The sequence below is a fragment of the Sphingobacterium siyangense genome, assembly GCF_023277505.1.
Taxonomy (GTDB): Bacteria; Bacteroidota; Bacteroidia; order Sphingobacteriales; family Sphingobacteriaceae; genus Sphingobacterium; species Sphingobacterium siyangense.
In genome coordinates, this window is sequence record NZ_CP080574.1 from 4,322,017 (window position 1) to 4,437,359 (window position 115,343).

The 115,343-nt window shown below is 40.1% G+C and carries 103 protein-coding genes and 1 riboswitch (2 of these 104 only partly in view); of the genes, 29 read left to right on the forward strand and 74 right to left on the reverse strand.

Annotation, left to right across the window (positions count from 1 at the left end):
* Both mqnE and K2F45_RS18245 read right to left on the reverse strand, forming a co-directional pair.
* Nucleotides 1-39, reverse strand: the 5' portion of a protein-coding gene (gene mqnE / locus K2F45_RS18240; RefSeq protein WP_075993416.1) for an aminofutalosine synthase MqnE. The gene continues 1,161 nt to the left of window position 1, outside the view; 39 of the gene's 1,200 nt are visible here — the first part of the coding sequence; its start codon is at nucleotides 37-39; its stop codon lies beyond the left edge, outside the window.
* Nucleotides 40-142: 103 nt separating this feature from the next.
* Complete coding sequence (locus K2F45_RS18245; RefSeq protein WP_075993417.1) at nucleotides 143-1,966, reverse strand: ABC transporter ATP-binding protein; 1,824 nt, start codon at nucleotides 1,964-1,966, stop codon at nucleotides 143-145.
* Nucleotides 1,967-2,231: 265 nt separating this feature from the next.
* On the opposite strand from K2F45_RS18245, the gene K2F45_RS18250 reads away from it, so the two are divergent.
* Nucleotides 2,232-3,392, forward strand: coding sequence for a pyridoxal phosphate-dependent aminotransferase (locus K2F45_RS18250; RefSeq protein ID WP_075993418.1), 1,161 nt, complete (start codon nucleotides 2,232-2,234; stop codon nucleotides 3,390-3,392).
* Between the two features lie 131 nt (nucleotides 3,393-3,523).
* Nucleotides 3,524-4,363, forward strand: a complete 840-nt coding sequence (locus K2F45_RS18255; RefSeq protein ID WP_075993419.1) for a prephenate dehydrogenase — start codon at nucleotides 3,524-3,526, stop codon at nucleotides 4,361-4,363.
* A 56-nt stretch (nucleotides 4,364-4,419) separates the two neighbouring features.
* On the opposite strand, the gene K2F45_RS18260 is transcribed toward K2F45_RS18255, so the two are convergent.
* The 3 genes from K2F45_RS18260 to K2F45_RS18270 form a co-directional block, all read right to left on the reverse strand.
* Entirely contained in the window at nucleotides 4,420-5,565 is a 1,146-nt protein-coding gene (locus K2F45_RS18260; RefSeq protein ID WP_248932001.1) for a tetratricopeptide repeat protein, read from the reverse strand.
* Between the two features lie 124 nt (nucleotides 5,566-5,689).
* Nucleotides 5,690-6,073 carry a hypothetical protein gene (locus tag K2F45_RS18265; RefSeq protein ID WP_248932002.1) on the reverse strand — a complete coding sequence of 128 codons (384 nt, stop codon included), beginning with the start codon at nucleotides 6,071-6,073 and terminating at the stop codon, nucleotides 5,690-5,692.
* 102 nt (nucleotides 6,074-6,175) lie between these two features.
* Complete coding sequence (locus K2F45_RS18270) at nucleotides 6,176-8,788, reverse strand: TonB-dependent receptor (protein ID WP_075993422.1); 2,613 nt, start codon at nucleotides 8,786-8,788, stop codon at nucleotides 6,176-6,178.
* A 429-nt stretch (nucleotides 8,789-9,217) separates the two neighbouring features.
* On the opposite strand from K2F45_RS18270, the gene K2F45_RS18275 reads away from it, so the two are divergent.
* The 12 genes from K2F45_RS18275 (at nucleotide 9,218) to K2F45_RS18330 (ending at nucleotide 19,918) form a co-directional block, all read left to right on the forward strand.
* Nucleotides 9,218-9,847 (forward strand): Crp/Fnr family transcriptional regulator, encoded by a 630-nt coding sequence (locus K2F45_RS18275; protein WP_075993423.1) that lies wholly within the window; start codon nucleotides 9,218-9,220, stop codon nucleotides 9,845-9,847.
* Nucleotides 9,848-9,907: 60 nt separating this feature from the next.
* Nucleotides 9,908-10,753, forward strand: coding sequence for an NAD(P)-dependent oxidoreductase (locus K2F45_RS18280; protein ID WP_083663680.1), 846 nt, complete (start codon nucleotides 9,908-9,910; stop codon nucleotides 10,751-10,753).
* A gap of 118 nt (nucleotides 10,754-10,871) precedes the next feature.
* Nucleotides 10,872-11,615 carry a dienelactone hydrolase family protein gene (locus K2F45_RS18285; protein ID WP_075993424.1) on the forward strand — a complete coding sequence of 248 codons (744 nt, stop codon included), beginning with the start codon at nucleotides 10,872-10,874 and terminating at the stop codon, nucleotides 11,613-11,615.
* 33 nt (nucleotides 11,616-11,648) lie between these two features.
* On the forward strand, nucleotides 11,649-12,899 hold the full coding sequence (locus K2F45_RS18290) for a hypothetical protein (RefSeq protein WP_075993425.1): 1,251 nt from the start codon (nucleotides 11,649-11,651) through the stop codon (nucleotides 12,897-12,899).
* 125 nt (nucleotides 12,900-13,024) lie between these two features.
* Nucleotides 13,025-13,867: a VanW family protein gene (locus K2F45_RS18295; protein WP_232475564.1), complete on the forward strand. Its 843-nt coding sequence runs from the start codon at nucleotides 13,025-13,027 to the stop codon at nucleotides 13,865-13,867.
* A gap of 62 nt (nucleotides 13,868-13,929) precedes the next feature.
* Nucleotides 13,930-14,022: riboswitch (TPP riboswitch) on the forward strand.
* Between the two features lie 81 nt (nucleotides 14,023-14,103).
* Nucleotides 14,104-14,907 (forward strand): hydroxyethylthiazole kinase, encoded by an 804-nt coding sequence (gene thiM, locus K2F45_RS18300; RefSeq protein ID WP_075993426.1) that lies wholly within the window; start codon nucleotides 14,104-14,106, stop codon nucleotides 14,905-14,907.
* On the forward strand, nucleotides 14,897-15,529 hold the full coding sequence (gene thiE / locus K2F45_RS18305) for a thiamine phosphate synthase (RefSeq protein WP_075993427.1): 633 nt from the start codon (nucleotides 14,897-14,899) through the stop codon (nucleotides 15,527-15,529). Before thiM ends, thiE begins: the two co-directional genes overlap by 11 nt.
* A complete protein-coding gene (gene thiD, locus K2F45_RS18310; RefSeq protein WP_075993428.1) occupies nucleotides 15,526-16,365 on the forward strand; it encodes a bifunctional hydroxymethylpyrimidine kinase/phosphomethylpyrimidine kinase in 840 nt (279 codons plus the stop codon). The genes thiE and thiD overlap by 4 nt, the downstream gene beginning before the upstream one ends.
* Nucleotides 16,352-17,008 carry a thiaminase II gene (tenA, locus tag K2F45_RS18315; RefSeq protein WP_075993429.1) on the forward strand — a complete coding sequence of 219 codons (657 nt, stop codon included), beginning with the start codon at nucleotides 16,352-16,354 and terminating at the stop codon, nucleotides 17,006-17,008. Before thiD ends, tenA begins: the two co-directional genes overlap by 14 nt.
* A 249-nt stretch (nucleotides 17,009-17,257) precedes the next feature.
* Complete coding sequence (locus K2F45_RS18320) at nucleotides 17,258-18,001, forward strand: GIN domain-containing protein (RefSeq protein ID WP_075993430.1); 744 nt, start codon at nucleotides 17,258-17,260, stop codon at nucleotides 17,999-18,001.
* A 301-nt stretch (nucleotides 18,002-18,302) separates the two neighbouring features.
* Nucleotides 18,303-18,878 (forward strand): DUF1572 family protein, encoded by a 576-nt coding sequence (locus K2F45_RS18325; protein WP_075993431.1) that lies wholly within the window; start codon nucleotides 18,303-18,305, stop codon nucleotides 18,876-18,878.
* A 152-nt stretch (nucleotides 18,879-19,030) separates the two neighbouring features.
* Entirely contained in the window at nucleotides 19,031-19,918 is an 888-nt protein-coding gene (locus tag K2F45_RS18330; protein ID WP_075993432.1) for a helix-turn-helix domain-containing protein, read from the forward strand.
* On the opposite strand, the gene K2F45_RS18335 is transcribed toward K2F45_RS18330, so the two are convergent.
* The 21 genes from K2F45_RS18335 to katG form a co-directional block, all read right to left on the reverse strand.
* Nucleotides 19,915-20,721 (reverse strand): DUF2490 domain-containing protein, encoded by an 807-nt coding sequence (locus K2F45_RS18335; RefSeq protein ID WP_075993433.1) that lies wholly within the window; start codon nucleotides 20,719-20,721, stop codon nucleotides 19,915-19,917. The genes K2F45_RS18330 and K2F45_RS18335 overlap by 4 nt on opposite strands.
* Nucleotides 20,722-20,748: 27 nt before the next feature.
* Nucleotides 20,749-21,639 (reverse strand): urea transporter, encoded by an 891-nt coding sequence (locus tag K2F45_RS18340; protein WP_075993434.1) that lies wholly within the window; start codon nucleotides 21,637-21,639, stop codon nucleotides 20,749-20,751.
* A gap of 10 nt (nucleotides 21,640-21,649) precedes the next feature.
* Complete coding sequence (locus tag K2F45_RS18345) at nucleotides 21,650-22,447, reverse strand: urease accessory protein UreD (protein WP_075993435.1); 798 nt, start codon at nucleotides 22,445-22,447, stop codon at nucleotides 21,650-21,652.
* A 2-nt stretch (nucleotides 22,448-22,449) separates the two neighbouring features.
* On the reverse strand, nucleotides 22,450-23,088 hold the full coding sequence (gene ureG / locus K2F45_RS18350) for an urease accessory protein UreG (RefSeq protein WP_075993436.1): 639 nt from the start codon (nucleotides 23,086-23,088) through the stop codon (nucleotides 22,450-22,452).
* Nucleotides 23,089-23,100: 12 nt separating this feature from the next.
* Entirely contained in the window at nucleotides 23,101-23,790 is a 690-nt protein-coding gene (locus K2F45_RS18355) for an urease accessory protein UreF (protein ID WP_075994884.1), read from the reverse strand.
* A gap of 175 nt (nucleotides 23,791-23,965) precedes the next feature.
* Nucleotides 23,966-24,502, reverse strand: a complete 537-nt coding sequence (locus K2F45_RS18360) for an urease accessory protein UreE (protein WP_075993437.1) — start codon at nucleotides 24,500-24,502, stop codon at nucleotides 23,966-23,968.
* Nucleotides 24,503-24,505: 3 nt separating this feature from the next.
* Nucleotides 24,506-25,093, reverse strand: coding sequence for a hypothetical protein (locus tag K2F45_RS18365; protein WP_075993438.1), 588 nt, complete (start codon nucleotides 25,091-25,093; stop codon nucleotides 24,506-24,508).
* Nucleotides 25,094-25,251: 158 nt separating this feature from the next.
* Complete coding sequence (gene ureC, locus K2F45_RS18370) at nucleotides 25,252-26,973, reverse strand: urease subunit alpha (protein WP_070567879.1); 1,722 nt, start codon at nucleotides 26,971-26,973, stop codon at nucleotides 25,252-25,254.
* Nucleotides 26,970-27,344, reverse strand: coding sequence for an urease subunit beta (gene ureB, locus K2F45_RS18375; RefSeq protein WP_075993439.1), 375 nt, complete (start codon nucleotides 27,342-27,344; stop codon nucleotides 26,970-26,972). The genes ureC and ureB overlap by 4 nt, the downstream gene beginning before the upstream one ends.
* An 18-nt stretch (nucleotides 27,345-27,362) precedes the next feature.
* Nucleotides 27,363-27,665, reverse strand: coding sequence for an urease subunit gamma (gene ureA / locus K2F45_RS18380; protein ID WP_075993440.1), 303 nt, complete (start codon nucleotides 27,663-27,665; stop codon nucleotides 27,363-27,365).
* A 175-nt stretch (nucleotides 27,666-27,840) separates the two neighbouring features.
* Nucleotides 27,841-28,191, reverse strand: a complete 351-nt coding sequence (locus K2F45_RS18385) for a hypothetical protein (RefSeq protein WP_075993441.1) — start codon at nucleotides 28,189-28,191, stop codon at nucleotides 27,841-27,843.
* Between the two features lie 186 nt (nucleotides 28,192-28,377).
* Nucleotides 28,378-30,816 carry a TonB-dependent receptor gene (locus K2F45_RS18390; RefSeq protein ID WP_248932003.1) on the reverse strand — a complete coding sequence of 813 codons (2,439 nt, stop codon included), beginning with the start codon at nucleotides 30,814-30,816 and terminating at the stop codon, nucleotides 28,378-28,380.
* A gap of 41 nt (nucleotides 30,817-30,857) precedes the next feature.
* Nucleotides 30,858-31,451 carry a GNAT family N-acetyltransferase gene (locus tag K2F45_RS18395; RefSeq protein WP_083663682.1) on the reverse strand — a complete coding sequence of 198 codons (594 nt, stop codon included), beginning with the start codon at nucleotides 31,449-31,451 and terminating at the stop codon, nucleotides 30,858-30,860.
* Nucleotides 31,452-31,547: 96 nt separating this feature from the next.
* Nucleotides 31,548-32,390 carry an ABC transporter ATP-binding protein gene (locus K2F45_RS18400; protein ID WP_201669220.1) on the reverse strand — a complete coding sequence of 281 codons (843 nt, stop codon included), beginning with the start codon at nucleotides 32,388-32,390 and terminating at the stop codon, nucleotides 31,548-31,550.
* Entirely contained in the window at nucleotides 32,387-33,403 is a 1,017-nt protein-coding gene (locus tag K2F45_RS18405) for a FecCD family ABC transporter permease (protein WP_075993444.1), read from the reverse strand. Before K2F45_RS18405 ends, K2F45_RS18400 begins: the two co-directional genes overlap by 4 nt.
* Nucleotides 33,400-34,401, reverse strand: a complete 1,002-nt coding sequence (locus K2F45_RS18410) for an ABC transporter substrate-binding protein (protein ID WP_248932004.1) — start codon at nucleotides 34,399-34,401, stop codon at nucleotides 33,400-33,402. Before K2F45_RS18410 ends, K2F45_RS18405 begins: the two co-directional genes overlap by 4 nt.
* Nucleotides 34,402-34,932, reverse strand: coding sequence for an urease accessory protein UreE (locus tag K2F45_RS18415; protein ID WP_075993446.1), 531 nt, complete (start codon nucleotides 34,930-34,932; stop codon nucleotides 34,402-34,404).
* 157 nt (nucleotides 34,933-35,089) lie between these two features.
* Nucleotides 35,090-35,818 (reverse strand): hydrogenase nickel incorporation protein HypB, encoded by a 729-nt coding sequence (gene hypB, locus K2F45_RS18420; protein WP_075993447.1) that lies wholly within the window; start codon nucleotides 35,816-35,818, stop codon nucleotides 35,090-35,092.
* A gap of 12 nt (nucleotides 35,819-35,830) precedes the next feature.
* Complete coding sequence (locus K2F45_RS18425; protein ID WP_075993448.1) at nucleotides 35,831-36,175, reverse strand: hydrogenase maturation nickel metallochaperone HypA/HybF; 345 nt, start codon at nucleotides 36,173-36,175, stop codon at nucleotides 35,831-35,833.
* 82 nt (nucleotides 36,176-36,257) lie between these two features.
* A complete protein-coding gene (locus K2F45_RS18430; RefSeq protein WP_075993449.1) occupies nucleotides 36,258-36,659 on the reverse strand; it encodes a hypothetical protein in 402 nt (133 codons plus the stop codon).
* Nucleotides 36,660-36,969: 310 nt separating this feature from the next.
* Nucleotides 36,970-39,249 carry a catalase/peroxidase HPI gene (gene katG, locus K2F45_RS18435; RefSeq protein WP_075994886.1) on the reverse strand — a complete coding sequence of 760 codons (2,280 nt, stop codon included), beginning with the start codon at nucleotides 39,247-39,249 and terminating at the stop codon, nucleotides 36,970-36,972.
* Nucleotides 39,250-39,515: 266 nt separating this feature from the next.
* Between katG and K2F45_RS18440 the strand changes: the two genes are divergently transcribed.
* Nucleotides 39,516-40,100: a DUF4126 domain-containing protein gene (locus K2F45_RS18440; RefSeq protein WP_248932005.1), complete on the forward strand. Its 585-nt coding sequence runs from the start codon at nucleotides 39,516-39,518 to the stop codon at nucleotides 40,098-40,100.
* Between the two features lie 536 nt (nucleotides 40,101-40,636).
* On the opposite strand, the gene K2F45_RS18445 is transcribed toward K2F45_RS18440, so the two are convergent.
* The 8 genes from K2F45_RS18445 to K2F45_RS18480 form a co-directional block, all read right to left on the reverse strand.
* Complete coding sequence (locus tag K2F45_RS18445) at nucleotides 40,637-41,092, reverse strand: Hsp20/alpha crystallin family protein (RefSeq protein WP_075993451.1); 456 nt, start codon at nucleotides 41,090-41,092, stop codon at nucleotides 40,637-40,639.
* Between the two features lie 76 nt (nucleotides 41,093-41,168).
* On the reverse strand, nucleotides 41,169-41,462 hold the full coding sequence (locus K2F45_RS18450) for a hypothetical protein (protein ID WP_075993452.1): 294 nt from the start codon (nucleotides 41,460-41,462) through the stop codon (nucleotides 41,169-41,171).
* Between the two features lie 238 nt (nucleotides 41,463-41,700).
* Nucleotides 41,701-42,039, reverse strand: coding sequence for a hypothetical protein (locus K2F45_RS18455; protein WP_075993453.1), 339 nt, complete (start codon nucleotides 42,037-42,039; stop codon nucleotides 41,701-41,703).
* Between the two features lie 12 nt (nucleotides 42,040-42,051).
* Nucleotides 42,052-42,609 (reverse strand): RNA polymerase sigma factor, encoded by a 558-nt coding sequence (locus K2F45_RS18460; RefSeq protein WP_200845550.1) that lies wholly within the window; start codon nucleotides 42,607-42,609, stop codon nucleotides 42,052-42,054.
* A 231-nt stretch (nucleotides 42,610-42,840) separates the two neighbouring features.
* Nucleotides 42,841-43,824, reverse strand: coding sequence for an FAD:protein FMN transferase (locus K2F45_RS18465; protein ID WP_075993455.1), 984 nt, complete (start codon nucleotides 43,822-43,824; stop codon nucleotides 42,841-42,843).
* Between the two features lie 86 nt (nucleotides 43,825-43,910).
* Nucleotides 43,911-46,109, reverse strand: coding sequence for a PepSY domain-containing protein (locus K2F45_RS18470; RefSeq protein WP_248932006.1), 2,199 nt, complete (start codon nucleotides 46,107-46,109; stop codon nucleotides 43,911-43,913).
* Between the two features lie 14 nt (nucleotides 46,110-46,123).
* Nucleotides 46,124-46,609, reverse strand: a complete 486-nt coding sequence (locus tag K2F45_RS18475; RefSeq protein WP_075993457.1) for a DUF2271 domain-containing protein — start codon at nucleotides 46,607-46,609, stop codon at nucleotides 46,124-46,126.
* 18 nt (nucleotides 46,610-46,627) lie between these two features.
* The gene (locus K2F45_RS18480; protein WP_115050911.1) at nucleotides 46,628-48,133 is read right to left on the reverse strand and encodes an ankyrin repeat domain-containing protein; all 1,506 of its coding nucleotides are present in this window, start codon (nucleotides 48,131-48,133) and stop codon (nucleotides 46,628-46,630) included.
* Between the two features lie 426 nt (nucleotides 48,134-48,559).
* Here K2F45_RS18480 and K2F45_RS18485 point away from each other — a divergent pair, with 426 nt between their 5' ends.
* Nucleotides 48,560-49,504 (forward strand): alpha/beta fold hydrolase, encoded by a 945-nt coding sequence (locus K2F45_RS18485; protein ID WP_075993458.1) that lies wholly within the window; start codon nucleotides 48,560-48,562, stop codon nucleotides 49,502-49,504.
* Nucleotides 49,505-49,651: 147 nt separating this feature from the next.
* On the opposite strand, the gene K2F45_RS18490 is transcribed toward K2F45_RS18485, so the two are convergent.
* From K2F45_RS18490 to K2F45_RS18525, 8 genes are all read right to left on the reverse strand, one after another.
* Nucleotides 49,652-50,752 (reverse strand): family 43 glycosylhydrolase, encoded by a 1,101-nt coding sequence (locus K2F45_RS18490; RefSeq protein ID WP_248932007.1) that lies wholly within the window; start codon nucleotides 50,750-50,752, stop codon nucleotides 49,652-49,654.
* Between the two features lie 41 nt (nucleotides 50,753-50,793).
* The gene (locus tag K2F45_RS18495) at nucleotides 50,794-53,268 is read right to left on the reverse strand and encodes a glutaminase family protein (RefSeq protein WP_248932008.1); all 2,475 of its coding nucleotides are present in this window, start codon (nucleotides 53,266-53,268) and stop codon (nucleotides 50,794-50,796) included.
* A gap of 90 nt (nucleotides 53,269-53,358) precedes the next feature.
* A complete protein-coding gene (locus K2F45_RS18500; protein ID WP_248932009.1) occupies nucleotides 53,359-55,203 on the reverse strand; it encodes a glycoside hydrolase family 2 protein in 1,845 nt (614 codons plus the stop codon).
* A 40-nt stretch (nucleotides 55,204-55,243) separates the two neighbouring features.
* Nucleotides 55,244-57,289, reverse strand: coding sequence for a beta-L-arabinofuranosidase domain-containing protein (locus tag K2F45_RS18505; protein WP_248932010.1), 2,046 nt, complete (start codon nucleotides 57,287-57,289; stop codon nucleotides 55,244-55,246).
* Between the two features lie 2 nt (nucleotides 57,290-57,291).
* Nucleotides 57,292-57,966, reverse strand: coding sequence for a DUF3823 domain-containing protein (locus tag K2F45_RS18510; protein ID WP_248932011.1), 675 nt, complete (start codon nucleotides 57,964-57,966; stop codon nucleotides 57,292-57,294).
* Nucleotides 57,967-57,976: 10 nt separating this feature from the next.
* Nucleotides 57,977-59,800, reverse strand: a complete 1,824-nt coding sequence (locus K2F45_RS18515) for a RagB/SusD family nutrient uptake outer membrane protein (RefSeq protein ID WP_248932012.1) — start codon at nucleotides 59,798-59,800, stop codon at nucleotides 57,977-57,979.
* A gap of 4 nt (nucleotides 59,801-59,804) precedes the next feature.
* The gene (locus K2F45_RS18520; protein WP_248932013.1) at nucleotides 59,805-62,996 is read right to left on the reverse strand and encodes a SusC/RagA family TonB-linked outer membrane protein; all 3,192 of its coding nucleotides are present in this window, start codon (nucleotides 62,994-62,996) and stop codon (nucleotides 59,805-59,807) included.
* Between the two features lie 201 nt (nucleotides 62,997-63,197).
* On the reverse strand, nucleotides 63,198-64,358 hold the full coding sequence (locus K2F45_RS18525; protein ID WP_248932014.1) for an aldose epimerase family protein: 1,161 nt from the start codon (nucleotides 64,356-64,358) through the stop codon (nucleotides 63,198-63,200).
* Between the two features lie 173 nt (nucleotides 64,359-64,531).
* Here K2F45_RS18525 and K2F45_RS18530 point away from each other — a divergent pair, with 173 nt between their 5' ends.
* Both K2F45_RS18530 and K2F45_RS18535 read left to right on the forward strand, forming a co-directional pair.
* On the forward strand, nucleotides 64,532-67,687 hold the full coding sequence (locus tag K2F45_RS18530) for a sensor histidine kinase (protein WP_248932015.1): 3,156 nt from the start codon (nucleotides 64,532-64,534) through the stop codon (nucleotides 67,685-67,687).
* Between the two features lie 2 nt (nucleotides 67,688-67,689).
* Entirely contained in the window at nucleotides 67,690-68,469 is a 780-nt protein-coding gene (locus tag K2F45_RS18535) for a response regulator transcription factor (protein WP_075993465.1), read from the forward strand.
* Nucleotides 68,470-68,521: 52 nt separating this feature from the next.
* Here K2F45_RS18535 and K2F45_RS18540 read toward each other — a convergent pair whose 3' ends face one another.
* From K2F45_RS18540 to K2F45_RS18615, 16 genes are all read right to left on the reverse strand, one after another.
* Nucleotides 68,522-69,985 carry a glycoside hydrolase family 76 protein gene (locus K2F45_RS18540; protein WP_248932016.1) on the reverse strand — a complete coding sequence of 488 codons (1,464 nt, stop codon included), beginning with the start codon at nucleotides 69,983-69,985 and terminating at the stop codon, nucleotides 68,522-68,524.
* 164 nt (nucleotides 69,986-70,149) lie between these two features.
* Complete coding sequence (locus tag K2F45_RS18545) at nucleotides 70,150-70,899, reverse strand: YoaK family protein (protein WP_248932017.1); 750 nt, start codon at nucleotides 70,897-70,899, stop codon at nucleotides 70,150-70,152.
* Nucleotides 70,883-71,383 carry a hypothetical protein gene (locus K2F45_RS18550; RefSeq protein WP_248932018.1) on the reverse strand — a complete coding sequence of 167 codons (501 nt, stop codon included), beginning with the start codon at nucleotides 71,381-71,383 and terminating at the stop codon, nucleotides 70,883-70,885. Before K2F45_RS18550 ends, K2F45_RS18545 begins: the two co-directional genes overlap by 17 nt.
* Nucleotides 71,370-71,888 (reverse strand): hypothetical protein, encoded by a 519-nt coding sequence (locus K2F45_RS18555; RefSeq protein ID WP_248932019.1) that lies wholly within the window; start codon nucleotides 71,886-71,888, stop codon nucleotides 71,370-71,372. The genes K2F45_RS18550 and K2F45_RS18555 overlap by 14 nt, the downstream gene beginning before the upstream one ends.
* Before the next feature lie 129 nt (nucleotides 71,889-72,017).
* Nucleotides 72,018-73,448, reverse strand: coding sequence for a TolC family protein (locus tag K2F45_RS18560; protein WP_248932020.1), 1,431 nt, complete (start codon nucleotides 73,446-73,448; stop codon nucleotides 72,018-72,020).
* 7 nt (nucleotides 73,449-73,455) lie between these two features.
* The gene (locus K2F45_RS18565; RefSeq protein WP_153845790.1) at nucleotides 73,456-74,817 is read right to left on the reverse strand and encodes an HlyD family secretion protein; all 1,362 of its coding nucleotides are present in this window, start codon (nucleotides 74,815-74,817) and stop codon (nucleotides 73,456-73,458) included.
* Entirely contained in the window at nucleotides 74,807-75,808 is a 1,002-nt protein-coding gene (locus tag K2F45_RS18570; protein WP_248932021.1) for an ABC transporter transmembrane domain-containing protein, read from the reverse strand. Before K2F45_RS18570 ends, K2F45_RS18565 begins: the two co-directional genes overlap by 11 nt.
* A gap of 70 nt (nucleotides 75,809-75,878) precedes the next feature.
* Nucleotides 75,879-76,361, reverse strand: a complete 483-nt coding sequence (locus K2F45_RS18575; protein WP_115050498.1) for a hypothetical protein — start codon at nucleotides 76,359-76,361, stop codon at nucleotides 75,879-75,881.
* 125 nt (nucleotides 76,362-76,486) lie between these two features.
* Nucleotides 76,487-77,845: a HAMP domain-containing sensor histidine kinase gene (locus tag K2F45_RS18580; protein WP_248932022.1), complete on the reverse strand. Its 1,359-nt coding sequence runs from the start codon at nucleotides 77,843-77,845 to the stop codon at nucleotides 76,487-76,489.
* 10 nt (nucleotides 77,846-77,855) lie between these two features.
* Nucleotides 77,856-78,620, reverse strand: a complete 765-nt coding sequence (locus tag K2F45_RS18585) for a response regulator transcription factor (protein WP_227550161.1) — start codon at nucleotides 78,618-78,620, stop codon at nucleotides 77,856-77,858.
* Between the two features lie 146 nt (nucleotides 78,621-78,766).
* On the reverse strand, nucleotides 78,767-81,229 hold the full coding sequence (locus K2F45_RS18590) for a phosphocholine-specific phospholipase C (protein WP_248932023.1): 2,463 nt from the start codon (nucleotides 81,227-81,229) through the stop codon (nucleotides 78,767-78,769).
* Nucleotides 81,229-82,722, reverse strand: coding sequence for a SusD/RagB family nutrient-binding outer membrane lipoprotein (locus K2F45_RS18595; RefSeq protein WP_248932024.1), 1,494 nt, complete (start codon nucleotides 82,720-82,722; stop codon nucleotides 81,229-81,231). Before K2F45_RS18595 ends, K2F45_RS18590 begins: the two co-directional genes overlap by 1 nt.
* Nucleotides 82,723-82,734: 12 nt before the next feature.
* Complete coding sequence (locus K2F45_RS18600) at nucleotides 82,735-85,956, reverse strand: SusC/RagA family TonB-linked outer membrane protein (RefSeq protein WP_248932025.1); 3,222 nt, start codon at nucleotides 85,954-85,956, stop codon at nucleotides 82,735-82,737.
* Nucleotides 85,957-86,074: 118 nt separating this feature from the next.
* Entirely contained in the window at nucleotides 86,075-87,424 is a 1,350-nt protein-coding gene (locus tag K2F45_RS18605; protein ID WP_248932026.1) for an MATE family efflux transporter, read from the reverse strand.
* Nucleotides 87,425-87,439: 15 nt separating this feature from the next.
* Nucleotides 87,440-88,249 (reverse strand): siderophore-interacting protein, encoded by an 810-nt coding sequence (locus K2F45_RS18610; protein ID WP_248932027.1) that lies wholly within the window; start codon nucleotides 88,247-88,249, stop codon nucleotides 87,440-87,442.
* Nucleotides 88,250-88,424: 175 nt separating this feature from the next.
* Nucleotides 88,425-89,411 carry a helix-turn-helix transcriptional regulator gene (locus K2F45_RS18615; protein WP_248932028.1) on the reverse strand — a complete coding sequence of 329 codons (987 nt, stop codon included), beginning with the start codon at nucleotides 89,409-89,411 and terminating at the stop codon, nucleotides 88,425-88,427.
* A gap of 185 nt (nucleotides 89,412-89,596) precedes the next feature.
* On the opposite strand from K2F45_RS18615, the gene K2F45_RS18620 reads away from it, so the two are divergent.
* Nucleotides 89,597-89,857 (forward strand): hypothetical protein, encoded by a 261-nt coding sequence (locus tag K2F45_RS18620; RefSeq protein WP_046675378.1) that lies wholly within the window; start codon nucleotides 89,597-89,599, stop codon nucleotides 89,855-89,857.
* A 68-nt stretch (nucleotides 89,858-89,925) separates the two neighbouring features.
* On the opposite strand, the gene K2F45_RS18625 is transcribed toward K2F45_RS18620, so the two are convergent.
* The 4 genes from K2F45_RS18625 to K2F45_RS18640 form a co-directional block, all read right to left on the reverse strand.
* Nucleotides 89,926-90,765, reverse strand: a complete 840-nt coding sequence (locus K2F45_RS18625; RefSeq protein ID WP_248932029.1) for a glycine betaine ABC transporter substrate-binding protein — start codon at nucleotides 90,763-90,765, stop codon at nucleotides 89,926-89,928.
* 1 nt (nucleotide 90,766) lies between these two features.
* Nucleotides 90,767-91,594, reverse strand: coding sequence for an ABC transporter permease (locus K2F45_RS18630; RefSeq protein ID WP_075993479.1), 828 nt, complete (start codon nucleotides 91,592-91,594; stop codon nucleotides 90,767-90,769).
* A 2-nt stretch (nucleotides 91,595-91,596) separates the two neighbouring features.
* Nucleotides 91,597-92,838 carry a quaternary amine ABC transporter ATP-binding protein gene (locus K2F45_RS18635; protein WP_159727732.1) on the reverse strand — a complete coding sequence of 414 codons (1,242 nt, stop codon included), beginning with the start codon at nucleotides 92,836-92,838 and terminating at the stop codon, nucleotides 91,597-91,599.
* 458 nt (nucleotides 92,839-93,296) lie between these two features.
* Nucleotides 93,297-93,653 carry a hypothetical protein gene (locus tag K2F45_RS18640; RefSeq protein WP_248932030.1) on the reverse strand — a complete coding sequence of 119 codons (357 nt, stop codon included), beginning with the start codon at nucleotides 93,651-93,653 and terminating at the stop codon, nucleotides 93,297-93,299.
* A 21-nt stretch (nucleotides 93,654-93,674) separates the two neighbouring features.
* On the opposite strand from K2F45_RS18640, the gene K2F45_RS18645 reads away from it, so the two are divergent.
* A complete protein-coding gene (locus K2F45_RS18645; RefSeq protein WP_248932031.1) occupies nucleotides 93,675-94,514 on the forward strand; it encodes a cold-shock protein in 840 nt (279 codons plus the stop codon).
* Nucleotides 94,515-94,680: 166 nt separating this feature from the next.
* Here the strand turns inward: K2F45_RS18645 and K2F45_RS18650 are convergent, their stop codons facing one another.
* Nucleotides 94,681-95,352 (reverse strand): SDR family oxidoreductase, encoded by a 672-nt coding sequence (locus K2F45_RS18650; protein WP_248932032.1) that lies wholly within the window; start codon nucleotides 95,350-95,352, stop codon nucleotides 94,681-94,683.
* On the reverse strand, nucleotides 95,295-95,429 hold the full coding sequence (locus tag K2F45_RS18655; protein ID WP_248932033.1) for an SDR family NAD(P)-dependent oxidoreductase: 135 nt from the start codon (nucleotides 95,427-95,429) through the stop codon (nucleotides 95,295-95,297). Before K2F45_RS18655 ends, K2F45_RS18650 begins: the two co-directional genes overlap by 58 nt.
* A gap of 78 nt (nucleotides 95,430-95,507) precedes the next feature.
* Between K2F45_RS18655 and K2F45_RS18660 the strand changes: the two genes are divergently transcribed.
* Nucleotides 95,508-95,849, forward strand: a complete 342-nt coding sequence (locus K2F45_RS18660) for a winged helix-turn-helix transcriptional regulator (protein ID WP_159727742.1) — start codon at nucleotides 95,508-95,510, stop codon at nucleotides 95,847-95,849.
* Nucleotides 95,850-95,860: 11 nt separating this feature from the next.
* Here K2F45_RS18660 and K2F45_RS18665 read toward each other — a convergent pair whose 3' ends face one another.
* Both K2F45_RS18665 and K2F45_RS18670 read right to left on the reverse strand, forming a co-directional pair.
* Nucleotides 95,861-97,636, reverse strand: coding sequence for an alpha-L-fucosidase (locus K2F45_RS18665; protein WP_248932034.1), 1,776 nt, complete (start codon nucleotides 97,634-97,636; stop codon nucleotides 95,861-95,863).
* A 1-nt stretch (nucleotide 97,637) separates the two neighbouring features.
* Nucleotides 97,638-98,921, reverse strand: coding sequence for a Gfo/Idh/MocA family protein (locus K2F45_RS18670; protein ID WP_248932035.1), 1,284 nt, complete (start codon nucleotides 98,919-98,921; stop codon nucleotides 97,638-97,640).
* A gap of 349 nt (nucleotides 98,922-99,270) precedes the next feature.
* Between K2F45_RS18670 and K2F45_RS18675 the strand changes: the two genes are divergently transcribed.
* On the forward strand, nucleotides 99,271-100,140 hold the full coding sequence (locus K2F45_RS18675) for a DMT family transporter (protein ID WP_248932036.1): 870 nt from the start codon (nucleotides 99,271-99,273) through the stop codon (nucleotides 100,138-100,140).
* A gap of 91 nt (nucleotides 100,141-100,231) precedes the next feature.
* Here the strand turns inward: K2F45_RS18675 and K2F45_RS18680 are convergent, their stop codons facing one another.
* Entirely contained in the window at nucleotides 100,232-101,914 is a 1,683-nt protein-coding gene (locus K2F45_RS18680) for an FAD-binding dehydrogenase (RefSeq protein ID WP_075993492.1), read from the reverse strand.
* A 325-nt stretch (nucleotides 101,915-102,239) separates the two neighbouring features.
* Here K2F45_RS18680 and K2F45_RS18685 point away from each other — a divergent pair, with 325 nt between their 5' ends.
* Together K2F45_RS18685 and K2F45_RS27380 are read left to right on the forward strand one after the other, a co-directional pair.
* Nucleotides 102,240-103,223 (forward strand): aldo/keto reductase, encoded by a 984-nt coding sequence (locus tag K2F45_RS18685; RefSeq protein WP_248932037.1) that lies wholly within the window; start codon nucleotides 102,240-102,242, stop codon nucleotides 103,221-103,223.
* Nucleotides 103,224-103,232: 9 nt separating this feature from the next.
* On the forward strand, nucleotides 103,233-103,361 hold the full coding sequence (locus tag K2F45_RS27380) for a hypothetical protein (RefSeq protein WP_276521425.1): 129 nt from the start codon (nucleotides 103,233-103,235) through the stop codon (nucleotides 103,359-103,361).
* Nucleotides 103,362-103,380: 19 nt separating this feature from the next.
* Here the strand turns inward: K2F45_RS27380 and K2F45_RS18690 are convergent, their stop codons facing one another.
* From K2F45_RS18690 to K2F45_RS18700, 3 genes are all read right to left on the reverse strand, one after another.
* Complete coding sequence (locus K2F45_RS18690) at nucleotides 103,381-104,367, reverse strand: Gfo/Idh/MocA family protein (protein ID WP_248932038.1); 987 nt, start codon at nucleotides 104,365-104,367, stop codon at nucleotides 103,381-103,383.
* A 92-nt stretch (nucleotides 104,368-104,459) separates the two neighbouring features.
* The gene (locus K2F45_RS18695; RefSeq protein ID WP_075993494.1) at nucleotides 104,460-104,942 is read right to left on the reverse strand and encodes a YdeI/OmpD-associated family protein; all 483 of its coding nucleotides are present in this window, start codon (nucleotides 104,940-104,942) and stop codon (nucleotides 104,460-104,462) included.
* A 19-nt stretch (nucleotides 104,943-104,961) separates the two neighbouring features.
* Complete coding sequence (locus K2F45_RS18700) at nucleotides 104,962-105,918, reverse strand: aldo/keto reductase (RefSeq protein WP_248933807.1); 957 nt, start codon at nucleotides 105,916-105,918, stop codon at nucleotides 104,962-104,964.
* Nucleotides 105,919-106,227: 309 nt separating this feature from the next.
* On the opposite strand from K2F45_RS18700, the gene K2F45_RS18705 reads away from it, so the two are divergent.
* From K2F45_RS18705 to K2F45_RS18715, 3 genes are all read left to right on the forward strand, one after another.
* Entirely contained in the window at nucleotides 106,228-107,268 is a 1,041-nt protein-coding gene (locus K2F45_RS18705) for a sensor histidine kinase (protein WP_248932039.1), read from the forward strand.
* Nucleotides 107,258-107,947, forward strand: a complete 690-nt coding sequence (locus K2F45_RS18710; RefSeq protein ID WP_075993497.1) for a LytR/AlgR family response regulator transcription factor — start codon at nucleotides 107,258-107,260, stop codon at nucleotides 107,945-107,947. Before K2F45_RS18705 ends, K2F45_RS18710 begins: the two co-directional genes overlap by 11 nt.
* A gap of 154 nt (nucleotides 107,948-108,101) precedes the next feature.
* On the forward strand, nucleotides 108,102-110,633 hold the full coding sequence (locus K2F45_RS18715; RefSeq protein WP_088162294.1) for a TonB-dependent receptor: 2,532 nt from the start codon (nucleotides 108,102-108,104) through the stop codon (nucleotides 110,631-110,633).
* Between the two features lie 77 nt (nucleotides 110,634-110,710).
* Here the strand turns inward: K2F45_RS18715 and K2F45_RS18720 are convergent, their stop codons facing one another.
* The 3 genes from K2F45_RS18720 to K2F45_RS18730 all read right to left on the reverse strand — a co-directional run bounded on the left by K2F45_RS18720 (nucleotide 110,711) and on the right by K2F45_RS18730 (nucleotide 112,589).
* A complete protein-coding gene (locus tag K2F45_RS18720) occupies nucleotides 110,711-111,421 on the reverse strand; it encodes an HAD family hydrolase (protein ID WP_075993499.1) in 711 nt (236 codons plus the stop codon).
* 99 nt (nucleotides 111,422-111,520) lie between these two features.
* On the reverse strand, nucleotides 111,521-111,970 hold the full coding sequence (locus tag K2F45_RS18725) for a DoxX family protein (protein ID WP_075993500.1): 450 nt from the start codon (nucleotides 111,968-111,970) through the stop codon (nucleotides 111,521-111,523).
* Nucleotides 111,971-112,022: 52 nt separating this feature from the next.
* Entirely contained in the window at nucleotides 112,023-112,589 is a 567-nt protein-coding gene (locus K2F45_RS18730; protein WP_075993501.1) for a Crp/Fnr family transcriptional regulator, read from the reverse strand.
* Nucleotides 112,590-112,889: 300 nt separating this feature from the next.
* On the opposite strand from K2F45_RS18730, the gene K2F45_RS18735 reads away from it, so the two are divergent.
* Entirely contained in the window at nucleotides 112,890-113,990 is a 1,101-nt protein-coding gene (locus tag K2F45_RS18735; protein WP_248932040.1) for a hypothetical protein, read from the forward strand.
* Nucleotides 113,991-114,151: 161 nt separating this feature from the next.
* Nucleotides 114,152-114,907: a helix-turn-helix domain-containing protein gene (locus K2F45_RS18740; protein ID WP_248932041.1), complete on the forward strand. Its 756-nt coding sequence runs from the start codon at nucleotides 114,152-114,154 to the stop codon at nucleotides 114,905-114,907.
* A gap of 58 nt (nucleotides 114,908-114,965) precedes the next feature.
* Here K2F45_RS18740 and K2F45_RS18745 read toward each other — a convergent pair whose 3' ends face one another.
* Nucleotides 114,966-115,343, reverse strand: the end of a protein-coding gene (locus K2F45_RS18745) for a glycoside hydrolase family 16 protein (protein ID WP_248932042.1). The gene runs 1,209 nt beyond the window's last position; only the last 378 of its 1,587 coding nucleotides appear in the window; its start codon lies beyond the right edge, outside the window — the gene reads right to left on this strand; its stop codon occupies nucleotides 114,966-114,968.

Genomic DNA, 115,343 nt, shown 5'->3' on the forward strand with positions numbered 1-115,343 from the left:
ATCGTTAATCAAGAAATTCAATTTATCTATTGCGTTCATTAAATGTATCTCCTATCTTAAATCAAATGTACCGAAAAGGCAACAAAAGTTATAATAAAAAATGTGATAACAACTAATTTGACAAACCTCTTAGAAAAGAAAGCTAATCTGTAAATTGTTGCATCTCGATTAATTTGCGGTATAATCCCTCACGTTGTATCAGCTCACTATGGCTACCTACTTCTACAATCTTTCCAGCTTCAATTACCACAATTATATCCGCATTCTGAATGGTACTTAAGCGGTGGGCGATGACAACTGTTGTTCTATTGTCCATTAATTTATATAAGGAGTCCTGTACCAATTTTTCAGATTCGGTATCTAGCGCAGAAGTCGCCTCATCAAGAAGCATGATCGGTGGATTTTTTAAGACAGCCCGTGCGATACAGATCCGCTGGCGTTGGCCACCTGATAATTTACCGCCCCGATCACCAATGTTGGTCTGATAACCATGTTCAGTTTTCAAAATAAATTCATGCGCATTGGCAATCCGTGCAGCGGCTTCAACCTCTTCCTGGCTGGCAGAAAGATTAGCAAATGCTATATTATTGAAGATCGTATCATTAAACAAAATGGACTCCTGATTAACCACACCGATCATGTCCCGTAAAGAATCCTGGCTTAAATCCCGTAAATCAGTACCATCAAACAAAATTTGCCCTCCAGTGACGTCCATAAATCTCGGGATCAAATCAACCAAAGTTGATTTCCCTCCACCTGATGGCCCTACCAATGCAACGACCTTCCCTTTTTCTATAGTCAAATCGATGTTCTGGAGAATCTCTTTATCTTTGCTATACGAAAAATTGACCTGGTTAAATACGATATTCTTCTCAAAGCTTTTCACAAGCTTCGCGTCGGCGCGATCTTTCACTTCCGTCCGTTCATCGATGAGTTCCAATACGCGTTCGCCCGCAGCAAGACCATTATGAATACCGCTAAAAGAATCTGTCAACGCTTTTGCCGGACGCATCACTTGTGAAAAAATAGCGATATAGGCGATAAATTCCGGTGCAGTTAACCCCTTGTCACCTGAAAGCACCAAATGACCGCCATATAAAAGAATAATTGCGACCATAATGACACCTAGTAGCTCAGAAACAGGCGAACTTAACTGTTGTCTTTTAGCCATATCACGGCCGATATTTGCATAACGTTCGTTCTCATTATGAAATCTGTTCTTAATAAAGGAGACCGCATTGAAGGCTTTGATAATTTTAATCCCCGATAATGCTTCGTCCAAATAGGAAATCATATTTCCATACGACTCCTGTGCTGCATGCGCCTGACTTTTAAGATTCTTAACGATTCTTGCTATAAAAAATGCAGAGACTGGAATAACCAAGAGGGAGAAAAAAGTCAATTTTGCAGAGATATTAAAAAGCATCACGATATAAGCGATCAATTGCAGAGGCTCCTTAAAAACCACCTGTAATGTCCCTGTAACAGAATACTGAACTACCTGCACATCTGACGCGACTTTAGAAACAATATCTCCTTTTCGTTGCCCCGTAAAATAGCCAACATGCAGATCCATCACATTATCAAACACTGCTCTGCGCAATTTAAGCAGGGTATGAATGCGAAAATTCTCCATGATACGCTGACAGAAATAACGAAATAGATTACTGATAAATACGGAGATCACAATAACAATACAGACGTATTTCAATGCACCATAGGCTCCAAACTGGCTATTAGCAACACTGGCGTAGTAATTAAACCACGCGAGAATGTCTGTATAAGCTTCTGGTTTTACGACCTCGGCGGTCTCTTTACCAACGTTAAAAAGTGTATGGAGTAATGGAGCTAGCAACGCTAAATTCAATGTGCTAAAAATAACCGTGATCAACGTGAAAATTACATATGGGATTGCAAATTTCTCAATGGGTTTAGCAAACGATAAGAGCCTAAAATATGTTTTCATTTATTTTGAACTAAGACAAATTACCTTTATACGAAAAGTCATTCGTCGGTCTCTCCTCTAACTTTCAGATTTTTGACGAGGAAATTGAACAAAAATAACAAATTAATCAAGAAAAGCGCATATCCTGGTAAGGGACTATAAAATTGTTGCATCTCAAGACTAAAGCATTCAGCTTGTTCAGCTTGAAAAATCGATAAAAAAATCTCCTTTTAATAGATAATTCCCTAATTTAGCCTTATTCAAATACCAAATTTATTAAAATAAAATGCAAATAGACGTTGCCAAAAGATTGCAGCATACTGAAGAATATTATTTCTCCAAAAAATTAAGAGAAATAGATGAGTTAAACAAACAGGGTGCGCGTGTAATCAACCTAGGAATTGGAAGTCCAGACTTGCCCCCACACCCGGAGGTGATCGAGACATTAAATACGAATGCCCAACTTCCAAATGTGCATGGCTATCAAAATTATAAAGGCGCTCCCGCCCTACGACAAGCCGTTGCAGATTGGTATCAACGTTATTATAACGCGACTTTTAATCCCAATACAGAAATATTACCCTTAATAGGGTCAAAAGAGGGTATTGTACACATCTGTATGACCTATCTTCAGGAAGGAGACCAAGCACTTATACCCAATCCTGGCTACCCAGCTTATGCTGCTGCAGTGAGATTGAGTGGTGCTGAAGCAATTACCTATAATCTTACACAAGAGAAAAATTGGCTTATTGATCTAAATGAGCTCAGAAAACAAGACTTGTCAAAGGTTAAACTGATGTGGATAAACTATCCTCATATGCCAACAGGTGCCTCGGCACCCGATGCATTTTATCAAGAGCTGATTCAATTTGCTAAAGAGCATAATATCCTGATTTGCCACGATAATCCGTATAGCTTTATTTTGACAGATACGCCAAGAAGCATTATGAGTATCCCTGGCGCGAAAGATGTGGCCATTGAGTTGAATTCGCTGAGCAAGTCTTCCAATATGGCGGGATGGCGAATTGGTGTGCTCGTGGGTGCCGAAGAACGTATAAACCAAGTACTCCGTTTCAAAAGCAACATGGATTCAGGTATGTTTTTACCTGTTCAGCTGGCTGCGGCAAAAGCCTTACAACTTGATGCCTCCTGGTATGCTGATCTAAACAAAATTTATGCTGAAAGACGTCAACAGGTGTATGAAATTATGGATTTGCTGGACTGTTCTTATCAAAAGGACCAAGTAGGTCTGTTTGTATGGGCACGCATCCCTGAAAAATACAAGGATGGTTATGCGCTAAGCGATGCTGTTTTGGACAAGTCACGGGTATTTATTACACCGGGTGGAATTTTCGGAGACAAAGGCGATCAATATATACGCATCAGTCTCTGTGCCACAGTAGAGGTACTCAAAGAATCAATCCAGCGCATTAAAGATAATTTCTAAGACATTCGATATCGGGGCAGCTTAACTGCTTTGAAATTATCGATAGAATAATTGATCGACAAACAACCAGGGTATAAAGCGTTCGGTGTATAACATTTGAACAAAAATACGCTTAATATAATTGTTTACATATGAACATTGCCATTGTAGGCGTAGGCTTGATCGGCGGCTCAGTTGCCATTCGCCTAAAAGAAACAAAATTCTGCGACAAAATTATCGGTGTAGATAAGAGTCAAAAGAACTTAGATAAAGCGATGCACATCGGCTTCATTGACGAAACAGCAAGCTTAGAAGATGCGATTAAGAGCTGTAAAGTATTGGTGCTCACAATTCCTGTCGATGCCATTTTACATGTTGTTCCTCAAATCTTGGATTTGGTTACAGATCAGGTCGTCATTGACATGGGATCGACAAAAACAAATATTCTCAACAAAATCAAGGATCACCCTAACCGGGGGCGTTACGTTGCAGCCCATCCCATGGCCGGAACCGAGTATTCGGGGCCTGAGGCTGCAATACCGGGCTTATTCAAAGGCAAGATGATGGTGTATGTCGAAGCATTTAAAACTGATGAGGATGCTTTCGAGATCGCCGATGCCATCACAGACCAATTGGAGATGCGCAGCTGTTTTATGAATGCGGACGAACATGATGTACACACTGCTTATGTATCACACATCTCCCACCTAACCTCTTTCGCCCTCGCCTTAACGGTATTGGAAAAAGAGAAATCTCAGGGACGTATCTTTGAGCTGGCAGGATCGGGATTTGAATCTACAGTACGTCTTGCCAAAAGTTCGCCCGATATGTGGACACCTATTTTCAAGCAAAATCGCGAAAATGTACTCGAAGTACTCGAAGAACATATCAAGCAGCTTCAATCCCTGCACGATTCTATTGCCACGGAGGATTATGACAAATTGCACAAACTTATTACCCGTTCCAATAAGATAAAAAGGATCATTAAATAAAGGCTGCTCTAGTTAGAGCAGTAGGTATAAAAAGTCCACCAAAAGGTGGACTTTTTTTATTCATCTTCCAATTCATTGAATTTATCCAGGTCGGCTTTTGCCCCGATAGGATCACCCAATTTTTCACGAATTGCTGCGCGATATGAATACAAATCAGAATAATATGGATTCAAATCGATCGCTTTCGAGTAATCTGCCAGTGCGCCTGGTAAATCCTCCAACTTTTCATTCAAATCGGCCCGTAATGAATACACATAAAAATCTTCCGGATTGAGCGTAACAAGGCGGTCAAAATCCAATAATGCTTCCTCAAAATTTCCCAATCGCTCAAACAAAGATGCCCTTTCTTCGTAAACGATCGATGAATCACGATCTATTTCCTCCGCTTTGGCATAGTCTTCCAGCGCACTTTGGTAATTACGATAGGATTCAAACACTTTAGCGCGAAATATATAGGCGGCAGAACGATTCTCATCAAGAGCAATAGCCTGATTGAAATCGGACAATGCCAACTCAAAACAGGTCAATTTCAGGTACAAACTTCCTCTAAAAACCAACAGATTGCTATCCTTGTTATCGGATTCCGCAATAGCCGAAGAATAAAGACCGATTGCTTTTAGATAGCTATAGCAATGAACATATTCAAGTCCCAATGAATTTATTTCGTCAGTACTCAGCTGATTTGGCTTCGATTCCAGCTCTTGAATAACCAAATTATCGGCCTCAAAGTAAGTGAGTTCAGCTTGATTCTCCGCCCATTCCAATACACTATGATAATTAAAATCCAGTCTCTTGGCTATTTGATAATCATAGAAAGCACCTTCGTCTTCATCGATGAGGCGATAAACTAAACAACGGCTCGCATAAAAAAATGGCTCCTCTTTATACTGTTCGATTGCGTTTGTAAACGTTGCAATAGCTTGGTCATATGCCGCTATTTTAAAATAATAAAGACCTAAATAACTATAGGCAAGTGCATGATTAGTCAAAGCAATCGCTTGCTCAAGTAAAGCGACAGGATTGCCATCGCCACTGATTCCGACATTAAATCCTTCCAATGTAGATCTAATCGCGCTCTGTTGGACGGTTTCTAGCCAATTAGCGGAAAAAGATGAACTCGCTTCCGGAAAAAATGATGAAATAGGTAAAAAAGAAAACTTAGCAAGAAGTACGGGTACCGGCAGTGTAAAATCTGATTCCACAAAAGTATTGTTTTGTAGAATGACAGCTAGATTTGAAAACATATGCTTCATACCCAAAACTAAGCTAAATTTCGTTACAAAAGAAATCTAATGGGGGATCGGGTATTATAATCGGGTATTCTTATCAACTAATTTCACCTGTCAGGTATAAGTATTTATAGCGGACAATATCCCTCGAATTTGTAAATTTGATTAATTTTTCCTTTTTGAAAACATAATTGGAAACCTTCTCTTCCATCAAACGCAGGAATTCAACAAATTCAGCAAAAAAGGCTTGACGTTCTCCTGGTGTAAACTGGCTGTTTTTTACAATCCAAAAGAATTGCTCTTCATTTACATGGAAAGATACCTCATTTTTCTTTTCTTTTCGAAAAATAAAGATTGGGTCATTTTCTTGGTTAATAAATAAAGCAAAGCCTGTATTTCCACCATCCAAATTAACAACAAAAGCAGAAAAATGGACAGTACCGATCTGTAAATTTTCCAGACAAATTAATTTATGCAACATCAGGTTGACAATTAGATCACCTAAAATTATTAAGTTTTTATTAAAAAACAAAAAAAGGCCCACAAAATAATTGTGGGCCTTTTGTATTCGACGTAAATCTTATTAGAATGTAAATTTCACAGATGCATTCCAAGTTCTACCCTGTCCGATCAAAACAAAATTGGACGTGTCAATACCATTCCAAGTATTGTTCACATCCGTCACCAAGTTACTCGAAGTAGCTTCCGAAATATAGAACTTATTCAACACATTGTTCATGTTGACACGGAAACTCATACTGTTCTTGTCACTTACTTTGACATTGTAAGAAAGACCGGCATCCAAAAGATTAAAAGACGGTAATTTCATATAACGTCCATAAGTTTGGCCATCTATTACTTCTCTACGATAATTCGATGCATACAAACGCTCGTAATATCTGTAGTTTGCGTCAACAGACAAACCCTTAAACACTTTATATTTAGCACCAAATCCATAAGAAGTTTGCGCTGCGTTACCAACATGTTCACCGGTTAAATTAACCTGAGAACGTCCCAATTCGACGCGGTTATCGTTACGTACGACCGAGTTTACTGCGCCATCGTATTTCCAGTCACCTATCGATAAAAAACCTGTTAGGCTTAATTTTTCGATTGGGCGGGCCTCAAAATCAACTTCTACCCCGCTATGCACCTGTTTTACACCGTAATTTGTTGTATATAAATAGGCGCCTTCGACCAAAATACCAGGATCATTTGTTGGATTGTATTTTTTCACATCATCTGCCGTCGCTAAACTCGAACTACCCGTAACACGGTTTTCCCAAGTTGTGCGGTAAACATTCACATTCACATCCAAGAATCGAGAAGCAAATTTATAACCAGCCTCTAAACCAAGAATTTTTTCATTTTCAGCATTTTCATTAATATCATTTGCAAAATTCATGAAAATATTGTTTTGATAAGGCTGACGGGAATAGTACCCCGCATTACCAAAAACACTATGATGTCCCAATGTATAACTTACACCACCCTTCGTATTGTAACCAAAGTTGTTCACGTCTTTAGAATCCTCATTACCTGGTGTGTATTGAAAATAATCAGAACGCTTGTTTTGTTGTTCGGAAACCGATCCTTGGAAAAACGCTGTAAAGCCATTTTTCGCATATTCCAATTGACCGAACAGACCTCCGTAACGAATGTATTGATTGTAATCCCAAGCTAAACGATCTTCACGCGAATCAGGTTTACTTGAGAAAGCTTTCCAAGGGTTCGTTGAGTATGTATTTGTAACCAATGGCTTATTAGGGAAATTAACATTACCGCCTAATACAACACCATTTGTATTTCCAAGTGGATCAGTCAATTTACGATAGTGTGTACCTTTATAGTCCCTTACATCAAAACCGACATTGAAATTCAAGGATTCTGAAAGTTTACGATTATAGTTAGAAACTATACCGAACCATTGGTGATTGTTCACATCAGCAGCTAAATATTTGCCTGTATTGTATTTATCGCTTCGCAAGGATTGGCCACCCCCAGCAGCTAACGATGCGTAAACGACAGTTGACAAAGATGATTTATCATCGATCGTCCAGTCCCAGTTCAAGTTGGCTACTGGCTTATGATAAAAGTTCTTTTGTGCATTCATCATCACGCCGTTTGCATCCTTATAATTGTCGTTATAACGTCTGCCATTAGCGAGATAGTTAGACAATTTTGAGGTATAGCCTTGGTTGTGCCATTGTGGTGCACCCGTTACCATAAAGTTCAGGTTGTGCTTTTCATTCGCTTTATATCCAACAGACAAGAAATAACTTTGTCCAGCACCTTCTGTATGATCCATATAACCGTTACCTGACCACTGTGTAAACATAGCCGAAACAGCAAAACCGTTTTTCATCAGACCAGTATTGTAACCGACTGTTGCCTTCATAAACATATCGTTACCAACAGTGGTACGAACAAAACCACCCTCTTTCATTGCAGTGGATTGTGTCACGTAATTTACGGTTCCGCCGACAGATGAAATCGCTAATTTAGATGATCCCAAACCACGTTGAATCTGCACTAAAGAGGCAATATCTGTAAGTCCCGACCAATTTGACCAATATACACTTCCATTGTCCATACCATTGATAGGCTGACCGTTCAACAAAAATGCTGTATTGGACTGATCAAAACCACGTGTTGTCATAGAAGACTCACCAAAACCTTTTGCCTGACCAGTGATATAAACCGAAGGGGTATTAGCTAATGCTGAAGTAATATCCTGTGCTCCTACCCGTTCCTCTAAATCCTGCTTACGGATCGTCGAAACGGCAATCGGTGTCTTTCTTCCTGCCGCAATATCGATAACCCCATGACCGACAACAACAACCTCATCCAAATTTGTTGAAGATCCAGCCGTAAAAATTGGATTGATATTCAACGATTCCCCCGATTTCAGCATGATGTTTTCGAAAACAACAGGCGTTTCGCCAATGTAAGTTACCTCTACTTTGTAGGGGCCTCCTTCTTGAAGATTTGAAATTTGAAATTTTCCTTGGGCATCGGCTGAGCCACTTACTACTTGTCCACTTGGGATGTGGGTAATTTTAATGGTTGCTCCTTTAACCGTTTGTCCAGTAGCTTCTTTGACAACTCCTGAAACCGAACCAGTATTTGCTGTTTGACCTTGAACGGCACTATAACTAGCAAAAACAAGGGCAAAAAAAAGTAAAGACTTTTTCATGTTAGATGTGATTGTTTTGTTTTTGTGCCGCAAAATTAGGAATTGATTGTCTTTTTAACTAATTTTAACAATACCAATATGATGCAGTATCTCTATATAGAAAGAATGAATTTTAATCTTCCACAGAAAAACAGCAAATTTCAGCAAAAAGAGGCAATAAAAATACAGCATACATAAAATAAATACAACACATCCATCGTATTCATGAAAAAACATCAAAAATAGTCAGAATAATATTTTGTCTGTTTTGAATAAATCAAAACTTATCAATTTTACGATTTTTATGAATTGCATACAAGATTTTATAGCTTATCCCCATGCGGTGCTAAAAATTGTTTCTTTCAATCCGTCGTTTCCACCTACCTCCTTTTCTTCCCACAACAGCTGAAATAAGCCTATAAATAATTAACTTTAACTAATTTAAAAAATATGTTATCCATAGAACAAGCTTATACAGGCATTCTTGAACCGGAATTAATCGCTGAAATAGCGGAAAACGCGCATATAAAAACGTTCCGTGAAGGTGATCTCATCATTGATACCAATCAATATATCAAGGCGATGCCTCTCCTCTTGGATGGGGCAATAAAAATTGTCCGGGAGGATGAAGATAAAGGCGAATTGTTGCTCTACTATCTGGAAAAAGGTCAAACCTGTACAATGTCGATAGCCTGTTGCCTCGGGAATAAAAAAAGTGAAATTCGTGCGCTCGCAGAAAAAACAACGACTGTAGCCATGATTCCAAATGAGCTTGTCAACCTTTGGATGGGAAAATACCCTTCCTGGCGAAATTTCATCATATCAAGCTATTCAAGCCGTATGGACGAAATGTTACAAGCTGTTGATAGTCTAGCTTTTTCCAATATGGAAGAACGCATCATCAACTATTTAAAAGCCAAAGTGAAGCTGAATGACGACCGAATACTCACCCTTACGCATCAGGATATCGCTTCCGATTTAAATACATCCCGAGTCGTTGTCTCCCGAATTTTAAAAAAACTGGAACAGGAAGATAAAATAGTGCTGCTACGTAACGAAATTAGGGTATTGGTGGAATGAGCAAAACATTTGTATCTTTAGTTATACGTAAATTTCAAGAGCAATTAATGTAATTTTTAGATGAAGATAGAAAAATTAGGATTTATAGGATTAGGAAACATGGGGTATCCCATGGCTAAAAATCTAGAAAAAGCAGGATTCCCCCTTTCTGTTTACAATAGAAACAAGGCTAAAGCAGCAGGTTTTGAAGAGCAATCAATTATCAGAGAAGATATAGGTGAATTAGTCGATCATAGCGATATTATATTCTCCATGCTCACAAATGATGAAGCGGTCAACGAAGTTTATGAAAAAATCCTCCAAAGGGAGATCAAGGGCAAATTATTTGTCGATATGAGTACAATATCTCGTGAACGCTGTATTTCAATAGCCACTAAGCTAAAAGAAAAAGGCGCTGCTTTTATCGATGCTCCCGTTGCCGGCAGTACCAAGCCAGCGACTGAGGGTACACTTATTATTATGGTCGGTGGTGATCCCGAAGACCTTCATCGCGCCCGACCATACCTCGAGCAGATGGGAAAATCGATCAAACATCTCGGCGAAAATGGTCAGGGAATTGCCGCTAAACTTGCGATCAACTATTTCCTTTCGACGATTTACCAAGGTCTCGCGGAGACGATCTTATTTTCAGATAAACTGGGAATTCAACGAAGCGATATGCTCGAAATCATCAACGATAGTGCCAGCGGCAGTGGGGCAACAAAAGTGAAAACACCATTATTGGTGGAAGAAAACTACAGTCCTGCATTTGCGCTAGACCTTATGCTGAAAGATATTCGACTGGCTCAACAGGCCGGTGCTGACTATCCCCTCCTCAAGACCTTACTCGAAACCTACGGAAAAGCACAGGATCAAGGTCTCGGACAGCTCGATGTTATTGGTATCATTGAATCCATCAAGTCATAGCTTCAGGTTGGCGACAGTGAAAAAAATGTACATTGAAAATTATATTTAGTTGAGATGGACTCCAAATTAGGTTCATTTCTGATCACACAAAATAATAAGTGGAACAAATTATTAACAGATGAAAACAGTTATGACACTATTGGTGCTTACTATGGTCACCATGACTACGCAGGCCCAACAATTAAAACAGGTTTCTTACCAGGATGGTGAACAAAAACTCAACGGCATGGTAACCTCCAATAGGGCAAAAAAAGGCCCTGCTGTCTTAATTCTTCCGGCATGGAAGGGAATTGACAACGAAGCGAAACAAGCTGCATTGCTTCTTGAAAAAGAAGGTTACATCGCGTTCATTGCCGACATCTACGGTGAAGGAAATATTCCCTCGGACAACACCGCAGCTTCGAAAATTGCCGGCCACTATAAGACAGACTATAAAGCTTATCAGCATCGCATAATGCTCGCATTGGAACAACTGAAAAAAGAGGGCGCGGATCCGACGAAAATTGCTGTCATCGGCTATTGTTTTGGAGGTTCAGGAGCCTTAGAAGCAGCGAGAGCCGGCTTCCCCGTCAATGCAGTGATCAGTATCCACGGAGGCCTATCCAAAGCTGCCGACAGACCCAATGGTTCGATCAAAACAAAAGTACTCGTTGAGCACCCAGCAGCCGATAAAAGCGTATCAAAAGAAGATTACGATGGGTTGGTCAAGGAATTAAATGAAGGAAAAGCAGACTGGCAAATAATTACCTACGCAAATTCGGGACATACGTTTACGAATCCCGAGTCAGCCGAATATAACCCCGTAATGGCTAAACGTGCCTGGGAGCACACCTTATTATTTTTGAAAGAAGTATTAAATTAAATAGCAAAGTCAACAACAGCAATATCGACCCAAATGAATTATAACGCGAAACTGCACATTTATCCGATTATCATTCAGTTGTTGATATTGCTGTTATATAGTCCCAGCGCAGCATCGCAAACAGTAAAATCGCTAACAATAGCTAGCCCAACGCATGCAGTTCTTTTTCTAACCAATGAGTCCGATAAATCAACTGATTTTATCATGCGTCTACACGAAAAAAATGCTGCTGAGATTTTCAAATTAGTACCTTATAGCACAACAAAGTTACTGGTCACAAAAACCGATGCAAAAAAACTCACATTCATCGTTAAAAATCACCAGTGGACCATCGACGTATTGTCATTGAAGCAACGTCATGCCATGATCTTGTTTGATGGATTAGCCAAACCCAAGATCATATACGATAGTAATACCTATCTGGCAGCAGCCAAACCGATATTAAACACCAGCACACAAATTGCGTCAAAGAAAGCTTCTGCACAATATAATGCCTCACATTTCTTTGACTCAATCGCACAAGTTCAATTTATTCCATCCGGGCAATATGCAGCGGCTATTATCGCAAATTCCGCTCTTCCTCTTTATTACAGTCAGCGTAAGAATAAATGTGACGGCACTTATGTAATGCAGCAGTTTTCGGACGAAAATGCGGTGCAATCCGGTGCAATTATGACGACTGTATATGAAGAAGGCAAAGAGATCACATCGAACAATCTTTCCGGGGGAAATAATTATTACAACAAAAGATGCTATAATCAATTCGGACTTATCGACTCCATACAGTACCTTCGAAATAGTAAGTGGAGCAGCAGTACAATTTACCGGTATCTCCCAAATACCATTGTTTCCTACGATCCTACATTTGAATCGGCGATGATTTATCACTTGAACAGTAAACTCCAGGTTATAAAAAGTGAATCCATTCATTTTGTCTATCAACGGAGAGACTGGACCATTTACAGTTATGATCAACAGAATCGAATTACTGAAGAGATTTCGGGCAGAAATGATCAAAGAGAAAGTCGCGTCCGCTATCAGTATGATAGTCCGGAAACAAGTGACTACTCGCTGCGCCAAACCTTCGATCAAAGCGATCGACTGACAGCCGAAATCAAGCGATCGTACCGAGCCAACGAAACGATTGATGAGTTTTATTATGAGGGTGTATTACAACAAAAATCTATTGTAAAAGATCTCGGAAACTGTGCCTACGAAAGCTTGATCTATAACAAGGAGGGAAAGTTAACAGCGAAATACATACAGGCAAAGAAAACCAACTAAACGAACTGAAAAACTGCACTAAGCTCAGACAATAAGATTCTTGATTTTGACAAAAAAATATTCGACGAAATTCGGCAAAAAACACATTTCTGCACTAATTTTGATAGCGATACATAAACGTCAAATTGAGAAAAAGAAAACTGATCAGTCAACTTCATCCCATACTCTATTTTATTGCAGTATGGGCGAGAAGAGTGCAGCGCAAAGCCGTTTGGCTATTTGATAATAAGAAATACAGCACAGCTAAATCAACTGAAAAACTTCCCTTTCGTATTAAAAAGCATCAGTCTGTCTTATTAAAAAAACTAGGCGAAAATAATATGCAATTGCAGATTAACAAAGTTACCAACCTGAAAATTGCAGCAGCACAGATTAATAGCATTCTGATCAGACCGAAGGAAACCTTTTCATTTTGTAAACTCGTTGGACTACCCACTGTAAAAAAAGGATATCTGCCCGGCATGGAGTTATCCTTTGGTGAAGCAAGAGCGGGTATTGGCGGTGGAATCTGTCAAATATCCAACCTCATCCATTGGCTTGTTATCCATAGTCCACTCACCGTCAATGAACGTTATCACCACTCTTTTGATCCATTTCCGGACGATGGCCGTGTTTTGCCATTCGGTAGTGGAGCTACCGTCTTTTATAATTACCGCGACTATCAATTCACCAACAACACGCCTTACACCTTTCAAATAAATCTCTGGTTCACAGACAAATGTTTAGAGGGCGAATTAAGAATTGATCAAGAACTGGATTTTGCGTACCATGTCGTTGAAAAAGAACATCAATTTCTTAAAATAGACAATCAGTTCTTTCGGAAAAATGAGATTTGGCGCGAGAAATTTTTAAAGTTTCAGGGTGGAAAGATTTTGGAAACCGAACTTTTGACCAAAAATTTTGCCCGGGTTACCTATACCCCTGTTGAATACATTGAAATTAGTGCCGATCAAAATCCGGCCGATTAATTCAACAAGCTAATGATCGAAAAATGACGGATATGAAAAGTCCTCTTTTTTGTTTAAGTTTGGTCTGGCTTTGGGGGTATTCTGTATAGAATTGAGATAGTCCCTTTGAACCTGATTCGGTTTATACCGGCGTAGGGAAAAGCAAAAATCCACTGTACAGCATACTCCTTTACTGCACAGGCTATCGCTCTTCTTCCCTCCAAGGCCACACAGTATATCTTAGCATATGTAAAAAAATGGAAGATTCAATTATCAATTTATTAGAGCAGCTGAGGGTCGAAAAACCCCTTGTACACAACATCACAAACCTAGTCGTGATGAACAATACTGCCAACGCACTTTTAGCCCTAGGAGCGTCCCCTGTGATGGTACACAGCCCATTAGAAGTACGCGAGGTTGTCGATATTGCACAAGCTCTTGTCATTAATATCGGCACCTTGAGTGAAGATACTGCCGAAGCTATGCTGGTTGCTACCGAACATGCCAATACCATTGGACGGCCATGGGTACTTGATCCTGTTGGTGCTGGGATATCAGCATTCCGCAATGATTTATTATCCAATCTACTGGATCTCAAACCCACGGTTATTCGTGGAAATGCATCAGAAATCATGACGCTGTACAATTTCAACCAACCGAACACAAAGGGAGTCGACAGCACGACAGCGAGTAAAGATGCGCTCCGATTTGGCCAATTATTACAAGAACAAACCGGCTCCATTATCTGTATTTCTGGAGAAGTAGACTATATCCTTTCACAGCAATATCGGGTTGAAGTTTTTAATGGCAACCCTTTAATGACACAGGTAACTGGGCTTGGCTGTAGTGCTACTGCGCTTATTGGTGCATTTCTAGGTGTTACAGACCAATATTTTGAAGCAGCTGTTGCCGGTGTATCCATTCTGAGCTTAGCGGGAGAACTCGCTGCCCAAACAGCAGCTGGACCGGGCACCCTGCAATTGAATCTCTATGATGAACTCTATCAGCTCAATGCAGAACGTCTAAAATCAAAGCTCAAGATCAAACGCTATGCGCATTAATCCGCTTTTTCCCTACCCTTTATATTTGGTAATTTCTGAGCGGGACTGTTATCCTCAAAATTGGCTCAATGTTGCCGAAGAAGCCATTATTGGCGGAGTCGATCTTATACAATTGCGCGAAAAGGCTGACGATCCGGCCACATTTTTGGATAAAGCCATCCGTTTGAAAAAACTGACCGATCATTATGGTATTCCGCTCGTGATCAATGATGCCGTAGCAATCGCTGCCCAAATCGAGGCATGGGGAGTACATGTGGGTCAAAATGATTTGCAGCCGCTCGCTATTCGCGAAAAATATGGTGATAAATTAACCATAGGCTGGTCCATAGAAGACATGCAACAACTGGAAAGTGAACAAATGTACACCGTCGACCACCTTGGTGTAAGCCCCATTTTTTCTACGAAAACAAAAGTAGATACGGTTACTGAATGGGGAATTGCGGGTTTAAAACAACTTCGGAGTAGGACGGAAAAACCATTGATCGCTATCGGAAGGATGAATTTACAAACAGCAGAAGAGACCTGGAATGCCGGTGCAGACTCCATTGCAGTCGTTTCGGCCATATGCCAAAGTCAAGATCCCAGAGCTGCCAGTGCACAACTAAAAGAACTATTAAAATGACAAAAGATAAAAAATACCGCGTCCCTACCGTACTCAGCATTGCGGGGTTCGATGGTAGCGGTGGTGCAGGTATACAGGCAGATACCAAAACCATATCTGCATTAGGTTGTTATGCCATGAATGTTTTAACTGCCTTACCCGTTCAGAACACACAAGGTGTAAGACGTATTTATGAAATTCCTACAGCAGCCGTCCAGGACCAATTGGATGCTATTTTTGACGATATCTATCCCGATGCAATCAAAATAGGAATGGTACACAATATTGAACTTGTGGAGCTTATTAGCAGCTATTTAAAAGAATATAAAGGGCCTATCGTATTTGATCCAGTCATGGTCTCGACCAGCGGGCACAAGCTCATTCACGATGATACAATTCAGGCCTGCATAGAACTTCTTTTTCCTTTAGCAATGCTGATTACACCAAATTTAGACGAGGTAAGTGTTTTAGTAAACGAAGTTATTGACAATGTTGAGAAGATGAAAAAAGCGGGAAATAGCCTATTGGCGAAAGGTTGTCAATCCGTTTTGATTAAAGGCGGGCATCTCCAAAGTCAAGAATTAACATCCCTGTTGTTCCAGCACAAGAGTCCACCAATTGAATTCAAATCTCAAAAAATTAACAGCAAAAATACACATGGTTCCGGTTGTTCGCTTTCTTCAGCAATTGCGAGCCATTTGGCACAAGGCGTTGGTCTCGATAGCGCGGTTGAATTCGCATTGGCCTATATACACGCAGCAATAGCTGGTAGCAAAGATCTCGTCATTGGCAAAGGAAATGGGCCATTAAATCACTTCCATAATCCGATTAAACTTATTCAATATGAACTGGACTGATCATGCCTGGGAATCCATAACAGCTATTTATTCGGATATACTTACTATGCCATTTATTGTTCAGCTTAGTGATGGTAGTCTTCCCCTGGATAAATTTCAATTTTACATGCAGCAGGATGCTTTCTATTTAGAAGAATTTGGCCGTGTGCTCGCCTTTATAGGTGCAAAAAGTGCGGATAACCAACAAGCATTGGACTATTTCGAATTTGGTCGCAATGCGCTTCTTGTTGAACGGGCATTACACGAAAATTACTTTCGGGAATTTGGTTTAAGTCCTGCCGACAAGAGCAACAAAATCGAACCAACCTGCCATCATTATGTCCATTTTCTTAAAAGCGTAGCCGCTTTCGAGAGCATTGAGGTCGCTATGGCGGCAACACTCCCCTGTTTTTGGATTTATAAGGAGGTCGGAGATCACATTGTATCGACAGCAAATACACAGGGAAATCCCTATTCCAAATGGATAGAAACCTATAGCGGTGAGGATTTTGCACAGGGCGTTATCAAGGCGAAAAACTACGTTGACAAAATTGCTGCAGAAACTACTGCAACAAAACGGGAGAAGATGCGACAAGTATTTATAACAGCTTCCCAATTAGAGTATCAATTCTGGTTAGCAGCCTACAAACGAAGGGTATGGTAAACAAACTATTGTCCGATACCGAACAGTTGATGTTCAAAAATGAGCATTAACGAAAATAGCACTCAGAAACAAAACTAGTGTTAATCAGTATTTTAAACGGATTTAAAGTTTTGGCATTACTATTATACTATAGGTGGCAGTTAACGATAGAGCGTGCACATAAGTGCATAAGCACATAAGAAACGATAAAAAGGGGAATTAAAATGAAACTTTCAGTAACAATAAATTTAAACTAATAACAGAAAAATAATGAAAAGAATCTTAACCATTGCCTTTATTTCATTTTTATATGTAGCTCAGGCACAAGAACGCGAAACACGCAAAATCACTGCTCCAGATGGCATTTCATCGGCAACTTCATTACGTGTAGATTATATTCACTCTAATCGCAACGAGGTTGTTGTTGAAGCAGATAATCCCGAGCATTTATCCCTTATCGAAACGACTGTAAAAAACGGTACACTCTATGTACAGTATAAAAGAAACAGTTCTGTCAGAAATGCGAGAAACAATCGCGTAACTGTTTACTCAAGTAAGATACCAACACGTTTTTCGGCATCTTCTAGCAGTTCAATTCATACCGATGAAACAATTAAGGCCGATAAAATTTCTGTTGACGTATCTTCTTCAGCAAGCATATCCCTTAAAAGATTAATTGCGGATGATATAAGCCTTTCAACAAGTTCTTCGAGTAGTTTAACAACGAATGTGAGCAGTAAAAATTTGCAGGTATCTGCAAGTAGTTCGTCCAGCCAAGACATTTCGGGAAGTGCTTCAAATTTAAATTTGAACACCAACTCATCGGCATCGGTTGATATGAGCCGTTTCTCAACAACAAATGCCCAAATACAAGCGAATTCGTCTGCAAATGTAACGCTCAGCGTGAAAGAAAACTTACAGGGAAAGGTTTCTACATCTGCCAGAATTGCGTTAAAAAATCAACCAAAAAATGTCCAAGTTGACAAATCAACTAGCGGCAGAGTAGTACTATAATTTTTAGTGTGGTCTTTAATAAAGACTGTTTGTTTATGTTTAATGTTTAGTTAGCTTAAAGGTGATACATACCCCAGTATCACCTTTGCTTTTATCGACCTTTTTGCTCACACTTCTCCTTCTCCTTCTCCTTCTCCTTCTCCTTATAAATTTGCACATTAATCACTTCAAAAAGCAGTATCAGGAAATTAGTGAGATCGATAACACCACCAGATTTCTGCTCAAAAAAAACTATTTTAGGTCTCGGTTTCACGACATTTTTGTATATTAATATGCATATAAATGATAAACTTTCGGCGTAATGGATAATTTCTTAGCGACTTGTATAAAGCAATTTCAATATTATAAATCATTGGGTGATAAAACATTTACACAACTAAGCACTGAACAGCTCTTTTGGCATCCAAATGATTCAAGCAATAGCATTGCATTAATTGTAAAACATTTAGGTGGAAATATGCTTTCCCGTTGGACGGATTTTCTCAGCACAGATGGTGAAAAAGAAAATAGGAACCGGGATCAGGAATTTGAGAACAGCTGGACAGATCGCGACGAGCTTATTACTTATTGGAATGCTGGATGGGCTTGTCTATTTCAAGCAATAGAATCGCTCGGAGAAGAAGATCTCGTTAAAATCATCTATATCCGTAATCAAGGACATACCGTCATGGAAGCGATCTTGCGGCAACTCGCACATTATCCTTACCACATCGGGCAGATTCTCTATATCGGAAAAATATGTTTGGATGATAAATGGTCCACCTTATCGATACCCAAAGGTCATTCAGCTTCCTATAATAAGGAGAAATTCAGCCACGAAAAACAGCAACAACATTTCACCTCCGAGTTTCTAAAAGGAAATCAGGAGAATATGTAGTAAATAGGCTTTTACACTCCATTAACACAGTAATTACTTAAATGAAAGCATTGGATTTTAACCTGTTTTTCGCCAACTTTTAAGTATATTTGTCATACACACAACTATTCTTTTTTAGTTGATTTCATTAGTAAGTACGTTGTTTTAAGACTATGAAAAATTCGATTAAGATCATCAACAATTACGAGTACAAAAAGTTATTTCTACCTGATGTTTCTGAGCACAATTTATTCAATGAAAATAAAATTCAAGTCTATCGAATTGAGAATTACCTACGCAGTATCCTGATGCCTGTCATCCCCTATCGTACAACGTTTAATTTTCTCATTTTTGTAACGAAGGGATCCCTGACCCAACATCTCGAAAGCGCATCTTACACATTAACTGAAAATCAAGTCATTAACATCAAACAAGGCAATATCACGGCCACACTGGCAATCTCTGATGATGTAGAAGGTTTTTTTGTAGTCTATGAAAATGAAATTGTGACTGATATTGAACTTGGTATAAACGATATCAAATTTTTCAATTCCCATCCTTTTACCACACTAAAAGCCCATGTAGCACATTGGATCCAACAAATGTTGGTATTATTGGAAGAAGAACTTTTTACTGAGGGCCGTGTGATGGAAGTCTGCATTTCAATGATGCAGTGTATCTTATTAAAGGTGATAAAATCGGATATTGAAACAAAGGCCCCGATGAGCCGACAGCTAGATATTGCTTTCCGTTTTCGCGAATATGTACAAAAATTCCATATCGATCATAAAAACGTATTATTCTATGCCAATTTATTACATATTTCAGAAAACTACCTCAATAAATGTGTTAAAGAAGCGACGAATAAACCACCGAAACAATGGATTAGCGAAATAAGTATCTTACATAGCCAGATTCTGCTGCAGGATGCTACGAGAGATATTGCCGGTATAGCCTTTGAATTGAAATTTCAATCGCCCTCGTATTTTACTCGGCTATTTAAAAAAATCACTGGGTATTCACCCAGTGACTATCGAAAACATAAGTTTATGGCGGGCTAATGTTTTTTACTGTAAGGTAAATTCCAGATTAAATCTACGGCCAAATAATGAACGCCAAAATCTACTTTGTCATAGCCTTTAATTAAGTCGTTCATATACCCCAGATCCAATCGCAAAGGTGTTTTTGGAATATCTGTCATGTAATAGAAACCCAGACGGGTCTCTTTATAAGCAAAGCTAGACCATGTACTAGCAGGTTCGTAAAGCTTACTGATTGCAAAAAGCCCTTCTGCGCTCAAAGCCAATTCTTGCTTATTTTTAGCCGAAATTTTAAAATTTAGCTGCGATTTCAAGCGAGTCCTAAATTGAAAATTCTCTTCTGTTTTCTGAAAATCAGCTGTAAAGAACTTTCGAAACTCTTGCCTTAAGGTATTTTTCCATTTCAAACGATCATTCAGGATAAATGTATACGCATATCGCCCATATAACCTAAATTCTTGCTCGACACCTTCATTATGGTAGGGTGCCGCCTCATCATAAACGTTTTGGCGACGATAGCTCAATGCATAGCTATATTGTTGATTCTTGGCAAACTTATGATAGACTTCATGATTTAGCACCCAAATGGCCTGCTTATGAAATGGATTTGAATCGTCGGGCGTACTTTTGGTTCCCAGACCGATGTAGGTTAGTGCCTCTTTGGTTCCCGCACTATCCAGTTTCCGGCGTAGGCCCAGAACAGACCAAGATGCGGTCCTTGCTTTTCCTAACCCCGGTGGACTGACTTGCCCGTAGGCAGTATTTACATGAATTCCCAATAAGAGCATTATTGGGAATAGTTTTATTAAACGAAATTTAAACATACATAAAATTTTAGTTCACAAAAAGGACTAGGAAGTCCCTTCTGCTGATGAAAATTTATTCACCAACCATTTATCGATAAGTTTGACCGGTTGCATCGCCCACATCGCAAAAACAAATGGGAAAGTCAATGTTGTCCAGCCGTTATGAATCAAAAAGTGATCAAAATATGTGGCGATAATTGTTCCGATCAGTACATATACGCCATCACGAACACGTGGGCCGCTCAGAGCGATTCCAACCAAAACCGCATTGAAGCTAAAAATGCCATTATTGGTCATATCTGCAGATTCATGGCCATGGTGCGAAATATAAACACTGATGATAACAGCAGCGAAACCGTAAAGTGCTCCCATGGGATTGCTCAGGAAAACCCCAATGAAAAAGATCAATCCAGCAATTAAACTACCCTGAAAAATAACCTGACCAAAGGCATGGCCTTCAATTAAGAAATCATCCATTTCTTGAATATCAACAAAATGCTCGGGTACCGTCCTTAAAGCCAATTCTGGAATACTCAACACATACAATGCGATCCAGGTAATTAAGATAAAAGGAAATGTAAATACCGGCAGATTCTTCTTTAATGCAAAACCCATCAAGATGGTGGTCAACGCAGATCCGACGATTAAAGCTCCCCATACCCAGACGTTTGTCTGAAAATAGAAAACCAAAGCAATACCATAAAGCGTAGCATTAAATCCGAAGAGTCCATCATTGATATGACCCTCATCAAATTTCATCAACTTGGCAGTCAATACCCCGACGATATTGGCGAGGATTCCCGCAAAGCCCATTAGTGCCGAATCATAAATAATGGCGCCTATAAATAAAATACCCGTCCAAATGTTACCCTGTAACATAATTTGCCCAAATCCTTTAAAAAAAGCTTTTACAAAAGCTAGGATGTTATTTTTCATTGGAATATAATTAGTTGTTATTCAAAAATATGTTGTCCCATAATGCGCTTTGCATTTCTTTAAAAAGAAGATAAAGCTGTTCGGCACCGTAACCTAAAACGCGAACCATAAAACCGTCGTGCTGCAATTCACTAATACCAAACGCAACGTCTTTGGTTTCCCCATATTGTTCATGGAAAGTCTCGATCCAGTCACTTGGATTCAAGCCGGCACTATTAAGGTAGATCAAAGTTCCCTGATGCGTATAGCCTTCCAAAATACCCAAGCCTTGTATAGGCATACGATCTGGCTGCAGCAATACATTATCTTTCACTACAAGCCTACCATTGACATAACATTCTGTCAGATTTTGAAAGTGATTGTACATAAACTCTTCTCCGGACATTTTCCGACCACAAGTCACGATTTCACTAAGCAATAAGTGACAATTAGAAGCAAGATGTACAATGTTATGGCTCAAAAAATGAGACGAATGTTGTGGTACTACAGGATGGGGCACATAAGAAAAAACAGCATTTTCACCGATATTCACTTCCATAGTTTGGGACGAATGGCCTTTCATATGAAACAAACGCTGGTAAGCTTGCGTTTGTAACTGCAGCTTAGCGCCCGGAGCAATATCAACTTGAATACGATGGTCATCTCCATCCAACAAACCAGGCGATGAACTCATAATCATCAGATACGCTGCATTGTCTTTTTGATATTGTCCAACTGGAACGATACGAAACGGTTGTGTCGCATATGCATCTTTTAAAAAGGATTTTCCTTCGCGATGTGCTATTTTAATATCTAAAGAACAGATCATAACTAACGTAGTAAATTAGGTTCCTCAACATCTTGAAGGAGTGCGTATTTTTTAATCCAGCCTACAATCTCTTCCAAACCATCTCCGGTTTTTAGATTTGAAAATAAGAATGGAGAACCTTTACGCATTTTACGTGCATCATGCTCCATTACTTCTAAGCTTGCGCCTACATAGGGTGCCAAATCTTTCTTATTGATCAATAAAAGATCAGATCTTGTAATTGCTGGACCACCTTTACGAGGCATTTTTTCACCTTCGGCAACATCAATTACGAAAATGGTAATATCGGCCAGATCCGGGCTATAGGTAGAAGTTAGGTTATCACCACCACTTTCAATCAAAATCAACTCTAAATCCGGGAAGCGGCTTGCTAGTTCATCTACAGCTTCCAGATTCATACTCGCATCCTCCCGTATGGCCGTATGCGGGCAACCGCCGGTTTCTACACCGATAATTCGTTCACGGGGCAGCAAACTATTTTTAGCCATGTACTCCGCATCTTCCTTCGTATAGATATCATTTGTAATTACTGCAAGATCAATTTCATTCATCAAACGTCTGCTCAATCTTTCCAATAATGCTGTTTTACCAGACCCTACTGGTCCACCAACTCCTATTTTAACATATTTTCTATTTTCCATTGTAATTGTTTTTTAAGAAATATAAACTCTAGAATATAATCGTTCGTGTTGCATGCAACGGATGTCAAATCCAATGTTGCATAAGCCCACTAAATTCCGTTCAACTGTTAAGGTCTCTTTGCAGAGATCAAGTATATCATCATGTAAACCAAAAAGTATATCTTGGCCATCCAACTGCCCTAATGGCACCAGTTTAACAGCATTGGTCACCATTGTAATAGCGGCATTATAATAAAAGCCGTGTAACGCTTCTTCCAAAGGAATTGCTAAAAGTGACGCCAACATGCCATACATCAAACAGTAATGACTATCTACTTCCTTCTTTTGGATTAATTCACCCCAGGACAACATAAAATCCTGCTGTTGATACCGACTGAATATTTTATAAATACGGACGCCCAGTTTTTTACTGGCATCGCGAATTTCTCTTGGACTTTTTAATGCTGTACATTCTTGATCTAGGGCGATCAATGCATCCATGTCCTGCGAAGAAGTTGCTTCATAGGCCAATTTCATCAAAGCAGCATCATTGTACTTCAGATTATACCAGAGGTTATGACGCACATAATTGTCCGCCGTAGCCTTATCACAGACCAAGCCCTGTTGCACATAGGTCTCCAGTCCATTGGAATGGGTAAACCCACCAATTGGCAATGTAGGATCTGCTAGATGAAGTAACTTGCCTAGAAATGTATTTTTCATTGACATTATTTTTTATTGTAAGTATATATCTTCAAGGACCAATCAGCCCCTTGCGTAGTCTTCGCTATCATTGGGCATCCAAGCTGACCAAGTTTTTCCTTTGATCCCTATTTTTCCCATTAAGACATCAATGCGCTCGCTACGTTCGCTTATCGGACAGAAAGGATCTTCAATCTCATTTCATAACTGCTGGCCCTTGCGAATTCATGAAGGCTTTATCGCTGATTAAGAGCGGTATATTCTTCGTCGAAAACTTCATCTTCTGATGATGTTTTGGGTCGACATTTGCATTGAGCTGACGTAAAAGTTGGCGCTCGCAACGTTGCGGGTCAAACCCCTGTTTCGCTAACCACTCGTACATTGACCTTTCATAAGGCATAAGCAATTCATTTGCCTCCACAAATAGAGGCAAATGTTTGTTTCCAATTTCACTGGCTACAAAAGCAGTTCGCAGGAAATCAATTGCCATGACACGGATTACTTCACAAGGTTTGATCGTTACCACAACCATTTTCTCTTCATCTTCGTACAAGATATCGCCATCCTGCAAACTGGAGGTATTACCCAACAATTTGACGGCAATATCCATTCCCTCCGCTGTACGTAAACGTTGAATACGTTTGGTCGACTCATACCATTCAATAGCGAGCGAATCAAGACGCTTATTGATCTGCTCCCCCTGAATATTCCTTGTGATTTCCGTGATTATCATTTTTTAATTTTTAATAAATAGATTTTTAGATAAGCCTAAACCTACTGTAGATCCATTGATTCCCGTAATGACTTCGTGATCATTGGGAATAGCAGCATCTTTACTATTTCTCTTTTTATAAGACAATTCTGCCACTTTAGCTTTTAATGCCCAACCTTTTCCCAAGGCGATACCCACAAGCGGGTACACTCTGAATAGATAGCCATTGTATTTACCATCGACCATAGTACCACCGGTAACGACATGTTGATCGCCCCACAAATAATGAACATCAACCTGGCCAATTAACATGAAATGCTCACTCAGAGGCCAAGTATTACTATAGAAAGGTCCTATTTCATGCGAATGATCTGTGAAATCCAATGCTTTATCCTTAGCAGAATTGAATCCATAGTTTAGCCCCGCATTCATGTTGTCCGTGAAAAAATAGGCAGCACCTACCGGAGCGGCACTAAATTGATGCCCAGCTGTTGTTTCGTGGTAATTCAGTGACCCATAAACCATGATACCCCCCTTTTGCGCATAGGCCGATTGTATCGTAAAGCATGCTATTGCTATACAACAGCCTAAAAATGTCTTCAAATTTTTCATTAGCGTAAATCGTATTTTAGCAGTAATGAAGCATCATGAGCGGTCATTATTCCCTCTCTTTATGCGCTTTTGATAAGCTCATGATGATTTCATCAACATATTGTTTTTCATAGTTTATGGCGTGATATCGGATCACGCCATAAAAAAGTACTATAGGGTTAAAACAAGAAGTATCGTTGTCCCAACGAAACTGTATCAACCGGTTTTGATCGCAAGATCTCACCGTCAAGACTTACCTCATAATTTTCTGGATTAACGATAATTTCAGGTGTAGCGTCATTGTGGATCATATCTTTTTTGGAGATATTCCGACAATTTTCTACAGCAAGTAAGGTTCTTTCCAATTTATATTCTTCTTTAATTCCTTTTTCCAATGAAATTTTAGAGACAAAGTCAAAACAAGTTTGGTGAACAGCTTTACCTAAACCACCGAACATTGTTCTTAAAATAATTGGCTGTGGCGTAGGAATGGAAGCATTCGCATCACCCATTTTTGAAGCGATAATCATCCCGCCCTTAATAATCATTTCTGGTTTTGCGCCAAATAAAGCAGGACGCCAGATCACCATATCGGCAATTTTACCGGGCTCGATTGAACCAACATATTTGGAAATACCATGAGCAATTGCTGGATTGATCGTGTATTTCGCTACATAGCGGCGTGCACGGAAATTATCGTTGTCCTTGCCTTCGTCTTCAGGTAATGGGCCTACTTGCTTCTTCATTTTGTCTGCAGTCTGCCAAGTCCGTGTAATGACTTCACCTACACGACCCATTGCCTGCGAATCCGAGCTCATGATACTGAATACACCGCGATCTTGCAGTACATCCTCAGCAGCAATCGTTTCTGGACGGATACGAGAGTCAGCAAAAGCTACGTCTTCCGGAATTTCTTTACTCAAGTGGTGACAAACCATCAGCATATCCAAGTGCTCGTCAATCGTATTTTTTGTGAATGGACGTGTTGGATTTGTCGATGCTGGCAAAACATTTGGATACATCGCCGATTTGATGATATCTGGAGCGTGACCACCACCAGCACCCTCTGTATGGAATGTATGGATGACACGTCCATTGATAGCTTGGATCGTATCTTCTAAGAAACCCGCTTCATTCAAGGTATCTGTATGGATTGCAACCTGCACATCGTATTGATCTGCAACAGTCAAAGCTCTGTCGATTGTTGCTGGTGTAGCACCCCAATCTTCGTGGATTTTAACGCCTAGCGCGCCTGCTTCAATTTGCTCCACAATAGGTTGTTCCGTACCTACGTTTCCTTTACCAAAGAAACCGAAGTTCATTGGAAGGTCTTCAACAGCTTGCAACATGCGGCGTAAATTCCATTTACCCGGTGTTACTGTAGTTGCATTTGTTCCATCCGCTGGACCTGTACCACCACCAATCATTGTTGTAACACCACTATACAAGGCCGTTTCAACTTGTGTTGGGCTGATATAGTGAATATGGGTATCAATACCACCTGGAGTTAAGATATATCCCGATCCACCATGTACCTCAGTAGAAGCACCGATAATCATATTTGGTGTAATATTGTCCATTGTATCCGGATTTCCAGCACGACCAACACCAACAATTTTACCATCCTTAATACCAATATCACCTTTCACGATACCCCAGTGGTCAATGACGATAGCATCAGTGATCACCATATCCAATGTACCTTCATCACGTGTATGAACTGAAGATTGGCACATCCCGTCACGGACAGTCTTACCACCGCCAAATTTGGCTTCATCGCCGTAGTAAGCATAGTCTTTTTCGACTTCAATAATGATATCTGTATCTCCTAAACGGATTTTATCTCCACTTGTAGGGCCAAAGATGGCGCTATAATTTAATTTGCTAACTTTTAAACTCATGATACTTTGTTTTTAAAGCCTTGTTCTTTTACTTTTTTCATTGCATTTGCTTTCGCAACTTCGGTTTCGGTATCTCCATTTGCCAAATCATTGTGGCCATAGATCCTTCTTGCACCTGCATAAGGGACCAATTCGACGTCTTTTGATTCACCTGGTTCAAAACGAATTGCTGTACTGGCGATAATATTCAACCGTTTGCCAAATGCTTTTTCACGATCAAACTCCATCATTTTGTTCACCTCAAAGAAATGAAAATGTGAACCTACCTGAATTGGTCTATCACCTGTATTTGTCACAGTGATCGTTGTAATTTCTCTACCTTCATTGCAGATAACACAGCCATCTGCAATAAAAAATTCTCCTGGGATCATAGATTATATTTTTAACAATTAGCGAATCGGGTTATGAACAGTAACCAGTTTTGTACCATCTGGAAATGTAGCTTCAATCTGTACATCATGAATCATTTCAGGGACACCTTCCATGACATCTTCACGTGTCAACAACGTTGCACCATACTGCATTAAATCCGCAACAGTACGTCCGTCACGAGCAGCTTCCAAAAGTTCACTACTGATCAATGCAATAGACTCCGGATAGTTTAATTTAAGTCCTCTAGCTTTACGTTTTTTCGCTAGTTCGCCGGCAAGATGAAGCAATAGCTTCTCTGTCTCTCTAGGTAATAAATGCATATAAATATTATTTAAATTGTTGTTATTCGAATTAAAACAAGTCACGGTGAGTACAGGTCACGACAAGGCCATACGACTTAAAAAAATCGTTCAAAATCGTGATGAATAGGACAGATTACACCCCTACGCAGCGCAAGGTCTGTCTTTTCTCAACCGTTGTAAGAAATGGAAATTTTTACCCCAGAAACGGGATCTTTAAACTTTGGAAAAGAATATATTTTGGCGGAAGGATCAATCGATCCATATAAGGCCTTCTGTTATTCTGAATTTTGAGACGTACAGGATAGCAGAATACAAAAAGACAAATTGAAAGCACTCCCCAATAGAGCAGCTTGCTCCATTCATCTTTGAGGTCCATCTGTTCGGTGATATCATAGACATCATGATCTTTAACCGCAGCGACCAAATTTTCCCGCTCGGAATTTCCTGAACCTTGTTCTACATGAGTATGGAAAGCCGCCAGGCTTATCCGGAAGACGGGTAAACTTTGGACAGTAGAATGCGTCGGTATAGCTATTCCTTTCATGAGCAGGGTGCTCAAAAGGAAAACTAAAAAGACTAAACTATACCTCATTCTTGTGTTCACAATTCTATTATTTGTTGTTCAAATTTACAACCAAAGCGGGCTACTTGACTAGCACAAATCTTGAATTAAATAGTCCAAATTTGTTGAAAAAGCCCGCTTTGGAGATTTTAGATCAATCTTTCGAATTTAAAAAGAGTAACCAACTGATACCATGATATTTCTCGGTGCACCAGCAAAGGCTCTCGTGTAGTCAAAACCACCTAAAAAGTAATATTTATCGAATACATTGTTCAGGTTTACGGCCATTTTCATAGCACCAATGTGGTAATAGGCCGCTGCATTAACAGTTGTATAAGATGGCCATTGTCCCCAGAGTGCATTTCCATCGCTATCCTTTCCGATACTATTGTCCATCCGCTTACGGTCTACATAATAAACACCAGCACCCAAACCTAAGCCTTTTAAGGTACTATTTGAAAACACATATTTTAACCAGGCACTCGCCATATTTTTGGGTGCTCCCGGCAGGGACTGTCCTATTTCAGAAGGAACCGAGGATGATTTCACCTCCGTATCATTATAGGTATAATTGGCCATAACCTGAAACTCCCGTGTCAACTGCCCACGCACATCGAGTTCAACACCCTGCGATAGCGCTTTGCCGGATTGTCTATACTCCGGCAGCCCTGAATCATTGATAGCCCCTGTGGCAATGAGCATATTCCGTCGTTCAATTCGGAATAAGGATAGATCAACTTGCAATTGTTCCTTAATGAAACCCGTCTTCACCCCTGTTTCCACCTGGAAACTCCGCTCGGCATCAAAGGGTTTATCGGCACCATAATCTTTATAGTTCTGAATAAAATTGGCGCCTACAGGCACAAACCCCTGTGAATAACTTGCAAAATAGTTAATCTGTTTATTGATTCCATAGGTTACACCAAAACGAGGTAATAAGGCATTTTGTGTCGCATGAAACCGATTTTGTCCATCAAGTGTCTCAGAAGAATAGTGTTCATGACGTAGACCTACAATAAGTTTCAGTCGGTCGTCAATGCTGATTTGATCCTGTATATATTTACCCGTTGTTTTATAAGGGCTCAAAAAAGGATAAGCGACTCCTGTACGCCATACATAATTCGTCAGATCATGAGTCGTATAGGTAGGATTGTTTAAATCAAAAGTCAAAGGAACAACTTTACCATCTATAGTTTGCTGCCTAGCCTCCCGCAATTGGTTTTCTTTGTCGCCCCGATATTGGGCAAAATCAATCCCAGCAACCAAATGATGATCAACTCTATCGCCCAAAAGATCCCACTTGACGTAACCGACAACATTATCGGTATAATCACGCCCATGGCGATCAAAAAAGCGCATATTCATAATGGTATTATGTGGTGCATCAGCAAACGTATTCATTGTCCGGTGTTCATTGACATCTTCCTGATAGATGGATTTCATGTAACTCAGATTCAAACTAACATGTTCTGCCAGACGCTGAGACAAACGAGCGCTTAATGAAAAAGTCTTGGAATTATAAAAATCGGAAGGCTGGCTCAACGTAAATGATCTTGGCAACGCATAAAAGTTATTTTCCTTAATACCCATTCCCCGATCAAGATAACCGTTGAACTGATTATATACCATGTCAATATCAACCACCGTGCCTTCAGCTGGTTTGAAGGTAAAGGAAGGAGCAATCATCATTCGTTTCTGACGATTTACATCACGGAAAGTCTTGGTATCTTCATAACCCGCGTTAAAACGATATAAAATACGTCTGGCACTATCCAATGGTCCACCGAGATCTACAGTAGTTCGCATCGTTTCAAAACTACCGCCAGCAAAATTCACATGCCCCTTAAAATCTTCCAAAGGCTTCTTTGTCGTCATATTAATTGTACCACCCGGCACAATATCCCCAAACAAAGATGCCCCAGGCCCTTTCAAAACCTCGATATTTTCAAGATTGATCGTTAATGGTGAATTATAATAACTGTTACCATACCCATACCCCGAGCGTAAACCATTGACAAGTCGAACACCCGTTTCGTAACCGCTTTTGAAACCGCGGATAACAACATCATCATAGGAAGATGCTTCTGTCACACCAGCCAGGTCCTGTACCAGCGCTCCAGTAGTAAAGGCCTGTTTATCTTCGATAAATTCCTTACTGAGTACAGCGACAGATTGCGGTAGATCCTTTAATTTTCCTGCAAATTTACCCCCCAGCTCCATATTATTTGTCAGATATGAATTGTTACGTCTACCCGTAACCAATACTTCATCCAATGTATTATCACCGGCTACCATAAGCAATCGAACTCCTTTTTTTGCATTCCAGTTGGCCGTGTTCAAATCCAGCAATACAGGCTTATACCCAATTGCAGCTGCACGTAGCTGTACAGGAAAAGATGTTATTCCGGTAAAACTAAATTCGCCCTGAGCATTAGAACTTGTCTGTTGTTGTCGATCTGCCAGGGTTAATGTGACCCCTGAGATTGGATTACCGTTTTCATCCTGGATCTTACCAAATAGTGCCACACCTTGTTGTGCATACACCGCTCCCGGTACGGAAGCACTTGTCAATAAAGCGAAAGCTAGCGCTTTCATTACGTTGTTCATTCGAATAAATTATATATTTTTTGGCTTATCCACTTTTAGGGTTAAGCAATACGATCAACGAATAATTCCATGTGTATCGTTGGAAAATTCGATTCATTACAAAAGTCTTTCAATTGAAATCCCTGTTTTCCCCAAAACTCATAGGCTCCAGTGAGGAATGGGTGGGTATGTAAATAAAGCCTTTCGATACCTTTCTCCTTAACTACAGCGACCAAGCCCTTGAATAAGGCCGTTCCCAAACCTGACCTACGGTAACTCGGGTCCACAAAAAGACGGGCTACTTCCACCGTTTTCCTTCTATCAATATCCAAATGCGGGAAACGGTAGTCATAAGCCAGCATGCCAACGACGCCAATCAGTTTACCCTGCTGATCTTTTGCCTGCAAGAATGCACCAGCTTCAGCCTCAAGATACACGGCTGAAAATGCCAGTAGATCTTTGGGAAGTTTATGTGCATCCAACATCGGAAACAACTGTTTCCGAAATTCAATGACATAAGGTAATACGACATCAATATCTTCCTTTTCAACACGAGATATGCTGATATTTTTCAAATGGGGTTGCGTGGGAAAACATCGTTTGCTTATCAGTTGATTATTAATCAATATATTGCCGCTGTCTTTGATGGTATTCATATCGTTATAGCTATTTTTAAAATATTTGCACAGTAAACTGAGCATCTCACTTGCAAACCATGATTTTTCATAAGCACACCTACTCAGGCAGCTTCGTCATGGCGTATTCATTTCAATTTTGGCTTCGCCGTTATGCGCTGAACCCGCAATGGTGTCAAATGCCTTATCCGCACCCAGCATCGGAACAAACATCCATTTCTTCTGATTTTCCAAACTGATCAAAGGAAGTTGATAGGTCTGTTCCAATAATTCCCGTACTTGCTCTTGCTCCAGACCGTGCAGATCCACAAGCCTATTGTCCTTCATCAGATAAAACTGATCACCAAAAAGGTACGCCATGTTGGGGTCGTGCATCACACATAACACGGTTGTCCCCTCTTTGACCAGCTCCTTGGCTGTCTGCAGAACCGCAATCTGATAGTTCAGATCCAAATGATTGGTGGGTTCATCAAGCAATAATAAATCAGGTTGTTGTACCAACACGCGACAAAGTAATACCAATTGTCGCTCTCCTCCAGATAAAGAGGTATAGGGTTTGTCCTTTAAATGTGTGAGGTTAAATCTATCCAAGATCTGTTCAACGGCCTCGAAGTCTTCCTTACTTGGTGAAAAACGAGAAAACGAGGCGCGTCCCGTCAGAATAACATCAACAACGCTAAAAGGAAATGTGGTCTGATGGAACTGGTTGAGAAAACCCAATTTCAATGAATTGGCCCGACCAACCTTCCAATCGCGACGTTCTGTTTCACCGATAAGAACTGATCCATTATATTTTTTTTCCAGCCCGGCAATAATATTAAACAGAGTCGATTTACCACTTCCATTTCGACCAAGAATAACAGAAAGCTTTCCTTCCGGAAATGACATGTTTACATCATTTAAAATGATATCCTTACCATAGGCAAAAGAAAGTTTTTTGATATGAATCGAATTACTCATGAATTCCAGTTGATTTCGTTACGACGCATCAGATAAATAAACAAGGGAGCGCCAATAATCATTGTAAAAACACCGATCGGAATTTCAAATGGCATAACAGCCCTAGAAAAATCATCGATAAGTAATAGGAAAGTACCTCCAATACTGATATTTGCCCACACAATAATATTGTTATTGGGTCCAAAGATCATGCGGCTGATATGTGGTACAATTAATCCGAACAGACTAATCACCCCGACAGCTGCTACAGCTGATGCCGTAATTAGTGTTGCTACAGCAATGAAGACCAATTTCAATATTTTCGGGTTAACGCCAACAGCAATTGCTTCTTGATCACCAAGGGCGAGAAGATTCAGCTTCCAGCGCAAAAGGATCAGGATGCCCAATCCTATTGTGATCGGCAGGAACGCTTGCTGTACTTTCGACCATGATGCTGTATGTAGGTTCCCCATTGTCCATTGCACAATAGCTTGTAATTTATAGGGATCACTAATGTATTGTAACAGGGTTAGCATCGCTGTAAATACACCGGAAATAACCATTCCAGCCAACACCATCCCAATAATCGAGGTTTTCAAGCCGGCATTTGAAACAAAATAGGTTAAACCTACAGCACATACACCAAACAGAAATGCCGATAGATTGACGGACAATAGAGGGAACAACATGGCCAATGCGGCCCCAAAAGCAGATCCCGAAGAAATACCCAATGTAAAAGGATCAACGATTGGATTCCTAAAAATGGCCTGTAAAATTCCGCCGGAAGAAGCTAATGCTGCTCCGACCATAAAGGTCAACAGAATCCGTGGTAAACGTACCTGCCACAATATCGTATCCATGTTATCTTTCAATACCGTATTATGGTCTCCGATATAAATTCCCACTTCCAATCCGATGCGCTGACAGAGCTCGACAAAACCAATGTTCTGACTTGATCCTACAAGTAAGGAAAGCAATAAAACCAACAACGGTAAAACAACTAGCAGAAACAGCTTTTTTAATTGATGTATCATTGAAGTAGTCCTGCTTTACCGTATAGTTTTTCAAAAGCTATGGTCATATCCTGATCAAGCTGCTGTTTCGTATAATCCGAAAAACACCAATGCCTAATCTGTTTGGCAAAAAGCATAAATTTGACGGTATGTGGATCGAATGGGAAGGACGGTGACATCACAAATACCTGTTTATTTTTCACTGCAGGTAATGCCGCGAGTTCCTTCAGATTATATACGTCTGTCAATTTAGAATTCCAAAGAATAATGAGGTCCGGATTCCATTTATAAATCGTTTCTGCGCCGACATTTGGGGCTTCCATTTCCAACGGGCAGGCATTCGCTGCACCCGAAAGACGGATCGCCATATCAATCAAACTACCACGACCGGATGTCGAAAGCACTCTACCTTTAGACCAGGCATAATAAACCTTCTTCTGTATTTGATCTTTAGGAGCAGTCATTTTTTTGATCTCCGCCGAAACAAATTGAACAATTTCTTCCGCTCGCGCTTGCTTTCCGAGTAAGGTTCCCATCCCTATCAGTTCATTAAAAATACTTTTTTCATCTTGCGAAGAAAAAGTAAACACGGGAATTCCAAGATCTTCTAATTGAGAAATATTATCCTGATCAGTATTGAACGTCAAAACAAGATCAGGGTTCAAGCCCACTATGCTTTCTACATTATTTGCCTGGCCTGCGAAGGTAGGCGTTGCCAGTTCTTTTTTTGCAATTCTTTGATCCAATTTGGATAAAAAGCTATAAATATCTTCGAGCTGATAAACCTGTTCAGGAATACCTACAAGGCTATTTTCAGCGCCCAACATATACACTTCATCAACAAGCGAAGGGAATAGTACAACTACACGCTTTGCCACATGCGCCAACACAACTTCCTTCCCTCTACTATCGACTGCTTTCACTTGACTGTTGAGCGTGCCGGATTGCCGATTTTGGCAGGCACTCCATATACCACAGCATACCAAAAGCAATACAACTATAATTCGATTCACTTTCATTTAATTATCTTTTCGAACTTGTTCACCCAGGCTGATATGCCCGTCTACTCCTTTCAAATCTGGATTCTTCTTATTTTTCGCCTGCAAACGAATCAAATCTTCGGATAACAGTAAGGCTTCCTCCAACTGAATCGACGTTCCATATTTTGCCAGAACCTGTTCATAAAGCCGTCCATCGTAAGGAAGACGAAGCGATTCGGCATCTGTTACGTTGAATATCGGCAGATGTCTGTTTCCGATGAAATAACCGAAATCTGCAAGCTGAACCAAATCCGTTGGATTAAATCTTATCGTCAACGAAGGCTTGACAACCAGGATCGCTTGTAACGCTTCCTGATGAAATAAACCATCACCATGGTGCCATTCCGCTCCCTGGTCCAATTGCATAAGGATTGCTTTTCCGTTTATTGTATTACGCGTCAGGCGTCTTTTATGGACTTCATACCACTCAAGATGCACTTGATCGACGTCGCTAAGGGCAAACGCCTTGTTTGCGACAATTTTATCTATTGGTATGAGCAGCTTATTCATTTTTGTAAACTTATCTTCATCACATGTTAACAGCACCGTTTGGCTTTGTTTTCAGTGCTATTTATTTCCTCAAAAAACAGCACTATTGCGTCAACATTGAACAGGATAACAATAAAACATGGATCATTATTATCCTATTCATTTTATCTGTTGTTCACTATTTTACTTCAAGCGCTTTATATTGATCTTTTTTTGCCTGAACTCTTTCTTTCAACCAATCACACCAGGTATCAAGGCCGTCACCATTTAATGTACTGATTGTAATAACTTCCAGATTGGGATTTACCTCGCGCGCATCTTTCGTTACCGCATCCACGGAGAAAGGTACATATGGTAATAAATCCGCTTTGGAAACCAACATCAATTCGCTTGTTAAAAACATACGTGGGTATTTTTTTGGTTTATCATCCCCTTCTGTTGTCGCCAATAAGGTTACGCGGTAATCTTCACCCAAATCAAATGCCGATGGACACAATAAGTTCCCAACGTTCTCGATAAACAACAGATCTATTCCTTCAATATCGATATGATCCAGGGCTTGTAAGATCATTTGTGCCTCAATATGGCACATTCCTCCAGTGACAATCTGCAAGGCATTGATGCCCACATCGCGCATACGTACCGCATCGCGTTCAGTTTCTGGATCGCCCACTAAAACAGCAATATTCAAATCCTTCGACAAACGTTTACCGGTTTCTTGCATCAAGGTTGTTTTGCCCGAACCCGGGGAAGAGCATACATTGATCACACAGACATCTTTCAGTCTATCGCGGATGGCTTTTGCGACAAAATCATTTGCTTTTAATAAATGTAGTGTTGTATTTTCACATTGAACCGAACCTACACGGTTACCTAAACTTTTAGGATTTGGAGTATTGTCTGACATGATAAACGATTTTTAGTCTTGTTTAAAAATTACTTTTGATATATAGAGTTCATTTCCCTGAACAATTGTACTGGAGGGTTGCCCGCAGTCACAGACAAATCGATGAAAATGAACAGGGAAATTTTTCTGGCAATGTTTACAATATGCAATGATATCGTTTACAACGACCTCCATTTCCATATCCTGGTATTGCGTATTTTCAGCAATAAAAGCATCAAATGCATTTTGGATCAATACAGGCTGAACGTTGGATAACAATCCTGCTGTAACTTGAATTTTTTGAATATCATCTACCCTAGCCTCATAATGCGAGGTCAACGTATCAAAAATATCCTTTACTATACTTAGCTCGTGCATTGGTATATTTTAAGAAATAAATAAATTTAGAAAAGAAATGGCAGATTTCTTTGCCTGTCTGATGTGAAGAAAAGCTTACGCCTTAGCATGGAATTTTGATTTGCTCAAACAGCAAAAATCGAGCTATGGGTATAGGCTCAAGATCTAAGGTATGTTCATACCGATAGTCTTTCTGCAATGGGGATGGCAGTAGTTCATGCCAAAGCAAATCAACAGTAACCAACCAACGATCCATTAACCAATCTTGTGCTACTTCTACGTCCATTTCCGCAACAATGGATTGAAGCGATGGGTAGAGTGAACAAAAGTGGCTATGATCTTTTGGAAAATGGGTTATACGTGAATCTCCAGCGTGTTCTGAAGGACTTTTTGAAGATAAATCCGAGGATTTAAAACTATCACTTTTCAGTACAAGACTGTTTGCATTTAAAATTTTAAATGATAATAACAGTGCTGCAAACAGAAAAATAAAGTGCTTCCACATAGCTTTAACCTAACAAAGTATCAAAGATTCCTTTGAAACCAATACAAAGTTACTACCGATCAAAGAAGAAAAAGTAGCACAAATCTTGAATTTTATTTCACAAAATAGGAAACACCCAAAGAAAATTCCATAATTCTATATATATTAAATTAAAATTTGGTTAAAGTGAGATTAAAATGATATTAGAGGCAAAAATTGGGTATTTTTTGTCGCAGCTAAACACAATACGAGATATTTTCTCATATAGCAAAATCGTAAGAAGCCAGCCTCGATTTGAGACTGGCTTCTTGAAAGGCTTAATTTTTATTTATTAGCGATGCAAATCGAAGCGATCCAGCTCCATCACTTTATTCCATGCCTTCACAAAATCTTGTACAAATTTTTCTTTTGCATCGGCACTGCCATATATTTCGGCAACGGCTCTTAATTCAGCATTCGAACCAAAAACAAGGTCTGCTCTTCCGGCTTCCCATTTTTTTATACCAGTTTTACGATCTGATCCTTCAAAAACTTCCCGATCCGGAGAGATTGCTTTCCAAGCTGTTCCCATATCCAATAGATTAACAAAAAAGTCATTGGTCAGTTGGCCAGGTCGGTCAGTCATTACGCCTAGTTGAGAACCATCAAAATTGGCTTGAAGAACACGCATCCCGCCAATAAGGACAGTCAATTCAGGAACAGATAAAGTCAGTAGTTGTGCCCTATCAATCAATAACGATTCCGTAGACACGGTATAAGCGCCTTTGCGATAGTTTCTGAATCCATCCGCAATTGGCTCAAGATAACCCATTGATTCTACATCAGTCTGTTCCTGTGTCGCATCCATACGCCCAGGACGGAACGGTACTTTGATATCATGCCCAGCAGCACGAGCTGCCTGCTCTATCGCGGCTACACCGCCCAAAACAATTAAATCTGCCAATGAGATCTTCTTGCCACCCTGTTGTTTTCCATTAAAATCCTGCTGAACCTGCTCAAGCGCAGTAAGAACTTTTTGCAGTTGCGCCGGATTATTGACTTGCCAATACCGCTGCGGAGCCAAACGTATTCTAGCGCCATTTGCACCACCTCTCATATCCGACCCACGGAATGTAGACGCTGAAGCCCAGGCTGTCGTTACGAGCTCGGCAGTGCTAAGTCCCGCGTTCAATAGGGCGGATTTCAATATACTAATGTCATCCGCATCGACCAAAACATGATCGACAGCAGGAATAGGATCTTGCCACAATAATTCCTCAGCAGGAACTTCGGCCCCCAAATAACGCTCTCTTGGTCCCAAATCACGGTGCGTTAATTTAAACCAGGCACGAGAAAATGCATCAGCAAACGCATCTTGATCTTCGTAAAATTTACGCGAGATCTTTTCATAGATTGGATCAAAACGCAACGATAAATCTGTCGTCAGCATCGTTGGCCTACGCTTTTTATTGGGATCAAAAGGATCTGGAACATTCGAATCGGCTCCTTTGGCGACCCATTGGTGTGCTCCTGCAGGGCTTTTAGTCAATTCCCATTCATGCTCAAACAGATTCTTAAAAAAGAGGTTGGTCCATTCCGTCGGTTTTTGTGTCCAGATAACCTCCAGTCCACTAGTAATTGCATCAGCACCTACTCCACTGCCGTAAGTACTTTTCCAACCTAATCCTTGTTGTTCTATACCGGCAGCTTCAGGCTCTTTTCCGACATTGTCGGCAGGTCCAGCTCCGTGTGTTTTTCCAAAAGTATGTCCACCTGCAATCAAAGCGACAGTTTCCTCATCATCCATAGCCATCCGACCAAAAGTATCTCGTATATCTTTTGCAGCCGCGATAGGATCAGGATTTCCATCCGGTCCTTCTGGATTAACATAAATTAACCCCATCTGTACCGCTGCCAACGGTTTTTCAAGATTACGTGAGTGTTGCTTACCATCTGCATTATCATCGGCAGACAAAACACCATGTGCTTCAACTACACCTTCTGAACCATGTGCATAACGAATATCACCGCCTAACCATGTTGTTTCAGAGCCCCAATACACGTCCAATTCTGGTTCAAAAGCATCCACACGCCCACCGGAATAACCAAAAGTTTTGAAGCCCATAGACTCCAAAGCGACGTTACCGGTTAAGATCAATAAATCTGCCCAGGAGATATTTTTACCATATTTTTGTTTGATAGGCCACAACAGGCGACGCGCTTTATCTAAACTCACATTATCAGGCCAGCTATTCAAGGGTGCAAAACGTTGCTGACCAGACCCAGCTCCGCCTCGACCATCACTTACCCGATAGGTACCGGCACTATGCCAAGCCATCCGGATGAATAATGGTCCATAATGACCAAAATCTGCCGGCCACCAATCCTGTGAATCGGTCATCAATGCATGCAAATCTTTTTTTACAGCTTCTAAATCCAACTGCTTAAATGCTTCTGCATAATCAAAGCCTTCGTCCATCGGATTTGACTTGCTCGCATGTTGTCTCAACAGATCTACACGAAGTCTATTTGGCCACCAATCCTGATTCTGAGTTCCCCCTCCCGCAACGGCGTTGCGCATAGTACCATTGTGAAATGGGCATTTGCTAATGTCTTTTTCGTTGTTGTCCATATGAAAAGAAAGTTTATTTATATAATACCTTAAGTGATCAAATTGTTTGACTTCCACTTTCATAAAATTACACAAATGCGCTCCCACTTGTACATCGAATGATTTGATACACTATAATCAAAATCTATATACACCATCATCAGGTATATAAAAACTTGAAAATCATCTTTTAGCGAGACTCCAGAAAACGCGGATTTTTAGCATTGCTAAAACAAAAGCCATTCTTTTATTATTCTACAATTAGGTTGTATCAAAAAATATTGGCCATGAGTGACTTTTCTACATTTTTGGTGAGTGCTTTTATAGGAGTGAGTTTGGCAGCAGCCACTGGCTTCCGAATTTTCATGCCCTTATTTTTATTGAGTCTTGGCTGTCGGCTGGAATTGTTCCAAGTTGGCAATGAATTAGCTTGGGCGGGTTCACCGCTTGTTTTAGCAGCAACAAGTATAGCCATGATTTTGGAAATAGCGGGGTATTACATCCCTTTTATAGACAACATATTGGACAGCCTATCCATCCCCTTAGCAACCATAGCCGGTACTTTACTTTTCGCTATACAGTTTACAGATATTTCTCCTTTTTTCCGCTGGGCTATGGCCATAATCGCCGGTGGCGGTACTGCAGCAACCATTAGCACGGCCCTGGCAGGCACCCGAGCCGCCTCTTCGATCGGAACGGCCGGTTTTGGTAATTTTATGATTTCGACAATGGAAACCATCGGTTCTACGATTTTAACCATACTCGCCATATTTGTGCCTTTTATGGCTACAATCGTTGTTATAGGCTTGTTTTATTTCTTCTGGCGATTTGGCAGAGAACAACTAAATAAAAAACTTAAAAGAACTGAATAGCTGTCATAACATAAACATCTAAATAGACTTGACACAGCGCTATACAATCTACAATAACAGCAAGCCTCACCTACACAGGCAGCAGCCAATTTAGCAGATGCACAAACCAACTAGGAATATTCTCTCCATCTTATAGACCTAAGCTGATCAATATCTGCATAAAATCAAAATCCCTAACCTTTAGACCTGTCAATCAAACGAAAATATAATGGTAACCAAATTATATCTTTCAACAGTACTTGTTCAGTGCTCATTCAGTGCTTGCTCAGTGCTTACTCAGTGTAGACTGAATAAATAGTGACTAATTACTGTCTAAAAACTGATTAAAAATTGTTATTAGGTATAATTTGGTATTAGTTTTTTTCCATTTAGTAAATATATATGCTGCTTTGGGTGGAGGCCGGAGGTAAACCATAAAAAAAGGACAGCAAAATTCGATGCTGTCCTTTTTCAAAATTAGCCCTTATGCTGATTTAAGTTTACGCACATAAGCAACCTTTACTTTGATGTGCGCCCAAATCAAAAACTGGCTTTTACTAATCAATAGCAACTTCTTGTGGTCGTATTACCTTTTCAAGATCTTTTGGAAGAATGACAGTCAATACCCCATCCTCGAAGCTCGCATGTACATTATCCGTAAGCACCTGTTCATTCAATTGGAATTCACGTTCAAATGCCATTCCATTGTACTCTTTATAAATATAATCTATGGCATTGTCCTGTGCATTCTCTGTACATGAAATTTTTAGTATTCCGTCATTTATACTGACTTGGAATTGTTCCTTCTTACGGCCAGCAGCAAAAAGCTGTACTTCATAGAATTCTTGATTCTCTACAATATTTACAGGAACAGATTGCTGTCCGCCACCACTGTGTGCGGTTTCACTTTCAAAAAAATGTTGTTGAAATTTTTCAAAACGGTCTTTAAAATGTTGTCCGCAAAATTTGTTATGATTTGAATATCCTCTGGTATAATGATCTCTTTTAAACATGTCTTTAATTTTTAATATTGAATAATACGTTGAACTGATACATGACGAATTGCTTCGTCTTTGCAGTTTTTTAACCTTAATAAACGGGAACTATCGTTGCTTTCCTAGCACGTTTTTGTCCTTGTAATGGTACGATAGCGACCGCAGTGTTGTAATGACGGTGAACATTCGGATATACCGGAGTCCTATCCATTTTGAATGCTTGTCTATCTCTCCTACGCATTCTTGCTGCCGCGAAGCTTCCTATTCCGAAGAGAACTGTCCCAAACAATAAGAGTTTAAAGATCGTCCCAATAATCAAGGTTGCTAATCCAGCTATTGCCGTAAGCACAATCAGGCGAGGCAATATAAATCGAAGTTTATTTTTCATTTGAATACATCTTTTTTGTAAAATGGTTGCTGGCTTCCTCCATTTTCATCTGATTGAAAACGACATTCTCCTTGACCATTCGTATTTTGTAACTAATTATTATGCTGTCCAACATCCATTCTGACAGAACATCGCGTTCTGCTATTCCCTTAGAATCAGGATACCGACATAAAAAAAGGCGCCTTTATAAAAGAAGACGCCCAACAACAGTTTTTACTCTAAAATTTTTATACTTTTTTTAGAATCCACATCGTCCTCCAAAACGACGCTTCCATTCTTCCCGCAACCGCTCCCTTTCCTCATCGGAAAGATCTTCTCCTTTTTCCATCTGACGCGGAAAACCTTTTCGAAATCTCCCCCCTCCAGGTTTACCAAAACCCCTGCCGAACAGAATTCTTGACAAAACAAAGAGTCCCAATGCCTGCCAATAGGTAATTGTTTTTAAATTGAAAATATCAACCATTAATGTATTCCATAAATATTGTAGTAAGGCTACCAACAAAAAAACACCAATGATAATAGCGACAAACATAAAAGCGAATTTACCCTTCCGCTGTCTATTCATTCTTCCATTCATAGCTTAATCCTTTTAAAATTTTAATTCTTCATACAAACTTCGCAACCGTACCCGCAGGTGCTTCACGGCATACCCTTTTCGACTGATAATCGTCTTTAGGTTCTCATTTTCCATAATGGCAATTTCTTGAAGTGTTTTCTCTTCCAGCTCATTCAGCACAAAAACTCGACGTTGCTTCTCCGGCAATTCCTCCAATGCTTTCATCAGCTCATCCCAAAAAATATCCTTAAATAATTTTAGCTCGGGATTATTGGAGTCGTCGGCCAAAAGGAACTGACGAATAGGAAAAGTACTTTCACTATCATCATCACCTGCTATCATATCGTCAAGTGATTCACTTTTCTTTTTCCGATAACTATCGGTAATCTTATTCCGTGTGACAGCATAGAGCCATGCTCCCGCATTCTCCAGTTCGTCCATATTGGTCAAACGGCTAAATTGATACCAGACTTCCTGTAAGATATCTTCTGCATCCTCCGTTTTCTTTACTTTCCCCTTAACAAAACGTAGCAGTTGACTTCCATAAGTCTTAACGATATCCGTAAATGATCTGGAATTTTTTTCTGCCATATGATTTTGGTATGCAATGTCCATAGCAGCATAGACGAACTAGTCGAACTTTTACTTTAAATTATTTTCAAGGATCTACTTTCTTGCTGACTTCCAACGGATGAACAACATCACACATTCTTTTTTCGTCGTCTTTCGTATACGCTTTGTTCGCATAAATATACTAGATAATCAGCTAATAGGCTATGCTTTCTATACACTTTATGCAACATAAAAAAGTAGTTCCATGGTTTAAGATTTCCGGCGCTGCTGAATGACCTTACCTTTATCGGTAATAAAAATATAATGGTATGCTGGAAAACGCTGAATCAATTTTTTTCCTTCTTTCTCGCCCAGTACCATGATTGACGTACTGAGTGCATTTGCGACTTCCGCTGAGGGTCCATAAATCGTCACTGAAGTTAATCCCGTAGCTGGGTAACCTGTCACCGGATTTATAATATGTGAATAACGTTTTCCATTAATCTCCGCATATTTCTCATAGCTGCCCGAAGTTGCTACGGCCATTTCATTCAAACGAAGAACTTTGACCATTCGATGGGCTTTGAACGGATTGTTTACGCCCACTTTCCATGCATCGTCCTGGGGTGGGCTTCCCCAAGCCGACAGATCACCAGAAGCATTCACTATACCTGCCTCAATCCCTTTTGCTTTCATTATTTCCCTGCCCCTATCTGCCGCATAGCCTTTCCCAATAGAGCCGAAACCGATCTTCATACCCGGTAACTCCAGAAAAATTGTCGAAGCCGCACTATCGAGGCGAATGTGTTGATAACCAACTTTCTCTACAGACCTCTTAATCACTTCTTCCGAGGGCATTGTGGTCATGCTGCCATCAAATAGCCAAACTTTATCTAAGGCAACAATACTGATATCAAAAGCACCACCTGAATTTTGAGCATATTGGATTGCACGTTGTGTTAGTTCAAACACTTCTCTATCCACCTTAACTGGCTTAATCCCTGCATTGCGGTTTACCGCTGCTATTTGGGTTTGCGGACGCCATTCTGAAATCAGATTTTCTATTCGATCTATTTCGGAGATGACTTCATCGATATGCTGATTTGTAATCGAGCTATCCCGATCTACCAAGCTAATTTCGAAAACAGAGCCCATAAGGGTAACCTGTCGCTTTACCAAGACCTGCGCAATCCCTGAAGTAATGGATACAAAGCAGAGAATTAAAAGCAGGCCACAGTGTTTATTGTTCTTCATGAGATTGATCTGAAAAAGGGATTAAAAAGTCGATGCGTACCAAAAGCAGTCTTACCGATGGGAAATGCTATTGTACCACCAATTTACTAATAACAATCGGTTAAGATCTGTCCATTTTCTTTATAGACTGCAATAGTTTTGCCGACATGTTCCAAAAGTAGCTCATTTAAAGTATATTCAACATCATGCTGCATACGCAATGCTCCACAAAGCAATATATAACCTCCTTTATCAAGCAATTCGACAAAATATAGCGCATCCCGACGAATCAAATCCATGACATATTGTGCATTTTCCTCGCGTGAAAAAGCCAGTTCAAGCTGTTTCAGATGTCCCAGCTTTATCTGCTCATCAGCAAAATCTATATAGTGTGCTGTCATTTCATTTCGATGGCGAAAACCAGCATACAGACACAAAGGAGTCATACTTTCATTCGCTGAAATCATGCCTAGAAAAGGTGCTACCCCTGTACCATTCGCAATTAAAGCAACTGCATTTGCGGCTTTCGGAAAATGAAAACTTGGATTAACCATGACTCGTGCCTGCAGGGTTTGATTCGGTTCCAATCGATACAGGAAGCTTGAACCGAATCCATTAGGAAACAATTTAACCACAAGCTGAACCATACCGTCTTTGTAACCTATCGAATAAAAACGTTCACGTTGATCTTGCGCGGGAGAGATTGCCAATAAATCGCCCGATTGCATTTTAATTTTACCTGAAGGTTTCAGTACTAAAGTAAAGGTCGTATTACTAGCTGAAACTGTAGACTTCGCTATCACCTTAAATTTCGTCAATCCGACGACTTTAGCACTATAAATAGCCGGTGCAGAAGCTAATGCAATATTGGTTTGAGCAGACCACTGATGTATCCATGAAATAAGCTCATCAACATGCTTATCATTAACTGTATGTAAATCTGTTAGTCGAGAAGCCCAGGCTTGTTTTTCTAATAAATGATCAATTTCGCGCGCATAGGCACAAAAGTCGGGATAGGCTTTTGAACCAAAGCCCAGAACCGAAAATTGTACGTCTTGTTCTTGTGGATGGCTGTTGAGCTTATGTTCAAATTGAAGTGCATTGGATGGTGCAGTTCCTAACCCGTATGTTGAGGTAAACACAAGCAAGTGTTTTGCCTTTGGAAAGCATTGATATTGATTCATTCCGAGCAGCAACGATTTTTGCCCATCCGCTAAGAGCTGTTTATGGATCTGATTGGCGAAAAACAGCGTGCTTCCATTTTCCGTTCCGAAAAGAATAACAATCTCCGCTTCTTCAGGTTTATATTTATTCTTGATTTTAGTACGCGTGCGCTTGAATGTAATTGCAAAGCCCGTGTAAATAAAGAACACAATATTCAAAGATGCGAGCCCCAATATAATGGCCCATATGATATTGGTCTTGCCCGTATGGAGGTCCAAAGAAAACTGCTCGGCCAATGCTGTAAAGGGATACTTTACTTCTTTATGCAAGCTTCCATTCAACTGATTTATGGTCAATTCCCGATCGCGAAGCTTCAATATAAAAAACTCGTCAGGATCGTCTTCCATAAACGGAAACTCCAACGTCTTCAAATCGACAAGTTTTGTATTTTGGAATATTGAAAATTTTGCCACCTCCAATTGAATATCTTCCTTCATCTTATTGGGATATTCAATTGTTTGGTTCGGCTTTTTTAAGATTTCAATACGCACCAGAAATAAATAGGTACCTGTTAGGGCCAATATCAAAATTGGTATCAAAAATAGACGTCCTGAAACAACATGGAAATACTGTGCGAAAAAGTCCCGGTTGATTTTAGCAAAGAAATGTCGAACGCCCTGTTGACGCTTGACAATCAGAATAATTCCTGAAATAGTAATAAGAAACAACAGAAATGAAACCACACCAATAATCACCCGACCGGTCACTTTAAGAAAGAGTGAGCGGTGTAAAGCTGTAATCCATTGAACAAATTGGGACTTATTCAATTGGGGACCCAGCAGACGCCCCGTATTCGGATCGATATAACCTTTCACGGTGTTGCCATCTGCGTCTATGGCATCAATGCTCACGAATTGATTGTGATCTACCGAGATCGCTATGATTTCAGGATAAACCTTGCGCAAAGCTGTTACTGACTGCGCAAGGTTTAACGTTTCAATATGTTCAACCCGATAAGGCGGAATTTTTTCGTTAACGGCGTCAATGGCCAATATTACGCCAGTTATCGATAATAAAAGTAAAAAGATAGAAGAAACAATAGCTAAGGCTAAATGTGCATACCTCCAAATAGATACCAGCATTTTTACCCCTTTTCTTATTGTACTTTATTTAACTTAACAAGTTTGATATATCCCTTGCCATTAGCTTTTTCAGTGATAGCCTCCTTTGTCAAAGGAATTTCAACATCAGCAGTATGGTATTTTTGTTCCTCTACAGCAGATTCAAAACGGAGTTTATACCCTTTGTTAAACTTCGTTTCATCAATATCCAATGTCCGCATGGCACGGTCACCGCCACCAACTGACGCGCCCGTCACCGCATTTAGCTTTTCTTTGGTTTTATTTTGGAACTTGTACCATTCCTTGATTGTATTATACCATTGTTTATCAGATCCCAATACGGCGAGTGTTTTTTCGTAAGCTCCACTAGGATTAATCAGTGAAATCACCACGTAGGCTTTCTCACCTTCATAGGCATTCATTTGGATCATACACTTATATTTAGCTGCCTGTGCAAAAGAGCTTAGGGCTGCCATCGAAAATAAAAGGGTGGCTATCGTGGTTTTAACTATGTTATTCATCTTCAGTTGTATCTAATTTTATTTCAAAAAGTCAAGCTGCACATTGGATTTAGACAAGAAATCGTTTTCTTTCGCCAAATCATAAGCCGTTTCATCGAATTCTGTTTTCAATTCCTTTTTTGCACCAAGGGAAACCAATGTTTTTAGCAAGGAATCGTCTTTCGCTATGAGAGCTGCCTTATGTAGTGCCGTCGTTCCCTCTTTATCCTGTGCATTAATATCTGCTCCAAGTTCGCTGGCTTTCTGGATAAGCTTCACATTCTCTTTCGCTACTGCCAAATGATACAATGTGCTACCATTTTTTTGCGGAGCAACAACGTCCAATCCATTCGTCTTAAGGATCGTTAATTTTTCTTTAAACTCATCCCCTTGTGAAGCATTTCCCTGTCCACCGGGTCTGCCGCCCTGAGGCAATTCTCTGTAGGAATTAAACCAGTAAAAGGCCAAGTTATTACCTTCCTTATCCAATAGCTTGATATCGGCTCCATCTTTAATCAACAATGCCACGATTTCGGGGGCCCCATTCGCTACAGCTTTGGTCAATGCAGATTCGCCTTTTTCATTTACTGCATTTACGTTCTTCGCTTTAGCAAGTAGCAGCTCGACCAATTTAGCATCCTTACCACTAGCAGCCACCATAAGCGCTGTATTTCCTTCGTTGTCCGCTTTTGCGACATCTACACCTTTATCCAAAAAATAATTGATCACGGCCATATCTGGTCTGCGAACTAAAGCATGCAGCACTGTCGCTCCTTCTTTATTTACAGCCTTGGGATCCAATTTGAACTTTTCAACCAAATAGGTATAAACCGACAAACCATTCGATGCTTGTCTGGAACCCTGAGTCGCAAAAAATAACGCATTATTGGTTGGTTTTACGCCACGGGCGATGAATTTCTCCATGAGCTCGGTATTTCCAAGTTTAGCCGCATAATCCGTCACTGTACGGCCCGACTCGTCTTTATCTTGAATAGATAATCCTTTTTTAATGAAATAATCCGTCAATGCAAGGTCCTTGTCTGCAGACGCTGCAAGCATCATTAATGTAGCACCACCTTCATATTTTTGCTTGGGATTCACACCCGCTTTAAACAAAGCATCATAAACGGCAGTATTTGTATTTCCTGTCGAAGCTGCGTAAGCAATAATTGGGTAACCATGGCTATCTTGGTAATTGACATCCGATCCTTTTGCAATTAAAAACTCGACAAGCTCCGCATTTCCACTTGACGCTGCCCAGTGTAAATAACTACGGCTGTGATGCGTCTTCTTCGTTACACTATTCCCTTCTTGTTCGATCATAAACTTGACAACATCCGTCGGAGCGCCATTTAATATCGCCATTGTGACTGGATCAAAGGATGCCGCATTAGGCTGAGAAGGGCTATTTCCTTTGCTGATTTCTTCTTTAACAATTGTCAAGGTAGGTTTACCTTTCCAAAACTCGCCGTTCATTAACGAATTTGTTTGCGCCTGTGCATAAGTTGCAGCGAATAATAAAGCTGCTAAAAGTGTCTTTTTCATCCTTTTATTTGTCTTTTGAAGTTGATGAAGTAACATGGCCTATTCATTCCCACTCAATTATTCGGCAAATTGAGCTACAGTCATACGATAACTTGGGTCGAAATACATCGTGCTGGTTTCATCAGAATATAAGTGTAAATGCGTATATTTTAAGAACAAGGGAGCTTTCCGAATTCGATTTTGTACAACAATTTCTGCATACAGAGAAGCCCATGTTTAAAATAGAACAACTACTTTATTTAAATTAATTCTAAATTAATGCAAATCTAAAAAATATTCCCAAACCACAAAAATTAATCGTGCTAATTTTCATTGATCAACTGCCCTTAAAGCCTTTCGGTCTCATCCGAACAAAATCGGAAAGAAGATTGTTAAACTTGCAAATGCACTAAAATTATCTTAGTTTACTTAAAATAAAGAGGTATAATGAGCAAGGTAGCATCCAATTTTTATACAATCAGCGCGACGACTGAAAATGAACATAAAATTTTCTATCGTTTGTATGTACCCGACGACAATCAGATAGTAGCAACAATACTCCTGGTACATGGCATGCAGGAACATAGTGGTCGGTATGAAGAATTGGCCAATTATCTGACTACACAGAATTTTGCGGTTCTAACCTACGATCAACTGGGTCATGGAAAGACAGCTCTAGATGCCGATCAATTGGGGTATTTTAAACAGCATGGGGCTAAAGAACAACTCATTGATGACGCCATTACAATGAGTAATTTCTTGAGAAAAACATATCCGCAACCGCCTCAATTTATTTTAGGGCATTCCATGGGATCCTTTGTCACACGCTGCGTTTTACAAAAAATTGGCCAGCAATATAAGGGGGCCATTATCGTGGGGACAGGCCAACGTCAAAAAGGTTCCACAGCTTTTCGCCTTTTACTCACGCTGCTCAATAGTATTGCCCCAAAAAGAAGAAGTAAATTGATCAACCGTATTTTTGACAGGCGTAATAATGCTCGATTTAAGAACGAGCCCAACCAAAATAACAGCAATTGGTTAAGCGTAAGCAAGACAAACCGTATTTCATTTTTGGAAGATCCACTTTGTGGGGGATTGTTTACCAACAATGGATTTCATACCGTGTTAGATCTTTCCTTGCAAGCGACAGATATCGAAGCTACCAAGAATATCCCAAAAAATCTTCCAATTGTATTTATCAGCGGACAGGATGATCCAATTGGAGATTTTGGAATGGGCGTTGAAAAGAGCGTAGCGCAGTTAATTGCACAGGGGCAGACCGATATAACCATTAAATTATATCCAGGCATGCGGCATGAAATTTTAAATGAAGACTGCAAAATGGAGGTATTCCAGTTCATCAGCACCTGGCTTCATCGCCATTTAGTTTAGTTTCCGGCTGTAATATTTCCGAATAGGCTCATCTAAATATTTAAAGACCAATTAAGCTAAAAAAATCAACACTAGCAAACTAATCACCATACCCGCCCCTATTCCGTTGGACAACGCTGGGCGATCAGATGCTAGCTATTGAAAATTCTATTTAAAATTAAACGTTGGGGCCCGTTGCGCTGCAACACTGCTGGTTGCCCCTTCAATTTTGGGCCAGTCCTTATCCCAGATAATCTGATCCAAAAATAGCATCCGACGATTTCCCCCCGTCGCAACACGAGGCCGCTTTGGGTCCATGCCATGATAGAGTATCCAATCTTTTCCCTTATCGTCTGTAATAATGCGCGAAGTATGACCTGTCCCCACAAATTGATCATTACCCTTTAACAACAACGTTCCACTCCCCCGCTGTGTAAGATTACGCCCCTCTTGATCGGTATAAGGTCCCTTCAGCTTGCGAGAGCGACCCACAAGAACATGATAACTGCTTTTTTCTCCTTCACAACAGGAGCCTTTGGATCCGATAAAGTAGTAATATCCTTTCCGTTTATGGATCACCACAGCTTCAAAATCCCCAGCAGCAACTTTAAATTTTTTAGTTAAATCGGGTACCGCAGTCCCATTTTCATCGAGTTCAACACCATATGTTCCCTGCGTATTCGCATCACTAAAACTACCCCAGAACAGATAATTCTGCCCATTTTCTGTAAAAAAATAAGGGTCTATTGAATTAGGTACATCGATCTCCTTACTATCAAAAAGTTTACCTTGATCGATAAAGGGGCCTTCCGGTCTATCGGCTAGGGCTACACCAATACCGGGGTTGGGGTCTCCCCATGTTGAATAAGCATAATATAAGATATACTTACCATTTAACCGCACCACATCTGGTGCCCAGATTCCCCCCTCGGCTTTCCAGCTCGGTTTTGAGCTGAAGGCCGTGCCAATCCAGTTCCAATGAGCAAGATCAGCCGATTGTAGAATAGACACCAAACGCTGTCCCTTTCCGTCGCCCCAATTGTCGGCTGTCCCGTACGCATAGAACATTTTGCTCTGAGGATCTCTAACGACTGTAGGATCAGCAAGTATAGGCTCAAAAACCGGATTGCTGTAGGTCTTATGCTGAGCCGTAGCATTTGTTATTTGACCCGACTGCTTAACTGAACCTGGAGAGCTTCCGCAGGAGCTCAACAAGTTCAGTACGACAACTCCGCCGATCCAATATCTGAACAACATTGCATTCAACATCTTATTATTTTTTTATATTATTTTCTTCATCACAGGAAAAGCTATTTTGCTTTTCCCAATTTCTCTTCCAACATTTTGATAAAATAGCCCCCAACAACGGATCTTGCTTTAAATCCAGCTCTCTTAGGACGGTCTGTATACGTCCAATCCGACATGGGAACACGGTCTGTTGTTTCGTTCATAAAATGGTAGACTGGCTTTAAAAATGCCTCAAAGGTAGGCTTGTCATTTGCCATGGTCGCCGTCCAAATAATCCAATCGGTTTTGGTATAAGGCTGACGATTGTCCAGGGGAAGTCCATATTTATTTTGTTTACCGAGATAGTATTTAATTTCAGTTTCACGAATAGAAGGGTCAAAAATATCCATCTTAAGCAATTTATCCCAGACCATATTATACTTTTGGCTCCAAGTTCCGGTTTTATCAAAAGTCAACTTATAGTGATCTCCATCTTCAGCCATCTCTTTCCATTTCATAGCCATTGCTTTTGCTTCGGCCAGATACTTTTTCGCCGTAGCCTCTTCACCAAGCATTTGGGCTAGATAACCGTAAGATGCAATACCTAAAATAGCTTTAATTGATAAATTGGCATTATGCGCAAAATGGCCCGCGAAATCATCTGTGCACAACTGATTTTCGGGGTCAAGGCCTTTATCTACTAAATAATCTACCCAGGTAGACAACACTTTCCAATGTTTTTTGGCATAAGCTGCATTTCCTTCGACCTTTGCTAAAGCATAAGTTAATATCAACATATTTCCCGATTCTTCGACAGGCATATCTCCACCGTAAGTTTGGCCATTCGCCAAAGGATAGGTCCCAACATCATGTGCAGCAAAAGGTTTTGTCCACTTATTGCTTTCACTATAATAAAAAATGGCGTTCATTAGTGCTTTTGCCAGTTCCGGATTATAGTAAAGGAAAATCGGAGCCGAAGGATAGGTTACATCAACAGTTCCTATTGACCCATTGCTGTCATTTTCTTTAGACAGTAAAAGTAGATCGCCATTGGGTGCTTTTACAAGTTTATGAGCGGCGATTGCCTGCCTATAGGCCAAGGCACATAATGCAGCATAGTCCTCACCTCCGTTGCGCAAAGCTGTACCCCATAATTCGGCATCAAATTTATCAGCAGCCTTTTTGAGAGCAGTATACTCTTTGTCGGCCAGTTCAAATTGTTTCTCAATGGAACTATTTCCATTGGTATTCCAATAAGGTCGTAAATTTTGTCCAAAATATTGGATGGAGTACAGGTCATCATACCCCAACAAGATCTTATCCTGGTAGCTTGATGAGACATCAAAAGTTTGCATCAGCGCCAATTGTTGTCCTCCATTTGAAGAAGAGCTATTTTCACTCTTCAGAAAATTAGACCGTAATTGATGGCTACTTCCGACCGCGGACTTTGTCTTTGATTTTGCACCAGCCATATAGAAATACCCCCAATCTATCCGTAGGTCGTCACCTTTCCTTCCTAGAACCTGCTGGCTTTTGCTTCCTGTCTTTACAAACTGGAGATTTCCTGAAACAAAGGAACTGCTTGCAGCATCTTGAAGTGGAGAATTCAGTGCCCAATTTGGTGCTGCCTCCAAATAAAGTTGTACCTGGTGTTTCTTGCCATCCTTCGCATGGACCGTATAGGAAAGATAATTTACGGGTCTAGCCATTAAGTCCAATTTATCCAGAAACATCGGTGCAGTAAATGTAATATTTAAATCGACCGGCCCGCAGTTAAACGAATAATGTGTTTGTGTTGCCTGCACATTGGAAGCGATCTGCTTCGCTTCATTGTCGAATTGAATACTACCTTCTTTTTCTGTAAAGAGTCCAAAATCAAAATATCCATTAGCTACCCTATTATAGCAATAACCCGCGAGTATATTTTTTCCTTTCTTCAATGTTTTTACGACATGATCGGGCAGCTTGACCCGACTATTTTTACCTGTCGAATTGCCTGTATTAGCAACCTCAATACCGTTGACGTACAAAATAGCGTCATCGTCATGTGTAAATTCGATATATACGGATTTGCCTGTAAGATCCTCACTCAGGTCAACTTCTCTTCTAACCCAAATTTTAGGTTCCTGCCAATCAGTCTCCACATTGGGTTCTTTATCCTTGGTACCAAATGGCGCTGCCCCCGTCTCCCATTGCCGTGCATCAAATGAAGGTTTCATCCAGTCTGAGGCGGGTTCATTGACAACATAACTTCCGGTCCAAGCCGCATGTTCACCCATCCGCGCCAAAGGCAAGAGTTCAACTTCTTCTTTACCTAAGAAGCGATAGGATTTCCCATCCACTTTAAGGACGCCCAATAAGGGGAAGGATTTTCCGGTCCAATGGCGTACAACATCCGCATTCAATTCGTTGCTATACGACCAGGCACTTGTATTGGGGTCAATTGTTACTAAAGGATAGGCAGGCGCGCGAAGATCATTCTTAAGGATTTGTTTTTGTGCAAACGACGATACCGATTGACATACAATAGCCGTTGCAATTAGTAATTTTAATTTCATTGATTTTGTATAAAACAGGTTTAGGTTGACAGGTATACTTTCAGCGATAAATTTAGGCCGCAACCCGTGTTGCGGCCATATCGCTATCAATTATTTGGTAGGTGCATTATAAAGCGCCTGATGTGCAGCTTTTAATTCTGCTTCAGGCATTTTGACAACTTTACGATCATAGGTCATCAAACCATTTGTTTCTACTTCCACATCTGTTGTTTGTGTATAAACAGCGGCAGACAATCCCATAGGAATTAGACGTGTCAAGTCATGGATCAGACGTTTATAGCGCTCCAATAATTCCGTTTTATTTTTAAAACTTTGGTATCCCCAGTTGTCTTTTTGTTGCCAGGAGTGCCCATCGATCGGTAATCCCAGGCCACCAAATTCACCCAAAGCAAGCACTTGTTTGGCGCCGAATAAATTTGGATCAGGCATGGCTGCATCGGGATAATTATGGATATCCAAGATATGTCCAGTTTCCATAAAGTTACCACCGCTGGCACTATTTACGAGTCTTGAAGGGTCATTGGCCATTGTCCATTCCGTTATTTCCTTCGTTTTGAATTGCCCCCAAGCCTCATTAAAAGGTACCCAGATGACAATACTTGGGTAATTGTGCAACACTTCCATAATGGTTTTCCACTCTTTTCTGTAATACCCTTCAGATTCCTGCGAACGTACTTTATCCCTATTTCCTCCTGAAATCTTTCCTGGTTGCATATCCCAATGGTTTCCGCCAAGATCGCCGCTAGGCATATCTTGCCAGACAAGCATCCCTATACTATCGCAGTAACGGTACCAGCGCGCCGGTTCTACTTTGATATGTTTACGGATCATATTGAATCCCATTTCCTTTGTTTTGACAACATCAAACTTCAGCGCTTCATCTGTTGGTGCTGTATGTAGACCATCTGGCCACCAGCCTTGATCCAATGGACCATATTGGAAGGTAAACTTATTGTTTAACATTAAACGTTGAACGCCATTTTCGTCTTTCTGCATAGCTATTTTCCGCATGGCAAAATAGCTTTTCGCCTGATCTACGACTTTTCCTTTTCGAATCAGCTGAATTTCTAGATCATAGAGCTTAGGGTTACTTGGGGACCATGGCTCCAGATTAGGTACCGAAAGATCGAAAGAAGTATTCGGTTGTCCTATTTGTTCTTTAATAACCTTTCCGCCATCCAATGCACGCACCTTTATTTCGTCACCGGCTTGACTTCCTTCTACCGAAGCCTGAAAGGCCAAGACTCCATCGTCCAAACGCGGAGTCTGTTTGGTACTCACGATGTAAGTTTGGGGGACACTTTCTAACCAAACGGTCTGCCAAATTCCCGTCACTGGTGTATACCATATACCATTCGGCTTGTTCACCTGTTTACCCCGTGGTTGTGGACCATCATCAGTCGGATCCCATACCCGAATAGCTATTTCCTGTTTCGCTCCTTTCTTTAGGAAGCTTGTCACATCCATCGAAAATGGATCAAAACCACCTTCATGTCTTCCGACCAATTGGTTATTTACATACACATCACATTGCCAATCTACGGCACCGAAATGCAACAGCACCTTATTTTTATGGACAGACTTGTCCAATGTTATAGTATTATTATACCATAACGCTTTATCTTTCCCGACCTCTTTACCAACACCGGACAATGCCGATTCAATAGCAAAAGGAACAAGGATATTTCCGTCCCATTGACGAGGAATCTCTTTAGTACCTACTGGAGTGACAGCATATTTCCATAGCCCATTTAAATTCTGCCAGTTATTGGTTCTGGTTAATTGTGGTCTAGGATATTCAGGATGTGGCTTTTGTGCCGTTACTTTCTCGCCCCAAGGGGTTAATATATGTGACCCTGCTGGTTTCCAATTCTGAGCAAAGTTCAATTGTGCTGCCATCATCAAACTGGCAAAAAGTAAGGTTTTCTTCATCATAAAAAATCGTTAAGTCATTTATTTATATATCGTATTTACATTATTTCACAGTTGGAAAAGCAGCAATGCGCAAACGTGCTGCTCCCATGGGAATCAGTTCAACTTCCTGCACCGCACCCTTGCTTTCCACCGGACTCAGTGGCAATACGCCCGTTAGTCCATTTTCATCAATTTTCCATCCATCAATACGTTTCGCTTTCACAAGAATCGAAATTGGTACTGCTTCTGCGTCGAAAGGAAATGCATCTTTAGGCCATGGTCGTTTGACCACTTTTAGTTGGTCAACAGCTTGTAGCTGATTTTGTACAAGTCCGTAATTCCAGTCACTTGCAGGAAGGATTTCATAGGATGGCCATTTTGATGGATCTGCAGTCTCCTGCCATTTAGAATCCCCAATTGCCGAAGCCTTACTATCCTTTTTCACATAATTCTCTTTGATTTTGAGTGCATAGGTCAATGGTCCACGCTGGATACTAACTGAATTTTTACTGGCAGTCCATGTTTTCAGATCTATGGTCATCGGTAAGGAGAGTTCGACCTTGTCGCCGTCTTTCCATTTCCGTTCAATCCGAATATATTTTGCTCCAGCTTCTATAGCCTGACTTTTACCATTAACCGTTACTTTGACTTGTTTCGCCCAGGCAGGTATACGGAGATAAAAGGGAAAATCAACCGTTTTACCCCGTGTTCCTATTTCAAATCGCAGCGAATCTTCAAACGGATAATTGGATTCTTGTCTGATCTGAATGGATTGATTGTTTCCGACTTTGACTTCAGCTTTTGATGCGGCATAAAGTACTGCCGCAACACCATTATCATTCGTTGCCATATACAGATGCTCCGCATAATATGGCCAACCCTGACTGTGATTATGTTGGCAACAACGTGAACTGAAAGGGTTCATCATTAAAAATGGTCCATTATTATCAATCCCGGGAGCATGATTATGGCTATCGCTGATAGTCATATTAGGGCTCGTGATATAGCGTAATGCTTTAAAATCGGCTGTCACAGCGGCTGGGTAGGTATTAAAAGCAACTTCCTCCGCATGATCCGCCCAAAAAGGATCGCCTGTTATCCCGAGAAGGATTTCATTGGAAGCCATCTGCTCCACCATTCCACAGGTTTCCACTCCCTGACGGGGATCGGTATATCCCGGACGTGCATTTTCATCGGCACCGAACATGCCGCCCGGAACCTGACCAAATACTTGTCTGACGAAATGAAAATTATCGTAGGTTGCGTTAAGATCTGCAGTCGACTGGCTTTTCAGATAATAGGTTGCTGGCTCTCTAAAACACTGCGCTACGTTGACATTATGCCAATTGGGCAAATCATCTTTCTGCCGCCAATTGGCTGTATTCCGATGGATTTTATCCGCTAAATCCATCAACCATTCATTACCTTGTGTTCTGTTATAGAGCCAAAATACGGATAGCAAATTGTCACCACCACGACTGTTTTCCCAATAATCCTTGAGAAAAAAACTATCCGGCAAATTGGCCTGCCATTTAAAATAATTGGTCATCAACGTTAAAACACGCTGGTCACCGCTATATTCATAATAGGACTGCAAACACCATAACATCAACATATTCCCCCAAAGATCAGGTTTGTTATTACGCAGGATCAATGGGCCAAAGTATCCATCAGGACGCTGGCTTCTTAGCGCGGCCTCTAACCAGATTTTTGACTCTGCTATTATCTTAGGATCTTTCAAGATGTAGCCCAAATTAGCGTAGCCTTTTAACCAATAAGGAACTTCTTCCCAGCCATAATCTCCTTTCCCATCCGTACTTAACCAAGCGTTATTTTTCTTCGATAGCCAAGCGCTAATTTCTCCCAGATGGCCTGTAAGACCATCTTTCTGCAGCTCCAGATACTTCCCGAGCCAACCTTCCGGGACGATACTGCCCACGGGTAATTTTAGCAAGGCATTCTGTCTTAAAGGAGCCCTATTATTCAGATATTGCGTATTCTTTCCGGTTAATGGTAATTGGTCTACAGCTGTTGCTATTCCCGTTTGTGCAGACGTAACAAGACCGATGCCCATTAATAGGCTTACAAAGCTAATTCTTTTGATCATTGTTATTTCAATTTCTTAGGTGAACTATCATATAGCGCCTCGGTGATACCGCTTATCTTCAAGCCCACACGCGCATGCACTGCAGCACTCTTGGTCAAAATATCTTTGATATCCAGCTCCAGATCGACATGCCCCGAACTAATTCCAGTTTTTTCCATCTTATAAGTATATTGACCCAAATCCACGAATTTTGTATCATTGACCAATAAGGTGGCAAAATCAATCGTTCTTGAAGCATCTATTGTCTTGACGTCAAAAGAAGCTTTCAGCATATTCCCTTGAACATTATAGGTAATATTACTCATGGTATAATAAGGTTTAACCGGGTACTCGATGCTTGTATTGCCCCTCACATCAACCAGCACTGTATCCGCACTATTCAGCCAGGGGCCATTTCCGCTGGTTGCCACCAATTTGTACTGCCCGTCGAAGAGTTTTGCCGCAAATGAACCGTCCTGCGTCACATACACATTAATAGCAGATCGAAGCGGAAAACCATCTTGCCATAGCTGAAGTGAAACGGACTGGTTTGATCCTCTTACTCCTAGAGGTTCTGAATTGTAGGTTACACGACCGTTCAGTGTACTTTTAGGGGCATCATAGTTATCTTTGCCACACGCAAATACACCTACGATCAAACACAAACTGACTATTAATTTACAAAAAAAAGTTTTCATAAGGATAATGCTATTGATAAGGATTTCGAACTAACTTCGGATTGTTATTAATCCAATCTTGATCGATGAAATTATAATAGTTCTGATATTTAAAATTTCGTGGATAGAGCGTATGACTCGATTTCTGTTTCTCAAAAACCCATTTACCATCGTTCGGATCCCCCGGAGCATATATTTTGTATGGAAATAGGGCATAGTGTACCGCATTGTAATTATCAGCGCTTCCGTTCCAGATTTCATGGGCAATTCGCAAACGCTTCAGATCCCAATAACGATGATCTTCGAAGGCAAATTCAACCCGGCGCTCCTGAATAATATCATTCAGGGAAATGGTTGTCAATGCCTGTATCCCCGCACGCTCCCTAATCTTATTGACATATCCCGTCAACTCGGCTTGTGGTTTACCAAGCTCTAGGCCTGCCTCTGCAGCGATCAACAAAAATTCAGCATAACGGAAGCGCACAAACCAAATATCCGACCCACGCCCACGAGTAGAGGCATCTTTATTTTCGTCGATAAATTTCCGGATATTAAATCCAGTTTTGTTGACATACATATCGTTGGAAGTCGTAGGTCCATCTTTGCTTGTAATAATTCCTCCGAATTTGGAATCTGAAGTACCGGGTATTGCGGTCATCGTCTTCCAAACACCTCCTTCTTTATATCTAACGCCTGCTTGGTAAGTGATTTTGGTACCAGCAAAATCAGCACCAGAGTAAATTACAGTACCATACAGACGCGCGTCCTTATGGGCGAATATCTCTTCGGGATTGTTATAGTAAATGTAATCTCCCGTAGCAGTCTTCGTTTTCAATGCTCCATTTCGATCATCTGTATACTCAAATGCTTCCACCAAATTTAAAACAGGCGTAACAAAATTGGCATCAATATCTCCACGGACCGATGAGGCAATGTTATTGTTGGTGAAAAAATGTGTTTCACCTGGATACGCATAATCCTTGGCCCAAATAACTTCATTGCTACTTGATTTTGAACTTACAGCAAGATAGAAGTTCTTTCCTTTATCGGCATTTCCATTATAGAGGGCATAAGGGCTATTGTTGATAATATCCAATGCTGATTCGTAAGCAATCTGGTAATATTTATTGGCGTCCGCCGCAGGGATTCCCACCTCGTTACCTGCTGTTTTGACGTCTGGCGTTTTATAGTTATACTTCGCTATTGAGGCGGCGTATAGACTGGCCCGCGCCTTAAGTGCCAAAGCTGTCCATTTATTAGCTCTAGCTGAATTTATGGTTTTCTCTGTACCGAGCATTTTAGCGGCTTCGGTACATTCGTTAATCACGTAATTATAACTCTCTGCTTCTGTTGATCGCGGTGTCTGCAACTCTGCTGGATCCATGCCACCCGTATAATCATAGATCTTATCACCCACCAAAGGAACTCCGCCCAAACGCTTGATCATATTAAAGTAGGTCCAAGCACGAATAAATCTGGCCTCGCCTTCGATGCTCTTTTTATTATTTTCGTCCAATGATGATTGACGAACACCTACGATAAATTGATTGAGATTGCGAATTAGTTCATAATCGTACATACGCCAAAAGTCATTCGGAAATTCCTGCATCGTATTGGGGCCACCGCTTGAAAATCCTGCCTCATCTAACATCGCAAAAGATCCATTGTCTCCAAATTGCTGTCCCCAGCTAATCCGCCCATAATAATTCGCTAGAACAGATTTTATCATATTCTGATCCGAAAATATCTGATCGTCGGTAAAAATAGCCTGTGATTCCCGTTCCAAAAATTTATTGCAGCTTGAAAATGTACATACGAGACATACACCCAATAAAATAACGTTCTTATTTATCATCTTATTAAAAAGTTAAGGTAACACCAACGTTTATAACTTTGTTTGTTGGGTACTGAACGCCCGAATCACTTGTGATTTCTGGATCGATCTTCATATCACCCAAATTATCTATGCTAAACAGATTCTGCATCATGGTATATATCCTCAATTTCTGAATTCCTCGAGGTTTCATCCATTTCTCCGGTAAAGTATATCCGATCTGCAGGTTTCTTAATTTCAAATAGTTGACATTGGTAAGCCAGAAGTCGCTATGCCAATAATTACTATGATCTCTATTTCCTTTAATTAATGTAGGGTACTTTCCTGGGATCAAGGCACTATTTGGATCCGTAATATCGCTCAGCATCCACTGGTTTTCCATATAGTATTGCGGATTGTTGCCACCATCATGGAAAGGGAAAACAGCTTCATAACTGGGATTAAAAGAAGCAAAAGCTGCTCCGGTGAAATCCATTGCCAAATCAAATCCCTTAAATTGGCCGCCAAGGTTAATTCCGTAATTGAAATAAGGAAGACCGCCTTGTCGATATCCGATTGGCCGTTCATCCAGCTCATTGATCACTTTATCGCCATTAATATCTTCATACTTAATATCACCCGGCCGTAATGATGAGTTGCCTTTACGGTCATTGTCTATATCATAATTGGCAATTTCTTCCCACGACTGGAATTGTCCAATGGAATGTAATCCCCAATTGAGAAAGGCATAACGGTCATAGATCGATTTTCGATATTGATCCAAAGAGTTTCCAAAACGTGGTTTATATTGTTCGCCGTCAGTTTGCCGTGCGAAAGTGAAATTACCGCCTACGAAATAGTTAAATCCATTGACGCTACTCCGCCACATTAATGATCCATCGATACCTTGATGAATATCCGAATTCAGATTTTCATAAGGTAAACTAAAGCCTACTTCATTCGGTATCAATACATCTTCTCGCTTGGCAGGCAGTCCTGTTCTTTTTCGACGGAAGACATCTACCGAACCTGTTAATTTACCTTTTAGTGTACTAAAGTCCAAACCAACATTTAGCATATGGGCCTGAATCCAAGAAAGCGTTTTAACGGGAAGGCCACGTGCTTGAGAACCGATAACATACTTCCCGTCAATTGTCGAACCGACGATATTTTGATAGCCATCACGGACTGGTTTTCGGAAATAATTATATCCACTTAGATAACCAAAAGCAAAATATTCCCAGGCATCCAAATTATCATCGCCCAATACACCGTAAGATCCCCTTAACTTCACATCGTCAAATACCTTTCTCATACCTTCAGACCAGAACTTTTCAGATGAAACACGCCAGCCTGCAGATACCGAAGGAAAAAATCCCCATCGGCTTCCTGGCGCGAATTTCCATGAACCGTCATAGCGCGAAGAAAGCTCCAAAAGATACTTCTGGTCATAATCATAATTGACCCTACCTGCAAAACCGGCTCTCGCCTGGGTATTCACTCCAGTATCATTGTAGGTGTCCATCGTCTGAAAATAGATCAAACTCAAGGCATTAGAGGCTGGACGATCGTGTACATAAACATCTGGATTATCCCTTTTTATGGACTCCGCAGCAAGCACGGCATTGATTCCATGTTTGCCGAATCGCTTGTTATAATTTAAGGTAAATTGGGTTGAGATTTCTTCAACCTGCGAAATAGATCTCTCCCGCCAAGGGTTGTCCATGCTAAAAGTTACCGGGTACGTATCTGTCTTCTCATCGTAGCCATATAGTTTATAGGTAAACTCCTGATTATCCATCCATTTATTGGCCAGATAATAGCCTACTGTTCCCTTAGCGATCAAATCATTTGTGATCTTATATTCCGCATTAAAATTTAACTGCATCACCCGCCATTTTTCCTGATAAGTACCGGACAGATCATAATTCAGCATCGCAAAGTTAGTTTCCGCATTGGGCGATGTCTGCGTTGGATATAAAGGATTGTCGTTGGCAAAAGGCCGTGCAGTAGGCAGGTTGCGATATATCGCAAATAAAGCCTGCCAAGTATCGTCAGCACCAGGTACACCCGGTTGTTTGCGCTGTTCGATCCGCCCATTCAAATTAGCACCAATCTTTAATCGTTTTGATACGTTCGCGTCAATATTCATCTGCACATTGGTACGATTGAAGCCGCCGTAATTACGAATGATGGACTGCTGGTCCAGATGCCCTACACTCAGGTAATAATTAATTTTTTCGGACCCACCACTGACATTACCCGAGATATAAGTTTGTGGGCTAGTTTTGAGAATATAATCATACCAATCAAAAGGACGATATCCCTTCTCGGTACCTTGTTGCCATTTTTCGAGATCTGCCAACGTATATTGTGGATGTTCAGTTCCGAGAATAGCATCAGACTGAATATAGCTTTTGATATAAGTACTGGCATCGGCTGGCTTGGGAAAACGAAACATACTCTGCCAGCCATAATATGAATTGATATTAAAGGTATTATTATCGCCACGCTTCCCCTTCTTTGTCGTCACCACAACAACGCCGTTGGCAGCACGCACACCATAAATAGCAGCAGACGCATCCTTTAATACCGAAACCGATTCAATATCATTGAAATCTAAATTATTGAACTGCCCTTCATCCTTTTGAACACCGTCGATCACATATAAGGGTGTCCCCATATTGCGGATACTAATTCCTGTTGGAGCTCCAGGACGCCCATCCGACATCCTGCTGTTAACACCGGCGATCTTCCCTACTAAGGCTCCAGACGTTGTTGTAGCAACAGATCTGGAGATATCCTGAGAAGAAATTGCGGTGATTGCACCGGTAACGGATTCTTTCTTCTGCGTACCGTAACCTACAACGACCACTTCATCAATGCGCGAATTTTCATCTTCCAAAGTGATTGCCAAGTCAGCGATTGCCATCACTTCTTTGGAAAGGTAGCCTACAGATCTTATGGTCAAAAGTTCACCGGCATTGACACCTGTCAAGTTAAAATTACCTTTCGCATCTGTTGAGACTGCAATATTGGGTTTTGATTTCAATGCGACCGTCGCTCCTACTATAGGATTGCCATCCTTATCCTTAACAACCCCTTTTATTGCTTTTTGCAACTCGATCCCTTCTGAAGAAACCGGAATTAAATTAGCTCCCTTTGCTAAGGGGATAAAACTGCTCGCACAGCAGAGCAATGTAGCAGATAGTGGCAGACATTTAAGACCCTTAAACATACCTAGATTGATTAGTTTGTATAATTGATTTGTCCAAAATTAAGGTATATTCAATCGTACAGACTTTCGTTTTTTCTCAAAAAACTGCCTATTTGTATCAAATAAATAAAATAGACCTAAAACGTTTTAAAGTCTATTATAAAGAGAAAGTACACCTCTTTTCAGTGGTGTACTTTCAAACCAATCATTATTAAATATGTATTATTTTACCGAAAAACGATACAGGGATTTCGTTTGATAAACTTGCCCGGGGTTTAGGACAGTTGTTGGAAAATTAGGTTGGTTTGGGGCATCCGGAAAATGCTGCGGTTCGAGGCAAAAGGCCGTACGAAAGGAATCTTTTTTTCCATTCTTCAATTGCACTTGTTCATTCATAAAATTACCGCTATAAAATTGTATTCCAGGTTCTGCGGTCAGAATATCCATAACAATACCCGATTTATCTCCAATCACATGGGCTGCTTTGTACCACTCACCATCTTTCTCCTTGCTTAAGACAAAGTTGTGATCATAGCCCTTTCCAAAGCTCAGTTGCTGATCATTGGCATTAATATCTTTTCCTATTGGTTTCAAGATTGTAAAATCAAAAGCTGTTCCCTTTACCGGTGCTAATTGCCCTGTTGGTATGAGTGTACTATCCACTGGTGTGTATTCATTAGCAAACAATTGAAGCTGATGATCCAGAATTGTACCGCTTCCCTCACCATTTAAATTAAAGTAAGCATGGTTGGTCAAATTGATCACCGTCTTTTTATCGGAAGTAGCACGATAGGCAATCATCAATTCATTATTATCGTTAAGCGTATAGGTCACTTCCATCTGGATGTTTCCTGGAAAACCCTCGTGTCCATCAGGTAAGGTATAAGCAAAAGTAAGAGACGATTTATCTGACGATTTTAAGGTCCAATTGGCAAAATGCACACCTTTAAAACCTCCATGCAGTGTATTAGGACCGTTATTTACCGCCAATGTATAGGTTTTATCATCCAACTTAAATTTTCCCTTAGCAATCCGATTACCAAAAGGCCCTACAATAGTACCAAAAAATGGTTCTTTGGGATTATTATAATCAGCCGCTTTAGAAAAACCCAAAACAACATCGCATAACTCCCCCTTATTGTCAGGCACCCATAATCCCACTAAACGTGCACCAAAATTGGTAAAATAAGCTTGTACGCCATTTTTATTGCTCAGTTCATATAGATAAGCCTGTTTTTGATCAATAGTTCCGCTGAACTGTGCGGTATCCATGTAGGCCGATAAAGAATCTGCTTTTGAAGTTTTGGAACCAGTCGATTGCTGACAAGACACACAAAATGCCAGCATTGCAGAAAGACCAAGCAAGGTCAATTTTCCTCTCATTCGTAATATTTTAAATGGTTTATAATCTTTGTTTAGATAGAACATACGTCCTTTTCTAGATTTTTTATAATTTTAACGCTTACAATATATAAGCTAAAGTCTTAAATTTTTCAGAAATTTTAAGATTAAATTGTTTCATTTTAGCACTATTTTGTATCAATAACCAAATGATCATGATCAACCTAAAGCCTTTACGTCTTCTATTTTTTCTGTTGCTCCCCTCGTTGCTCCATGCACAGCCCTATTATTTCAATCATTATCAAATCAATGAAGGATTGTCTAACAATGCTGTCATTTGTAGTATGCAAGATAGTCAGGGCTTTCTCTGGTTCGGTACAAAAGATGGGTTAAATCGTTTTGATGGTAATAATTTCAAACATTTTGATGCATCAAAATCCGGAAAAAATAGTCTGGGGGGCAATAATATCATTTCATTAAAAGAAGATTTTCGAAAGAGAATTTGGATTGGTACAGATCAGGGAATCTATTGTTACAACCCCGTCGATGAACAATTTAGACTGCTGAGTAAACAATTTGAAAATGCGGACGTCCCTGTTATTATTACCGATCAACGCAAAAGGATCTGGTTTATATCAAATGGAATGCTCTATTGCCATGATTTAGTTAGTCATGCAATTCAACAATTTACAAAATCAGATCTCTATATTACGTCCATCAGCTGCACAAAAAATGGAGCTGTATTTTTTGGAACTCCTGAAGGCAAAATCTTCCAAATAGGTCCTTCCGGAAAACCCGTACTCATGCTTGACTTTCAAGCAAAATATGGTGCTAAGGATTGGTTTAGTATTGAGAAAATAATGGAAAACCGCGACGGAGACTTATTGATTGGTACTTCAAAAACTGGTGTTTATTGCTATCGCTTTCAAGATAAATCCCTTAAGTCTATCCTTGGACCAGATCAACTGCATCAATTTCTCTATGTCAGAGATATTATACAGCCAAATGATCATGAATATTGGTTTGCAACGGAGTCTGGCCTCTTCATTTATCAAATTGCTAGCCGACGTTACATCAACATTCAGAAAGAACAAGAAAACCCTTGGGGTATATCTGACAATGCCATTTATAACATCCTACAGGATAAGGATGAGGGTATTTGGCTGGGAACCTATTTTGGTGGGATCAACTATTATCATAAGAACAATAGTATCATCGAAAAATTCCTCCCACAAGATCGCCCCGGGAGCCTAAAAGGCTCTGTTGTACGCATTATCAAAAAAGATATCGATCAGAATATATGGATAGGCACCGAAAATGGAGGACTATCTAAACTGGACCCTAAGTCGGGTAATATCCAAAACTTTTCCGATAAGCAGGGAAATCTGGCAAACAATAATATCCATGGCGTTCTTCCTATTGGTGATAAACTACTGATCGGCACCTTCGTCAATGGCCTGGACATATTTTCGCCAAAGCTTCAAAAAGTCATTTATCACATCGATCGCAATAACAATGCAACCCCTTCTGATCTACAAAGCAATTTTCTATTTTATCTCTATAAAACTCGAAAAGGAGACATTATAGCTGCATCAACTCGTGGCTTATACCGGTTTAACTTTGAAAAAAAGTCTTTTCACCTCATTGATAATGTCCCCGAATACATGTTTTACACGACTATTTTGGAAGATAAAGAGGGAAATATCTGGGTAGGTACATGGCGCGATGGGCTATTTTGCTATAATCCGACCACACGTTATTTCAAACATTATACACATCATCAGAATGACCCCAATTCTTTGCCTAACAATAGGGTCAATAGTCTATTTGAGGATTCAAAAAATCAAATTTGGATCGCCACTGAAGGTGGAATGGCTAAGAAGAAATTAAATCAGGACAGTTTTGAAAACATTGGCCTGGAAGAAGGAATGCCCAGTAACGTAACGCTCGCATTTTTAGAAGACAAACAACAGAATCTCTGGGTAAGTACCTCTAAAGGGCTGGTACGCTTTCATCTGCCCAATGGCAGAAAACGGATCTTCAACTTGGAGTCAGGCCTACCGACGATTCAGTTCAATTACAATTCATCTTTTGATGACGACAATGGGAACTTCTACTTCGGTACCATCAATGGCCTTATACGTTTCAACCCGGAAAAACTAAACCAAATTAACTATAAGAATCAAATACCGATTTATATCACTAATTTTTACATCAACAATAGAGCGATCAATCAATATACCGATGCAAGTATTTTATCCAAATCAATCTTATTCACAAAAAATATCAAACTAAAACACGACGAATCATCCTTCAGTCTTGATTTTGCGGCATTACACTACCAAGCCCCCCACTCTATTCACTATAGTTATAAAATGGATGGTCTTGACGACAATTGGATAGACATTACAAGCAATCAACGTGCTTACTTCACCAAACTTGCGCCTGGGAACTATGTTTTTACCGTAAAAGCGGAGGATCCAAATGGTAATACAATACCCACCTTTGCTAGTCTTAAAATCACGATTCTTCCTCCTATATGGGCAAGTATACCGGCTTTTGTTTGCTACGCACTAATCCTTGTGGGGCTCATTGTATTTGTTATTCATCATTTCAATGAAAAGATCAAACAACGCAATCGACAACACCTTCTAACCGTACAAAATCTACGTGAGCAAGAACTCTACCGCTCAAAAATCAATTTTTACACCGATGTTGCCCATGAAATACGCACACCATTGACATTGATCAAGGCCCCCTTAGAGAAGCTTATGGATAAGGTAGATCACAATCCTGTAACAGACAAGCTATTATTGACCATGCAGAACAATACGGAGAAGTTGATTGCGCTTAGTAACCAATTACTGGATTTTAGACAGGTCGAAACGGAAGGATTCAAATTACACTTTGAGTCAGAAAACATAAGCCAAACGGTTCAGGAAATCATCAACAATTTTACGGTCACACTCCAGGCACAGGGAAAGCAGATTGTGTCACACATTATGCCGGATATTATAGGTCAAGTCGATATCGACGCATTCGACAAGATTTGTTACAACTTATTGAATAATGCCCTTAAATATTCCTCATCCTATATTGAAGTGAATTTGAATATGGATAAACAGAAAAATATCTTTATATTGACCGTGAAAAACGACGGAGCTTTAATTCCTTCAGAAGAAAGGGAAAGAATTTTTGAACCATTCAATCGTTTAAAGCAAAATAAGAATGTTCCCGGAAGTGGTCTAGGCTTGGCATTGACAAGATCCCTAACCTTAAAACACCAAGGTACCTTGTTATATAGTACAAACGACCTCCAATTGAACGTATTTAGCTTGACGTTACCGTTGAATCACAATACAAACCCATAATTATGAATGCCAAATCCAATTTATTATTAGTAGATGATCATACCGAACTGCTTGAATTTATTGCGGATGATCTCAATGAAGATTATCAGATAACAACGAGTTCTAATGGAAGAGAAGCCCTAGATTTATTAGCCTCTGAATATTTCGATCTGATCGTAAGTGATGTAATGATGCCAGAAATGGATGGTTTTGAGCTCTGTCAAAAAATTAAGGAGGATATCGCTTATGCACATATTCCAGTTATACTTTTGACAGCAAAAAATAGTATTGAATCAAAAATTCAGGGTTTAGAATTTGGTGCCGACGCTTACATTGAAAAACCTTTTTCGCCCGCTTTTTTAAGAGCACAAATAGCCAGTTTATTAAAGAATAGAGTTAAGGTCAAGGAGTTTTTTATTAAAAATCCGATGTCACAAATCCAACAGATCGGGCAAAATCAAAGTGAACAAGAGTTCTTGCTGAAGATTGAAGAAATCATTATGCAACATCTCGATGATCCCCAGTTTAATGTCGATAGAATGGCCGATATTCTCTGCATGAGCAGACCTACACTCTATCGCAAAATCAATGTGGTATCCAGCCTATCACCCAATGAACTGATTAATTTAACTCGGCTCAGAAAAGCAGCAGAACTGCTTATTCAAAAACAATATAAAGTTTACGAAATTTCTAATTTATTGGGCTACAGTTCCGCTACTCATTTCTCACGTAATTTTCAAAAGCAGTTTGGACAGAGCCCTACCGAATTTCAGGACGCTCAAACTGCTTTATCTAAATCTTGACCGAGCAAATAATCATATCTGAATAAAAATAGGTGTCCGTCTAGGCGCACACCTATTGTGTTGATTCAACTTGCGCAAGTGTTGCATACTGTGCTGCATAAGTGAACATGAACATTCCTTCCAAATCATTCTTACTTTTATCAGCTGCCCAGCCTCCAAGCAAATCATTCGGCAGAAATCCATCTTTCAAGAAGTGGGTATAGCCATAATCTAAGTTATCCTGAAAAGATTTTGCATAGACTCCAGCTTTGCTATAATTCGGAGATATAGCAGTATATCCTCTTAATAATACGCCGTTAAACCAATTATTAAAACCATCTGTCGCATAGGTATAGTGCTCAGGAATCTGCTGCCCTAACTTTCCAAAATAAGTAAAAGTCGCGTCGGCCAGTTTCTTGCCATCTTCTAAATAGCTTTTTGCTTTCGTAACACGATATAAGTCGGCTGCTCCAGAAATCATCGTTCCACTATTATAGGAAAATGCTGTTCCAACCGCTTTTCTGAGCTGGGTATTTTTTCGGTATTGTACACCGTTGACCGTTTCATAAGCTATCGAACAATCTGGAAAACAATCACCCATCATATCCGCATAAACACCTTTTTCATTAAGAAGATATGCCTTTTGCCAGTCATAAATCCTTTTAGCATAACGGAGATAAAAATCGCTCTTCTTCTCTTTTTTAGAAATACGAGTTAGTTTATCTTTCGGATCAATGGAATGCGCAACGATTTGATCTCCTTTCTTTTTATAGATTTCATACAATGCAACAAGCGGACTAATAATCGGTGCATTACTACAGGCATGCTTAGTTACATATCCTGGGCCCCATGGGATTCCACCATGCTCTTTCCCTTTCTCATCCAAAGTACAGTCCCAACCATCAAGAACATAAGCAGTAAGGTATTCAGCTTCTTGCAAATAGCGTTCTTGCCCAGTCAAATGATAAGCTTCCAATAATTCCCGTACTAGCCACATCTGATCATCATAGACATTCAGTACTCCCGTTACATTTGCTTTTCCTTTTTCTCGGACGCGATCGACAGCATACACCGTCCATTCTTTATGTTGTGTAAAAGATGTTAGCGTAAATGTCCCTAAATAATAAGCTGCATTTGCATGAAGCTTAGCCAATAAATCCACATAGCGGGAATAATACTTTCCGTAAAGCTCGGTATTACCTGCCTTTTGTTGCTTTTTCAAGCCGCTCAACACAGCATTTACAGCTTCTATGGAAGCAGAGTACATCCATACACTCGCTTTTTCTTCGGATCGAACCTGCGTAAATGGATTATAAAAACGATGCATTTTGAAATCGTCATCGGAGAAATAAACTTCCATTGATCGATCAATTAACTGAATTGCTCGTAAAAGATTCTGTTGGTTTTTATGTTGATCATGTACTGATCTTTGGCTGTGCAATTCTTGCGCACAAACCTGTTTTACACAGAGCGGTGATACTGACAGAGAAATTAGAGAGAGTGCCCAAAAAGGCCGGATGGAAAAGAATTTGATCATGATACGGTTTTAAATTGATTAAGTAGTCTTTCATGCGCATTGGTAGAGCGTGATAACCGAGGTTGAAGATAAGCATTTTTCGGACAAAAAAAATCGCATTTTTTGAAATGCGATTAAAAAATATTTGCCCTTTTGCTTAGTTAACCAAGAACTTTCTCGGTCAACTAAGCTGCCACTGGCTGGCGATGACGATTCACAAATTGCTTTTTCAATAGATACAACTTGTAATGGTCGTACAAACCAATGATTAAAAGAACAAAACAAACCACGTAAAATGTCTTATTCGATAAATAGGTGAATGAAATACCGCTCACAAGCCCTCCCATGACATAGGCTCCCACGATACTCAGCAGTAAATGGAATTTGTCGACCAATGCCTTATTGCTTCGGTTCGACTCCTTAGTGAACATCGAAATCAATATTGCTAAATCTGTCGTTAGTCCTGTCAAGTGTGTCGTTTTCACAACAGAATTCGATATGCTCGCTGTTAAACCATTTTGTAATCCCATTGCAAACAGCAACGCCCCGACAAGAATCTCTGTTTCTTTCAAAGAATCTTCATAAAATACATCAAGATATATCCCGACAAATAATATACTCAGTATTTCTAATGCCAAAGGAATGGAATGTGTCAGATAGGAGCTAAAACGTCCTTTACCATGAATGATGATAAGATTCGAAAGCATACTCCCGACTAAAAAAAGTAAAATCCAAAATAGCACTACTGCACCTTGATACCAATTTCCTTTCGCTAGCTCCTGCGCAAAGACAGCATAATATCCCGTAACATTAGAGGTAAACGAAAAAAAGACAATGACAGATGCGACATTGACCATTCCTGCAGAAAATGCAGTTATTGCCCCTAATTTGATATTATCTTGAATCGTCCTATGGTTACTATATTTTCTCAGCATACTTCTCTTTTCCTCCTTTCTTCAGCACAATACGTGCAATTCCTTTCGTCTGCATATCCAAATTGAGATGCAGCACCAATTGGTTTTTATTCAATTTTTGTATGACAAAGCTCTCTATAAGCTTATCATTTTTCCGAAGCTCAAGGATATGGCCTCGTCCTTTCAAAAACCAATTGTATTGTTTGTCCTCATGATGGGCAATAAAATTTTTGTCACCCATTTTTTCAAAATGCCATAACCCATCCTGCAAGGGTGGAAGGTGAGCGATTGCAGCATCTTTTATTCCCTCATGTATAACCGCCTGTTTTTTGAACGTTGGAGACTTCTCCACTTTCTCAAAGTACCAACCTTGCTCTTCCCACTCCCCTTCTAAAAGCCGCTCGGGGTTTTCATAAAACATAACCATCGAACTAGCACCTAAAAGCAAAAAGGACAACAGCACGAAGTTGAACCTTGCCAATATTTTTCTCTTAATAGTTAACATCCCATTTCTTGTTAAAAAATAAATCCGCCAAGACATTTCCCCCCGTTTTGCTTGTCCCAGGTCTCGCTACAATCGATACATTCTTCTGTTTACTTTTACTCAAGTGAAGCAAAGCCTGTCCGACGTCGAAAAAATGCCGTGTTCTTTTTTCAAATTCATAATCTGTGGGAACTTTGACTTCATCAATCCGAGCTCCGTGCAAATAATGTTGTAAATAATTGAGATTGTCAGAGCCGATGATATCTGTATAGATATTTAGCTTACGATTTTCATAACGATGACAGATCATCTGGCAGGCCTTCAAAAAGTCCTCCGATTGAAGATTACTGAGTTGGTCATCCAATGTGATTCCCAATAGTTCGCTGATCGATGTACTGCTCTTATTACCATAGACAAGAATGATATCAAGTTCTTCGGCTGTCGATTGCTCTATACTATGAATCACAAAAAAAAGTGAATCAATCGTAAAATCACTTGGAATCAATACACGCATTGCCTTTGCCATATCCAATTATTTTTATACAAAATTAATAGGTCATCATGGCAACCGAATGAATCTGGAATTAACTTTCTATTAGAATTTTAGGACTTATATTAAAATGAGATTAAAAATAAAATGCAGATTAAAATGGGATTAAAATTTAGTTCCGGCTTTGTAATATAATTCCGCTAGTGCCTTTCTGTAGTCCGTAACAAGCTTCTCTTGCTTGATACGCATTTCGATCAGCTTATTTTCCCTACTATTAACAACAAACAAGGTGGATTCCCCCAGTTCAAACTTATTTAATTCACCCCTAAGAAGCAGTTCCTGATTACTTATATTGATCGATTGAAGTTCAATCTGTTTACTGTAAGCATTTAAATCATTATACTTCTTAACGACTTCATTGTAAATATTTCTCTCGGTCGCAACCTGTTCAAATCGTAGCTGATCTTGCTTAATCCGTACTTCTTTGAGCTTCCCACGTTCGGCGCGAATAAAAAGTGGAAAAGCAAATTCAAAACCTACTTTATAATTCTGCCAATTAAAATCATACTGCGGTGGTACAAAGTCATTAAAACCGTGACGGCTAGAAATGAGCGTGCCTGACACATTAAATTTAGGTTTAAGCATTTCTTTTCGATAACGTTCCTCAAATAGAAGTTGTTGATTTTTACTAGCCAACTTGATCATTTCGGGATGAGCAATTTTTGCCGAATCAAGAAGTGCCTCGATCACACTATTATCTGGCAAAATAGCAGGATCTTCGAGCTTAAGCGGTATGGCATGATCTGGAAGTTCTACTGGAAATTGTTGATCATTCCACAGATGATTGGACAATACAATTTTCGCGTTTTTAAGTTCAACTTCATACTTTGAAAGTTCTATCCGCCGTTCTTTTACAACGACCGAAGCTTCGATGGAATCAATTACAGGTTTATCTCCCAGCGTCGTCTGCTCACTGATTGCTTTAAACCGTTGATCAGCCAATTTTACACCCTCCAATAAAAGCTGATACTGTTGATAGGCAAAATACCAATTCCAGTAATCTGAAAGTGCCTGAAACCAAATGGCATTTATTTGTTTTATCTTTTCGCCTTCTAGGTAGCTGATCATAGCCTTTGCCTGCTGCAACGTATTTCTTCTGCTATCGACAATTAAACCTTGCCCCAATGGAATACTTAAACCGATTGCGGAAAGCCCTGCATTATTTGTTCGGGATTGCGGGTTTGTATAATCACCAACATTTCGATCATAAGCAATTTTCAGATCTGCGCCAGCTAACCAAAGTGGAATTTTCAACTCACTATTCCACTGATTGTAATAATCCGTCTTGCCAAAATGCTTATTTTTAAAACTGGAATTTAGCGTCGGATCAAACTTTCCTAACGCCTGTGTTACCTGGGCTTTTGCAGTTTCACTCAGCAGATTCACTTGTTTAACGATGGGATGATTGGCCATTAAAAGCTCTTCCATGTCATCCACGGTAAAAGTATTCGTTGCTCCATACTCCTTTTCCTGAGCCGAAAGATAAGGAGAGAAAAAAAAGCAAAACACGATAAAAATAAAATTCAATTTATTCATATAACAATTACTTTTTCTCCCTTTCTTTTGGTTCTCTTTCCAAACTCGGCGGAAAGCCATTCAACTGTCGCCATATCTCATACCATAATGGGACTTTATTTAAAATAACCCTTCCATAAGCACCTGAGCCTTGATTTAACTGAACAGGCCAGGGCTCATCTCCTTCCGGAACAGGATCTGTTGCGCGTATCAAAATCCTAAATCGGCCATTCGTACTACTCACTTTATCGATGACTGAAACTTTTCCAGCAAAGGTACCGACCGCGACAGACGGCCATCCGGAAAATTGGATCGATGGCCAGCCATCAAATTGTAGCCTTACATCACTTTCCGGCTCAATCAGTGGAACATCCATTGCGTTTACATAAAGCTCTACGGCAAGCAGTGGTTTTTTAGGCTGTAATGTCGCAACGGACTCTCCTTCCTTCATATTTTCACCAATTCCTGCCTTAAAGGTTTTTACAATAAAACCATCTTGTGGCGCCCTCACGACATATAACCCACGTCGTACATCAATATTGGATATCTCATTTCTCAGTTTGGCGATATCCCCTTGTACTGAGGCTTTGGAGGAAAAGGCGGAACTTAAATCGGACTGCGCTTTCGCCAATGATTCATTGTACTTTGCACGGATATTGTTTAATTCGATACTGGCATTCGTTAATGATTGTCTTGAATTCGACAACTTGTTATCTGCACTTACAACTTTAGCTCGATCATTTTGCAGATTTAAGCGCCTTGTTTCAATATCTGTTAAGGAAAATAAACCGTCACGATAGCCCTCTTCGTACCGTTTGAGCCGCTTTTCGCTGGTCTCAAAAAAGCTCATGACAGCGACCAATTCTGCGCTATCTATTTTTACCAGATTTTGAGCTTGAATCACCTTATTTTTAGCTGACGCAAGCTGGAAATCAAGCCCATTTTTCAATGCTTCAATCTGTGCTTCAGTGGCTTTCATTTTTTGATTAGCAGCATCTTCTCCGCTTTGTTTGGCATTCAATTGCTCTTCTAATCGCAATGGTAACATGGGATCAAAATAAGATTGAGAAGTCTCCGAAAGCACTAAAATCGTATCACCTTTCTTCACTTCCTGCCCTTCGGTAACCGCCCAATACTCAATGCGACCACCAATCTGATTTTGGATGGTCTGCGGTCTGTCCTGTGGACGTAAAGCGGTAACCGCTCCTACTCCAGGAATTGTCTGCCTCCATGGGAGAAAAAGTGCTAGTACAAAAACAATCCCAGAAAACACAAGAATTCGCCCCAAGACTAGGGATCCCCGCTCTTTCAATAACTTGCCAACTGCATCATCGGAAAGATCTCTCCATGAGAGCGTTTTCTGACTCGAACGATCCTTATTAATCAACATAAACCGCAGCGTCCTCCTCCAACGCAAGATCCGTTACAGCCGCCAATTTGACAACTCCAGTAAGCATATCAAAAATCGTATTCAAATTTGTCATCAGTTTTTCAATGGCATAACCAATTTGAACGATGACAACTTCAGCCGCAACAAATTGACCAAAAGTCATTTGCCGCTCCACAACAAAATAAGATCCAAGCAAGAGCATCGCTCCAAACAACAGGGTGCGAAGTAGGACAGAACCAATAAAAAAGCGCTTTAAAATCTTAAAATGATCGTTTCTCGCCCCTAAATACTTACTGACAATATAATCTGTTGTTTTTGTCACTTCGTTCATTTTCATCTCATCAGCACGATAATGGTCAATTTGTCCGGCAACAGCTTCCAAATAGGCTACCGTCTCATATTTGTATTCAGACTCTTCAATACTTGTTTTCAACCCTCTTTTATAGTATAAAACAAGTATCGTAATAACAGAAAAAATGACAATAAGGCCAAAGGCCAGAAATGCAGGATGATAAAATGATAATAAGACCACGCTAAAGAAAATTGTCACCACTGCAGCGATGATATCGATCAAAAGTTTGATAATTCCCTTTTGGATAATGATAACATCAAAAAATCGGTTGACCAACTCCACAAGATTTTTTCCAAGTAACTCTTTAGGTTTAATTCTCGGCAGGCGATAAGAAAATTCAACCGCCGATTTTAGAAAGATTTTCTGCTCTAAATACTCGACTAAGGTCAATTGTCCGATCAATAATACCCCGCCCACAATCACGCCAAATAACACAAAAGCAATTAAGATATAGGTAGAGCTATACATCGCTCCATTGCTTAAAAAATTAAAGATAGCTGTTATCCCTATTGGAATAGTCAAACTAAAAATACCGATGACGATGGCATAAATAAATATATAATTGATCGTTTTCCGTTCAGTATGTAATAAGCTAGCCAACCGTTGCAATGGTGATGGTCCGCCTTGTATATGCCCCATAAGAAATAGATAGAAGATAAGTTATAAATGATGAATTTCAGCTAAAAACAATGGTAAAAACTCCGATCGATCATTCAATTAGTCCGATCTCTCTGTTTCTGATACCTGGTTGTTCCTTAAATGAAATTGTAGAAGGAATTTGACTCTCGACTTTACGGAGTGCACTAGCGACATTAAAAAAATTGCGTGTTTTCTTTTTATAGGTATAATCACGTGGTATGATGACCTCATTTACAGACTGTCCTTTGAGGTAATGCTGCAAATAATGACTGTTATCGGTACCCAAAATATCTGCAAAAATACTGAGCTTACGGTTTTTATAGCGCTGATAGATTCCGCTACAGGCTTTTAAAAAAGATTCAGATTGAAGTGTTTCCAATTGATCTTCCAATCCAATTCCGAGTAATTCACTCGCAGAAGTGCTGCTTTTATTGCCATACACAAGGATAATATCGATAGAATCAGCCACTGACTCTTCAATACTTTGACGCACAAAACGGAGTGAGTCAACTGTAAAATCACTAGGTATTAATATACGCGTTGTTTTAGCCATGCTTTTTTTTTAGCAAAGTTAAAACGCACATATGGCAACGGAATGAATCTAAAATTAGCTTTCCATTAGAAAGCGAGCAACAGGATTAAAATGAGATTAGAAATGTAGTTGAAATTAAAACCACATTAAAACCGAAGGTAAGTGGGTAGTTCAATTTCTACCGTAGTGCCTTCACTCACAATAGAATTGACCTTCAATGTGCCACCATGCAACTTAATAATATTTCTGGCCAAAGGAAGTCCAATACCATAACCATCAATGCCGCTCGTGTTGGACGCTCTAAAATAAGGATCGTAGATATGATCCAATTCGCGGGAGGGTATTCCTATACCTTTGTCTTTTATTAAAATAAACACTTTATTGTCCAATGCTCCTAAAGCAATATAAGCGGTTCTATCGGATGAATACTTACAGGCATTACTGATAATATTAGATAGCGCAAGCTGTAACAAAATTGCATTTCCATTCACCTTAAGTCGCATACTATCATCTGGTAAAAGGCTGAAATCTGTGATAATCTTAAATTTATCATTGATGGCCTTTACAGTCAACTCGGCGTCCATCACGATCTGATCAATACGAACGGGGCTAAATGCGGTCGCATTATTCACAAAACCTGTACGCGCCAACAGTAAAAGTGCTTTTGTTTTCTTTTCCAAATGCTCTGCCGACTCAATGATCTTAAATAATGTTCGTTGGTACTCCGCTGTTGTTCGTTCTTTGGATAAAGCAAGATCGGCCTGTCCTATGATGGATGTCAATGGCGTATTTAACTCATGTGATGCATTGCTGATAAAGTTCTTTTGTGTTTCGAAAGAAGTTTCTAAGCGCGTCAACATCCGATTAAATGTGAGTGACAGACCATGAAGCTCACCTTTATATTTATCCTCATCCAATCGCTTATAGAGATTTTCCGAACCAATCTCTTGCACCTCTTTCATCATGGTTAATATTGGCTTTAAGAACGAACGTTTCATAAAAACCGAAACAACGAATATAAAGAGAATCCCCAAAATCAGACTTATAATAAGCAGATTACGAAGGTAGGCCAAATGGTGTGTATAAAAGTAATTTTCAGCGGAAGCGCCTACAATATACTTTCGACCATTTTGCGAAAAATATTTCGTTGAATAGAATTGATTACCCGACTTGAAATTTGAGCTTCCCTTTTTATTGATTTTATCCCATAGTTCTTGATGAAATCCCTGGCTTCTTAAAATAGTACCATTGCTATCAAATTCAACTAAAAATTCATGCTGATTATTGAGATTTTCTATAAAATCAAGGCTCCACTGATCGGCCTGGGAGGCGGATTTACTATTCAGAAATTTTTCCGCAGCAATATTTCGCCGCAGATCCAGCCGTTTATAAAAATCTGTAAAAGCAAAATTCGTAACGGAATAAAAAATAAAGCCAACAAAACAACTCACATAAATGACCAGAATTGCAATGAGATAAATAAGCTTTCGATTATAATTGTGCATTTTTAAATATTCAGTCTTCTATTTTTAGAACATATCCCATACCAATAACCGTATGGATCGCTTTTTTGCTTGTTATTTTTTCAATCTTTTTTCTCAAATAATTCACATAAACATCGACAACATTTGATCCAATATCGAAATTTATTCCCCATATTTTATCCAAAAGCTCCGTTCTCTCAAATACCTTTTTGGGGCTCTGAATAAACAATAAGAGTAAACGATACTCTGTACTTGTCAGATTGAGTTCCTGCCCCTCACAGTAGGCTATTTTTTTATAATCATCGATACTTAGAAAACCATAACTAAATGTGTCTTTCGAGGGCTGTAACTCACGTTGTGTTGCCTGTACGATAGACTGTTGCCTGCGGATTAACGAACGTATCCGAGCCTTCAATTCAATTAGCTTAAAGGGCTTGGAAAGATAGTCATCGGCACCATTATCGAGTCCGAGCACCACATTTTCTGGAGTACCAAGTGCAGTCAGCATCATAACAGGTAAATCGGTATACCCCCACTGTCTGATCTGCTTACAAATATCCAGGCCATTGGTTCCCGGCAAAAGAATGTCCAATAGCACAAGAGAGACATCTTGCTTCGCCAAAAGCTGTTCCAGACCTTCCGAACGCCCCAGATGAATGACCCTATAGCCATCCTCTCCTAAGCCTTGTACGATCAAATCAGCAACATCCTGTTCATCTTCAACCAAAATAATTTTTTGCTCCTCCATATTCGTCATGATGTGTAGTTCTCTGTAATGAACTACGATCCAAACCATAAAAATAACGTTTTGACTCAAGAGACACAAATCCCATTTTTGCCCGAATCCACACAAAAAGAATCTTGCTCTATTTTGCAAAAGCAAAAGCGCTGTGTTCATCGATCGTGAAACAGCGCTTTCGTCCTAGTATTTAATTGGTTCAGCTATAATTTTACTTTACCCATTAACGGATCCGTCTTACTTGATTTACCAGTCTCTATATGTCCAGCATAACGGAATTTGACCGCATGATCTTCGGAACACGTTATTTCGATATCATACCAACCTTCACTCTTGCTGCAATCGATTTCAACCAAAGCAGGATCATCCTTGCGCATTGCCTTCGCATGGAAAAGATCATAGGAACAGTCTTTAAGAAGTAAATCCCAATTTAGCGACTCTGATTGTACACAAAGAATAGGCTTTCCAGCGACTACTTTCGTATACACATCAATAGCTGGAATATGTGACTTTGCGCCTTCAATCGTACGATAGAAACCATTAGGGCCATGCAATGCAAATGATATGTACTCTCCTACAATTTTATCGAGTTCCCATTCATACGCTAATTGATCTCCTTCCCGTACCGTAAAATTCCAAATTTTACCCGCCGCATGGCCATCATACGCCACATAGGAAATAACATAATAAGGCAGACCCGCTCCCGCTTTAGCTGTATTGAGCCTTCTTTCCAAGGTTGAGCTGATGGAAAGCATCGTTGGTGTATGCTGTACTTTTAGCTGCAATTCATAAGGTAAAGCACAAGCATCCTTCCATCCCTGCTCTTGCATCTGCATAGCTGCATGATACTGACCTGTCGATTTGATTTCCTCCAGTTTTTGGCTGTCGATTTTCACAAAATCTGTTGGGAGCTTTTTATTCCTGGCGGAGAATATACGTTCAACATACCCGTCTCTGTCTACCGGATTAAGCCTTGTTTTGGAAATGTTATCTACAGGACGAAAAGACGTTGTTAAGTCGCCACAAACCATTCTTCGCCATTGACTGATGTTTTCTTCCCGTATCACCTTACCCGTTTTCTTCTCCAAAAAATGTTCTAAAAATTGAAGACAGGAGGTGTGGTCAAAAACTTCGGAATTGACCCAACCTCCCTTAGACCAGGGTGAAGCTATCACCATTGGTACTCGATAGCCCAAACCAATAGGACTTTCAAAACTTACATGATTACTATTTCTCCTTTTTCGCTCCTGTTCTAGCGTAACATACTCATCCGAAGTGTCGATTTCTGACACGGCACCCTGATCTTTGTTCGTGCTCAACGGCGGAACAAAAGGAGCGATATGATCAAAATATCCATCATTTTCGTCATAAGTTAAGATGAAAATAGTCTTTTTCCAAACCTCAGGGTCTTTGGTCAATATATCGAGGACTTCGGATACGTACCACGCCCCATACCAAGGTGAGCCCGGATGATCCGAGAAACGACAAGGTGCCACTAACCACGACACTGTAGGTAATTGGCGATCTTCAACATCTTTTCTAAACTGATAAAAAACATCTCCGGCAGGCACCTCAACTTCCTGCCGCTTTCCACCTTCTTTATAACTTAATTTATCAAGTTTGTGAAAGTTGGGATCAGCTAGATTAGTCACAAATGCATTGTGATGGATCTCTTTTTCGAACTGGGATAGCTTTTCAAAATTCTCAGGGGTATAATGAATGACATCTCTTTTCAAATCCTCCAATTCCGCTTTGGCTTTGTGCAGCAATTCTTCTTTTGGATTTGTTTCCAAAAATTTATGCAGCTCTTTTACCCGTTCTTTCATCCACTGATAATGTGCCAAATGATATCTTACACCATACTGTTGGTGAAACTCCAGGTTGTTATCTGTAAAATTGGCCAACCAATCTTCCTCTTCTCCTTTAAAGCCTACTGGTAAACTTAGTTCATTTTGATAAACTTTCCACGAGACCCCTGCTTTTTGCAGTCGTTCAGGATAGGTTTTCCATTTGACATCCTTGTAATTGATCTGACCATTGTCTACATGCGCAACAGATTCGGGGTTACGGGGTTCTTCGCGCACTGTACCAGTCCAAAAATACGATCGATTAGCGCTCGTTCCCGTCAGTGAAGAACAAAAATGCTGGTCACAAACCGTAAATGCATCTGCAAAAGCATAATAAAAAGGAATATCTGCACGGTTATAATAACCCATTGTTAAAGGCATGGCCTTATATTCTGCATTGCCAGAGCTCTTTGCTTCCAACCAATTATCCATTTTCCCGTCATGACGAGCAGCAACCATATCACGCCAACCATGCGGAAGCGACCCCATCCAAGTCGATTTACTATTGACGATATCTAAATGGAAAGGTGCAAAATATGCACCTTCCTTATTTCCTTGTATCCATACAGGTAGGCCATTCGGCAATTTCATCGCGCGGGGATCGTTAAAGCCACGTACGCCCTTCAAAGTTCCAAAACAATGGTCAAACGATCTGTTTTCCTGCATCAAAAAGACAACATGTTCGGCATCCAAAAAAGTTGATCCTTTTGGAGCTTCAATCGCCAAGGCTTTTTGTATTGATTCAGGCAGCCAGTTTATAGCGACTGTACTCCCTGCCAGCATGGCTGCTTTTTTTAAAAATACCCTCCTTGAATCCATTATTTTAACCACCAAGTCTGTAAATTAATATTGTCATTTCCGCCAAATTGTGATTTGATCGCATCAGATACATTCGCCGTATTATTATTGTACTCATCTTGAGGATACATCCAGCGATAGGCTGTTTTCACATTCGCCGATTTACGGAAACTCGGATATCCCGTGCGCAAATGATCAAAATAAGCCGAGTATCCCCCCTGATGAAATGAGCGCAGGTATTTCTGCATCAAGATACGTTCGAGCTTTTGCTCATTGGAGCTAGCTCCGTCAAGACTTACCGAATTTTGTTCAAGATATTTGGCCGCTTGTGCTTCATTTGTATAAGTTCCCAAATTTTTCGCATACTTTTCATAAAATTTGAACGATGCCTGTACTCCTTTGGTATACGTTGCATTGAGATCGCCCGTTATCCAACCTTTCAAAATGGCTTCAGCCAAAATAAACTGCATCTCCGAACAGCCCAAGAAGACCAATGGCTCAGCTGTGGGATCTTGATAAAATCGTTCGTGGACTTTCGATAATTTACCTAATACGGCTTTTGCATTCACCTGTGCATAAGGAACAATCGGATCACCGCCTTCATAAGCCGTAAAGTCATTAATCGCTTTACCCGCTTCTTTACCCAGTCTTGTTTGTGTAGCGACGGCAAATAACCGCGGATCTTTCAGGTCCTGCAATCGTTGGATAAAAGTGGAATCCATATACATTCCCGATCCATAACCGCTAGAGTTAAATTCAGGATAGCGATTACCCTCTTGATTCAAAAAGATGAGTTGCCCATCTTCAGCACCACTAACATCAGTGATTCTGGACTCATTGGTAAATATTTTTGAAAATTCTGTTGCTGCACTAAATGGAAGATCAGTCGTTTTCTTCGAGAGTGTCAATAGCACTTTTAGGCGAAATGAATTGACTAACTTGTTCCAATTGCTACTATTTCCACCATAAATAATATCCCCATTTATGGTGTTATTGTTCTTCTTCAGAATAATACTTGCTTCCTCGAGCTCCTTCAATACACCCACCAAAACGTCTTTCTGTGTATCGTATTTCGGCGCAAAAATTGCCGAATTTTCACCCTTTGCTGCTTCTGAATAAGGGACATCACCAAACGTTAAGGTAAGATTATAAAAATAATACGCACGGAAAAATTTTGCTAATGCCAAATAACTTTCAGCGCCAATACGTTCAGCTTCTTCGGTCATCTTGGTAATATTGCGAAGATTACCATATTGCTCAAAGCTTCCTCGTTGCCAATTATAAATTTGATTCGCATTTTCACCATCCGTTTGCACAATCATTTTCAAGGCATATAGTGGTGAGGTACCGTGCCAGGTCCGAAAAGCATCCCATTCTACCTTCGTCAATAAAGCTTGCGGGTGGGTTGTTGTCGCTTCATTTGGATTAACATTTACTTCAGTCAATTTCTGACAAGAAGTCATGATTGAAAGAGAAAATAATCCAAGAAATATATGTTTATTAAATAACTTCATCGTACTACTTTATTAAAACTTAAAATCTAGAGAAAAACCGATATATCGTGTGGAAGGATCTTGTAAGTTTCCATCGTTTCCAACACCAAAATCAGGATCGATATAAGGTACTTTCTTCCACATAGCCAAATTATAGCCAAATAGTGATGCATTTAAGGCCGTAAGCTGTTTTAATTTAAACACCTTATTGACATCATAACCTACCGACAGTCTACGTAGTTTTACAAATGATCGATCAAATACATTGGCAAACAGTTTACTTTCAGACTCTGTAACTCTGGCCTGGTAAGGATAATTTTGGCTCCAAGCCTGCCAATCAACAGCTTTTGTATTACTTGTATACGTTCGGGTATCTGAAGTAATATTACCGTTCACGTCGCGGGTAAGCTCACCTCCTGTTACGATCACCCCATCTGGCACAAAAACTGGTTTTCCAGCATCATATTGTTCCTGACGATATAAGACCGAAGAAGGATGCTTTCCACCCCACCACATTTTTTCTATGGTTGTCGAATTCATCACGCCGCCAATAGATCCGTCGAAATCAAGATTTACCTGAAATCCCTTAAATTTAAACTGGTTTGCAAAACCAAATTGCCAGTCCGGTTGAAAGTATCCTAAATACTGTGGAAATGGATTTTTGGTCGGCATGCCCGTATTCGGATTCAAGATAACCTTACCATCAGCCGATTTTTCCCAAACAGTACCATAATAGCTGTCTGCACGATCGCCTTTTTTAAGATTACCGTATTTCGCTTGGTTATTATAAATTTCTTCCAAACGCTGAATTGCACGAGACCAGTTTACAGTAGACGTCCACGAAAATTGTTCATTTTTAATTATATTCCCTGTCAAAGAAATCTCTAATCCTTTTGTACGGTATTTATTTCCATTTATTTTACGCGAAGTAAAAGCGGATGCTTGAGAAATACTCAAATCGATAATCTGATTTTTATCAACAACATTATAGTACGTTACATCAGCTGAAAGCCTATTTTTAAAGAAAGCCATAGATGCACCAATTTCTAAGGAAATGGACTGCTGCGGAAGGATATCAGGATTAATAATACCTGCAGGATAGGTTACTGATGGCGTCGAACCATAGGTAACATCTTTTTTATAAGTCGCGGCAATGCTATAAGGATCCAGATCAGAAGATACCGATGCCCAGGAACTGTACAATTTAACAAAGTCAATTTGCGCTGGCAGTTTAAAATAATCGGAGATAACACTACTTAGTGAAACCGATGGATAAAAGAATGACTGATTTGCCTTTGATAATGTGGATGACCAGTCATTTCTTCCTGAGAAATTCAGATAGGTCGACTTAAACACATTTAAATTTACCGACGCATAAGCACTTCGGATTATTTTTTCAGTTGTTGTATTTGTTGCCTTAACTGGGCCTTGGGTATTGCCTAAGTTATAGACAAATGGTACAACTAAACCATCTGTAGTTTGATAAAGCTCACGATAATCTCTTTTGAAAGTGGAAGATCCCGCATTAACGGTTACACCGAAATTATCAGACAACTGCTTAATATAAGTTGCTAAGACGTCCGCATCAAAATTGAGCTGCTTGCTATCCCAGTTTTTATAATCCCCATTCCGTGAATCGCCATAATTCATGTAAGACTTAGGACTTTGCATGTCCTGGAATAGATTTTTTTGTCTTGCTGCAGCTCGACCTTTGATGGTAAATTCAGGTGAAATACGCCAAGTTAAAGCAGTCTGCCCGGCCAAAATATCCTGATCGTATACTTGGTTCAACTCATTAGCTGCAAAGTAAGGGTTGTTGTACCAAGCATAGTTATAGTTAGCTTGACGATAGCCTTCCTGTCCCGGAATATAGAGGTGATCCTTTAATTCCTGTCCATTTACATCATTTCCCATCCACAACAGAATCGTATACATATGATTTTTAGGCCCATATCCATACCTTGGATAATTTGGAGATTTCACTTTATTATAGGATAAGTTAAGATCTAATTGTACCTCAGGAGTAAAACGGTAAGAGGTATTCAAATTTAACCCACCTGTAGAAAGCTTTGTATTGGGCACCTGACCTTTTTGATAGGCATATTTCCCTGTTCCAAATATGCTTACCTTTTCCGAACGATACGATAATGTCGCATTATTTTCGGTAATCAGTCCAGTTCCAAGGAAATCCTCTAAATTGTTATGTGCGACCCAATCAATCGGCACTCTTTCGTAACGTGACTTATCATTATACTTGGTTCCACTCACATCACCCCACCAAGGAATAACTTCACCAGTTTGCTTATCACGAATCGGACTGTTCCATTGTGCAACCTTTATTCCGGAGTTCAATTTGGGTCCCCATGTCATATCTCCATCTGAAATACCTCCATCAGCACCATCCCAAAACTCATACTTACCGTTGGATCCACTTCCAAACTCCTTCTGCGATTCAGGAAAAACCGTAAATCCTGCAGAAAACATATTACTGGTTCCAACCGAAAACTCCAGCCTATCACTTTTTGCACTTTTGGTTGTAATTAAGATCGCGCCATTTTTACCGCGTGATCCATATAAAGATGAAGCGGCTGTTCCTTTCAGTACATTGATATTCTCAATGTTTTGACTGGACATGTCATAAAAATCAGATTCTACAGGAATACCATCTACGACAATAAGTGGGGTCTTACCACGCAATTGAAAAGATGGTGCCTGAAAAATCCCCGTTGGATTATTAACGATCAGACCAGATACTTGTCCCGTTAGCGCTGTACCAATATTCATTGTTTTAGACTCTTTAAGTACGTCTAATTTAACTTCTTGGGTAGCGTAACCAATTTGCTTCTTTTGTTGCTTGATACCAATTGCCGTGACAACAACCTCATCCAACTTTGAATCATCTTTTTCCAAAACCACTACAAGATCCCCATCTGTAGCAGTTATTGTAGCTGTTTTATATCCTAAAGAAGAAACACGGATTTGGTCGCCAACCTGACCTTTCAGATTGAATTTACCATTAAACTCTGTACGCGTACTCTGTTTGCTGGTTTCATTGATGATCGTGCCGCCGTCAATAGGTTTGCCGTCCTGATCCTTAACAATCCCTTTAATAATAGCTTGATCGGCAATTTCGAGCTTGGTAGTTTCATTCGCAAAGTTTGCCCATACGCTATCGACATGTGCCGCATTCAGCAATGCAATAGCTAAGGTCACCTGAGCTGTTTTCCTAAATTGAGGTAGTTTAATAGGTTTCATTATTTTGAATTTTGCCCAAAAAAATGAAACCTATATTACTAGAAGATGAGTAGTATATTAACAATGCAATCTTAAAGATTGCTTAACTTAACATTAACATCGTTCGCGCTGCAATGTCTTATACATCAACTTGCATATTGAGCTTCCGCGTGCTTCGTCGAACCGCATAGATGACTATAATGAAAATAATCCAATCTATCGCCGCGCTCGCTACGTAAATGCTGTGTACACCAAAATATTTTGGCGCAATAATTAAGATAGGAATATAAAATACAACCTGTCGCAATACACTGATAAAAGTCGCAGGCTTGGCATGATCAATGGAAGGAAACCACACCATCGCCATAAAAATAAATGGAAGAACCAATAAAACACTCATGTAAATTCTGAAATCCATTAGCTGCTGTATTGAAAAAATCGCTTCTGGTATCAGTATCGATATCACAGCAACGGGATGAAGCATCACCAGCAACCAGAACGGAAGCAGAATCAGCAGCCCAGTAATGGCAAATAAACGGTACGAATTGATACTTCTCGTATACTGCCCAGCACCATAGTTCATCCCCGTTACAGGCTGCAAAGCCCGCATAAGCCCCCATAGTGGGGTATTTAATAAAATATAAAGCCGATTGACCGCCGTAAAAAACGTAATATCCATATCATTTCCGTAATTGGCCAATGCGTTGAAGACAACAATATTCTGGATTACAATCATGACCATCATAATAAACCCGGGCATTCCTAATGAAAGCGTTTCTTTTAAAATCGATAAATCCCAAGATAAAGACCAAAACTTTGTTTTGAACGAAGCCTTTCCCCCGGCGTAATACCATACACCTAAAAATGTGTAGATGATCATCGATATATTGGTTGCCCAAGCTGCCCCTGATACACCCCAACCAAAGTGTTCTATAAAAACCGGTTTAAGTAAGACATCAACAAGCAATCCAATTGCAATCATCCAGGCCGCAGTTTTCATAAGACCCTCTGCACGAATAATCATGTTGAGGGCCAAACCATAAATCCAGAAAAAACTACCCAATATGGTTGTTCGAAAGTAATCCACCCCAAGAGCCAATATCTCACCTCTACCGCCCATCATGTAGACCAATTTGTCGGCAAATGCATAGCAAGGGAGCGTAATTATAAGAGAGAAAATAATAGTCAAAAAATGCACCGTACCAAATGACCTATGTAATTTCTCCTGTTGATCCCCACCTATCCAAATACTAATTGCCGCCCCCATACCTGTTCCGATCAGAGTACCAAAACCTTGTGCAAATTGGGCTAAAGGATAGGTTACACCGACAGCTGCCAACGCTGTATTGTTAATCAGATGACCAACAAAAATACCATCCAGAAAATTGTTCAGACCATACAGGACCATTGCAATCACGGCAGGCCACGACATCTGCCACATCACTCTACTTAACTTACCGTTTAAGATCAGTTGTTTCTGTTTCTCCATAACCTATCATAAACGTTAGGCCTGGATTTCTTCACTCTCACTACGGCGATCTGTAGCAGATTTATCTTCAGCAACTCCAGCTTTCCAATACGAATAAGCATAAAGCTCCTCTCTTCCCCAACCGAGATCCTTACGCAAATAATTGCGAATCTCCTTAACTGTCGAAAATTCAGCAGCTACATAAGCAAATTTATCCGCTACGGGCAAGGATCTGACCTTCACCAAATCCGCCAAAAGGCTCCCTTCCTGTGGCGTATCATTATGTAACCAAATAAAATCAATAGCAGCCTTAGTCTTCAATTGCTGTATATCTTCGCTACCATGTACTTCAATCATACAGATTCCCTTTGCCGAAGGTGGCAAATCTTCTAAGATTGCCCCCAGAACAGGAATTGCAGTTGCATCACCAACAAGGAGATAGTTAGCTACAACTTCATATAGAGACGTCTTCCCTGCTTTCATCAGAATCCCGAGCACATCACCAGGTTTTGCAGCAATAGCCCAAGCGGAAGCTGGCCCCTCATCACCATGGGCAACGAAATCAATCCATACCTCATTTCTTTCAAGGTTGATACCGCGATGTGTATAAGTTCGAACTGTTGGCCTAATCGCTTCATCCATCGGCTTCCAATGCCCTCGTTCATAATCAAATTCTGGAAAATAAATGCGATCTACATGCTTTGGCGGAATCAAGATCTTGTTATTGACCCCGACGGTCGTATTAGCGATTTGATCTACACCATCACCAGTCAAATAAACACGAATATAATGTGGCGTCAGGTATTCTTTTCTACTTACAGTCAGGGCGAGCTGTATTACTTTCATTTCAGTTTTTCCCATGATTTTCTAATTACATACATATTTGATCAAAAGATTTCTATTAAGAATCTTTCTAAACAAAGGTAATTATTCGACTTTTATCAAACCCGATTCATGCGCTATTAAAACTTCCGTAAGAAGGAATAAAAGGTCCGTAAAGTGTGAAAAAAGCTATTCCACATCACAAGGTATTTTTTAGCTTACTCGGTGGGATTCCAAATTTACGTTTAAAGGCGTCCGAAAAATGGCGTTGATTTTTGTAACCAACCAAATCAGAAACTTCACCGATCGTTCGATCTTCATCTAAGATCAGTTTCTTGGCATGTTCCATTTTTGCGTCATGCCAAAAACCAAAAACAGTCATACCAAAGAGCTCCTTAAAACCTTTTTTCAATGTGAATTCATTGGTACCCACCAGATGCGCGAGATTGACCAGTGTACTATTGGTGTCCATATTTTTTAAAAGAAACTCACGAACGGCATATATCTTATCGATATCGGCTTTTTTTAACGAAACTGCTACAAAATCCTCCTCCTGAAACTGTTCCAATTGAAGAAGCAAGAGCTCCATAATCTTTGCTTCCAGGAAAATTTTCTTAAAAATTCCCTTTCGTTGACAATTGATTATATCGTCGATAATTTCATGCATATCGTGAGTAATCCGTCTATGCATATCGGTCAGCAACCCCGATTTACCACAGTCAATGGCATTCCGAAAATCTGCAAAGAATTTAGAATCTTCGGGCAGGAATCTTTTAAAAAATTCGGGCGATAAGTTTATTTCACATAACTGAAATTCCTGATTCCCCCACTCCATCTGACCACACATTGAATTTCCGTAAATAATATTATGCTGGTAGGTCTCGAAATTTACACCTGAGGGCATCATTTCGCCGCTCGCCTGACTATTGCCTTTTAAGGCAAAGTGCATTTCAACTGTTTCAAAATCACTTTCAAAACGAAACCGCATCCGTTTAAATAACTGCGCATGACCGTAACCAATATGAATACCATCGAAGAAAACCTCCTTATAAAAACCTTTTCCGAATGTAGTATCTAAATGTGTTACAGATTCATAAATTCCCGTGTCGACAGAAAAGCAGGTACTTGGGTAAGTCCGCTCCAATAATAAACTGGGTGAATCAATATCATATAATCTTAGTGCCATTTTTAATTCCTTTTAGGATTCAAATAGTCCTACGCACATTAGGCAATATACCTTAACAAAAATATTCCCTTCGACGGACATTTTACTCCTTTATGCAGACGCCATAACAATAGAATGCCTGCTATCTTTGACTAAAGTATAAAATTATTTAGAATCATTCTTAATTATTTTAAAAATAATTCACTATGGATACAAATAGAAATCAGGATATGGCAGACAACTTTCCACTCATCCAGGATAGCATTTATAATAACATCAAGATTGCCAATCCAAATGCAACGAAACATGATATTATTTTAGCCGCAGAAAAAGCGAAAGTCTTAGATTTCGCCTGGGAATTTCCAAAGGGGCTCGACACATGGATTGATGATAGCAGATATCCTTTATCCAGCATACAACAACAACAAATCCAACTGGCCCGTAAATTTTTAAGGGCATTGTCGTAATGACAATGCCCTCCTTATGCTATGCCGGGTAGCGTACCGGGGTGGCATAACTATTTAATCACCTCTGTTTACAATAACCAGCCCTTTACGAGATCGTTATGTTTCTTGACCCATTCTTTTGCCGTAGATGCTTTGTCCTGGCTTCCCTGCATTTGTGACAACAAATCAGCCATTGTTGATTCATTGAAGTAGACTTTGGAGAAAAATCGGGCTAGCTCCGGCTGCTCAATGTTAAAGTCCCCCCTTGCAAAAATTTTAATTTGCTCGGCATCACCCAATGTCTTTTTGGGGTCATCCAAAAACTTCAATTTCATTTTAGCAAACATCCAATGCGGTTGCCAGCCCGCTACCACAATCCAACGTTTTGCTTTGATCGCGTTTTGCAGTTCCGTAATCATAGCTACGGTAGATGAGTTCACATGCTTATAATCGAGGCTATAATCTTTGATCACCTGATCCACGGCACGTGTTATTCCAGCTCCCTTTTCTATACCAATGATCCTTCTATCAAACTCTTTTTCATGTTTTTTCAACTCTTCAATTCCATCAATTGTTACGTAATCCGGTACAACAAGTCCATTTCGCGCATCGTTATAACTCGTTCCAAGCTCTTCAATATTTGGGAATTTAGCCACTTTACTTCCATGGGTCAATGGTAGCCAGACATCCATATATAGATCTGTATCGCCATTGTTCATGGAGGCTAAGATCATATCTGGCGTAGCCCGCTGGATAACAACATGATACCCCTTTTCTTCCATAATAACTTTTGCGACCTCTGTCATTGCGACTCCTTCGGCCCAGCCATCGACCATACCGATATGAATAATATTTTTATTCCGGCCTGTGCTGCATGACGCAAGCAACAACACCATCAGACACAATACCATACTTTTTATTTTCCTCATACTATGCTTTCTTTTTTACAAAGCCCTGTGTGATTCGATCCAAAATAATAGCGAGAATCACAACGGACAAACCACTTTCAAAACCAAGACCAATATCCAAGTTGTTAATACCTTCAAGCACTTTTTCTCCTAAGCCACCAGCAGCAATCATTCCGGCAATAACAACCATCGATAAAGACAGTAATATGGTCTGATTGATCCCTGCTAAGATTGTTTTTGTAGCCAAGGGCAGCTCTACTTTAAATAAGATCTGACTATTGGTTGCTCCAAATGAACGTGCAGCTTCCACGATATCTTTTGGAACCGCATCAATCCCTAAAGTCGTCAAACGGACGGCAGGTGGCATAGCGAAAATAATGGTAGCAAAAGCTCCCGGGACTTTACCGATACTAAAAAATAACACCGCTGGAATCAAGTAAACAAAGGCAGGCATCGTCTGCATTAAATCAAGTAAGGGCCGAATGATTTTCGCTGCTAGTTTATTCTTCGCGGCCCACACGCCCAAAGGAACTGATATAACCAATGCTGTCAGTGTAGCTACCAACACTAGGGCCAAAGTCTCCATCGTTGCAATCCAAAATCCCATCAGATAGATCAATGTTAATCCCACCAATGTTGTCAATGCAACCCCTTTTCCAGATTTCCACCAGGCTAAACCTGTAAATAATGCGATTATAATAAAAAAAGGTATTGTTGTTAGCACCCATTCCAGTCCAATAATGGATGCATTCCCCGTATTTTTTATCAAGTTAAAAAATGGTTCTAAATGATCTGTCAGCCAATTGACGGCTACAGCAATGTATTGTCCTATATCGATTACTTTATTCATTTCTACTGATTATTTGCTTTCTCTTTTAATTCAATAATTTCTTCTTCATTATACTTTGTCGCTTCGATAATCAATGATGTCTGTGTTACGATCCCCAACAAACGATTATGTTCATTCACCACAGCAATTGGCGACCGGATCTCCGATATCAAGGGCAACATTTCTTCAACGGTCACCTCTTTTGATACAGTTGGAACGGTCGTATGTATAATGGATTCTACGGTAGGTTCCCTACGCTTTGCAGATTGAATGACTTCACTCATATGAACAAAACCAAGAAAAGTCTCATGAGCATCAACTACAGGGAGAATCTCAATTCCTGTCGACCGCATTTTACGTAGAGCCCCCTCAGGGCCATCTTTTTTGAAACGTACAACAGTAGGTTTCTCAAACATCAGTGAACCTGCCGAAATGATAGACTTGCGATCCACTTTTTCAACAAAGGCTTTAACATAGTCACTTGCTGGATTTGTCAAGATATCTTCCGCAGTACCGATCTGTTCGATGACACCATCCTTCATAATAGCAATACGATCGCCCAATTTGATTGCTTCATCGAGATCATGGGTAATAAAAACGATCGTTTTTTGTAAATTATCCTGCAACTCCAATAGCTGATCTTGCATTTCGGTTTTAATCAGGGGATCTAGTGCTGAAAATGCCTCATCCATCAGCAATACTTCGGGATCATTGGCAAGTGCCCGAGCCAGTCCAACCCGCTGTTGCATACCACCAGATAACTGAGACGGTAACTGTTGCTCAAATCCACTCAGTCCTACTACATCCAGCGCTTTCTGAGCTTTAGATTCCCGTTTTTCCCGTTCTTCCCCTCTTAGTTCTAAACCAAAAGCGGCATTGCTTAATACGGTATGATGTGGCAACAGACCAAACTTTTGAAAGACCATACTCATTTCTGTCCTACGGACTTCAAGAAGATCTTTATTATTTTTCCCTGTAATATCCTCTCCATTGATAAATACCTTTCCTGATGTGGGTTCGTTCAATCGATTAAGACAACGGAGCAGGGTAGATTTCCCACTGCCTGATAGTCCCATTATAACAAAGAATTCACCCTCGAAGATTTCAAAATTAGCTTTGTTGATTCCGATCGTGCAATCTGTCTTTGCCAAGATTTCCTTTTTGGAGAAACCCTCATTTAGTAATTTCAAAGCTTGCTTCTTCTGCTTTCCGAAAACAAGTACCAAGTCTTCAACTTTTACTTTTACCTTGCTAGTTTTATCCATTCTTTAATTTTTTTAAACATAAATAAACCATAAGGGCATGAGTAATCCACTAAGGCCATACGCCTACGCTATTTTCTTACAAATAAAAATATCCCTACAGTTGAGTTCGTTTGATCGAAATCTTACTCGTACAGTTCAATCAACTTATTAACTAACATACTTTACTCTCGGTTCGGTAAGAGCAATGATGAAAAAGAAACTAATCTTTTAAAGACGAAATGCTCCATTCAAAAAGCATCTCCAAAATATACTTCAACAAGTATAACGAACAACCTAGGCTGTGCCAGAGGCACAAAGCCATAGCGGAATAAACTCACGCCATTCTGTCTTTTGACAGTACAAAGGTACGAAAAATAAATTTAACGTCTTTTTCGGACCATATAAACCTATTTTACAACAACTTATAAAAACAAAAATGAGATCTGATTTTTTGAAGATAAAATCAGTAAACTTAGTAGCTAAAACAGCCTGTCTCGCAGCCCATATTGTACACATAATCCCTTTACCTTTTCCGCAAATGCCTGTCGATAATAGCTCGAAAGTTTACCGTCCGGACCAAACAATCGTTGGTATTTTTCCACGAGCTGTGGATAGTGTTTTTCAACCGCACGCATAACCAAAGTCCGATTATCAGCAGGGTCAGAACCATTAATGCCAAGGTATCTCTCCGTTTTGTTCAAAGCGAAGACAAATATGTCGCCTTTGGCCTTCCGAAAATCTTTTCCCCAACCAAATAAGTAGATAAATACGAGAAAAATAAGTGATATAGCACAAATAATTGCAAATATTTCATTTTCAATACCTAATAAAGGCATTTATTCATTACCTTTATACTATTGAAACAAAACTCAACCCCAGCCATGTTTATCGGCGCAGTCAAATGGTTCGACAATAACAAAGGATTTGGTACTCTTGCGTTACCTTCCGGAGAAGAACTCTTTGTGCATATACGCAGGTTTAAAGTTCCTCCAGAACATATTATTCAACCTGGAGAAGTTATTGTTGGCGATAAGAAACCCGACCCTAAAAGGAGCGGTTATCTCGCCCAGAACTGCAGAATTCTCAAAAGGCCCGAAGATTGGAAATTCGTCATCTCGCTCCTCGACAAAGAACACACCGTACTCCTCCCCGACAGCCACGGTCGAGAACAAAAGCATAACTTAACCTCATTAACAGCAAGACAACTTTTAAGAACCCAGCCCAGAGAACATATTGTGTCCATGCTGACCGCTAATTTTGATGTTCATTTTGATAGCTCAATTTTCATTTCCTATGCCGAATTGATCGACAAAAGCATTACTGGTGTTTTTGAGAAAGAAACCGCTTACGATATACTTTCCAAAGTGTTCGAATACTTTGGGAAACATGTCTCGCATCAAATTCTATTTCGCGTCTGGAAGGAAAGCATGTTTAGGTATATTGGCTATCCGGCGGAAGGTGACTACGAAATTCCTGAGCTTGTATTTAATCTGAATGCCACAGAAATCAATTGTGAGGATCTTGCCAGAATTAGCACCTACAGTTATGGAAAATCCTTTTGTACTGATTTTGTAAATGCACTATTTGACGATCTAGAAACAATGGATAAGCAAGATATCGAACCGCTGCTTCCATATATCGAGTTCCTAGAGAATGAGGCGTCTATCGAAAAAATACAGACGCTGCTGCAAGAATAGCTGAAACTATTTAATGTCGTAAAATCGGCATGCAATCCGCCCCAATATAATAAGCGAGATCATACAAAGAATCTAAACTATTGATTATCCTTCGTATGATAATAATTCAATATCTACGAAGGATAAGTTCTTAACCTAAAGATCTTTTAGTATGCTGTGCAGGTGGTTAAGAATGATTGACACCCATTCCACCATCCAAAACAGAATCAGCGCCAGTGATGTAAGATGCATGTTCACCACTCAGATAAACAACCATTTTAGCAACATCTTCCGCTGTACCTATCTTTTTGAGTGGAGACTCGGCCGCCAACTTATTCCAAATATTTTCGACAGTCAGCTGATCATAATTCTTGTTAAGAACATCCGTCCTAGTCGGACCTGGGCTCACCGTGTTTACACGAATTTTACGGTTTGCTTGCTCCATTGCTGCTGTTTTGGCAAAGGAATTAACGGCCGCTTTACTCGCTTGATAAATCGAACTCGCTGGCATATTTAAGGTAGCTACATTAGAAGAAAGAATAACGACAGACGCACCATTGCGAAGTAGTGGTATAAATCTGCTCAATGTAAAATATGAGCCTTTTAAATTGATATCCATTACTGCATCAAAATTCGCTTCTGATGCTTCACCAATAAAACCTCCTTCACCTGTAATACCAGCGTTGATAAATAGGACATCTATATATCCAAACCGATCTTTTATTTCCTGAGCAAGTTTTTCAATATCTTGCAGTATAGCCTGATCCGCCACGTAGGCTGTTGCTCCTATCCGCTCAGCAGCTAGATCAATAGCTTGCTTTCTTCTTCTGTAATAATAACTTGTGCTCCATTTTCGCAAAACTCCTTTGCTGTTGCGAAACCAATTCCACTATTTCCTCCCGTAACTAAGACGACTTTGTTTTCTAAATTTTCCATTGTTCTATTTTTTTGACAAATATATCGGGTATTTGATATACATTTGATACCAGTACAATAGAGTATACCAAAATTACCATGGAAAGAAATCAAGTAGAAGAACTAAGAGCATTACAGGACACCCTGTATTTTATAGGCGGAAAATGGCGTATTCCTATTATCAATTCACTATGCAACGGTAATAAACGGTTTCGAGAAATTGAACGAAGTATCCCCGGTATCACGACGCGTATGCTGTCCAAAGAATTGAAAGATATGGAACTCAACAAGCTTGTTAGCAGAAAAGTCTATCCGGACAGCCCTGTGCTAATTGAATACCTACCGACTGCCTATTGCCGGACATTTGGTAATATCATCCAAGAAATGATTAACTGGGGCCGAGAGCACAGAAAGGTGATTATTGAAGAATCTGTAGAATAGACTTTTGAGCTCTATTCTACAGATTTAAATCGAAGTGCAGTAAGACTGAGTTTATCACCATCCCCTTCCACTAAAGAAACAGTAATTTTGTAGCGCCCCGGAGCCTTAAATTTCATCCATCCCCAAGGGTACCAATTATACACAGAAGAGGCCGCTTGCTGATTCTGCACGATCTCCCCATCCGAGTTTTCGATCTTCCACACCACTCTCCCCTGCCCCGCATAATTTAGATCAATTTGATAATAGCCTGGCTTAACAATGTCTATAGCATACGTTAGTTTACTTTCATCAGTCCATTGCCCTACTTGAACCACATGCTTCCATTCACCGAATTTTTCCATCCAGGACTTTCCAGTTTTATTACATCCTTCAACTTCAGCAAAATCAACAGGCACAATTGTCTCCATGGCCGGATCAACTCCCAACATGTTATCAATAACGGGCATTTCCCGCATAACTACCTCAATGACAGAAACCAATGGATCGGGAGCTACACCTGGCGTATTGATTTTTAAGCATTTTCCATCGAACGTGTAATTCAAGGACTTTTTGCCGTTGGAAGTTAAAAGGCTAATCGACTTTATCCCTTTTGTTAGGCCCGGAACAAACAACTTTCCATTGGTCGGCCAATGATAGACCAACAATGAAATTTTACGTCCCTGTACAGTAGCATCTCCCCAGGGTAAGGCATGCCCCCAAGGTGAGGCCTGTGCGCCATAAACGGTCTCTGGATATTTTCGGATCCAGGCACCCGCACCGCGCAACGCTAAGCTCGCTGGCTCTGGAATAGTCCCGTCGGGTTTAGGTCCAACATTTAACATATAGGTCCCACCCCGGCCAATAGTCGACAATGTACGTGATAAGATCTCACGAGCACTCTTCCAATTATTGTCGTGCCAAGCATAACCCCAAGAATCGTTGGTTACATCTACTGCTTCCCAAAGCCCCGGAACATTCTGCCGCGGCACTTCCATATCTCCTAAAGTAGAATAATCACCGAGCCCGTGCCCAACTCGTCCTGACACATACGCCCCAGGTTGATTTTTATGAACCAATTCGACAAGTTTTTGTGCGTATTTCTTATCCATTCCACCTGGAGTATCGAACCAGACCAATTCTATCGGTCCATACTCCGTTGTAATCTGATTCACCTCAGGATAACATTTTTCCCAAAAATAATCATCAAATGTTTTCGGCTGACCAGCTGCATTCACCTTGGGGCCTCCATTTCCGCCAGAATAAGTCCAATCCTGATTTTGCGAATAATAAAAGCCAAAACCAATTCCCCCCTCTTTACAGGCTTTTGCGAGCTCAATCATTGGATCGCGCTTAAAGTCAGTCGCCTCAACAATATTAAAAGAATTCACCTTAGAATGAAACATTGAAAATCCATCATGATGTTTACTTGTAATCACGATGTAACGCATTCCCGCATCTTTTGCAAGCCGCACAATAGCTTTAGCATCAAAATGATCTGGACGGAAAGAACCCGCAGCAGCCATATAGTCCGCAACAGGGATATTGGCCATGCTCTTGTTCATGAGCCACTCCCCTATGCCATAAAACGTTTTTCCCTTCCAGGTATTTGCCAGCTGCGAATAGATTCCCCAATGGATAAACATCGCATATTTGCCTTCACGAAAAAGTTTCCCTCTATTTTGGGCGATCGGTTTATTTCCCCCTTCACCATTCCACATCTGTTCCATCTGTTGCGCTGAAACCTGGTTCGCAACCAACCCCGCCAGTGCTAAACAAAACAATATCTTTTTAACACCTATTTTTAACATCTTAGACTTTTGGCAAGTTATAACCATTATGATAAACTTTCGCCAGGTACTTGTCTGCATCCTTATCATTGAAACTGCGCTTTTGTTTGTCCCAGAACAATTTCTTTTTGGCCCGATAAGCAATATTTCCCATTTGTGAGAATATCGCGATATGTGCCCCAGCTTCTATCGGAGCATGTAAACCTTCCACGGATTTCTTTCTAACTGCTTCTACAAAATTCACCATATGCTTGTCCAATCCATTGTCCTGTGAACGTTGAAAAGAGACAGCATCCATTCGCCCTTTCTCCGGAATAACTTCCCAACCCTCACGATTGACCACCAAGGTACCATTATTGCCAATGAAAGCAACTCCGTGAGTCTTTTGGTAAGGACCCAAATCTATACCTGTTGCCTGCTCCCATTGAACATTAAATCCATCAAACTCGTATACCGTTGTTAAACTATCTGGCGTTTCAGCAGCATCGTCAGGATAAGCAAATTTACCTCCAGCAGCCATAACCGAAACAGGATCTGATACTTTCATTCCAATTAGCGCATAATCCAACATATGTACCCCCCAATCGGTCATCAAGCCACCCGCATAATCCCAATACCATCTAAAATTGAAGTGAAAACGATTGGGATTAAATGCACGTTTTGGTGCTGGCCCCAACCATTTATCATAATGTACTCCCGCAGGAACAGGAGCGTCTGCCTGAACCGGGATACTCTTCATCCAACCTTGGTAAGCCCAAGCCTTAACAAGACGTATTTTCCCCAATTTTCCGCTATGAACAAAATCCATCGCATCTCTGAAATGTTGTTGGCTTCGTTGCCACTGCCCAACCTGTACAACGCGCTTATGCTTTTTAGCAGCTGCAACCATAATTTCACATTCCCGAATGGAGTTTCCAATCGGTTTTTCGACATACACATCTTTTCCGGCCGCAACAGCATCAACCATTTGCATACAATGCCAATGATCGGGGGTAGCGACAATAACAACATCAACGTCATTTGCTTTTAGGAGGTCTTTATAATCGATGTAAGTCTTCACATTGATATTGCGTTTCTTTAATTCCTCAGCTCGATTTCCCAAAACATTTTCATCGACATCACATAATGCCGTACACTGCACTCCTGGTACTTTCAAGATGGCGTTCAGATTGGACCAACCCATTCCGTTTGTACCGATCAGCCCTACACGAACCGTATCAGCTTGAAAACCGAATACTTTCGTCTGTGCAAAAAGCGCCGATGCAGCCAATAGACTCGTATTTCGTATAAATTCTTTTCTCTTCATTCTTTAGTTTGGTTTATATTGATATTGTGTATTCATTACTAGGAAGACGATTATCTTGGGATCCCCCCTAGTGAGATTACTAATATAACATTTAGTCTTTAGGATGAAGAATATTAATCCAAACAAAATGGCTGAAATAAAGGACTTTGAATACCGTAGATAATTTCTATATTTGTTAAAAACAAGCATAAAACCATGGGCCGAAGAACTTGTCTTTCTCCTCCAGCAAAATAATATAGCGCAATGTCAAACGAATAATGGCTTCCGATCAGGAGCAAATTCGGATGATATAAGGATTAACTATTTATTTAGCTTTTAAATTTCCCTTTATGGGAAAGACATTTCTCTTATGAAAAAATCATATTTAGTACTTCATACCGCAGTACTGCTCGCAGGCTTCACCGGTGTTTTCGGCAAGCTCATTACGCTCAATCAAATACCACTCGTCTGGTTTCGGGTCTTACTTTCAACAATCATCTTATTCATCGTTCTCAAATTATTCAAAATTGAGCGTTTAAAATCCACTAAAGATGCGTTTAAAATTGCGAAAGTCGGCGTACTAATCACTATCCACTGGATATTTTTTTATGGTAGCATCAAGTTTTCCAACATTTCCATTGGCGTTGTTTGCTATTGTCTGACCAGTTTCTTTACCGCTGTATTAGAGCCAATCATCAACAAGAAAAGATTTAGCGCAGTGCAGCTCATGTTAAGTATGCTGACATTGATCGGAATCAGTTTAATCTTTCATTTTGATAGCTCTTATCAACTTGGGATTATTTTGGGTGTAATTTCAACTATTTTTGCGGCTCTATATACCATTTACAACGAGCGATTAGTCAAACAATATGATAGTAAATTGCTCAATTTTTATCAGATGCTCAGTGGCACCATTGTATTGGGATTTGGGCTGCCCATTTTCTATTATCTATTTCCTACCGAACGTTTTATACCGAGCTTTTCTGATGGGGTCTATTTAATCTTGCTGGCTTTATTTTGTACAGTTGGCCTTTATGTTCTTTTTGCTGAATCACTCAAGAAGTTATCTGCATTTACGGTCAATTTGAGTTTCAATCTCGAGCCCATCTATTCAATTATCATTGCTTTTTTATTCTTCAACGAAGGCAAACAAGTCAATGCTTCCTTCTATGTTGGACTCGCTCTTGTACTCGTTTCTGTTCTTCTCCAAACGATGCGCTCTATCAGAAAAAAAGCTTAATAGTTCCTTATTCCATAGGCAAACATCGCATTGATTGCCTATGGAACCTCTATTTTAACATGAAGGAAAAAATTAATTTTCATCACATTTCTTAGACAGATGGTATCTTTGTCAGACTCGCAATATGTTGTCCGGCTTTCATGCCGGAGAAAATACATCCTCCCAAAAACGTGCCTTCCAGTGCCCGATAGCCGTGCATCCCGCCACCACCAAATCCCGCCACCTCACCCACAGCATACAAGCCCTTTATCACCTCGTCATCCTTTGTTAGTACTTGTGCTTGGAGATTCGTTTTAAGACCGCCTAAGGTTTTCCGGGTCAGTACATGGAGACGTACCGCAATGAGCGGTCCATTTTCTTGCGCCAGGATTTTATGAAGGGCTGCCACTCGGCCTAATTTATCACCACGGTAATTCCGTGTATTCCGGATATAATTCACTTGCGTGTCTTTTGAGAACTTATTATCTACTTCCCGGTCACGCGCTTCAATTTGCGATTTAATTGCTTCATAGTCCAATAAATCCTCCCCTGTCAAACGATTCATACGAGCTACCAGATCCTTTAGATTGTCCGAAACAATAAAATCAGATCCTTTTTCCTTAAAGGCCTCAACGGGCCCGGGAGCATTTTTCCCAAAAATGCGTTTCAAAAATAACCTATAATCCTTGTTGGTAATATCTGGATTCTGTTCTGAACCCGAAAGAGCAAACTCTTTTTTGATTATCTTCTGCGTCAGAATAAACCAGGAATAAGAAAAGCCTGTCTCTTGCAGATGCTTGAGTGTACCCAAGGTATCAAATCCAGGCAAATAAGGCGCAGGAAGTCTGGTACCGCGGGCATCAAACCACAGCGAAGAGGGCCCAGGCAAGATACGGATGCCGTGGTTAGGCCATATTGGATTCCAATTTTCAATCCCTTCCGTATAATGCCACATGCGATCGCGGTTTATCATATGAGCCCCGACCTCTTCCGCAATTCCGATCATTTTTCCATCGACATAGGCGGGAACACCTGAAATCATTTGTGCCGGTGCTTTCCCTAATCGTTCAGGCCAGTTTTCGCGTACCAATTGATGATTTGCGCCGATCCCTCCAGAAGCAATAACGACCTGATCTGCATAATATTCAAACGCTGCAAGAATAGTTCTGTTGGTTGCAACACCCCTTGCCTGGTGATCGTCTGCCAATATATCACCTCCAATTCCAATTACCGCACCATCTTGCGTTAGCAATTTTGTTACGCGATGTCGAAAGCGAAACTGCAGAAGACCTTTTTCCTGCGCAGCATAAGCTTTATCCACAAAAGGTTTCACAACTCCGGTTCCGGTCCCCCAACTGACATGAAATCTAGGAACCGAATTACCATGCCCCGAGGCCGAGCCATCACCGCGCTCCGCCCAACCGACCATAAACATCAGCTTTATACCAAGCTTAGCGATGTAGGCAGACTTTTCTTCTGTTGCAAATTTCAAGTAGGCCTCAGCCCATTGTCGTGGCCAATAATCCTCCTCGCGGTCAAACCCGGCAGTCCCCATCCAATCCTGTCGGGCTAGTTCATAAGAATCCTTAATCCCCATGCGACGTTGTTGTGGCGAATTGATAAGAAAAAGTCCCCCGAAGGACCAATAGGCCTGTCCCCCTAGATTTTCTTCCGTTTCCTGATCTACAAGAAGCACTTTCTTACCAGCATTGGTGACTTCCATTGCTGTCGTAAGTCCTGCTAAACCCGATCCAATAATAATCACATCAGGTTTAAATTGTTCTACTTTTTGCATTGTTATTCTTTTACCGAACAGCTATCCCAATAAAAATGTGATTGCTCACAAGACCAACTGCCTTATATAAATTTACTAGTTTGAGCAGGATTGCACAAGAAAAACTTAACAGGAATCCCGCGGTCCTTTCCTTAAAAAAACACCCAATGACATATCACAAAAATGATAGAATAACCTAATTTAAATTATTTTAATAATAAAAATCAGGGTTATAACTTTGTGCTATCAATCATTAAAATAATAATAAGCGCCATTTCCAACAGATTTATTTGATAAAAAAGGCGCATTAGCGTAATAAATAATTTTAATAGGAAACATAAAAAAAATGGAATACAGAAAATTAGGAAAAACAGATTTAGAATTATCGGCAATTACTTATGGAGCTTTCGCCATTGGCGGCAACATGTGGGGCGGAAATGAAAAGAAAGATTCTATTGATTCTGTAAAAGCATCGATCGACAATGGTGTCACTACATTGGATACAGCCCCTTTTTATGGATTTGGTTTAAGTGAAGAAATGATCGGTGCGGCAATACAGGGTTATGATCGGACCAAAATACAGCTATTGACCAAATTTGGTTTGGTATGGGACGGCAGTAACCAAGGAAAAGGTGAATTTTTCTTTGATGCAGAAGAAGCTGGTAAAACTATTCCAGTTTATAAATATTCGTCAAAAACCAGTGTAATTCATGAAGTAGAGAATAGCCTAAAACGCTTACGTACGGACTACATCGATCTACTTCAGATTCACTGGCCAGATAGCACGACCCCGATTTCGGAAACGATGGAAGCCTTGGATCTTCTTTTACAACAAGGTAAGATCCGTGCCGCCGGCGTCAGCAATTATAGTGTCGATCAAGTTTCAGAAGCACGGAAGAACCTCAACATTGCAAGTAATCAAGTTGGTTACAGTATGCTAAACCGAGGTATCGAAAAGGACCTTGTTCCTTATGCAAAGGAAAATGATCTAGGTATCATTGTATATAGCCCTATGGAACGAGGTTTATTAACCGGTAAATATTTTAATACAGGTAAATTAAAAGAAAACGACCACCGCAATGGTTATTTCCAACAATTTGATCTGGCCAAGGTAAAGACTTTCTTGGATACCATCAGTCCAATTGCCACTAACAAAGGTGTAACACTTTCTCAATTGGTATTACGCTGGACCAGTCTACAGCCTGCGATCACTGTGGTTTTGGCAGGTGCTCGAAATGCAGAACAGGCCATAGCAAATGCGCAAGCCATCGATATCACGCTTACCGCCGAAGATCTATCATTTATCAATCTTGCCTTAGCAAAAATTTAACATTCAGCGATGAACAAATTCAATCAGTTGACAGTACTCCTTATGGGTGTACTGTCACTCACAGCATTGCAAAGCAATGCGCAAAATAAAACACTGCTGGTAGACCCAACAGATCGTACATGGTATCATGCTGCTTAGGATAAGAAGGACGAGAACACTATGGTCTTATTGTCGAAAAGTTATCGATAATCTTCATCAGAACCAAGGCTTCCTCAATCGGAGATGGATTTGGCCCGATACCGCGGAAATAATCTACCGTACGCGAAATCATCGGCAATTGAATATTTTCAGGATGATCAAATATAAATTCCTTCTCTCCATCTCTTGTTTTGACAACAACTGAATTTCCAAAAATAGAAAAAGTAATATGCCCAAGGCTTCCTACAATTTCAACCTTATCTACCTGGTTTTCTTTGGCAACATTAAAACACCAACTTCCATTGAAGACAAGCTGATTTTCAAACAAAATGGTTCCTGTGGTCTGATCAGCTACAGCACTTTCTTTATCCTGAATCAAGCTAAAACCATCGTATGAAACCGGCATTCCAAAAAAATAGAGCATCAAATCCAATTGATGTGGGGCTAAATCAAAGAAATAACCTCCTCCCGAAACAGCAGGATCAGTACGCCAATCTCCGCCACCTTTTGTCACTAGGTCGGGCATTCTACTCTGCCATAAACGCAATTGTACCGTCCTTAACTCACCAATTTCACCATTTCCAACAAGCTCCTTAACCTTCAGAAACAAAGGCAATTGCCGCCTATAATGTGCAACTACCAACTTCCCGTCTCTTTCTTTTACTTCCTGCAATAATTTTTCTGCTTCTATCGCATTTAACGTAACGGGCTTTTCAACATAAACAGATTTCCCTCTACGCAGGGCAGATACTGCATACGCGAGATGAGATGACGGTGGCGTTGCTACATAAATCGCATTGAGATCGATATTATCGAGCAAATCGTCCGCGTCTGAATACCACAAGGGTACTTGATGTCGACTAGCATAATCAGCAGCTTTCGTCGCATCTCTTCGCATTACGGCCATTAGCTGACTATTATTTATGCGATTAAACGCTGGTCCGCTTTTTTTTTCTGTGACATCACCACAGCCGATGATACCCCATACAATTTTAGGATTATCCATAAGTATATTCAAATTATTGCTAAGACTCTGACCAATAATCCCGATATCTGGCCAGCATTACAGTACATACATCGAAGTACTGGTCTGATTTCTTAGGGCTTTTCACGTCCCACAAATCGGTTTTTACCCAAAAGAAAACCGATTGCCCTTTCGATGTTTTTTCTTCGACTATCCGCAGTTTTTAAGGAAGAAATATAGCGGATAATTTCCTTTTGCTTTGATGGAGACAATCCATCGAATACCTGCAGAGCTTCCTTATTTAGTGCAAATGCTGCTTCGAGTTCGGGGTGAGGCAAAATAGTGCGGTCTTCCGGATCAAAAGCGATTGTTACGGCTAAGGTCTCACCGATTCGTTTCGGCGAATTCGACAATATAGCCGTGTTAATGTACAGTCTCCACTCCTCCTTAAACCGCAGCAACGTCTGAACATAATCCTTTTCATTCACTTTTCCTTTCACAGGAATATATCCCTTGTTTATTCCTGCATCCTTAAATAGGTTTTCAAGAATATCCGTAGGAACAAAAACAAAAGGATTGATACCAATAATTTCTAATTGTGCTTCAAAGGCAAACATGATATGATCAATTAGGTGATTAATTATGCTTCAGAATAGTATCGATATGCGTCAATTCATCCGTCGTAAAGTCCAACCTGTCCAGGGCCTTGAGGGAATCAACCAGCTGCTCACTATTTCTCGCCCCTACTAAAACCGAGCTTACGCGTTCATCTTTCAACAACCATGCAATTGCCATTTGTGCCAATGTTTGCCCTCTTTGTACCGCAAGATTATTCAACCGGTCGATCTTCTCCATTAATTCTGGAGTGATCATTTCACTTTTCAAAAAATGTTCTTTCGAAGCACGTGAATCCGCCGGAATGCCGCCGAGATATTTGTTGGTCAGCAGTCCCTGTGCCAAAGGAGAAAAAGCGATCGCTCCGATTCCTTCTGCCTGCAGCACATCCAAAAGTCCCTCCTCAGGTGTCCGCACCAGCATCGAATACTTAGGCTGATAAATAAGGCATGGTGTCCCCATAGCACGCAATAACGCAGCTGCTTTCTGAGCAAGATCAGGAGGATAATTGGACAAGCCTACATAGCAGGCCTTTCCTTGATGAACAATATCTCGCAATGCTGCCATTGTCTCTTCCAACGGTGTATTCGGATCAGGTCGATGATGGTAAAATATATCCACATAATCGAGACTCATCCGTTTTAAGCTCTGATGTAAACTGGCCATCAAATATTTACGGCTTCCCCAATCACCATACGGCCCCGGCCACATGGTATAACCCGCTTTAGTGGAAATTAAAAGTTCATCACGATAGCCCACAAAATCGGTACGCAATAGCTGTCCAAAGTTCTCTTCGGCACTTCCCGGAGGAGGACCATAATTATTGGCAAGGTCAAAATGGGTGATTCCACGATCAAAAGCGGTCAGCAAGGTTTTCCGGAATACAGCTTGAATATCGGTTTCGCCAAAATTTTGCCAAAGCCCCAATGATATGGCTGGCAAGAGAATACCACTCTTCCCACAGCGTCTGTAGGGCATATTCTGATATCGGTTTGGATTGAATGTCACGTTACAAAGTTTATACCTGCAAAATACAAAACTATTTCCAACAGTCCAGCGTATTTCCCGCTTTCGTCTTCTTTCGCAAACCTCTTTTTAACACTATATCATTTAACAGCAGGTCATGTTTCTAACACCAAATCGATTAGCAACAGGTCATGATAACCTTAGGAAAGCAGGCTTCGATGCATAATTCTTTTTGCATAGAAACGTATTTATATTGCATATAAAAAGCAATTTATCTAAGTTTGGTCTTATCCAAAAGCAAAGGGATTAATTAGACATAACATGATTGGCAGATTTTTCAGAAAATTCTATTTACATATTGTCATCTGGACCATATTACTGCTGTTGCCCTTTATAACGTATCTCTACCAGCCGGATAAGATCGCTGATTTCAAAGCCTATTCGGCGTTATCGCATTTAGTAAATATTGTATTCCTGGCTACTCATTTTTACTTGCATTGCTACGTTGTTGCGCCCACCTATTTTTTCGGTCGCAGAAAGATCTTTGTACTATTAATGGCACTTGGGTTTGCCACCTACGTAGCACTGAACTACAGCATAGTTTATTTTAATCCAGATGGAGAGCTTGCTCATCTGACGAAGGAAAATATTCTTTTTGTACGGTTGGTCATCGGCCCAGGCATTATTTACTCCCTTTGTATGATCACGTCTTCAATGATCTTCCTTTACGATGAGCAAGCGCGACAAAAGGAGCTCAACAAACAGATTGCGCTTGAAAAAACAACGGCAGAACTAACAATGTTAAAGCTACAGATCAGCCCGCATTTCCTATTCAATACACTGAACAATATCCGTTGGCTCATTCGTAAACAATCACCAGATTCCGAAGACACTATTGTTAAGTTATCCGAAATGCTACGCTATATACTTTACGAAGTAGACGGCCCCAAAGTCGAACTTTTTAAAGAGGTTGACCATATGCGCAATTTTATCGCCTTACAGACCCTTCGTCTTCCTATCCAAGGAAATGTAACACTTGATATCGAAGACAAGGTCAAAAATAGAATGATCCCCCCATTACTCTTCATACATTTTGTGGAGAATGCATTCAAATATGGCGTAGATAGCAAAACAGCTCCACAGATACAGTTTCAATTTCAGGAAACTCCGGGTGGCATTATCTTTATATCCCGTAATAGAATCTTACAACATACAGAACCGCGTCCAAACGAAGGTATAGGACTGACCAATGTACGCAGACGATTACAATTATTGTATCCCAATCGACATGACCTCAGCATCAGAAAAACCGATGTTGGAGATTTCGAAGTCACCCTCAAACTGATGACCGATGAAGATTAAATGTATACTCATAGATGATGAACCCTTCGCACTCAATATTTTAGAAGACGACTTATTGAATTTTGAGCAAATCGAAGTCGTCCATAAATTTAATGCGACGGCCGAAGCGGAAGAATATTTAAAAAATCACGCTATCGATCTGATTTTTCTGGATATTGAAATGCCCGATCAATTGGGCACGCAGTTTATTCGCGAGCTCGCTCCCCGACCCTTGGTTATCTTCACCACGGCCTATCACCAATATGCTGTTGAAGGTTTCGAGCTAAATGCTATTGATTATCTGCTTAAGCCGATCTCAAAAGAACGACTCGCAGCTGCAGTCCGAAAAGTGGAAGAGGGTATGCTGCTCCGTGCAAAACAGCTCCCCGAACAGGATCATATTATCGTTAATGTAGAATATAAAAAGACGAAAATTTTTCTCCATGAAATCAGCTACATCGAAGGCTTGAAGGACTATGTAAAAATATACCTGGTGGACCGTGAATCGCCCCTTCTTACGCGCAGCAACCTCCGTGGAATGGAAAAAATATTACCTACAATAGACTTCCTACGCATACATAATTCTTTTATTGTCAATAAAAATCGTATTGAGCAGGTCGCCCAAAGCAAACTCACCCTACCTGAAACCGCCCTTCCTATCGGTAAAAAATATATCAAAAATATTGAACAGTTTATCTAATGCTACCGCCACAAATTGAATCGATGCAATTATCCGTTCGTCTACACATTGGCCGCTTCGGTCTACAGATGATTGCATAGCTAAAAAATCCTTTTCAAATTTGTGTACTATCGAACAGCCTAATCCGCGTAGCCGGTAGAATAGCAAAGAAAAAATGAAAAGATTTATAGCAATAGCGCTAATGGCAACTGCGGTTGCTTCCGTACACGCTCAAGCCCCTGCAGGTGGTCGTCCTGCTTTCGCCATGTCCGAAGGTCAGCTCTCGGGCCAAATTGTGGACAACAACGGGAAACCTATCTCACAAGCTTCCGTGAATTTATTGAAGGTTATCAAGGATCAAGCTACAGGGAAAGAAAGGGAAATCCTGGTAAAAAGCACCAGCTCTTCAGAAAATGGAAAGTTCAATTTCGCAGCCATTTCACCAAAAGAAAAATGGAAACTAAAAATTAGTTCTGTAGGCTATGCGCCGATAGATCTTGCTGTAGACTATAGCGATAGCAAAACAACAAACAAAGATCTAGGTGCGATCAAATTGGACGATGACAACCGTAAACTCGATGAAGTTACCGTGACTGGCCGCAAGGCACTACTCGAAATGGACATCGACAAAAAAGTCTTCAATGTAGAGAAGAATATCGTTGCAGCTGGCGGTACTGCGATCGATGTACTCCGCAATATGCCTTCTGTACAAGTAGATATCGACGGAAACGTAAAACTGAGAAATGCAGCCCCTACAATTTTTGTCGATGGAAAACCTACAACGCTCACCCCCGACCAGATTCCTGCCGATGTGATCGATAAAATCGAAATTATCACAAATCCATCTGCCAAATACGACGCTTCCGGAAGTATGGCCGGTATCCTCAACATTATCCTGAAGAAAAATAAGAAAGCTGGATACAATGGTATGGTCACCTTAGGTGGAGACCGCTTTGGTGGAACCAACTTTATGGGTAGTTTAAATCTGCGTCAAAATAAATTCAATATCTCACTGACGGGAATGAATATGCGCATGCGGACCAACACCGAGGGCGACAGCCACCGTACAAGTACAATTAATGGCATAGAATCAACAGTAGATCAAGATATTGAAGGCAAAACAAAAGGTATGATTACTTTTGGCCGGCTCGGCGTAGATTACGACTTAAGTCCCAAAACAACGCTATCTGTAGCCGGCGTATTGGTTCAGGGTAAATTTAAGCCGAATGAGAACTCGTCGATCTTAACCACCTCTGGCAATAGCGAATCACGCAGCGATCGGATTTCCGAGTCTGAAAGAAGCTTTAAACCACGGGGGTTGCAGGCAGGTCTTGTTCAAAAATTCAAAACTGAAGGCGAGGAATTGTCTGTGGATTTCAATTATTTCGGCGGCAGCAACACATCCAATGGTTTATACACCACCAATTACCGCAATGCAAGCAGCGAAATCAGCGGAACTCAGATTCAAAAAAACATCGGTTCCGGTGATAATAAGTTCATGACTGTGCAGGCAGATTATGTCAAACCATTCAAAAATGGCATGAAACTCGAAACTGGTGTGCGTGCACAGATCAATAAACTCAAAAATCTCAACAATAATTCCTTAAAAGCAGTAGGCGAAGATGATTTTGAGAATATAACCGCAGCATCAGCTAACTATAACAATAAAAACAGCGTCTACGCAGCCTATGCCTCACTTGGAGGAAACCTCAAGGACTGGGTATCCTATAAAATTGGGCTGCGCGCAGAAAGTTCAACGTACGACGGTGAACTTTTGAATACAAACGAAAAGTTCCACAACAAGTATCCCCTGAGCTTATTTCCTTCTTTGTTCTTGAGCAAAAAGCTAACCGAAAAAGACCAAATACAGATGAGCGTAACCCGTCGTGTCAACCGTCCGAACTTCTTTCAACTCATCCCATTTGTTGATTACACGGATAGCTTGAATATTACACGCGGTAACCCTGACCTTGTTCCTGAATTCACAACATCCGGCGAACTTTCCTACAGCCGTACACATGGAAAAGGTACATTTTTGGCAACAGTATACTATAAACGCACAAACAATCTAATTACACGTTACCTGACACAGGAACTCAATCCGGTAACGAACAAAATGGATTTCATTAATACCTATATCAATGCCAATTCCAGCAAGAATTATGGGGCAGAATTTACTTATACCAATAATCTCAAAAAATGGTGGGATCTGACTGCAGACCTCAACTTCTACAATTCCAAAATTGAGGTGGATGAGAAAACGCCTTCGGAAGGTATGTGGACAGTATTTGGAAAACTGAACAATACATTCAACCTACAGAAAAACTGGAATCTACAGCTAGCCTTTGAATATCAAGGCAAAACAAATATGCCAGTGACACAGGGACAAACATTCGGTCCACCAATGAACCAGGCGCAAAGCTCTTCACAAGGCTATATCAAACCATTCTATGGTATCGACTTTGCCATCAAGAAAAGCTTCTTGAAAAATCAGGCTGCCTCAGCAACATTGGCCATCAACGATATCTTCAGAACACGTGGCAATACCATTGTTTCATCGGGTGAAGGGTTCTCTCAAACCTATTATCGACTTTCTAATCCACAGTTGATCAAATTGAATCTTTCCTACCGTTTTGGAAAAATGGATATGAATATGTTTAAGAAAAACAAAAACCAGAATTCAATGGAAGGCATACAAATGCAATAACATGTGGATCATATCACAATCAAAAGCGGGTATTTCTTGTAGGAAATACCCGCTTTTTTATTAAACTGCGTCAAAGACTAGACGACTGTATTGGATATATTCTTCTTTTCAAGTATTTCAACAATCTCCAGTAGATCATCAATCACATAATCTGGATTTGCCGATCTGAGTTGAGCCGCATCATGTGCACCTGTTGTTATACCAATACTCAAAGCACAACCCGCTTGTTGCCCCTCCTGTATATCGATGATGGAATCTCCAATTTTCATCACCACACTCGAATCGGTAATTTCAAATTTTTGCATGGCCATATCAATCATATCTGGATAAGGTCTGTTTCGAGGTACATCAGAAGCAGTAATTAACGCATCTACATCTTTGCCAACTTTCCAATTAAGCTTCTCCAAAAGTGACTCGGCTGTCTTACGATCATAGCCCGTATTGAGCACACGCAAGATATCCCGCTCTTTCAAGATTGCAAATAGTTCTTCCGCATTCGCATTAGGGTAAATTTCCTCGACTTCATAAGCGTGTTCCAAGTCTTTCAAAAACAAAGTAAACATCCGTTGAGCCAATTCATCATCATCAACATCCAAACTATTTTTGAGTACAGTCTTGATCGCCTGTAGCTTCTCCTTACCTGCAGCATGGGCCAATACCTCTGTTAATGTCAGTTCGTATCCCCCTACCGTATTTATTGCATTTCTAAGCGTCTTATAAACAATATTATTTTCGTTCACTGTCGTACCTGCCATATCAAATACGACCATCTTGATGGCTTCTTTCATTTTATTCAATCTAAAAGTTTAGCAAAAATAAAAAAATGTTAAATAAAACTAAACAACACTATGTTAATTTATTGCTATGCTTTGGTTAAGAAAACTACTTTAACGAACCACAAAATAATAGGTCCAGGCGATTAGCAAGATTTGAAACGGAATACGAAACCACAAATAGTTTGGACCGGCGCCATCAAAAGTAGCCGTCTCGTAATTGATACGCCTTAAGTTTGCCCGAATATTTGTAGGTAATACCAGTAGAAAGAAGACAATTAAAAGGATTCCCGTTATGCGGCTCACCTGCGGGACAAATAGCCCAATTGCAGCCATGAATTCCATTAAACCGGTTCCATAGATCATTTCTTTTTTACATGGAACAAAGTCGGGCAGCATCAACATCATTCCTTTGGTATAAAGTAGGTGTCCCAATGCAGTGAACAACAGCATCACCGCCAATCCAACTTTACCCGCTAAAAGAATATCCATCTCCCCCTTCAACAGCAATAGGATGAGATTGGAAATAATGCAAACGACAATTAAAACAAAAAATGGTTTCATCTTTTTTATAACAAAAATAGGTGCCCTTCCTTTTGTTATCAATGAACATTTGTTAATAAATTTCTTTCCTGATCCGGCTTAACGATTGCGGTCTAATACCAATATAAGAAGCCAGATATTTTAAGGGAATGTTGCGAATTAGTTCGGGTTGCTCACGCACCAAATTGATATACCTGGTTTTTGCCGAATCTTCAAGTAGCGTCAGTTCCCGTTTCATTTTTTTTAGAAAAATGTCCTCAACCGCTTTCCGACCAATTAGGTTCCCAACCGTTGTTGTTTGATATACCGCATGGAGATCCTCAAACGATATCCGCCATAAAATACAATCTGTTATTGCCTCGAGATGATACGATGAAGGCTGCTGCGTCAAGAAGGAATCGTACCCACTTACAAAAGAGTTTTCGAAAGCAAATCCAAAAGTAAAATCATAGTCCAGTTTTGGGATATTGAAACGTACAATTCCTTTTTCAATAAAAGATAAATACTGTTCAGTTTTTCCGATTTCCAAAATCAGTGATTTTTTTGGAAACTCCATCTTAACAAGCTTAGCGGAAAACACTTCCCAGTCCGTATCATTCATGACAACGAGCGATTCAAAATATTCTTTGATCTTGTCCATGATTCTTATTTTTTAAGAGCAAGATAAAAACTTCTGTTCAAATACATCGTAATGATTATTTACTATTTAATCGATTATTTATTTCAATAAACATACGATCTATTTTACCAAAAAATATTAACTTAAATACAGTAAACTTTAATTATGCATATTCTTAACGAAAACGCCCCAGAACGGTGGCCTGCCTTTAGAAAATTAGGTTTTCGATTTTCCTTTATTTTCATTTTGTCCTTTATTCTTGTTTTTAATAACGGTACTTATCCGTTATATGGATATATCAGCATCCCTCTTACTCATTTCATGCAAAGGTTGACTCCCTGGTTTGCAGAAAATATATTGGGCTATTCTTACGACCACAGCATCTTCATCAACGGAAGTGGAGATACCTCCTATGCCTGGGTATCCTTATCGATCCTATTCCTGCTGGCATTAGTTGGGGCGGCTTTATGGTCCATATTGGATCGAAGAAGAGCCAGCTACACAATCCTTTTCTATTGGTTAACTACAGCAATACGTTATTATCTTGCTTTTATGCTTATTCATTATGGAATGATCAAAGTCTTCTATATGCAAATGCCGCCGCCGAGGTTAACACAACTCCTGCAGCCATTGGGCGAGTATTCCCCCATGGGTCTCGCATGGACCTATATCGGTTATTCTCAAGGCTACAATATACTTATTGGTTCAGTAGAAATATTATCGGGCTTATTGCTTTTCAGAAAAACGGTGGTTGCTGGTGCACTAATTACGGTTGCGACCAGTATCAATATTATGGCCGTCAATTATTTTTATGACGTCCCCGTTAAAATGGTCTCTACAGCACTCCTGCTACTTTCCTTATTTCTACTGCTTCCCTACTTGAAAGCATTGTTCGCAATTTTTATTTCAGGAAAACCTGTACAGTTACACCCTATCCAACAACCCCTATTCAACAAAAGCTGGAAAAGAAAAAGTTTGTTTATCGCCAAATTGGTGGTGTTACTGCTCTTTATGGTGCAACAGGGCATGGGCATATTAAGTACAAAAAAAAAGATAGCGGAGTACCAAACGAAGTCACCACTCTATGGAATCTACCGTATTGAACAAGCGGGAACACAAGGCAAATCAATTCCCGAAGATTGGCGACTTATTGTTTTCGAAATTGATAACAACAAGGTCTTAATACGCAACACAGACTATACCCCACAAAGGGAGAGCGTTGTTATTGATGCCCCCGGGAAGAAAATTACCCTAAACAATTATCAATTTGATTATCAGATCAACCCTGACGGAAATATTCTTCTGACAAAAACCTTTGATGACCATACAGCGCACATTAAACTTATTAAACAAGACGTGCAAGCACTTGAATTGATGCGGCGCAATTTCAACTGGATACAAGAATATCCCTATGGCCACTAAATAAAAATCGTAAAAACTCAATAAAACAAATCGTGCACTTAATACATCCTCAGACCAAAATAACTATGTTTAATGCTGCAAACATAACAACATGCGACGACGAGGTAGAGCATCTCGGTTTTTTATATCGAATGCGGAATATCAGGGTACACACCTACCATATGCTGAAAAGCAAAGAGGTTGTGACCCTTATCTTAATACATTCGAGCGGAGGTCGCCGTGAGATTGATCAGGGGCAACATAATATAATGGGTTATCAAATTCATCTAATGTTCCCCGGTCAGTCAAGTTCTTTCTATTTTTTCAAAGAAACCGCTGTTTATCATTTTAGAATTCCCTGGCAAAATTTTGAAAAATTATGTCATGCGCTTTCAATCAACATAAAACTCCTTAAAGATTATCCGATACTTCAGGTCACGCCATATAAATTTGAAACGCTCCGTTATGAATTCGATAAGATCCGTAATGAACTCTATCACTATCAGCCACCATTATCACTCATTTTATCACGTTTGGCAACTAGCTTACTAGAGATTAACCACTCCTTAATCAACCACATCGATAATTTAGCACCATACGCTTATCCAGCCATCCTGAATCGCTTTCTTGAATTAGTAGAACTTCATTATAAACAAGAACACCATGTCGCTTATTACGCAAATTTACTGAATATAACTGCAAAAAGTCTTTGGATGCAAACACAGCAATACATGGAGACTAGCCCCCTCAAACTGATTCATAATCGTTTATTAAAGGAAGCTATGCACCTGCTGATTTTGGGGCCCAATCCAATCAAGACTACCTTGATTGAATTGGGTTTTGAGGACTCCGCTACTTTCTCTCATTTCTTCAAAAAACAGACAAATATGTCACCTTCAGCATATCAAAAGAAACATTTACCACATAAAAAAACATAAAAATGGCTCCTACGTAATATACATGGAGCCAATATTTATTAAGAAAACCGCATTATAACTATCTTTTTTTCAACGTGATATTATCCAAAAATGCATTTCCTTTTCCTACATTGGTAAATCCGATTCGAACAATTTTTTTATTCGGATTAATCTCCTTGCCAGTAACAAAATCAAGCTCCTGTTTTCCACCTTTCTTTTCTAAATCAGGTATTAACGTCTTTAAATTCGACAACTTTCCTGTTACGACAGCGACATCATCGACTTCCACCTGCACTTTGTCTCCTTTACTCCAATAGACAAGTTTGAAGTCTTGTTGGGGATCCAAATAAACATATTGCTCTATTTTTTGACCCGGCGCAAGTACCACCGCTTTACTCCCCTTTTCGCCGCGCCCTTCTTCGATGACCGCTGCTCCTTCCCAAGGCGCAAGGCCAGA

Bases quoted from the DNA above. Each gene is read 5' to 3' on its own strand.
- K2F45_RS18245 (WP_075993417.1), bottom strand. From the start codon at position 1,966: ATGAAAACATATTTTAGGCTCTTATCGTTTGCTAAACCCATTGAGAAA.
- K2F45_RS18250 (WP_075993418.1), top strand. From the start codon at position 2,232: ATGCAAATAGACGTTGCCAAAAGATTGCAGCATACTGAAGAATATTAT.
- K2F45_RS18255 (WP_075993419.1), top strand. From the start codon at position 3,524: ATGAACATTGCCATTGTAGGCGTAGGCTTGATCGGCGGCTCAGTTGCC.
- K2F45_RS18265 (WP_248932002.1), bottom strand. From the start codon at position 6,073: ATGTTGCATAAATTAATTTGTCTGGAAAATTTACAGATCGGTACTGTC.
- K2F45_RS18270 (WP_075993422.1), bottom strand. From the start codon at position 8,788: ATGAAAAAGTCTTTACTTTTTTTTGCCCTTGTTTTTGCTAGTTATAGT.
- K2F45_RS18275 (WP_075993423.1), top strand. From the start codon at position 9,218: ATGTTATCCATAGAACAAGCTTATACAGGCATTCTTGAACCGGAATTA.
- K2F45_RS18280 (WP_083663680.1), top strand. From the start codon at position 9,908: ATGAAGATAGAAAAATTAGGATTTATAGGATTAGGAAACATGGGGTAT.
- K2F45_RS18285 (WP_075993424.1), top strand. From the start codon at position 10,872: ATGAAAACAGTTATGACACTATTGGTGCTTACTATGGTCACCATGACT.
- K2F45_RS18290 (WP_075993425.1), top strand. From the start codon at position 11,649: ATGAATTATAACGCGAAACTGCACATTTATCCGATTATCATTCAGTTG.
- thiM (WP_075993426.1), top strand. From the start codon at position 14,104: ATGGAAGATTCAATTATCAATTTATTAGAGCAGCTGAGGGTCGAAAAA.
- thiE (WP_075993427.1), top strand. From the start codon at position 14,897: ATGCGCATTAATCCGCTTTTTCCCTACCCTTTATATTTGGTAATTTCT.
- thiD (WP_075993428.1), top strand. From the start codon at position 15,526: ATGACAAAAGATAAAAAATACCGCGTCCCTACCGTACTCAGCATTGCG.
- tenA (WP_075993429.1), top strand. From the start codon at position 16,352: ATGAACTGGACTGATCATGCCTGGGAATCCATAACAGCTATTTATTCG.
- K2F45_RS18320 (WP_075993430.1), top strand. From the start codon at position 17,258: ATGAAAAGAATCTTAACCATTGCCTTTATTTCATTTTTATATGTAGCT.
- K2F45_RS18325 (WP_075993431.1), top strand. From the start codon at position 18,303: ATGGATAATTTCTTAGCGACTTGTATAAAGCAATTTCAATATTATAAA.
- K2F45_RS18330 (WP_075993432.1), top strand. From the start codon at position 19,031: ATGAAAAATTCGATTAAGATCATCAACAATTACGAGTACAAAAAGTTA.
- K2F45_RS18335 (WP_075993433.1), bottom strand. From the start codon at position 20,721: ATGTTTAAATTTCGTTTAATAAAACTATTCCCAATAATGCTCTTATTG.
- K2F45_RS18340 (WP_075993434.1), bottom strand. From the start codon at position 21,639: ATGAAAAATAACATCCTAGCTTTTGTAAAAGCTTTTTTTAAAGGATTT.
- K2F45_RS18345 (WP_075993435.1), bottom strand. From the start codon at position 22,447: ATGATCTGTTCTTTAGATATTAAAATAGCACATCGCGAAGGAAAATCC.
- ureG (WP_075993436.1), bottom strand. From the start codon at position 23,088: ATGGAAAATAGAAAATATGTTAAAATAGGAGTTGGTGGACCAGTAGGG.
- K2F45_RS18355 (WP_075994884.1), bottom strand. From the start codon at position 23,790: ATGAAAAATACATTTCTAGGCAAGTTACTTCATCTAGCAGATCCTACA.
- K2F45_RS18360 (WP_075993437.1), bottom strand. From the start codon at position 24,502: ATGATAATCACGGAAATCACAAGGAATATTCAGGGGGAGCAGATCAAT.
- K2F45_RS18365 (WP_075993438.1), bottom strand. From the start codon at position 25,093: ATGAAAAATTTGAAGACATTTTTAGGCTGTTGTATAGCAATAGCATGC.
- ureC (WP_070567879.1), bottom strand. From the start codon at position 26,973: ATGAGTTTAAAAGTTAGCAAATTAAATTATAGCGCCATCTTTGGCCCT.
- ureB (WP_075993439.1), bottom strand. From the start codon at position 27,344: ATGATCCCAGGAGAATTTTTTATTGCAGATGGCTGTGTTATCTGCAAT.
- ureA (WP_075993440.1), bottom strand. From the start codon at position 27,665: ATGCATTTATTACCTAGAGAGACAGAGAAGCTATTGCTTCATCTTGCC.
- K2F45_RS18385 (WP_075993441.1), bottom strand. From the start codon at position 28,191: ATGAAAGGAATAGCTATACCGACGCATTCTACTGTCCAAAGTTTACCC.
- K2F45_RS18390 (WP_248932003.1), bottom strand. From the start codon at position 30,816: ATGAACAACGTAATGAAAGCGCTAGCTTTCGCTTTATTGACAAGTGCT.
- K2F45_RS18395 (WP_083663682.1), bottom strand. From the start codon at position 31,451: ATGAATACCATCAAAGACAGCGGCAATATATTGATTAATAATCAACTG.
- K2F45_RS18400 (WP_201669220.1), bottom strand. From the start codon at position 32,390: ATGAGTAATTCGATTCATATCAAAAAACTTTCTTTTGCCTATGGTAAG.
- K2F45_RS18405 (WP_075993444.1), bottom strand. From the start codon at position 33,403: ATGATACATCAATTAAAAAAGCTGTTTCTGCTAGTTGTTTTACCGTTG.
- K2F45_RS18410 (WP_248932004.1), bottom strand. From the start codon at position 34,401: ATGAAAGTGAATCGAATTATAGTTGTATTGCTTTTGGTATGCTGTGGT.
- K2F45_RS18415 (WP_075993446.1), bottom strand. From the start codon at position 34,932: ATGAATAAGCTGCTCATACCAATAGATAAAATTGTCGCAAACAAGGCG.
- hypB (WP_075993447.1), bottom strand. From the start codon at position 35,818: ATGTCAGACAATACTCCAAATCCTAAAAGTTTAGGTAACCGTGTAGGT.
- K2F45_RS18425 (WP_075993448.1), bottom strand. From the start codon at position 36,175: ATGCACGAGCTAAGTATAGTAAAGGATATTTTTGATACGTTGACCTCG.
- K2F45_RS18430 (WP_075993449.1), bottom strand. From the start codon at position 36,659: ATGTGGAAGCACTTTATTTTTCTGTTTGCAGCACTGTTATTATCATTT.
- katG (WP_075994886.1), bottom strand. From the start codon at position 39,249: ATGGACAACAACGAAAAAGACATTAGCAAATGCCCATTTCACAATGGT.
- K2F45_RS18440 (WP_248932005.1), top strand. From the start codon at position 39,516: ATGAGTGACTTTTCTACATTTTTGGTGAGTGCTTTTATAGGAGTGAGT.
- K2F45_RS18445 (WP_075993451.1), bottom strand. From the start codon at position 41,092: ATGTTTAAAAGAGATCATTATACCAGAGGATATTCAAATCATAACAAA.
- K2F45_RS18450 (WP_075993452.1), bottom strand. From the start codon at position 41,462: ATGAAAAATAAACTTCGATTTATATTGCCTCGCCTGATTGTGCTTACG.
- K2F45_RS18455 (WP_075993453.1), bottom strand. From the start codon at position 42,039: ATGAATGGAAGAATGAATAGACAGCGGAAGGGTAAATTCGCTTTTATG.
- K2F45_RS18460 (WP_200845550.1), bottom strand. From the start codon at position 42,609: ATGGCAGAAAAAAATTCCAGATCATTTACGGATATCGTTAAGACTTAT.
- K2F45_RS18465 (WP_075993455.1), bottom strand. From the start codon at position 43,824: ATGAAGAACAATAAACACTGTGGCCTGCTTTTAATTCTCTGCTTTGTA.
- K2F45_RS18470 (WP_248932006.1), bottom strand. From the start codon at position 46,109: ATGCTGGTATCTATTTGGAGGTATGCACATTTAGCCTTAGCTATTGTT.
- K2F45_RS18475 (WP_075993457.1), bottom strand. From the start codon at position 46,609: ATGAATAACATAGTTAAAACCACGATAGCCACCCTTTTATTTTCGATG.
- K2F45_RS18480 (WP_115050911.1), bottom strand. From the start codon at position 48,133: ATGAAAAAGACACTTTTAGCAGCTTTATTATTCGCTGCAACTTATGCA.
- K2F45_RS18485 (WP_075993458.1), top strand. From the start codon at position 48,560: ATGAGCAAGGTAGCATCCAATTTTTATACAATCAGCGCGACGACTGAA.
- K2F45_RS18490 (WP_248932007.1), bottom strand. From the start codon at position 50,752: ATGTTGAATGCAATGTTGTTCAGATATTGGATCGGCGGAGTTGTCGTA.
- K2F45_RS18495 (WP_248932008.1), bottom strand. From the start codon at position 53,268: ATGAAATTAAAATTACTAATTGCAACGGCTATTGTATGTCAATCGGTA.
- K2F45_RS18500 (WP_248932009.1), bottom strand. From the start codon at position 55,203: ATGATGAAGAAAACCTTACTTTTTGCCAGTTTGATGATGGCAGCACAA.
- K2F45_RS18505 (WP_248932010.1), bottom strand. From the start codon at position 57,289: ATGATCAAAAGAATTAGCTTTGTAAGCCTATTAATGGGCATCGGTCTT.
- K2F45_RS18510 (WP_248932011.1), bottom strand. From the start codon at position 57,966: ATGAAAACTTTTTTTTGTAAATTAATAGTCAGTTTGTGTTTGATCGTA.
- K2F45_RS18515 (WP_248932012.1), bottom strand. From the start codon at position 59,800: ATGATAAATAAGAACGTTATTTTATTGGGTGTATGTCTCGTATGTACA.
- K2F45_RS18520 (WP_248932013.1), bottom strand. From the start codon at position 62,996: ATGTTTAAGGGTCTTAAATGTCTGCCACTATCTGCTACATTGCTCTGC.
- K2F45_RS18525 (WP_248932014.1), bottom strand. From the start codon at position 64,358: ATGAGAGGAAAATTGACCTTGCTTGGTCTTTCTGCAATGCTGGCATTT.
- K2F45_RS18530 (WP_248932015.1), top strand. From the start codon at position 64,532: ATGATCAACCTAAAGCCTTTACGTCTTCTATTTTTTCTGTTGCTCCCC.
- K2F45_RS18535 (WP_075993465.1), top strand. From the start codon at position 67,690: ATGAATGCCAAATCCAATTTATTATTAGTAGATGATCATACCGAACTG.
- K2F45_RS18540 (WP_248932016.1), bottom strand. From the start codon at position 69,985: ATGATCAAATTCTTTTCCATCCGGCCTTTTTGGGCACTCTCTCTAATT.
- K2F45_RS18545 (WP_248932017.1), bottom strand. From the start codon at position 70,899: ATGCTGAGAAAATATAGTAACCATAGGACGATTCAAGATAATATCAAA.
- K2F45_RS18550 (WP_248932018.1), bottom strand. From the start codon at position 71,383: ATGTTAACTATTAAGAGAAAAATATTGGCAAGGTTCAACTTCGTGCTG.
- K2F45_RS18555 (WP_248932019.1), bottom strand. From the start codon at position 71,888: ATGGCAAAGGCAATGCGTGTATTGATTCCAAGTGATTTTACGATTGAT.
- K2F45_RS18560 (WP_248932020.1), bottom strand. From the start codon at position 73,448: ATGAATAAATTGAATTTTATTTTTATCGTGTTTTGCTTTTTTTTCTCT.
- K2F45_RS18565 (WP_153845790.1), bottom strand. From the start codon at position 74,817: ATGTTGATTAATAAGGATCGTTCGAGTCAGAAAACGCTCTCATGGAGA.
- K2F45_RS18570 (WP_248932021.1), bottom strand. From the start codon at position 75,808: ATGGGGCATATACAAGGCGGACCATCACCATTGCAACGGTTGGCTAGC.
- K2F45_RS18575 (WP_115050498.1), bottom strand. From the start codon at position 76,361: ATGGCTAAAACAACGCGTATATTAATACCTAGTGATTTTACAGTTGAC.
- K2F45_RS18580 (WP_248932022.1), bottom strand. From the start codon at position 77,845: ATGCACAATTATAATCGAAAGCTTATTTATCTCATTGCAATTCTGGTC.
- K2F45_RS18585 (WP_227550161.1), bottom strand. From the start codon at position 78,620: ATGGTTTGGATCGTAGTTCATTACAGAGAACTACACATCATGACGAAT.
- K2F45_RS18590 (WP_248932023.1), bottom strand. From the start codon at position 81,229: ATGGATTCAAGGAGGGTATTTTTAAAAAAAGCAGCCATGCTGGCAGGG.
- K2F45_RS18595 (WP_248932024.1), bottom strand. From the start codon at position 82,722: ATGAAGTTATTTAATAAACATATATTTCTTGGATTATTTTCTCTTTCA.
- K2F45_RS18600 (WP_248932025.1), bottom strand. From the start codon at position 85,956: ATGAAACCTATTAAACTACCTCAATTTAGGAAAACAGCTCAGGTGACC.
- K2F45_RS18605 (WP_248932026.1), bottom strand. From the start codon at position 87,424: ATGGAGAAACAGAAACAACTGATCTTAAACGGTAAGTTAAGTAGAGTG.
- K2F45_RS18610 (WP_248932027.1), bottom strand. From the start codon at position 88,249: ATGAAAGTAATACAGCTCGCCCTGACTGTAAGTAGAAAAGAATACCTG.
- K2F45_RS18615 (WP_248932028.1), bottom strand. From the start codon at position 89,411: ATGGCACTAAGATTATATGATATTGATTCACCCAGTTTATTATTGGAG.
- K2F45_RS18620 (WP_046675378.1), top strand. From the start codon at position 89,597: ATGGATACAAATAGAAATCAGGATATGGCAGACAACTTTCCACTCATC.
- K2F45_RS18625 (WP_248932029.1), bottom strand. From the start codon at position 90,765: ATGAGGAAAATAAAAAGTATGGTATTGTGTCTGATGGTGTTGTTGCTT.
- K2F45_RS18630 (WP_075993479.1), bottom strand. From the start codon at position 91,594: ATGAATAAAGTAATCGATATAGGACAATACATTGCTGTAGCCGTCAAT.
- K2F45_RS18635 (WP_159727732.1), bottom strand. From the start codon at position 92,838: ATGGATAAAACTAGCAAGGTAAAAGTAAAAGTTGAAGACTTGGTACTT.
- K2F45_RS18640 (WP_248932030.1), bottom strand. From the start codon at position 93,653: ATGCCTTTATTAGGTATTGAAAATGAAATATTTGCAATTATTTGTGCT.
- K2F45_RS18655 (WP_248932033.1), bottom strand. From the start codon at position 95,429: ATGGAAAATTTAGAAAACAAAGTCGTCTTAGTTACGGGAGGAAATAGT.
- K2F45_RS18660 (WP_159727742.1), top strand. From the start codon at position 95,508: ATGGAAAGAAATCAAGTAGAAGAACTAAGAGCATTACAGGACACCCTG.
- K2F45_RS18665 (WP_248932034.1), bottom strand. From the start codon at position 97,636: ATGTTAAAAATAGGTGTTAAAAAGATATTGTTTTGTTTAGCACTGGCG.
- K2F45_RS18670 (WP_248932035.1), bottom strand. From the start codon at position 98,921: ATGAAGAGAAAAGAATTTATACGAAATACGAGTCTATTGGCTGCATCG.
- K2F45_RS18675 (WP_248932036.1), top strand. From the start codon at position 99,271: ATGAAAAAATCATATTTAGTACTTCATACCGCAGTACTGCTCGCAGGC.
- K2F45_RS18680 (WP_075993492.1), bottom strand. From the start codon at position 101,914: ATGCAAAAAGTAGAACAATTTAAACCTGATGTGATTATTATTGGATCG.
- K2F45_RS18685 (WP_248932037.1), top strand. From the start codon at position 102,240: ATGGAATACAGAAAATTAGGAAAAACAGATTTAGAATTATCGGCAATT.
- K2F45_RS27380 (WP_276521425.1), top strand. From the start codon at position 103,233: ATGAACAAATTCAATCAGTTGACAGTACTCCTTATGGGTGTACTGTCA.
- K2F45_RS18690 (WP_248932038.1), bottom strand. From the start codon at position 104,367: ATGGATAATCCTAAAATTGTATGGGGTATCATCGGCTGTGGTGATGTC.
- K2F45_RS18695 (WP_075993494.1), bottom strand. From the start codon at position 104,942: ATGTTTGCCTTTGAAGCACAATTAGAAATTATTGGTATCAATCCTTTT.
- K2F45_RS18700 (WP_248933807.1), bottom strand. From the start codon at position 105,918: ATGCCCTACAGACGCTGTGGGAAGAGTGGTATTCTCTTGCCAGCCATA.
- K2F45_RS18705 (WP_248932039.1), top strand. From the start codon at position 106,228: ATGATTGGCAGATTTTTCAGAAAATTCTATTTACATATTGTCATCTGG.
- K2F45_RS18710 (WP_075993497.1), top strand. From the start codon at position 107,258: ATGAAGATTAAATGTATACTCATAGATGATGAACCCTTCGCACTCAAT.
- K2F45_RS18715 (WP_088162294.1), top strand. From the start codon at position 108,102: ATGAAAAGATTTATAGCAATAGCGCTAATGGCAACTGCGGTTGCTTCC.
- K2F45_RS18720 (WP_075993499.1), bottom strand. From the start codon at position 111,421: ATGAAAGAAGCCATCAAGATGGTCGTATTTGATATGGCAGGTACGACA.
- K2F45_RS18725 (WP_075993500.1), bottom strand. From the start codon at position 111,970: ATGAAACCATTTTTTGTTTTAATTGTCGTTTGCATTATTTCCAATCTC.
- K2F45_RS18730 (WP_075993501.1), bottom strand. From the start codon at position 112,589: ATGGACAAGATCAAAGAATATTTTGAATCGCTCGTTGTCATGAATGAT.
- K2F45_RS18735 (WP_248932040.1), top strand. From the start codon at position 112,890: ATGCAAAGGTTGACTCCCTGGTTTGCAGAAAATATATTGGGCTATTCT.
- K2F45_RS18740 (WP_248932041.1), top strand. From the start codon at position 114,152: ATGCTGAAAAGCAAAGAGGTTGTGACCCTTATCTTAATACATTCGAGC.